At 42.1% G+C, this 93,418-nt stretch carries 104 protein-coding genes; 37 read left to right on the forward strand and 67 right to left on the reverse strand.

Annotated features, from left to right (window positions below; all coding sequences use genetic code 11):
• Positions 1-78 precede the first annotated feature (78 nt).
• The 3 genes from BMX84_RS02470 to BMX84_RS02480 all read right to left on the reverse strand — a co-directional run bounded on the left by BMX84_RS02470 (position 79) and on the right by BMX84_RS02480 (position 3,664).
• Complete coding sequence (locus BMX84_RS02470) at positions 79-954, reverse strand: helix-turn-helix domain-containing protein (RefSeq protein WP_091486923.1); 876 nt, start codon at positions 952-954, stop codon at positions 79-81.
• A 203-nt stretch (positions 955-1,157) separates the two neighbouring features.
• Positions 1,158-2,960, reverse strand: a complete 1,803-nt coding sequence (gene pnpS, locus BMX84_RS02475; protein WP_091486924.1) for a two-component system histidine kinase PnpS — start codon at positions 2,958-2,960, stop codon at positions 1,158-1,160.
• The gene (locus tag BMX84_RS02480; protein ID WP_091486926.1) at positions 2,957-3,664 is read right to left on the reverse strand and encodes a response regulator transcription factor; all 708 of its coding nucleotides are present in this window, start codon (positions 3,662-3,664) and stop codon (positions 2,957-2,959) included. Before BMX84_RS02480 ends, pnpS begins: the two co-directional genes overlap by 4 nt.
• Before the next feature lie 266 nt (positions 3,665-3,930).
• Between BMX84_RS02480 and BMX84_RS02485 the strand changes: the two genes are divergently transcribed.
• The 5 genes from BMX84_RS02485 (at position 3,931) to phoU (ending at position 8,343) form a co-directional block, all read left to right on the forward strand.
• On the forward strand, positions 3,931-4,887 hold the full coding sequence (locus BMX84_RS02485; protein WP_091486927.1) for a PstS family phosphate ABC transporter substrate-binding protein: 957 nt from the start codon (positions 3,931-3,933) through the stop codon (positions 4,885-4,887).
• A 117-nt stretch (positions 4,888-5,004) separates the two neighbouring features.
• Complete coding sequence (gene pstC, locus BMX84_RS02490) at positions 5,005-5,934, forward strand: phosphate ABC transporter permease subunit PstC (protein WP_091486929.1); 930 nt, start codon at positions 5,005-5,007, stop codon at positions 5,932-5,934.
• Entirely contained in the window at positions 5,934-6,812 is an 879-nt protein-coding gene (gene pstA, locus BMX84_RS02495; protein ID WP_091486930.1) for a phosphate ABC transporter permease PstA, read from the forward strand. The genes pstC and pstA overlap by 1 nt, the downstream gene beginning before the upstream one ends.
• Before the next feature lie 15 nt (positions 6,813-6,827).
• A complete protein-coding gene (pstB, locus tag BMX84_RS02500; protein ID WP_218142324.1) occupies positions 6,828-7,595 on the forward strand; it encodes a phosphate ABC transporter ATP-binding protein PstB in 768 nt (255 codons plus the stop codon).
• 61 nt (positions 7,596-7,656) lie between these two features.
• Entirely contained in the window at positions 7,657-8,343 is a 687-nt protein-coding gene (gene phoU, locus BMX84_RS02505) for a phosphate signaling complex protein PhoU (RefSeq protein ID WP_091486934.1), read from the forward strand.
• A gap of 58 nt (positions 8,344-8,401) precedes the next feature.
• Here the strand turns inward: phoU and BMX84_RS02510 are convergent, their stop codons facing one another.
• The 3 genes from BMX84_RS02510 to mnmE form a co-directional block, all read right to left on the reverse strand.
• Positions 8,402-9,490, reverse strand: coding sequence for a mechanosensitive ion channel family protein (locus BMX84_RS02510; RefSeq protein WP_177165436.1), 1,089 nt, complete (start codon positions 9,488-9,490; stop codon positions 8,402-8,404).
• Positions 9,491-9,974: 484 nt separating this feature from the next.
• Entirely contained in the window at positions 9,975-11,870 is a 1,896-nt protein-coding gene (gene mnmG / locus BMX84_RS02515) for a tRNA uridine-5-carboxymethylaminomethyl(34) synthesis enzyme MnmG (RefSeq protein WP_091486937.1), read from the reverse strand.
• A 170-nt stretch (positions 11,871-12,040) separates the two neighbouring features.
• Positions 12,041-13,429: a tRNA uridine-5-carboxymethylaminomethyl(34) synthesis GTPase MnmE gene (gene mnmE, locus BMX84_RS02520; protein WP_091486939.1), complete on the reverse strand. Its 1,389-nt coding sequence runs from the start codon at positions 13,427-13,429 to the stop codon at positions 12,041-12,043.
• A 604-nt stretch (positions 13,430-14,033) separates the two neighbouring features.
• On the opposite strand from mnmE, the gene BMX84_RS02525 reads away from it, so the two are divergent.
• Positions 14,034-14,243 (forward strand): hypothetical protein, encoded by a 210-nt coding sequence (locus tag BMX84_RS02525; RefSeq protein WP_091486941.1) that lies wholly within the window; start codon positions 14,034-14,036, stop codon positions 14,241-14,243.
• Between the two features lie 57 nt (positions 14,244-14,300).
• Here BMX84_RS02525 and BMX84_RS02530 read toward each other — a convergent pair whose 3' ends face one another.
• The 47 genes from BMX84_RS02530 to BMX84_RS12775 form a co-directional block, all read right to left on the reverse strand.
• On the reverse strand, positions 14,301-14,873 hold the full coding sequence (locus BMX84_RS02530; RefSeq protein ID WP_091486942.1) for a hypothetical protein: 573 nt from the start codon (positions 14,871-14,873) through the stop codon (positions 14,301-14,303).
• Positions 14,836-15,348: a Panacea domain-containing protein gene (locus BMX84_RS02535; RefSeq protein ID WP_091486944.1), complete on the reverse strand. Its 513-nt coding sequence runs from the start codon at positions 15,346-15,348 to the stop codon at positions 14,836-14,838. Before BMX84_RS02535 ends, BMX84_RS02530 begins: the two co-directional genes overlap by 38 nt.
• A 230-nt stretch (positions 15,349-15,578) precedes the next feature.
• Positions 15,579-16,805, reverse strand: a complete 1,227-nt coding sequence (locus BMX84_RS02540) for an N-acetylmuramoyl-L-alanine amidase (RefSeq protein ID WP_091486946.1) — start codon at positions 16,803-16,805, stop codon at positions 15,579-15,581.
• Between the two features lie 4 nt (positions 16,806-16,809).
• A complete protein-coding gene (locus BMX84_RS02545; RefSeq protein WP_091486947.1) occupies positions 16,810-17,067 on the reverse strand; it encodes a holin in 258 nt (85 codons plus the stop codon).
• Positions 17,067-17,462: a hypothetical protein gene (locus BMX84_RS02550; protein ID WP_091486949.1), complete on the reverse strand. Its 396-nt coding sequence runs from the start codon at positions 17,460-17,462 to the stop codon at positions 17,067-17,069. The genes BMX84_RS02545 and BMX84_RS02550 overlap by 1 nt, the downstream gene beginning before the upstream one ends.
• A 92-nt stretch (positions 17,463-17,554) precedes the next feature.
• A complete protein-coding gene (locus BMX84_RS02555) occupies positions 17,555-19,645 on the reverse strand; it encodes a hypothetical protein (RefSeq protein WP_091486951.1) in 2,091 nt (696 codons plus the stop codon).
• Positions 19,646-19,649: 4 nt separating this feature from the next.
• Positions 19,650-21,224, reverse strand: a complete 1,575-nt coding sequence (locus BMX84_RS02560; RefSeq protein WP_091486953.1) for a phage tail spike protein — start codon at positions 21,222-21,224, stop codon at positions 19,650-19,652.
• A complete protein-coding gene (locus BMX84_RS02565) occupies positions 21,224-21,925 on the reverse strand; it encodes a hypothetical protein (RefSeq protein ID WP_091486955.1) in 702 nt (233 codons plus the stop codon). Before BMX84_RS02565 ends, BMX84_RS02560 begins: the two co-directional genes overlap by 1 nt.
• Positions 21,922-24,114: a phage tail protein gene (locus BMX84_RS02570; RefSeq protein WP_091486956.1), complete on the reverse strand. Its 2,193-nt coding sequence runs from the start codon at positions 24,112-24,114 to the stop codon at positions 21,922-21,924. The genes BMX84_RS02565 and BMX84_RS02570 overlap by 4 nt, the downstream gene beginning before the upstream one ends.
• 3 nt (positions 24,115-24,117) lie before the next feature.
• Positions 24,118-24,366 (reverse strand): hypothetical protein, encoded by a 249-nt coding sequence (locus tag BMX84_RS02575; protein ID WP_091486958.1) that lies wholly within the window; start codon positions 24,364-24,366, stop codon positions 24,118-24,120.
• Positions 24,367-24,431: 65 nt separating this feature from the next.
• Positions 24,432-24,845: a hypothetical protein gene (locus BMX84_RS02580; RefSeq protein WP_091486960.1), complete on the reverse strand. Its 414-nt coding sequence runs from the start codon at positions 24,843-24,845 to the stop codon at positions 24,432-24,434.
• Between the two features lie 14 nt (positions 24,846-24,859).
• Entirely contained in the window at positions 24,860-25,459 is a 600-nt protein-coding gene (locus BMX84_RS02585; RefSeq protein WP_091486961.1) for a hypothetical protein, read from the reverse strand.
• Complete coding sequence (locus BMX84_RS02590) at positions 25,460-25,828, reverse strand: hypothetical protein (protein ID WP_091486963.1); 369 nt, start codon at positions 25,826-25,828, stop codon at positions 25,460-25,462.
• A gap of 4 nt (positions 25,829-25,832) precedes the next feature.
• Positions 25,833-26,261: an HK97-gp10 family putative phage morphogenesis protein gene (locus tag BMX84_RS02595; RefSeq protein ID WP_091486965.1), complete on the reverse strand. Its 429-nt coding sequence runs from the start codon at positions 26,259-26,261 to the stop codon at positions 25,833-25,835.
• Positions 26,254-26,577 carry a phage head closure protein gene (locus BMX84_RS02600; protein ID WP_091486966.1) on the reverse strand — a complete coding sequence of 108 codons (324 nt, stop codon included), beginning with the start codon at positions 26,575-26,577 and terminating at the stop codon, positions 26,254-26,256. The genes BMX84_RS02595 and BMX84_RS02600 overlap by 8 nt, the downstream gene beginning before the upstream one ends.
• 2 nt (positions 26,578-26,579) lie before the next feature.
• The gene (locus BMX84_RS02605; protein WP_091486968.1) at positions 26,580-27,113 is read right to left on the reverse strand and encodes a hypothetical protein; all 534 of its coding nucleotides are present in this window, start codon (positions 27,111-27,113) and stop codon (positions 26,580-26,582) included.
• A 38-nt stretch (positions 27,114-27,151) separates the two neighbouring features.
• On the reverse strand, positions 27,152-27,394 hold the full coding sequence (locus tag BMX84_RS02610) for a Rho termination factor N-terminal domain-containing protein (protein ID WP_091486970.1): 243 nt from the start codon (positions 27,392-27,394) through the stop codon (positions 27,152-27,154).
• A 14-nt stretch (positions 27,395-27,408) separates the two neighbouring features.
• Positions 27,409-28,320 carry a hypothetical protein gene (locus BMX84_RS02615; protein WP_091486972.1) on the reverse strand — a complete coding sequence of 304 codons (912 nt, stop codon included), beginning with the start codon at positions 28,318-28,320 and terminating at the stop codon, positions 27,409-27,411.
• A 24-nt stretch (positions 28,321-28,344) separates the two neighbouring features.
• Entirely contained in the window at positions 28,345-28,938 is a 594-nt protein-coding gene (locus BMX84_RS02620; protein WP_091486974.1) for a phage scaffolding protein, read from the reverse strand.
• A gap of 200 nt (positions 28,939-29,138) precedes the next feature.
• Positions 29,139-30,047 carry a phage head morphogenesis protein gene (locus BMX84_RS02625; RefSeq protein WP_091486976.1) on the reverse strand — a complete coding sequence of 303 codons (909 nt, stop codon included), beginning with the start codon at positions 30,045-30,047 and terminating at the stop codon, positions 29,139-29,141.
• Positions 30,022-31,509 carry a phage portal protein gene (locus BMX84_RS02630; protein ID WP_246791074.1) on the reverse strand — a complete coding sequence of 496 codons (1,488 nt, stop codon included), beginning with the start codon at positions 31,507-31,509 and terminating at the stop codon, positions 30,022-30,024. The genes BMX84_RS02625 and BMX84_RS02630 overlap by 26 nt, the downstream gene beginning before the upstream one ends.
• Before the next feature lie 11 nt (positions 31,510-31,520).
• Entirely contained in the window at positions 31,521-32,774 is a 1,254-nt protein-coding gene (locus tag BMX84_RS02635; RefSeq protein WP_091486979.1) for a PBSX family phage terminase large subunit, read from the reverse strand.
• Positions 32,761-33,210, reverse strand: a complete 450-nt coding sequence (locus BMX84_RS02640) for a terminase small subunit (protein ID WP_091487082.1) — start codon at positions 33,208-33,210, stop codon at positions 32,761-32,763. The genes BMX84_RS02635 and BMX84_RS02640 overlap by 14 nt, the downstream gene beginning before the upstream one ends.
• Before the next feature lie 56 nt (positions 33,211-33,266).
• Positions 33,267-33,539 carry a hypothetical protein gene (locus BMX84_RS02645; RefSeq protein WP_091486980.1) on the reverse strand — a complete coding sequence of 91 codons (273 nt, stop codon included), beginning with the start codon at positions 33,537-33,539 and terminating at the stop codon, positions 33,267-33,269.
• 207 nt (positions 33,540-33,746) lie between these two features.
• Entirely contained in the window at positions 33,747-34,229 is a 483-nt protein-coding gene (locus BMX84_RS02650) for an ArpU family phage packaging/lysis transcriptional regulator (RefSeq protein ID WP_091486982.1), read from the reverse strand.
• A 155-nt stretch (positions 34,230-34,384) separates the two neighbouring features.
• Complete coding sequence (ssb, locus tag BMX84_RS02655; protein WP_091486984.1) at positions 34,385-34,819, reverse strand: single-stranded DNA-binding protein; 435 nt, start codon at positions 34,817-34,819, stop codon at positions 34,385-34,387.
• Entirely contained in the window at positions 34,791-35,333 is a 543-nt protein-coding gene (locus BMX84_RS02660) for an HNH endonuclease (protein WP_091486985.1), read from the reverse strand. The genes ssb (BMX84_RS02655) and BMX84_RS02660 overlap by 29 nt, the downstream gene beginning before the upstream one ends.
• Before the next feature lie 13 nt (positions 35,334-35,346).
• Entirely contained in the window at positions 35,347-35,658 is a 312-nt protein-coding gene (locus BMX84_RS02665; RefSeq protein ID WP_091486987.1) for a hypothetical protein, read from the reverse strand.
• A 10-nt stretch (positions 35,659-35,668) separates the two neighbouring features.
• Positions 35,669-36,178, reverse strand: a complete 510-nt coding sequence (locus BMX84_RS02670; RefSeq protein WP_091486989.1) for a Holliday junction resolvase RecU — start codon at positions 36,176-36,178, stop codon at positions 35,669-35,671.
• On the reverse strand, positions 36,175-36,375 hold the full coding sequence (locus BMX84_RS02675; protein ID WP_091486991.1) for a hypothetical protein: 201 nt from the start codon (positions 36,373-36,375) through the stop codon (positions 36,175-36,177). The genes BMX84_RS02670 and BMX84_RS02675 overlap by 4 nt, the downstream gene beginning before the upstream one ends.
• Positions 36,372-36,728 (reverse strand): hypothetical protein, encoded by a 357-nt coding sequence (locus BMX84_RS02680; protein ID WP_091486993.1) that lies wholly within the window; start codon positions 36,726-36,728, stop codon positions 36,372-36,374. Before BMX84_RS02680 ends, BMX84_RS02675 begins: the two co-directional genes overlap by 4 nt.
• Position 36,729: 1 nt before the next feature.
• Positions 36,730-37,044 (reverse strand): hypothetical protein, encoded by a 315-nt coding sequence (locus BMX84_RS02685; RefSeq protein WP_091486994.1) that lies wholly within the window; start codon positions 37,042-37,044, stop codon positions 36,730-36,732.
• The gene (locus BMX84_RS02690; RefSeq protein ID WP_091486996.1) at positions 37,041-37,283 is read right to left on the reverse strand and encodes a hypothetical protein; all 243 of its coding nucleotides are present in this window, start codon (positions 37,281-37,283) and stop codon (positions 37,041-37,043) included. The genes BMX84_RS02685 and BMX84_RS02690 overlap by 4 nt, the downstream gene beginning before the upstream one ends.
• Positions 37,280-37,372 carry a DUF3789 domain-containing protein gene (locus BMX84_RS12835; RefSeq protein ID WP_091486998.1) on the reverse strand — a complete coding sequence of 31 codons (93 nt, stop codon included), beginning with the start codon at positions 37,370-37,372 and terminating at the stop codon, positions 37,280-37,282. Before BMX84_RS12835 ends, BMX84_RS02690 begins: the two co-directional genes overlap by 4 nt.
• Positions 37,369-37,698: a hypothetical protein gene (locus BMX84_RS02700; RefSeq protein WP_091487000.1), complete on the reverse strand. Its 330-nt coding sequence runs from the start codon at positions 37,696-37,698 to the stop codon at positions 37,369-37,371. The genes BMX84_RS12835 and BMX84_RS02700 overlap by 4 nt, the downstream gene beginning before the upstream one ends.
• Complete coding sequence (locus BMX84_RS02705; protein WP_177165437.1) at positions 37,698-38,624, reverse strand: DnaD domain protein; 927 nt, start codon at positions 38,622-38,624, stop codon at positions 37,698-37,700. The genes BMX84_RS02700 and BMX84_RS02705 overlap by 1 nt, the downstream gene beginning before the upstream one ends.
• A gap of 40 nt (positions 38,625-38,664) precedes the next feature.
• Positions 38,665-39,549 (reverse strand): recombinase RecT, encoded by an 885-nt coding sequence (locus tag BMX84_RS02710; RefSeq protein WP_091487003.1) that lies wholly within the window; start codon positions 39,547-39,549, stop codon positions 38,665-38,667.
• A 2-nt stretch (positions 39,550-39,551) separates the two neighbouring features.
• Positions 39,552-40,496 (reverse strand): YqaJ viral recombinase family nuclease, encoded by a 945-nt coding sequence (locus BMX84_RS02715; RefSeq protein WP_091487005.1) that lies wholly within the window; start codon positions 40,494-40,496, stop codon positions 39,552-39,554.
• Positions 40,497-40,569: 73 nt separating this feature from the next.
• Positions 40,570-40,806 (reverse strand): hypothetical protein, encoded by a 237-nt coding sequence (locus BMX84_RS02720; RefSeq protein ID WP_143058657.1) that lies wholly within the window; start codon positions 40,804-40,806, stop codon positions 40,570-40,572.
• Positions 40,807-40,810: 4 nt separating this feature from the next.
• Complete coding sequence (locus BMX84_RS02725) at positions 40,811-41,011, reverse strand: hypothetical protein (protein ID WP_143058658.1); 201 nt, start codon at positions 41,009-41,011, stop codon at positions 40,811-40,813.
• Positions 41,008-41,196 carry a hypothetical protein gene (locus tag BMX84_RS02730; protein ID WP_091487010.1) on the reverse strand — a complete coding sequence of 63 codons (189 nt, stop codon included), beginning with the start codon at positions 41,194-41,196 and terminating at the stop codon, positions 41,008-41,010. The genes BMX84_RS02725 and BMX84_RS02730 overlap by 4 nt, the downstream gene beginning before the upstream one ends.
• Positions 41,177-41,329, reverse strand: coding sequence for a hypothetical protein (locus BMX84_RS12465; RefSeq protein ID WP_177165438.1), 153 nt, complete (start codon positions 41,327-41,329; stop codon positions 41,177-41,179). The genes BMX84_RS02730 and BMX84_RS12465 overlap by 20 nt, the downstream gene beginning before the upstream one ends.
• A 14-nt stretch (positions 41,330-41,343) precedes the next feature.
• The gene (locus BMX84_RS02735) at positions 41,344-41,610 is read right to left on the reverse strand and encodes a hypothetical protein (protein WP_091487012.1); all 267 of its coding nucleotides are present in this window, start codon (positions 41,608-41,610) and stop codon (positions 41,344-41,346) included.
• 5 nt (positions 41,611-41,615) lie between these two features.
• A complete protein-coding gene (locus BMX84_RS02740) occupies positions 41,616-42,362 on the reverse strand; it encodes a phage antirepressor KilAC domain-containing protein (RefSeq protein ID WP_371860946.1) in 747 nt (248 codons plus the stop codon).
• 9 nt (positions 42,363-42,371) lie between these two features.
• Entirely contained in the window at positions 42,372-42,896 is a 525-nt protein-coding gene (locus BMX84_RS02745; protein ID WP_091487015.1) for a helix-turn-helix domain-containing protein, read from the reverse strand.
• A complete protein-coding gene (locus tag BMX84_RS02750; protein ID WP_091487016.1) occupies positions 42,877-43,095 on the reverse strand; it encodes a helix-turn-helix transcriptional regulator in 219 nt (72 codons plus the stop codon). The genes BMX84_RS02745 and BMX84_RS02750 overlap by 20 nt, the downstream gene beginning before the upstream one ends.
• A 292-nt stretch (positions 43,096-43,387) precedes the next feature.
• On the reverse strand, positions 43,388-43,516 hold the full coding sequence (locus tag BMX84_RS12775; protein ID WP_281282300.1) for a hypothetical protein: 129 nt from the start codon (positions 43,514-43,516) through the stop codon (positions 43,388-43,390).
• Positions 43,517-43,565: 49 nt separating this feature from the next.
• On the opposite strand from BMX84_RS12775, the gene BMX84_RS02755 reads away from it, so the two are divergent.
• A complete protein-coding gene (locus BMX84_RS02755) occupies positions 43,566-43,808 on the forward strand; it encodes a hypothetical protein (RefSeq protein WP_091487018.1) in 243 nt (80 codons plus the stop codon).
• On the opposite strand, the gene BMX84_RS12470 is transcribed toward BMX84_RS02755, so the two are convergent.
• Positions 43,799-43,966 carry a hypothetical protein gene (locus BMX84_RS12470; protein ID WP_177165435.1) on the reverse strand — a complete coding sequence of 56 codons (168 nt, stop codon included), beginning with the start codon at positions 43,964-43,966 and terminating at the stop codon, positions 43,799-43,801. The genes BMX84_RS02755 and BMX84_RS12470 overlap by 10 nt on opposite strands.
• A gap of 69 nt (positions 43,967-44,035) precedes the next feature.
• Entirely contained in the window at positions 44,036-44,269 is a 234-nt protein-coding gene (locus BMX84_RS02760; RefSeq protein ID WP_091487019.1) for a helix-turn-helix transcriptional regulator, read from the reverse strand.
• Between the two features lie 167 nt (positions 44,270-44,436).
• On the opposite strand from BMX84_RS02760, the gene BMX84_RS02765 reads away from it, so the two are divergent.
• The 7 genes from BMX84_RS02765 (at position 44,437) to BMX84_RS02795 (ending at position 49,185) form a co-directional block, all read left to right on the forward strand.
• Positions 44,437-44,811: a helix-turn-helix domain-containing protein gene (locus BMX84_RS02765; RefSeq protein ID WP_246119100.1), complete on the forward strand. Its 375-nt coding sequence runs from the start codon at positions 44,437-44,439 to the stop codon at positions 44,809-44,811.
• 28 nt (positions 44,812-44,839) lie between these two features.
• Complete coding sequence (locus BMX84_RS02770; protein ID WP_177165439.1) at positions 44,840-45,238, forward strand: ImmA/IrrE family metallo-endopeptidase; 399 nt, start codon at positions 44,840-44,842, stop codon at positions 45,236-45,238.
• 18 nt (positions 45,239-45,256) lie between these two features.
• Positions 45,257-46,003: an SHOCT domain-containing protein gene (locus tag BMX84_RS02775; protein ID WP_091487024.1), complete on the forward strand. Its 747-nt coding sequence runs from the start codon at positions 45,257-45,259 to the stop codon at positions 46,001-46,003.
• A gap of 45 nt (positions 46,004-46,048) precedes the next feature.
• Positions 46,049-46,426: a hypothetical protein gene (locus BMX84_RS02780; protein ID WP_091487025.1), complete on the forward strand. Its 378-nt coding sequence runs from the start codon at positions 46,049-46,051 to the stop codon at positions 46,424-46,426.
• 90 nt (positions 46,427-46,516) lie between these two features.
• On the forward strand, positions 46,517-47,434 hold the full coding sequence (locus BMX84_RS02785; protein ID WP_091487027.1) for a DUF6414 family protein: 918 nt from the start codon (positions 46,517-46,519) through the stop codon (positions 47,432-47,434).
• Positions 47,435-47,726: 292 nt separating this feature from the next.
• A complete protein-coding gene (locus BMX84_RS02790) occupies positions 47,727-48,047 on the forward strand; it encodes a hypothetical protein (RefSeq protein WP_091487028.1) in 321 nt (106 codons plus the stop codon).
• Between the two features lie 4 nt (positions 48,048-48,051).
• Positions 48,052-49,185, forward strand: a complete 1,134-nt coding sequence (locus BMX84_RS02795; protein WP_091487030.1) for a tyrosine-type recombinase/integrase — start codon at positions 48,052-48,054, stop codon at positions 49,183-49,185.
• Between the two features lie 318 nt (positions 49,186-49,503).
• Here the strand turns inward: BMX84_RS02795 and BMX84_RS02800 are convergent, their stop codons facing one another.
• Genes BMX84_RS02800 through BMX84_RS02810 form a run of 3 tightly spaced genes read right to left on the reverse strand, consistent with a single transcriptional unit; the run spans position 49,504 to position 52,511 of the window.
• On the reverse strand, positions 49,504-50,328 hold the full coding sequence (locus BMX84_RS02800; protein WP_091487032.1) for a carbohydrate ABC transporter permease: 825 nt from the start codon (positions 50,326-50,328) through the stop codon (positions 49,504-49,506).
• Complete coding sequence (locus BMX84_RS02805) at positions 50,328-51,194, reverse strand: carbohydrate ABC transporter permease (protein WP_091487034.1); 867 nt, start codon at positions 51,192-51,194, stop codon at positions 50,328-50,330. Before BMX84_RS02805 ends, BMX84_RS02800 begins: the two co-directional genes overlap by 1 nt.
• 6 nt (positions 51,195-51,200) lie before the next feature.
• Entirely contained in the window at positions 51,201-52,511 is a 1,311-nt protein-coding gene (locus tag BMX84_RS02810; RefSeq protein ID WP_091487035.1) for an ABC transporter substrate-binding protein, read from the reverse strand.
• Positions 52,512-52,732: 221 nt separating this feature from the next.
• Here BMX84_RS02810 and aac(6') point away from each other — a divergent pair, with 221 nt between their 5' ends.
• The 3 genes from aac(6') (at position 52,733) to treR (ending at position 55,677) form a co-directional block, all read left to right on the forward strand.
• Positions 52,733-53,173, forward strand: a complete 441-nt coding sequence (gene aac(6') / locus BMX84_RS02815; protein ID WP_091487037.1) for an aminoglycoside 6'-N-acetyltransferase — start codon at positions 52,733-52,735, stop codon at positions 53,171-53,173.
• 173 nt (positions 53,174-53,346) lie between these two features.
• On the forward strand, positions 53,347-54,741 hold the full coding sequence (locus tag BMX84_RS02820; protein WP_143058659.1) for a LysM peptidoglycan-binding domain-containing protein: 1,395 nt from the start codon (positions 53,347-53,349) through the stop codon (positions 54,739-54,741).
• 207 nt (positions 54,742-54,948) lie between these two features.
• Complete coding sequence (gene treR / locus BMX84_RS02825; protein WP_091487038.1) at positions 54,949-55,677, forward strand: trehalose operon repressor; 729 nt, start codon at positions 54,949-54,951, stop codon at positions 55,675-55,677.
• Positions 55,678-55,724: 47 nt separating this feature from the next.
• Here the strand turns inward: treR and treC are convergent, their stop codons facing one another.
• The 3 genes from treC to BMX84_RS02840 all read right to left on the reverse strand — a co-directional run bounded on the left by treC (position 55,725) and on the right by BMX84_RS02840 (position 60,523).
• A complete protein-coding gene (gene treC, locus BMX84_RS02830) occupies positions 55,725-57,377 on the reverse strand; it encodes an alpha,alpha-phosphotrehalase (protein WP_091487040.1) in 1,653 nt (550 codons plus the stop codon).
• A gap of 156 nt (positions 57,378-57,533) precedes the next feature.
• Positions 57,534-59,042 carry a PTS system trehalose-specific EIIBC component gene (treP, locus tag BMX84_RS02835; RefSeq protein ID WP_091487041.1) on the reverse strand — a complete coding sequence of 503 codons (1,509 nt, stop codon included), beginning with the start codon at positions 59,040-59,042 and terminating at the stop codon, positions 57,534-57,536.
• A 200-nt stretch (positions 59,043-59,242) separates the two neighbouring features.
• Entirely contained in the window at positions 59,243-60,523 is a 1,281-nt protein-coding gene (locus tag BMX84_RS02840; protein ID WP_177165440.1) for a bifunctional folylpolyglutamate synthase/dihydrofolate synthase, read from the reverse strand.
• 1,024 nt (positions 60,524-61,547) lie between these two features.
• On the opposite strand from BMX84_RS02840, the gene BMX84_RS02845 reads away from it, so the two are divergent.
• The 4 genes from BMX84_RS02845 to BMX84_RS02860 all read left to right on the forward strand — a co-directional run bounded on the left by BMX84_RS02845 (position 61,548) and on the right by BMX84_RS02860 (position 69,233).
• Entirely contained in the window at positions 61,548-65,693 is a 4,146-nt protein-coding gene (locus tag BMX84_RS02845; protein ID WP_091487045.1) for a Cna B-type domain-containing protein, read from the forward strand.
• 30 nt (positions 65,694-65,723) lie between these two features.
• Entirely contained in the window at positions 65,724-67,436 is a 1,713-nt protein-coding gene (locus tag BMX84_RS02850; RefSeq protein WP_091487047.1) for a SpaA isopeptide-forming pilin-related protein, read from the forward strand.
• A 118-nt stretch (positions 67,437-67,554) separates the two neighbouring features.
• Entirely contained in the window at positions 67,555-68,451 is an 897-nt protein-coding gene (locus tag BMX84_RS02855; protein ID WP_091487048.1) for a class C sortase, read from the forward strand.
• Positions 68,448-69,233 (forward strand): class C sortase, encoded by a 786-nt coding sequence (locus tag BMX84_RS02860; RefSeq protein ID WP_091487050.1) that lies wholly within the window; start codon positions 68,448-68,450, stop codon positions 69,231-69,233. The genes BMX84_RS02855 and BMX84_RS02860 overlap by 4 nt, the downstream gene beginning before the upstream one ends.
• Before the next feature lie 78 nt (positions 69,234-69,311).
• Here the strand turns inward: BMX84_RS02860 and jag are convergent, their stop codons facing one another.
• The 4 genes from jag to rpmH all read right to left on the reverse strand — a co-directional run bounded on the left by jag (position 69,312) and on the right by rpmH (position 71,875).
• The gene (gene jag / locus BMX84_RS02865) at positions 69,312-70,280 is read right to left on the reverse strand and encodes an RNA-binding cell elongation regulator Jag/EloR (protein WP_091487051.1); all 969 of its coding nucleotides are present in this window, start codon (positions 70,278-70,280) and stop codon (positions 69,312-69,314) included.
• Positions 70,281-70,352: 72 nt separating this feature from the next.
• Positions 70,353-71,198, reverse strand: coding sequence for a membrane protein insertase YidC (yidC, locus tag BMX84_RS02870; protein WP_307723340.1), 846 nt, complete (start codon positions 71,196-71,198; stop codon positions 70,353-70,355).
• 72 nt (positions 71,199-71,270) lie between these two features.
• Entirely contained in the window at positions 71,271-71,624 is a 354-nt protein-coding gene (rnpA, locus tag BMX84_RS02875; RefSeq protein ID WP_091487053.1) for a ribonuclease P protein component, read from the reverse strand.
• Between the two features lie 110 nt (positions 71,625-71,734).
• On the reverse strand, positions 71,735-71,875 hold the full coding sequence (gene rpmH / locus BMX84_RS02880; protein ID WP_091487056.1) for a 50S ribosomal protein L34: 141 nt from the start codon (positions 71,873-71,875) through the stop codon (positions 71,735-71,737).
• 541 nt (positions 71,876-72,416) lie between these two features.
• Between rpmH and dnaA the strand changes: the two genes are divergently transcribed.
• The 15 genes from dnaA (at position 72,417) to BMX84_RS02955 (ending at position 89,285) form a co-directional block, all read left to right on the forward strand.
• Positions 72,417-73,751: a chromosomal replication initiator protein DnaA gene (gene dnaA, locus BMX84_RS02885; protein ID WP_091487057.1), complete on the forward strand. Its 1,335-nt coding sequence runs from the start codon at positions 72,417-72,419 to the stop codon at positions 73,749-73,751.
• Positions 73,752-73,938: 187 nt separating this feature from the next.
• Positions 73,939-75,078 (forward strand): DNA polymerase III subunit beta, encoded by a 1,140-nt coding sequence (dnaN, locus tag BMX84_RS02890; RefSeq protein ID WP_091487059.1) that lies wholly within the window; start codon positions 73,939-73,941, stop codon positions 75,076-75,078.
• Between the two features lie 713 nt (positions 75,079-75,791).
• Positions 75,792-76,022: a S4 domain-containing protein YaaA gene (gene yaaA / locus BMX84_RS02895; protein WP_091487060.1), complete on the forward strand. Its 231-nt coding sequence runs from the start codon at positions 75,792-75,794 to the stop codon at positions 76,020-76,022.
• A gap of 2 nt (positions 76,023-76,024) precedes the next feature.
• Positions 76,025-77,146: a DNA replication/repair protein RecF gene (gene recF, locus BMX84_RS02900; RefSeq protein WP_091487062.1), complete on the forward strand. Its 1,122-nt coding sequence runs from the start codon at positions 76,025-76,027 to the stop codon at positions 77,144-77,146.
• Position 77,147: 1 nt separating this feature from the next.
• Positions 77,148-79,094 (forward strand): DNA topoisomerase (ATP-hydrolyzing) subunit B, encoded by a 1,947-nt coding sequence (gene gyrB / locus BMX84_RS02905; protein ID WP_281282301.1) that lies wholly within the window; start codon positions 77,148-77,150, stop codon positions 79,092-79,094.
• 99 nt (positions 79,095-79,193) lie between these two features.
• Positions 79,194-81,740, forward strand: a complete 2,547-nt coding sequence (gene gyrA, locus BMX84_RS02910) for a DNA gyrase subunit A (protein ID WP_177165441.1) — start codon at positions 79,194-79,196, stop codon at positions 81,738-81,740.
• 187 nt (positions 81,741-81,927) lie between these two features.
• A complete protein-coding gene (gene rpsF, locus BMX84_RS02915; RefSeq protein WP_091487067.1) occupies positions 81,928-82,227 on the forward strand; it encodes a 30S ribosomal protein S6 in 300 nt (99 codons plus the stop codon).
• Between the two features lie 55 nt (positions 82,228-82,282).
• On the forward strand, positions 82,283-82,810 hold the full coding sequence (gene ssb, locus BMX84_RS02920) for a single-stranded DNA-binding protein (RefSeq protein WP_091487069.1): 528 nt from the start codon (positions 82,283-82,285) through the stop codon (positions 82,808-82,810).
• A 26-nt stretch (positions 82,811-82,836) separates the two neighbouring features.
• A complete protein-coding gene (gene rpsR, locus BMX84_RS02925; protein WP_091487071.1) occupies positions 82,837-83,070 on the forward strand; it encodes a 30S ribosomal protein S18 in 234 nt (77 codons plus the stop codon).
• Positions 83,071-83,232: 162 nt separating this feature from the next.
• Positions 83,233-85,230 carry a DHH family phosphoesterase gene (locus BMX84_RS02930; protein ID WP_091487085.1) on the forward strand — a complete coding sequence of 666 codons (1,998 nt, stop codon included), beginning with the start codon at positions 83,233-83,235 and terminating at the stop codon, positions 85,228-85,230.
• A gap of 22 nt (positions 85,231-85,252) precedes the next feature.
• On the forward strand, positions 85,253-85,705 hold the full coding sequence (rplI, locus tag BMX84_RS02935) for a 50S ribosomal protein L9 (protein WP_091487072.1): 453 nt from the start codon (positions 85,253-85,255) through the stop codon (positions 85,703-85,705).
• A gap of 192 nt (positions 85,706-85,897) precedes the next feature.
• Positions 85,898-87,265 carry a replicative DNA helicase gene (gene dnaB, locus BMX84_RS02940; protein ID WP_091487074.1) on the forward strand — a complete coding sequence of 456 codons (1,368 nt, stop codon included), beginning with the start codon at positions 85,898-85,900 and terminating at the stop codon, positions 87,263-87,265.
• Positions 87,266-87,409: 144 nt separating this feature from the next.
• The gene (locus BMX84_RS02945; RefSeq protein WP_091487076.1) at positions 87,410-87,880 is read left to right on the forward strand and encodes a PTS sugar transporter subunit IIA; all 471 of its coding nucleotides are present in this window, start codon (positions 87,410-87,412) and stop codon (positions 87,878-87,880) included.
• A gap of 15 nt (positions 87,881-87,895) precedes the next feature.
• Positions 87,896-88,210: a PTS fructose transporter subunit IIB gene (locus BMX84_RS02950; RefSeq protein ID WP_091487078.1), complete on the forward strand. Its 315-nt coding sequence runs from the start codon at positions 87,896-87,898 to the stop codon at positions 88,208-88,210.
• A gap of 10 nt (positions 88,211-88,220) precedes the next feature.
• Positions 88,221-89,285: a PTS fructose transporter subunit IIC gene (locus BMX84_RS02955; protein WP_091487079.1), complete on the forward strand. Its 1,065-nt coding sequence runs from the start codon at positions 88,221-88,223 to the stop codon at positions 89,283-89,285.
• A gap of 134 nt (positions 89,286-89,419) precedes the next feature.
• Here the strand turns inward: BMX84_RS02955 and BMX84_RS02960 are convergent, their stop codons facing one another.
• Both BMX84_RS02960 and BMX84_RS02965 read right to left on the reverse strand, forming a co-directional pair.
• On the reverse strand, positions 89,420-90,088 hold the full coding sequence (locus tag BMX84_RS02960; RefSeq protein WP_246119101.1) for a potassium channel family protein: 669 nt from the start codon (positions 90,086-90,088) through the stop codon (positions 89,420-89,422).
• 12 nt (positions 90,089-90,100) lie between these two features.
• Complete coding sequence (locus BMX84_RS02965) at positions 90,101-91,489, reverse strand: TrkH family potassium uptake protein (protein WP_091487081.1); 1,389 nt, start codon at positions 91,487-91,489, stop codon at positions 90,101-90,103.
• A 227-nt stretch (positions 91,490-91,716) separates the two neighbouring features.
• Here BMX84_RS02965 and BMX84_RS02970 point away from each other — a divergent pair, with 227 nt between their 5' ends.
• Entirely contained in the window at positions 91,717-93,171 is a 1,455-nt protein-coding gene (locus BMX84_RS02970; protein WP_091487088.1) for an alpha-amylase, read from the forward strand.
• Positions 93,172-93,418 lie beyond the last annotated feature (247 nt).

Below are 93,418 nucleotides of genomic sequence, written 5' to 3' on the forward strand. Positions count from 1 at the left end.
CCGATCCACCTATAAAAAAATACATTCCCATCATCCGGTTCGAAAGGAAACGGTGATGGCGAATGTATTTTTTTATCCTTATTTCTCTAATTGCGTCACATTTACAAGTTCTTTTTCCAGACGATCGATCGTCAGCTGCATCGAGACAGAGAACTTCTCATTCTGCTGGATATCAAATATCATCCAGGCTTTTTTGTACGCTTCAAGCGCATCCTCTTTCTGATCCAGATTTTCCAGACAGTAGCCTTTATAATATAAAAAGTCCCCTAATAGAAATAATGTGTTTTCCGACACCACTAGATCCAGTCCCTGGAAAACTTTACTCAGGCAGTCACTGTATTTTTTCTTCAGCGCAAGGCAAACAGAATAATTCAGCAGCAGTTTCGCTTTCTTTTCATGACTCATCCACTCTGAAAACATGTCGAACCCTCTATGGTAATACTTTTCAGCGGTATCATAATCTTCTTTTCTCAAGTACTGATTCCCGATACTGTCAATGATTTCGATTCTAAGCTCACCATTTTTCGTGGTTTTTTCCAATGCTATCAGATGATCAAGCGCTTTATCATGATCCCCGTCACGATAATCGTACAGCAAGGCGGTGACCCACTCAAAAAACAGCTTATCCTCTCCGATCGTCTGATCGATCAGCTCTTCATTCGTACTGATCAGATAAGAGACTGAATCATATTCTCGTCGTTCCAGATGCTGCCGGATCAGTTTACAAAGTTGGGCTGTTTTACTGTAGCGGCTTTCCACCGAATCTTCCCCGTAAAAGTAATGCAGTGAAACATTCAGTCGTTCAGCCAGCTTCTCCATCAGTTCCCGACTAGGTCTCACTTTCTTCTTTTCGATTCGACTGATCATCGCTTGTGTGCAAATCCCGTCGGAAAGGTCAGCCTGCGTCATCTTTATTTCTTTTCTCCTTTTCTTTATCTTCTCCCCTATTTTCATTCGCTTATCCCTCTCATTATATTACAATTATAATATTAGTTATATTACATCATTATACATAAGTCCTGAACTGTTTTCTACACTTTTCGTACAAAAAAAGACTAAAGAAATCAATCTTTAGTCTTTGATTAAAGTTCTCATAGCTTTCTAACACTATTGAATCCTTGATCGGTAAGCTATCTGATAGGGTCATGCTGGAGCGTTTAAGTGTTGTTCTCGTTTACGATCTTATCAGGAGCAGACAGGGGCAGCCAGACGGTGAAACTCGTGCCCTGATCGATTTCACTCTCCACTTCGATACGTCCTTCATTATTTTCAACCAGCCATTTAACGATGGACAGACCCAGTCCAGTTCCTCCGACGTTCCTGCTCCGTCCTTTATCTACTCTATAGAAGCGTTCAAATATTCTGTTCAGCTGATCGTCAGGTATCCCGATCCCGGTATCACTGATGGTCAGTTTCAGCTCATTTCCCGATGTGCCGACCTCAATGCTCACTTTTCCTTTTTCAGGTGTATAAGCCACCGCATTACTGACCAGGTTGATAATGATCTGCTTCAGATGATCAGGATTTATTTCGATCTCTACATCTTTTTTACTCTTGATAGTGACATGAATATCTTTCAAGCTGATTTTCTGACTGAGTATCCGGAGTACATCATGGACGGTATCATTCACAATGATTTTATCCTTCACACCGCTGACCTGTCTCTGTTCGAGTTTGGACAGCTGCAGAATGTCATTGACCATTGCATCCAGTCGACCGGCTTCATTATTTATGATTTCCAAGAACTCAACAAGAACCTCTTCATCATGCATGGCCCCGTCAAGAAGTGTTTCACTGAACCCTTTGAGTGCCGTGATAGGCGTGCGCAGTTCATGCGAGACATTGGCCACAAAATCTGTGCGTACTTTTTCCAGACGTCTGATCTCAGTGATATCATAAAGCAGAACGATGAAGTTCAGTGTCTCTAAAGATGTATTTAAAATCGGGACCACATGCACGTCCATGATTTTCTCTTCCGGATAATAGATCTGAATCTCTTTGTTCTGTACACGTTGGGTGCTATACGCTTTTTCAATGATAGCGATCAGTTCGGAGCTGTGCAGACTCTCGTAAAAAGACTTGCCCCGTTTGCTGTTCAAATCTTCCCCCAGCAGCTCATTCATGACAGGGTTCACCATATTGATGCTTTTATCCTTCTCTACGAGCATCACGCCGATGACGAGATGATTGACCAGTTCTATCAGTTTATGTTCTTTTTCCTGGATTTCGCTCATCTGACCATTCAGATTCACCGCCAGATCATTTATGGAACTCCCCAGCTCATCTATTTCCTTATAAGAACCCGGATGGTACCTCACAGAATAATCCTGAAAAGAAAGGATATTAGCTATATTTTTAATGTTCTCGATCGGTTGAGTGATTTTTCTTGCCCAATACCGGATGAATAAAACCGCTATAAGTATGGACAACGTCAGGAACAAAATCAAGGCTGTCATGAGATCATCTGTCACTCCAACCATTTCTTCAGCATTCCGGGAGAGGCGGATATAGCCTATCACAGTCTCATCAGCTGTTTCTATCGGTGCTGCACTGTAGTAGAGGGTCTCATCGGTGCTTACACTTCTTCTGTGATAGGTCCCTACCTCCGCTCCTCCAACGATTTGTTCGATCTCTGGTCTTTCCAGATGGTTTTCAAGATTTTCTGCCTGTGCATGCGAGTCATAAAGAACGTCACCTGTTAAGTCGATCAGTGTGATCCGTTCATCGATGACTTGAGCCGCCGACGCCAGCTGACTGATCAGTGTATCGCTCTCTTCAATAGAGGGATCCAGATTATCCAGCTGACTTTCGAGTGTCAACAGCTGCGTGATCAAAGCCTCTTCCTGCTGTTCGATCGACTGCTCTTCAATGACGGAAGAGATCATATAAATAAAAATAATAGAAAACGTCAGCAAAATAAGTGTAAAAAACAGGATCATACGCGTTTGTATTTTTTTCATTTTGGAACCTCTAGTTTGTAGCCGAACCCTCTAGCCGTTTTTATAAACTGTGGTTTTTTCGGGTCTTTTTCGATTTTTTCCCTTAAATGACTGATATGCACATCCACGATCCGGGTCTCACCTCTGAAGTCATAATCCCACACTGCCAGCAGCAGCTGTTCCCGGCTTAGTATGCGGTTCTTGTTTTCAGCCAGATAAACCAGCAGTTCAAACTCTTTCGGTGTAAATTCCACCTTTTCTTCATCAACATACACTTCAAAATTTTCAGGATAGATAGTGATATGATCAAAGACAAAGACCTTCTCGTTTCTATCCTCTTCAGGTGCGGCCTTGTTCTGTTTTCCGACTCGTCTGGAGATGGCTTTGATACGAGCGATCACTTCCCTTGGGCTGAACGGTTTGGTTATATAGTCATCTGCGCCGATCTCAAGACCCACGATTTTATCGATCTCAGAGTCTTTGGCTGTCAGCATAATGATCGGTGTATCGATTTTTTCTCCTCGGATTTCTCTGCACACGTCCATCCCGTCTTTTGAAGGCAGCATCAGATCGAGCAGGATGATGTCATACTCACTTTTCAGAGCCATTTCCAGCCCCTCTTCTCCATCCATAGCGACTTCTACACTATAATTTTCTTTTTCCAGATTATACTGGAGCAGTTTAACGATCGATAATTCGTCTTCTATTATCAGGACTTTTTTCATTAGTCTCCTCCATTGTTCTTTTATTTATATCTCATTGCACGCTTTTTCTTTCCTGATCAACGCAATCATAAGTTAAATCCAGTCTCTATTCAACCTATGTTGGCCTTCGATACCCTTATCATACCAGTATTTCGACCGATAAAATAATTACACGAATAATATTTACATAATCTTTACATTCCATTTTCGTAGAATTAATGTTCATCCGTTACTATGAATGTGTGGACAGGAGATGTCTAACTACTTTAAAAAAGAGGGATTATATAATGAAACGAACTAACTTTGTAAAAATGGGTACATCTTTAAGTGCTGTACTTCTTTTAGCAGCCTGTGGTAACGCACCGACTGATGAAGGAACAGGTGAAGAGTCAGCTGAAGGATCTAGCGGATCCGTTCAGGTCGATGGCTCATCGACTGTCTTTCCGATCATGGAAGGTGTTGCAGAGGAATTCTCCATTGAAAATCCCCAAGCGCGCGCAACCATCGGTGTCTCCGGAACTGGTGGAGGAATGGAAAAATTCATCGCGGGTGAAACTGATATTACAAATGCCTCTAGACCAATGAAGGAAGAAGAAGCTCAGATGCTTGAAGAAGCCGGCATTGAATACACTGAATTCAAACTGGCTCTTGACGGTTTATCCGTCGTTGTCCATCCTGATAACGATTGGGTCGATTATCTGACCCTTGATGAACTGGAATCGATCTGGCTGGAAGAAAGTGATGTAGAAACTTGGGCAGACGTTAGAGACGGCTGGCCTGATGAAGAAATCTTATTATTTAGTCCGGGAACAGATTCCGGTACCTATGACTACTTTGATGAAGTGATTTTAGACGGTGAGCAGATCGACCGTGAAGCATCGCTGTCAGAAGATGACAACATTCTTGTTCAGGGTGTTCAAGGTTCTGAACATGCACTTGCCTACTTCGGATATGCGTATTATCTGGAGAATCAGGACACTGTAAAAATCGTTCCGATCGAAAACAGTGAAGGAGAAATCGTCGAACCAACAAGCGAAACGGTGCAGAACGGCACGTACGAACCCTTGTCCCGACCGTTATACTTCTACGTGAACAACGCTTCTGTTCAGGAGAACGATACCGTTTATGAATTTGCCAAGTATACACTTGAAATGGCTGGAGAAATGGCAGAAGAAGTCGGTTATGTTCCACTTGAAGAAGCTGAATATGAAGAAAGCCTGGAAACACTTGAAAGTTTAAGATAAGCCGGGTGTACGGGAAAGCTGTAAATAAAGAGCAGTTTCCCCACGATAAATAGAGCAGACTGTCCAGCGTGAACGATTCCGCTGGACCGTTTGCCTGTGTTTAAGGAGTGTTGACTGATGAAAGCAACGATACGCGAAAGGATCAAACAGAATAAGTCAAAACGATCCTCGCAAAATAAAATCGAAAAAATCATGCCTATGGTCTTTCTGCTTATGGCATCCATCTCGATTCTTGTAACGGCAGGAATCGTATTTACATTATTCAGAGAAACGGTTTTGTTCTTCTCACACGTTTCTTTTATTAATTTCATTACTGGGACAGAATGGTATCCTTTTTTCGGTAATGATCCCAGTTACGGTATCTGGCCATTATTGTCCGGGACATTTACTATAGCTGCTATCGCCATGATGGTGGCTATTCCCATCGGACTGGCTGCTGCCATTTATTTGAGTGAATATGCCAGCGACCGGAACAGGAAAGTCCTGAAACCCGTTCTGGAAGTCCTGGCAGGTGTGCCGACTGTGGTTTATGGTCTCTTTGCCCTGACATTCGTGACGCCTCTGCTGCAGACATTTATCCCTGATCTACCGATCTTCAATGCTTTAAGCCCGGGGATCGTGGTCGGGATCATGATCATCCCTCAAATCGCTTCACTGTCACAGGAAGCAATGAATGCTGTCCCTCAATCCATGAGAGATGGCGCACTGGCCTTAGGCGCCACGCGGCTGGAAGTGGCTCTGAAGATCGTTATTCCCGGCTCATTCAGCGGTATCGTGTCTTCCCTTGTATTAGGTTTATCGCGTGCCATCGGCGAAACGATGATCGTGTCGACTGCGGCCGGTTCCACACCGAACCTGGGATTCACCCCTACGGAATCGATCCAGACCATGACGTCTTATATCGTTCAAGTCAGTATGGGTGATGCCACGTTCGGTTCGACCATTTACTACAGTATCTACGCTGTAGGGATGACGCTGTTCCTTTTCACCTTGACTATGAATATTTTAGCTAATCACATTTCCCGTCGTTACAGGGAGGTATACTAATGAAAAATAAAGTTGTTGTTGCCAATGAAAAACAAATATCAAAAAGGATCACCCGAAACAAACTGGCTAAAGGTCTGTTCCTTGCTGCCACACTGTTTGGCATGATCGTTCTGGCTACACTGATCGTCAGGATCGTTACCCAAGGGATCGGTTATCTCGATTTTGGCTTTCTGACCAGTTATGCTTCAAGAAGACCTGAAGATGCCGGGATCAAAGCTGCCATTCTTGGAACAGTCTGGATCATGTCCATTACGATCCCTGTTTCTCTCATCTTAGGGGTCGGTACGTCGATCTATCTGGAAGAATATGCACCAAAAAACAAATTCACCCGCTTTATCGAACTGAACCTTGCTAACTTAGCTGGTGTGCCATCTGTCGTGTTCGGCCTGCTTGGCTTGACCGTTTTTGTCAGACTGCTTGAAATGGGACGAAGTATTTTGGCCGGTGGACTGACGATGTCCCTGCTCATCCTTCCCGTTATCGTTGTTGCTTCCAAAGAAGCGATCCGGTCTATTCCACAAGAGCAGTATGAAGCAGCTTATGCCATGGGCGCCACGAAATGGCAGATCATTCGTACCGTGGTCCTGCCGGCAGCTACGCCGGGCATACTGACTGGTGCTATCCTTTCTTTATCAAGAGGCGTCGGAGAAACCGCGTCCCTATTGATGATCGGGGCGATGACTTTTATTGCCTACACGCCGACCGGTGTCCTGGATGGCTTTACCGTACTGCCGATCCAGATATTCAGCTGGGCAAGCCGACCACAGGTAGAATTCCAGGCCGTTGCTGCAGCCGGTAGTATAGTCCTTTTGATCATCCTGATCGTAATGAACTCTCTGGCTATCGTCATTCGAAATAAATACTCTAAACGTTATTAATCTAGGAGGAAAATGATGAACAAAGAAGAAAACAAGCAGTCGGTCTACTCCGTCAAAGACTTCAATTTATGGTATGGAGAAACACATGCCTTAAAAGATATCTCTATCGAGATTCCCGAAAAAGAAGTGGTCGCTATCATCGGACCTTCCGGCTGTGGAAAATCGACATTTATTAAAACACTTAACCGCATGGTGGAACTGGTGCCTTCTGTGAAAACGAAAGGTTCCATAAACTACGAGGGAAAAGATATCAAGAAAACCAAAGTGGAATCTCTGCGTACCGAAGTGGGCATGGTTTTTCAGAAACCGAATCCTTTCCCAAAATCCATTTACGATAACATTGCATATGGTCCACGCATTCACGGTATCAAAGACAAGAAGACGTTGGACGAAGTTGTCGAAAAAAGTCTGAAAGGTGCCGCTTTGTGGGAAGAAGTCAAAGATCGTTTGAACGAAAATGCATTCGGTCTATCTGGCGGCCAGCAGCAGCGTTTATGTATCGCCAGAGCTCTGGCCGTTGAACCTGAAGTCATCTTGATGGATGAACCGACGTCTGCTCTGGATCCTCTATCTACAGCTAAAGTCGAAGATCTGATCCATGAACTTAAAAAGAATTACAGCATCATCATCGTTACGCATAATATGCAGCAGGCAGCCCGTATTTCAGATAAGACAGCCTTCTTCCTGGATGGCGAAATTATCGAATTTGATGCCACAGAAAAAATGTATTCCAATCCAAGAGACAAACGGACCGACGACTATATTTCAGGTAAATTTGGTTAACAGGTACCGTACACGTTTAAATGGCACGAATAACAACTAACTATAAGAGGTGACTTATTCAATGAGAAGAGCATTCGAAGAGGAATTAAATCAACTGCACGAACAGTTTTATCAGATGGGACTGATGGTATCTGAATCCATCTATCAGTCAGTTAAAGGCTTTACGGCTCATGACAAAGAAATGGCTGAAAAAGTCGTGAACAACGACCATCATATCAACGAACAGCAGGTGATGATCGAAACAAAATCAATCGAACTGATCGCTCTGCAGCAGCCTGTCACAAGTAATCTGCGACGCATCATCACCATCATGAAAGCCTGCGCCGATCTGGAACGCATGGGCGATCATGCCGTTAATGTTGCCAAAGCAACGATCCGGGTCAAAGGCAATAAAAAAGATCTGGCCATCGAAAACGACTTGGCCGTCATGGCTGAGAAAGTCAAGAAACTGGTGGAGCGTTCATTGACTGCCTTCATCGAAACCGATGTCGAAGAAGCTAAAAGAATCGCATTGAAAGATGACGAAATCGATCAGATGGCTTTTGATATACACAAACATACCCTGGATGAAATGAAGAATGATCCGGAACTGGTCCTGGGTGCAACCAACTACATTCTAGTGGCCGGTAATCTGGAACGTATCAGTGATTATGTCACGAACCTGTGTGAATGGATCATCTATCTCGAATCCGGTAAAATAACTGAACTAAACACTCACAATACCCTTGATAACACATCGTTTCAGTAACTGGTAGAATCAAAAAAGTGCTGGCAGGTCTGATTGACCCGTCAGCACTTTTTTCTATTTATTTGTGGTCTGAGATAACATGGACATCTCTTTGAGGAAAGGGGATTTCGATATCATTCTCAGCAAACTTCTTGAATATCTTGAACCTCAAGTCACTTGGAATGGTGAATTCTCTCTCGTCACTCTGAGAATCGATCCAGAACCAGACAGTGAAATCCAGTGCCGAGTCGCCAAAGCCTTCGAAAAAGACACGGGGTTCTGGACGGTCCACAATATTTGGCCAGGACTCCTCTCTCAATTCATATACTGCTTCAAACAACAGCTGTCTGACCAGCTCGACGTCACTGCCATATGAAACACCTACACCAACTGGAATGCGCAGACGCGTATCGGCATACGATCGGTTGACGAACTTTTCTTCCAGGAAATAGGAATTGGGAATGATCATCCGCTCATTGACACGCGTCCGAACAACGGTCGCCCGAATCTTGATTTCTTCCACATCCGCGATCGTATCATCGATGATCACACGGTCTCCTACTCTGATCGGACGTTCAAACAGAATGATCAAGCCCGAAATGAAATTGGACATCACATTCTGCAAACCAAACCCGATCCCGACACCAAGGACGCTGGCAAACACTGTCAGACTGGTCAGGTTAAAACCGATGGAAGACAGAGAGATCAAAACCGCCATCGTAATAATGAAATAATGGAAAAAGGTATTCATCGAGGCTTGAAGTCCCCTGTCCAAACCATACTTATCGTAAACCGTCGGCAGGACATACTCCCTTACCGCTCCTGAAAACTTTGCAGCCAGGATGATCGCAAAGAGGACCGTCAGGATCAGGAACACAGTGATCTGTGTGTCCCCAAAGACAAAAAGTGTCTTATAGATAAAGGAGGTTTCTGAAAAATAGGTCAAAAAGTAGACGATCAGGACAAACAAGGTCATCCAGTTGACCAGCGTTTCAAGAAACAGACGTGTGCGTTCCTGACTGATGACTTTCTTCAGTCCGGTATGCAGTCCGGCTCGTATGACAAAAATCAGGATAAAGCCGATGATGGCACCCAGCCAGAAACTGATCTCATTGTTCTGTATGGCTTCAAAAAAACCAGGTAGGCGTTCCGTTTGTATTTCTTCCATTTGTTTATCTTCCTCGCTAAGCATAGATTTATTTCAGTGTACCAAATTTCACGAGAATTAACGACTGTCCTCGTCTTATTTTTGGTGATTTCGGCTGTTCGGTAGTTAGCTTCATCTTATTTAACTCTAAGTGCTGAAAATCGATCTATTCGGTACTTAGGAAGAACCTTCTCCAACCTAAGTGCTGAAGTTGGCATCCATTCGGTAGTTTCAACACCCGCTTATCGTGCTAACTGTCGAATAGAATAGTTTTCGACAGTTACGATCCTTTTACTTCAACCTACTTACCGAACACGAGGGAACTTCGACACTTTGACATCAAAACACGCGAGCTACTTACCGAAGTTCTTATTCTTCGACAGGTACATTGTAAAAATGAATCCCTAACTGTCGAATGTATCAAAATTCAAGGCATTCACCTGTAAATTCGTGAGTAGGGTATTAAAAAGAGACTGGAAAATTCCAGTCTCTTCCCTATTTATCTTTAAGCGTTTTTGACTTTCTGAATATCGCCTTGTTCAACGTAGACCATCAGGATCGAAATGTCTGACGGGTTGACGCCGCTGATACGGCTGGCCTGCGCGATCGTTTCAGGTTGGATCTTCGCCAGTTTTTCTCTCGCTTCAGTAGCGATACCATTGATCACAGAATAATCGATGCCTTCTGGAATGCGTTTGTTTTCCATCCGCTTGATCTTCTCCGCTTTACGGATCGCTTTGTTGATGTAGCCTTCATACTGGATATGAATCTCGACTTGTTCCTTCACATCTTTTGGTAGTTCAGTTTCTGTCGGTGCGAAAGGAATGATGTCTTCATATTTTACATACGGACGTCTCAGGAAATCATAGACTAAAATACCGTCTTTCAGCTGAGGTTCGCCTTTTGTATCCAGGTAGTCTTTCACGTCACTCGGTTTCAGTCGGATCGTTTTCAAGCGTTCGAGTTCCTTCTCAACTAAATCTTTCTTCGTCAGGAACAGTTCGAAACGCTCTTGAGATACCAGACCGAGATCATAGCCTTTTTCAGTGAGGCGGAAATCGGCATTGTCATGACGCAGAAGGAGACGGTATTCTGCACGCGAGGTAAGCAGACGATACGGCTCATTCGTTCCTTTTGTGACCAGGTCGTCGATCATCACGCCGATATAGGCTTCGTTACGTTTCAGAACGACCGGCTCTTCACCTTTGACCAGGCGTGCCGCATTGATCCCGGCAACGAGTCCTTGTCCGCCGGCTTCTTCATAGCCCGACGTCCCGTTCATCTGACCGGCAGTAAATAAGCCGTTGACCCGTTTCGTTTCAAGTGACGGACGCAGCTGATAAGGTTTTACAACATCATACTCGATCGCGTAACCGGTACGCATCATCTGAGCGTTTTCCAGGCCTTCTATGGAGCGCAGAACCGATAGCTGAACATCTTCCGGTAGTGAAGAAGAAAGGCCTTGGACGTAGATCTCATCGGTATTGGCGCCTTCTGGTTCCAGGAACAGCTGATGTCTTGGCTTATCACTGAAACGTACGACTTTGTCTTCGATCGACGGGCAGTAACGTGCGCCGACGCCTTCAACGATCCCTGTAAACATCGGTGCACGGTGCAGGTTCTCGCGGATGATATCGTGGGAGATGTTGCTCGTGTACGTCAACCAGCAGGAGATCTGTTCTTCAAGATAATCTTCATCCGGTGTTTCAAAGCTGAAGTGATGCGGTTCGCTGTCGCCCGGCTGTTCTTCTGTTACCGAGTAATCGATGGAACTTTTGTGGATACGCGGTGGTGTTCCGGTTTTGAATCGGTCCAGCTCAAAGCCGTGCTCGAGCAGGCTTTCTGAGAGTTTGATACTTGGCTGCGTGTTGTTCGGACCGGAAGAGTATTTCAGTTCCCCGATGATGATCTCACCGCGTGAAGAAGTCCCGGCAGTCAGCACAACAGCTTTCGCTCTATAAATCGCGCCGGTATTCGTAATGACGCCCTGGATCTGACCGTCTTCGATGATCAGTTCATCCACGATGCCTTGCTTCAAGTCCAGATGTTCCGTCCGTTCAATGGTTTTCTTCATTTCATCTGAATACAAATGCTTGTCAGCCTGTGCGCGCAAAGCCCGTACGGCGGGTCCTTTGGCAGTATTCAGCATACGCATTTGAATATAAGTCTTGTCGATGTTTCGGCCCATTTCTCCGCCTAACGCATCGATCTCTCTGACAACGATCCCTTTTGCGGGTCCGCCGATGGACGGGTTACACGGCATGTGGGCGATCATGTCAAGGTTGATAGTCATCAACAGCGTTTCTGCACCCATTCGTGCGGACGCCAGTGCCGCTTCGGATCCGGCATGACCGGCTCCGACCACGACGACATCATAATAGCCTGCTTCATATGTTTGCATAGATTTAGTCCTTTCTAATTGAGATTCCGTTTAAGTTTTAATTTAATTTATTGAATAATCATTAGGTAACCACGGTCGCTGTGCTCCCCTGGTACTGTTCAACTACGCATGGAACATGCTAGTTTCTCAGCATTTTTCGCTGGAGTCAGAACGGGGGTGTCTCGCTTTTCTTATTTTCCGAGGCAGAACTGGCTGAAGAGCTGGGTGATGAGTTCGTCCTGGACGCTGTCACCGGTGATTTCACCGAGCAGATCCCAGGCTCTGGTCATATCGATCTGTACGAGGTCGACAGGCATGCCCATCTCGATCCCTTCAATGACGTCATCAAAGGTACCGATCGTTTCATTGAGCAGTGCGATATGGCGGATATTCGACACGTAAGTCGCATCCTTTTCACCCGTGTTTCCGGCAAAGAACAGTTCGGCGATTTTCGCTTCCAGTTCAGTCAGACCGGCTTCAGTAACGATCGATGTCTGGACGATACTGTCCGCATCCACGTAGGTTTTCAGTTCATCGAAATCCAGTCTGTTTTCCAGATCCATCTTGTTCAAGATGATGATACGGTGGTGACCGTCTGTCGCTTCAAGCAGCAGCTTGTCTTCTTCAGTCAAAGGTTCGCTCTGGTTGAAGACCAGCAGGATCAGATCGGCATCAGACAAGGCCTTGCGGCTGCGTTCCACACCGATGCGTTCCACGATGTCTTCCGTTTCGCGAATACCTGCTGTATCGATCAGTCGCAAAGGCACGCCTTTGACGCTGACGTATTCTTCAATGACATCCCGAGTCGTTCCGGCCACTTCTGTCACGATGGCTTTTTCTTCTTTAAGCAAAACGTTTAAAAGACTTGATTTGCCGACGTTCGGACGGCCGATGATCGCTGTCGCCAGACCTTCACGAAGGATCTTGCCCTGTCCGGCGGTCTCAAGCAGCGCCTCGACCTGAGCCTTGACTTCCTTAGCCTTTTCGACGAGAAGTCTTGACGTCATTTCCTCGACATCATCGTATTCAGGGTAATCGATATTCACTTCCACTTGAGCCAGCGTGCCTAAAATCTCCTGTCTCAAGTTCTTGATCAGTCGGCTCAGGTTTCCATCCAATTGTGTTACAGCCATGTGCATCGCTTTATCTGTTTTCGCGCGAATCACATCCATCACCGCTTCAGCCTGAGACAAGTCGATCCGGCCGTTCAAGAAGGCGCGTTTGGTGAATTCGCCCGGTTCGGCCAGACGTGCACCGTTATGCAGGACGGTTTCCAGTACTTTATTGACAGAAACGATCCCGCCGTGCGTGTTGATCTCAACGACGTCTTCTCGCGTATACGTCTTTGGTGCACGCATGACCGTGACCATCACTTCGTCTATCTGTGTGTCTGTTTTCGGATTCACTATGTGGCCATAATGAATCGTGTGGGTTTTCTGGCTGCTCAGCTCTTTTTTTCCTGCCTGATAAACACGGTCAGCAATTTCCAGTGCTTCATCACCACTGATGCGGACAATCCCGATCCCACCTTCACCCGGTGGCGTTGAGATCGCAGCGATCGTATCAAATTCTATAGCCATTCAAAGTTCCTCCTATTTTTTTAGAAAAGCAATCCAAACCCGCTCTGACTCCTCCGAAAAATTGCTGTGAAACTAGCATGATTCATGCGTAGTTGAACAGTACCAGGGGAGCATAGCGACCGTGGTTCCCTTTTGATCGGCTACAATGCTCCATGTCTGTCTTTTCATACGGAGTCGGGCTTATTTCGCTGGACACCATAATTTTTTTCACAAAAAAAAGCGCCTGGTCCCACTCCAATTTAGTATAGACTACTACCTTGAGCGGAAAAGCACTTTCACTACTTTACTCCGTTTTTATTATACATTATTTTACTGCTTTATCAGTAAGGTATCAGCCCCGACGCTTTATTTCTAGGGTATTTCTTTATAAGCATTTGGGGACTTTTTGGGGACTGTCGTTAAACAAATCCTTGAAAACAAGTCTTTGACTCGTTTCTTTATACCATTATACAAATAATTAATCGATATGCAAGTGTTATTTTAAAAAAGAATGGTAGCCATCCGCTCTAATCTCTATATAATATGTTCTACTTTTATTCATTAAAAATATTTAATGGAACAAGCTCTTTTGAAAGCGTATACTATTTAATCATGGAGGTGTTACATGGACGAATGGACAGAATTATATAGAAAAACGGTGAATAATGTTATACATAGGGGAACCGTATCTATACATATTAACTACAGGACGATCATTGTTCAGATATATGAACGAATAATAATGGTCGTTAGTCCCACAGAGGATGATGCGATTATAGCAGCAACTGCTTTAGTCCTTGCTTATAAAAGAAATGATGAGATATACGGCGGATGATAGTATGATAAGTTAGGCTGGGCAATAAAAAAGAGCAGATTAAGTCTGCTCTTTGACTTACACCATTTCATCAATTTTTTCAAAAGCTTTACTCATGCATAACCCATTACCCTTATTCTTTTTAAAAGTATTATTACGACGTTGCCATTGACTAGGTATAACCAGGTGTAAAGGATCTATAAGAAATACTTTATAAGATTTCTCTTCCATAATAAGGTAAACTCTTAAAGCAGTAGAATCATTAAGCTGATTCGATCGAATCCTGCATTTGGCTATATCATCAAAGGACCAATCTTCTTTTAGATACAAGTTAAATATTCTTTCTAACCTTTCATTTTCTCCTGTATCCGCATCTATTGTGCCTTCATCTAATTTATTCCAATCTCTGGCATATTCGTACACATTGTGAATAAATTCAGGCTCCAACTTTTTGTTGAGAAAATTAGTAAATTCGTCTTCCGGAAAATCTGTTATGTTACGTTTTGATTTGAGTGTATCTTCATTCATAAGCTCGAAACTTCTTTTTGTAGTTGGTTCTAAATACTGACTTTTTTGATCTAGTACTGATTCTTTCGAGTCAAGTATATCACCGCTATTGTTTTGAGGTTTTAAGACGTCGTCTATATTCATTAACGATTTCATCCTTATCCATGATAGCTTCCTCTGTACCGATTGCTTCTTTCCAAGCTTTATCTTCGTGACTTCTATCAACTAATGAAAAATCGGATTTCGCGATGATTTGCTGTCCTACATCACTGATAAATTTCTTGATCTCTGCATCAACTTTATCACTATCATCAAAATCATACTCTTTTTTCTCGTAACCGCCTTGATGCTTATACTGCACATATACATTTCTGATTACTGGACCATACGTCCATGCTTCAAAATCTTCGCTAAATAGGTATTTAGGCATTGAATAGGTCTCTTCTTGTACTCCTTCTTTTTCATCACCGGTATATAAGCCGGAATAAATAGCAAACAGAAAATACAAAGTTTTCTGTAATTTTAAAGGTGTCAATTCTCCGAATGCTGAATATAAATGAGAAACCAAATCATCTACATCATTAAAATAAGCTTCTTTACAAGTTTCTAATGAGCTCATTTTTATCCCTCCTGTAAATCAAATGTAACTGTACATTAACTTTATGCTACTGAGCTAGAATTATCAAGTATAATCGCTTTACAATAATGTGTTTAAGCCGTTTCCTCATCGAATAAAGTACTGATTTACCAAGCTAATTCTTTAAATTCTGAAATGTGACAGAATATTGACACAAAAAAAGCCCCCACCATTTAAGGCGAGGGTTTTTTCTCTAGATAGTATCTAGATTTTTATAATTTATTTTCATTCAATTTACGCTGCAAGGCTTTTACCATAGCTGAATTCGTGCGACTTACAGCGCCGGTAACAGGTGTACCTAAATATCTCTGCAGCGCTTTAATCGTATTTGGTCCAAGTGATCCATCTACATAAGCGCCAACGCGCCCCTGGAGGGCTCTGACTACCATGGAGCCGTCTTTTCCAAATCTAACTGACGGAATATTATTAGTAACTGCATGCCGCGACTGACCACCGATTAATCCGGTAACGTCAGTACCTAGAACTTGCTGAAGACGTTTAGTTGTTGCTGGTCCCCATGCGCCGTCTACAGCTATTTTAGTAACGTTCTGAGGTGGCTTATTACCGTCTCGAATAATACCTATCAGCTGCAGGTTCTGTTCAGCTGTGCCTTTATATCCTTTGATACCCAATTCTTCCGCACGTCTCTTGCGTGCTTCGAACGAGCCATCTTCTCCGATACTCTCCAAGTATTTCTGAATTGAGTTACCATGATAAGCTGGAGATTTCTTCTCTTCTTCCGTTGCTTTTTCTTCTTTTTTTCCTGGAATGTTTATTACTTGCCCAATTCGCAGAGTACGCGAGTCTACTTTGGGATTAGCGTGTTCCAGGTCGATGACATTGAACTCTCGACCTTTCGCAATGGACCAGAACGTATCACCTTCCTGGACTTTATAAGTACAGCCGATATTTTCCTTCACTGGCAGTTTAGGTTTTTCTGCTAACACTTCTTCATAATCGAATTCACAACACGACTTCCAGTAATAGTCCGGGTACTCATTGTGGGATCTCACGCGATTGATTTGTGGATATTCTTTCTTCAGTCGTGCAACTAATAATCTCAACGACTCTTTCTGTTCATCTGTTGGTTCTTCATAACGGAAATCTCCAGTCAAACAGATACCTACCGAGAAGTTATTGGAGTTTCCGACATGATAAGTTCTCCAGTTGATCGGATTACAGAACTTAATCGTCCCATCCGGTTCGATAACATAAGAGTAGCCGATTGATGGCCATCCATTGGCATTAACGTGATATCTAGCAAAGCCTTCTGCGTTGGACCCCGATAAGCCCTGTCTAGTTAATGAGTGGTGAATAGCTATTTCTGTCTTGCCTTTCATATCTAATACTGGGAACTTCTTCCAAGCATGACGAACGACTTTGTTTCTATAGTCAACAAACTTTGGTAAATCTAAAAACAATCCATGTACTTTACTCATTTTGTTATCCTCCTACTTTCAAATTGTCATATAAACCGCTACTTGCAAGGCCAGATATAACACCGGCCAGGACATATTGAGACACTTCATACCCAAATCCAAATGCGATAGCCAGTCCACAAACAAATCCGATGCTTACAGCAATAGCTGGCATAAATTTAATATCGATGAGATCCATTCTTTTTATCACTTCGACAAGTCCGCTGATCAAAGGCACCAGCAAGCCTGCCACCATTACGACATTACTCATTAATTCTTGCATTATTTATCCTCCTTAAGGATTGCAATTTGCTCTTTTAGATTGGCTATTTCCTGTTTTAGTTTTGCGATGATCTCTTTCAAGTTGGCGATAATGCCTTTCGATTTCTCGTTTTCTTCTTCCAACTCTTTTGTGTAGACCTCGTACTCATTGATTTTCCGATAGTGTTCATCCTTGAATGCAGCAAATTCTTGTTTGACCTGCTTCAACTCATCCCTGAATCCTGATACCTGTTCTTTATACTCAGCCAGGATTATCGACATGTTTTTTACATACATACCTTCTGTGTTTACATCTGCTTCTACTTGTTTTCCTTTTAACTGGTATTCCGTCTGCTTCTTTGTTCCAAAATAAGTTAATAGTGCCGTAATGACACTGGCTATAATCGTTTCGTTCATGCCCACTCCTTTCTCTTGTATACAAAAAGAGAGCAGCATCAGCTACTCTCTCGCTTTCATTTCGTTTTCAGTTAGTTCGCAGTATGGGTCAACTAAATTCTAAATTTAAACACATAGTCAGGACCTGAATTAGTAAATCCACTAACAAAAGCAGACGCGCCATCAATTACAGTAGATTGAGACTCTATTTGTACATCTTTATTGATAACAAAGTCTTTCGCTACTCTATAAGTCTCTGATTGGTAATCTAATGATATTTTATATGTGTGCATATGGGAGAAACCAGCAGACACATACAGGAAACTATCATAATCAGTACCTTGGGGACGTGCATATTCTCTACCTGACAAATCACCTGCGAACGTATTAAGGAGTGTCGTGTTACCAGTATAAGAACCGTCCACTTTTTCGAGTTTTATTTTATAAACCGTCATTTTGGCATCTGTGTTCTGTCCGTCATATCCGATATAGTAAACAATCTCGTCATTCTCACCAAAACACATTGAACCTTCAAGGCCGTCAATATCTAAACCCGTCAAAAATAACTCTTGACACTCTGGGTCTGCTTTAAGCAGTGTGCTTTTATCTTTCGCACCTTCATATAAATAAAAGGATTGCGTGCCGGGGTCATAAGTGACAAGGTTTCCGTTGGAGTAACTAACACTGTTGGCGTGACCTAAATCATGATGTTTAATACCCAAATCAGCATAGGTGTTTTTATCCATTATGCGAATCTCCGCCGTCTCGCCCTCGGTGTCCGCCCCTAAGAAATACCAGATTTCATTGTCTACCATACAGGCGTCCTGACTTGTTCTGAAAGGCTTGTCTATCTCTTTAAATTTTGGATAAATAACCTCGTCTGGACTTATAATTTGTCGCACGTTGTCAGACAAATGTTTCGCTGTGACACTTTTATTTCTTATGCTGTTACCGTCAACAAAAAGGTGTTCCAAAATCTCAAGCGAACTGTCAACATCTATATCGGTAGGTGTTGACAGTAATCTATCATCATCATAACGCAGCATTATTCTGACGAAATAATCGTCTTGCAATGTGATTGCCTCTTTGTGAAACCCACCGAACTCTATTACGGAAGGAGAACTAACAAAACTACTTAAATCTGCGTTATCATATAAAGCTAAGATGAATGAAACATTTGAATCGCCTTCAGTTGAAAAAGACGTGCCTTTTCTAAATAATAGTGGTGTGTCATTCCGTAGTCGATTATTTCTGGTATTACTAGTACCTGCGTCTGTTGACAAACCACCTATAACAAAGTCTTTAAAAACATCTGTCGGGCTGATTAAATCACGTGTCCTGACTTGACTAGGAGACAGATTGACACCTGTTACATTTTCGGTTTCTAGCTGTAATGATTTAATTACATATATCGCTTGGTTCACATCGAGGTCGTCGACACTATTTAATGTGCGATCGTCTAAATAATGTATGAGTATACGAACATACTCATTTTCTTTCGCGGTATAAACACCACCTTTAAAAGATTTGTCCTTGGGAGAATACACAAAATCTGAAATGTCTTCGCTTGAATATATAAGAATAATAGAATCATATAAACCGTTAGAGTTGAAATATATTCTGTCGCCTTTGTTCAAAAGTGTTGGCATTATAGTTCTCATTCTATTATCCTTGTTTTGGTTCGTTCCATTATCTGAGTTCATACCACCTATTTCAAAATCCATGAATTCGGTAACCGTAACTGTTTTATTAGGCGTGATTTTTTGCGGGGTAATCGCCCCGTCCACAACGTTATCCTCGATAACTGAATCAACGCCAACGACAGCTGTATTTCCGCCTGTGATTTGCTCTCGCAAATCTTGCGCAGCCATGCCCCATGTGATTTGACCTGCGCCGTTTTTGTCAACTTTGGTCGCTATAGTTTGTGCCAACTGCGCGGTAACTTGCTGGTGTTCATCGTCCAATCTTGCCTTTAAATTCGGTTTCCCATTTCGTGCAGCGGTTATTTCCGGTGCTGAAATAACGTCCTTTCCAGTGGTATCATCAAGCATTTGCTGGAATTGAGTTTCAACATCTGCTTGTCGGTTTCCGGTAGTTTTTATACCTTCAGATATATCATCCCTCATTTTTCGCATTTCTGGTTCTCTCTTTATATTCTCGGATATACTATTAATCTTATTTCTATATTCGTTTGTTTCAGTCATTCAATCACTCCTCTGTCGTTCCTGTTGGTCCTGCAGGTTCTTCTGGTTCAAGCGCTTCAACTCGAACAGTTAAATCTTCAATCAGCGCCGTTAAATCAATTATGTTTTGTTTTGCTGTTTCCATATCTCCATTCAGCACATCCGCGTTAACTTCTTCCGTAATCGTCAATAAATCAATCTTAACTTTATCTGCCATAGGCATTAGACCGCTATACGTAGACGTTGCTAAGCCGTATGAAGGAATACCTTCCACTACGTCGTTTAGAGCAACGATTGCTTCGTTAAGATTATTTATTGACTCATTTAATCCCGGCAAGTCAGCTTCACCCACTTGAACATTGATTGTGTCAACAACGTTATTAATATTCCCTACAGCATCATTTAAGGCGCTGATCGTCTTAGATTGACGGTCAAGCATGTTTTGCAGTTCTACTATCCTTTTAGACTGCATGTTTGTTTCTTTTTGATAGTCAGACAGTGTTTTGAATTTGTCTCCAATAACAACGTTAGAATTTTCCGGCTCGTTAATGTCAAAGTTTTTTTCAATTATACGTAGTTTTTCATCAATTCCCATTAACGGATTAATGGTTGGATATCCATTGCCTACTTTGAGTGAATGAATATCAATTCCGATCAAAGAAAGATCCAGCGCTTCTAAAGTGAACTTGTTAAGTATTAACTTCTGATTGTTTAAATAATCCCATCCTGCATTATATAGATTTTCTGGAAGAGTAATGTCATCCCAAACGACCGGCTTCCCTCTATATCCGAAAGTCTTTATTAATTCAGGGTGATCAATATACCTAATTCCATTATTCACTTCCTCTATCGTCAAACGTGCCTGGCTGGCATCGGTTGCCTCTTGATCCTCTGACTTTATACGTTCGCCCAGAGGGGTAATCCGTGAAACAATTTCAGTGGCATCCACCTCTTTTGACATAGTGATTAAGTTTTTAGACAGCTCTATAGTCGTATCAACGTCTTCCCCGATTCGCTCCAGGTAATCTAAGTAACGTACGCCGTTTTCTTTACGAATCCTGAATTCTCCGCCTAATCTGTCCAGTAACTTATCTTTTAATTCTTCATACGTTGTTTTCTCATCAGAAAGATACACATACATATTGTTTGTTGAATTCGTGACTTCTACTATTCCTGGTTCAAACTGTTTGTAATCTTCAACTTGAGAATTAAAGTGTTCAAGTATGGTTATGAGTAATTCTTCAGGTGTCCCTCTGAACTCTAACTGACGAGACGGGGCGTCGTGGAAAAAACCCATTTCACTTTCACACATATAAGTTTTAGAGACGACCCCATCAGTATCCATTTCTTCTATAGGCGCTAATACCCTGCCTTCAAATTCGTATTCGTCGTTCACGTTATTATATACTTTGATTAGCGTTTTAAGTGGCATTGGGATTCCATAACCTGGATTCTCAACAGTCATTGTGAACTGAAAAGTATCTATACCGTTGATCGCTAACTTGCCCGATCCATCTATCTTTAAATCACTGACATAAGCGTCATTTATCAATACATTTCTGCTGTTCGGTCCATCTTCGTATAACGTTACTTCATACATTAAAGAACCTCCTTATGCCACTCAAATGAGATCGATCCATTACCTTCAACAGTAAGAGTGGTCTCCCCTGTGGCCAAAGTTAACTGGTAACTCTCACTTGTTCCTTCAGGGGCCATAAAAGTACGCTGACCTTTAGTAATGGACATTTGACTGCTGGCTGTGATTTCTGGCCTGACAGTAGCTGATCCATTATTTACGAGTGTAATTGTTTTGCTCCCGCTGATATCGAAAGATGTCTCCTGGTAAATATCCAGAATTGTGTAATCATCCCAATAAGGACTTCCCTCTGGCTTTTCTTTTCGCATGAATGGATAAGCTACAAAACTGACGGTAATGATCCCATCGGTCCAATTCTCATCAATGTCGGTCTCGTTTTCCACTTCTGCCATAAAGTAGTAACCGGGAATCCCTTCATCGATGAGCGGCTTGCGTCCGTCTGAGTTCATCAGCCAGTCAACGACTTCTATCATTTTATAACTTAGGTTAACCTTGCTTTTTTCAAGTACATTGAATGAATAGGTCAACAGTCTATTTCTGTACGTTTCTGATCCATACAATCGGGAGAAATCATGTTCCGTATTGCTGTATGTGGGTTTTCGCTTCTTTTTCTCTTTGGAGGGTCTGCCTATGATTCGGTCAGGCGTGATGGTTAACCCTAGGTCTTTATATGAATGCTTTCCGTTAAACTCTATTCCGATCATAAATTAAGATCCCTTTCTTGAAATTTAACTTTCCGTCCATTCTCTACATCTAAAGGATCCCGTATCCCTCGTGCAATGACTTTTCCATCCAACGTGACATTAACAACAACTGGCCTATCTCCAAGGCTTCTTATCTCATTCAAAATGCCATGCAGCATCTGTTTGATCTCTTGTAAGTCAAATCCACTGGCTTGAGCAATGCCGGCTCCTATGCCACCTAACGTCTCTTTATTCAAGGGTAAAACAGCTTCTCTTCCAGCTTCTCCACCGACCATGACGTTATTACCATTCGTGCCGAAGGCTGTTGCTTTCTCTAAAATACCGCCTTTAGCGAACCATTCCACACCGATCTTAGGCACGCCTTCTTTAAGCCAATTGATCGGATTAGCTGACCCTTTGACAGTGAATCGCGGCATTTTCAACTTAGGTAGCTTCCATGAAAAGTTGAAAAAGCCTTTAATTTTATCAATCATAGTTTTCACAACGTTTTTCGCTGCAGTGATTGGACGAGTGATTGCTGATTTAATGGAGTTGAAAACTCTAGTGACAGTTGATTTCAAAATATTTACTGAATTTGTCGCTCCACTTTTCAACCCATTAATGATTCTCAAAACAGCGTTTTTAGCCATATTCCATGCATTGGAGAAACTTGATAGGCCTGTTTTTGCTCCATTAACAATGTTTTTGAAAAAGCCTTTGATACTTGCTATTCCATTTTTTGCAAAAGATTTAATGCCGCCGAGCAATTTGCCCATCATGATCAGATTCCAGAGGTTCCAGGCAAATTCAACGGCTCCTTTTAGAAGCTGTTTGACACCTGCCCACATGGTTGACCAGTCTCCGGTAAAGATACCAGAAAAAATTTTCAAGGCTCCCATAATGATATTTAGTGCTCCTTGGATCACACCTTTTATGTTCCCCCATACCGATTCAACTAAATACCGGATGACCGGAAGGAAAAATTGGAATGTATTAACTACAATAGTAGCCAGATTTTTGACAGCTGAAATAATTTGGTCACCATTTTGATTCCAAAAAGCAGTTAACTGAGAGATGATCTCTTTAGCAAAAGAAATGGCATCCTGCAAAATTGGCATAGCGATTTCTTTGATAAGGTTAAACATGCGAACAAAGTTCTCGCCCAGATTACCTTCACCACTAAATATGCCGGTATAAAAGTCCACAAGTGCTTGTAAATAACCTTTCAAAGTATCCCAGATCGCGCTATTCGTAATATTTTGTTTGATTGTATCAAAGTTATTAATGAAGTCTTGGAATTTATCAATAACCAATTGAATAGCTTCCTGAATCATTTGCCAGGCTTCCGTCTGTTTGATTTGTTCAATGAATCCACCAAACCAAGTTTGAGCTACTTGCACTTTTTCGCCTGCAATGACTAGCCACTCAGAAACCTTAGTCAGTCCAGCAACTACAGGAGCTAGTATAGGGCCGCCTATGATAGCGATAAAATCCTGCCAGGCTTGTTTCATATTAGCAAGTTGGTTTGTATATTGGTCTGCTTCTTCAGCTGCCATTCCTGTAACATTAGCTTGTTCTTGGAAATTTTTAGCAAACTCTAATCGTGCATATTGCTTCTGAGCTTCTGTGGCGTCATCCCATGCAATTCCCAGCTTCTCGGTTGCAAACTTGCCTATTTCACTTTCAGTAGTAGTTACTCCAATTGCGTCTCCCGCTTCGGTATTGCCTCGTATAAAAGAAAGCAGAGAGCTTGTAGCATCTTCTAATTCTATATCCATAGCAGCTGCCGCGTCTGCTGCAACAAGTATGCCACTCTCACTCATTTTCATTGCTTTGTTTGCATCGATTCCGATACCTTTAAATTGAAGTTGCATGCTTGTCAATCCTGGTTTAATACGGTTAGGTAAAGCACCGATTTTCTTTGCAATATCATCAATAGTTTTTTGACCCGAACCACTTAACTCACCAAATACTTGTTCGAATTGCGCTTGCATTGCTTGAGCGTTTGCAGCCGCTTGAACATTCAAAGCCCCAAAGTCAATCAGTTTCTTTGCTACAAATAGACCACCAATAACTGCAGCTGCTTTTTTAAAGAAGCCGGCTATTTTACCACTAGACTTTTTGGCTTTTCCTGTAGTCTCATCAATACCTTCATTCGCTTCATCATTATTTAAACCAATTGTTCCAAATAATTTGAATATTTCACCCATGTATTATGTTTCACCGCCTTTTTTTATCGGCTTGATATATCGCATATTACTTTCAATGATTTGTTTTTCTTCTTCCTCAGATAATTTCTGCATTTTGTTATTTTTAATTTTTCTATAATGCTTTTTCTTGAAAGCAGGAAAGTCATCTTCGATTTGTTTGTTTAACCATATTTCCCATAACTGATCTTCATTTTGTTGATCGTATAACTGCAAAATAAAATCCGCTAAGCCTTCAAGAGTATATGTACTCATGAGTCTCAACGGATCTGCATATCTTTTAAATAGTAAGTCTTTTAACTTAAACTCACCGTCATTTTTTATAGTAACGATGCGATAGATGAGAAAAAATCTTTCAGTTCCTCTTTCTTAAAAAAAGCAATAAGTAATGCGGTGTATTCTTTCAAACCCAATTCTTGAATGTCTTTCACTCTTTTTCCAGTTAAATCAGCAAAAAGAGAATTGATATCAGTTTTAATCTTGCCGATATTTAACAATGTTTTTTGAAGTAAGCCAGCCATCGCTTCCATGCCGCGTTTTTCTGCTTCAGCTTCTTGTTTAGCAAGTTCTGCTTTCGTCGGTTCTTTCTTTTTATGGTCCATTGGTACGACTTTGCCAGATTCAGCATTCTCTTCGAATATCTTTACAAAATCATCTTTGATGTCTAATTTCCCGATAATAGGAAGAAGAGTGAATAAATCATCACCCTTCAACTCTCTCATTTCTAGTGTCATCTATGTTCCTCCTCTTAGCTTGCTGCTACTGTTGGATATAAAATCTTCCATGGGTATTCGTCTGCTTCTAACTGTTCTTGAGAAGCATGCGCTTCATATACTTGTTCAACTACCGCTTCTCCGTCGTCTTCGGTGCCCAGTTCGAGTCCGTTTGTGCAGAAAGCATTGTCTAAAATCGCAATGACCGGATCATCTGACCCTGATAGTTTGCCGACGACTGCTATGTTATCGATATAATCAGCATCTTCCACAAAGCGTTTCGTTCTAATGATTTTATATCCGGATGGCGCTTCTTCAGCAGTGGCATCAACCATCGATCCGTTCAGAGATTGTCTGATCGTTTCTGCTGTAAGTTCTTTCATGTTAGCTGTGACGGTAGCATTAGCCGACGCCAGCAACTTGTTACCTTTTACTTTCATGTGCGTCGTTCCGTCAACTTCAACATCCCGGTAAGCTTGTTCAATCGTAAGTGTGACCCCGCCTGATGTAGCTCCGTGTAATGTCCCTGTGAAGCCTGTTTCAGCTGCGAATGTGACGCCTGTATAAACTGTAGCCGCATTAATAATGTAGCTCTCGGACGTTTTTTGAGTGTACCCTGTTTTCTTTAATCCCATTTACCTTGTCCTCCAATCTGTTTTGCAGTAAAACTGCATGTTTCGTCTTTTAATTAAGTCATCCCCGGTCGGAATCTTAGTCGAACGTAAAAAGTTAAAGCGGATGAACAGTTCCTCTGTCAGCTTATGGTTATCTTTAAAGTGAGCTTTCAATGCTTCTTCCACCTGGAACACATCATAATAACTTGCGTTATTGTCGAATATGTCCACATCGATATAAAATCCTTCCACATTGCGCTCCAACGATTCCGAATCGAAGTCGAAGGTTACATAAGGATAACTGACGGTACTTCTTCTGTTCCGTTCGTGATAGGACTCTGGAACGACGGTTCTAAATTGATTTGTGAGTTCTGTTAAGAATTCAATCATTCAATCACTTCCCTTTAAAAGATGCGCCATATTCGTTACCGACGATCTTCTTGATATTACCTTTATTGCGTCTGAATGCTGGTCGTAAGAACGGTTGAGGTTCTAATCCATAAGTAAAGAAATACTCTCCCGACGGATCACGATAGACCCATCCACCCTTGCGGCCATTTCCGTTCTCAGCAAACTCACCGGTACCAAATTCATTGTAAATCGCATGCATATGTGGAGAACCTACCTGACCGATTAAGTTGCCATCTTGTTCTGTTATCTTATGGTCTATCTTATCTCTTAACTCCCCTGATCCAGTACGCGCCAGCGACTTCGCCTGACCTTCAACCATCAACAGTATCGATTCCATCGCTGCTTCATTCGTCTGTGCCATCAGCTTCTTCACTTTCTTTGAGTTGTCTTCGAATTTGAAGTTATTAGCCATTTACAAGCACTCCATTGTATTTAAGATAGACTTCATTATGATGCCCTTGACCGACTGGATCATCAGCATACGTCACGGAATAAGAACGGCCATTGGCTTCAGTCACACGCATGTCATCTGTGATGCCTTCGGTAAACTCTGGAATGATCAGCATGTGAGTAGACTGTTCTGTCACGGCATTCTGGACGTTATTCTGGTCTGTTCCGGTCGCTAAGTCGATATAGCCCTCAACGGTCTTGTAAATCGTCCAATCTTCCTTAAATCCGCCGATACCATCATCAATCTGCGCCTTCTTCTCGATGACAAAGAGTTTCATCACTAGCCCCACCTCATCTTTTCATACTTTTTCAAGAATGATAGAAGTGCAGCTGGGAACCCCTCCGTGTTCTCATTCGCATTCACGTCGTAGTAGGTCGTGCTCATTCGACTAATCGTCTGAGACTTGATCCCTACCTTCCCGGCCATCTTTTTATCGTACTCAATCATCTTCTTGACGCCTCGTTTGATGTCAGCTGGATAAGATACCAATGTCAGCATCATACGGCTGTTTATTTCATCGATAAACGGTACACCAGCGACTTTTATTGTATCCGTGAGTATTTCATCAACGATATACACACCGTTGTTATACGCTGAATAATTGACCTCTACGGTGTCGCCCACTCTCAAGCCTCTAATCGGTCCTTTGATATGAATCACATTAGGCTCTTCTAGTGTTACGCCCTCGAATCGGACTGCAGTATTCTGAAAGGTATTGTTTGTTAGCTGCCGGATACTCTCTTCAAAGGCATCCAGATCATCTTGAGTTATGTTTGAATCGATAAGTTTTGCCTCATCCAGTGAAATAATCATCTGTTCACCTCTTTCCAAAGAAAAAAGGGGAGTAATGACTACTCCCCTAATAATGCAATTAGCTCATCTTTTTTGATATTTGCTTTGTATTCAAGACCTTTTTCATCAGCAAGCTCCTTCAACTCATCTACTTTCATAGACTCATAGTCTGATGACTCTTGCTTTTCGTCTTCTTGAGCATCTTGAATTTCGATCTCTTTAAATCCCATTGCCAAGTATTTCTTGATTTTTACATCGTTATCTGTTTTCTTGATAACGTTGTCTAATTTGAATGTACGCATCAGTTATCCTCCTCTTATGCTACGGGTTTAGTGTTGGCATAAATAGATTTCAGTTTGCTTGCTGGTACCCATAGATCGTGGTATTTGCGGTAGTCCACTTTCCAAGCATCTGCTTTTTGGTTCGTGTCTGGTGAGAACGTGCGAACCTTGTCTGTTTTAGAAACCGCAATAGGTGCGTCTTTCGTAGCGATCAACCAGTTGATGTCCAATGCGCCTGAAGCAACCTTGAATCCACCGGCTTCTTGTCCTGCAGTCGTACCATCCAGGAACTCGAACGCTGTTTTCAATAATTTTGATGGTGCTTTGACGATCGGGTTGCCGTTGAACGACTGCACTTCTACAGACAGCGCACCTTTTGCAAGCATTGCTTTAGAAATGAAATCTTTACCTGCTTTACCTAACATACCGGCCATGATCGGATTCATAGTGATGACGACGTCTTTTGCGCCGATTTCATCTTCCATGTTGTTCAAATCAGCCAGGATCTCATCCAAAATGTTGCTTGCTGTAATAGCGATTGAGCGGGTCTGTTCAGCATTGATTGCCAATGTTGCCAGTTTAGAATAACGGTATGCGTCGATTTCAGGAACAACCTGCACACGTTGGAATTCACCCATGACTGTGCCTGCAGTTGCGACAAAGTTGGTTTCATCCACATCCATTGCATCGATTGAGAAGGTACGACCACGGTCTTGAGTAAGAGAGTATGTTTTCCATTCCAGTGTGACGTCTCCACCGACAAAACCGTTCGCACGATCGTAGTCAGCCATACCATCCATAAGAATGTTAGGAAGTTTCACTTCATTCCCGCCATTATATTTGATTAAATTGTCGTTTGCTTCCATCCAGCCAGTGGTAGATTGTTGAACTACCTGTTTGTCCAAGGATGGTTGGAAGATTTTTGAATATTCTAGTACGTTTGGCATTTAAATTCCTCTTTTCTAATGTTTTTATTCTGATTTAATTCCTAGAGCTGCTTCAAACTCTTGTGTTGCTGCAAGTGTTGGGTCAGACGGCTTGCCTTTATCCAGCTGATTATCGAGAACTTGATAGCCCGGTGGGTTATCCCCTTTATCATCAGAATTATCAGCTGTAAAGAACGTTGGATTCGCTTCTTTGAGCTCTTTCACCTTGTTATCCAGGTATTTCACATGGCCATTTTCGTCGACTTCCAGCTCTCCAAGTTTAAAGAGCATATAATCAACGTCAGAGACGCCTTCTTTCTGCAGCGCTTCTTTAATCGAGTATGTCTTTTGCGTTTCCAGTCGTTCAGCTTTTAACTGCTCTACCTGTCCCTCATAGTCAGCGATCTTCTTCTGCAAGTCTTCGACGTCTTTATTGTCTTTCTTCAAGTCGTCGACCAGTTTGTTTGCAGCCGTCAGATCATTGTCTGCTTGTTCTTTCTGTTCCTTCAGCTTGTTATAACGTTCATCCAAGTGTTCCTCGCTTGTAAGAAAAAGGTTATTTTCTGGCATGCCGCTTACAATTTTAGACGCTTGTTCTTCCGTCACACCTACTGATAATAAATATGATTTAAAATCCATTTGTCGCTCCTTTCCACCACTACACTTTTTACGCGGTCGTCTCGCATGTGGTCAGCCCGATTACGCACGGCTTCTGCATATTTTTAACACAAAAAATAAGCCTTTTAACGTCATGCTTTAAGGACGATTGTTTTTTACCGTACACGATAAACTTTAAGTATGATCCAGTTCAACGCCTTCACGATCCATCGCTTCACTTCCTACACTCCTTTCTGTTCAGCCCATTCTGTATAGTTTTTATATTCAATGACCTTTTTTGTTTCATTATCTCTGCGTACTGCGGGAGAAATACCATCGACGACGCTTATTGTCGTACACCTGCAGTTTATATCGAGTCCTGGGTTACCGAACAACCTTGGACCATCTGCTTCATAGCCATTAATTTTGAACTTCCCATCAATAGCTACTGTTTGACCATCCAGTTCCTGATGTGAGTGACGTGTCTTCTTATCCAAGGTTGACTGCCACTGCTTTTTTAGCTTGACACCTTTATTCTCAGCCTCTTTGTAAGCTCTCTGCTTAGCTTCTGACTGAACCCGGCCGCCTTCTGTTCGTGCAATCCGTAGTGCCTGCTTATAGTCCGCTTCAGTCAGCTCGCCGACTCGTTTGGCCACTTCAGCGTATCCCTTACCTTTAGTCGCTCCCATCAGAAGTTCGTTAGTAACAGTTTTTGCCAGCTTATTTCTGTGCTCGTATAGACGTTTTGAAAGAGTTGATCCAGCAACCTTTTTATCTACCAATCGCTCGATATAGCTTTCATTCAACATACCAAAGTCTAGCTGCACGTTCTCAGCGCCATCAAGAGCGTAAAACGTACCGTAATACCCTTGTTTGACCTGCTCTTTAACGTGATCACGGATAGCCGGCTGTGTTTGAGCCTCCATGTTCCAGAGGATGTCATCGATCTGTTTGGCTGCTTCGATCTGCCTTTCAGCTTCTAGGCGCTTCGAGAAAGAAAGCATGTCATAGTTTTCTATGTACACTTTGATTTCTCTCTTTAAATCCTTCAGCGCTTTCCGGTAGAACTTAAACAGTTTATTGTCGACCTCGTTATACGTCCGGGAACTTAAAAGTTCCAGTTCCTTATGCCACTTGTCCAGCTCCTGCATCGTCTTCACCCTCTACTGGATCCGTATCGTCTTGCAAACCGGATGAATATTCCTGTTCTTCAATAAGCAGTTGCACCTCTTCCCAGTCCAGTTCGAACTGCTCACAGATTAGCTTCAGAACGCTCTCGTCATCCAATCGTGATGCGACGGCCAAGATAGATTCTATAACAACGGCTCGTGTTTCTTCTTTGATTTTCTCGACCTCGACAATGTCCTTCTCGTTGACCATTGTTTCTCTCACAATGTTTACCGTGATGTCATTCGCTTTGTAGGCTGTCTTAAAGCGGCGGTTTATGTCTGCAACAATCATCTCATTGCACCAGGACAGCATGGACCGTAACCGGACCTCAGCTTTGTTGGCTTTCATGTCAAGTAATGCATAACGTGATTTAATAACAACGTTTGTTATGTTACCATCGCCGATCTGAGTTGAATCAAAGCCCATACCGAACTTGTAGATTGCATCTTTGTCGATGTCCAGCTTTGTCTTCCTGGCATCCACAGGTATGTTGACGGTCTTCACCTCCACCCCGCCATCTGACGATGTACTGACGACTTTCTTCGCTTTAACGTTCTGTCTTAGTTTACTTAAGTCATCCCCGCGGAAGCCTTTGACCACGTAGATCGCTTCTGCAAAGTCCTGGAGATTGTTAGATAGAAAAGCTGCCATCAGATCGTAATCATCAATTAAAGCTTTGATTGGTTCCAAATCAGACTTTTCCTGCTTGTTATTGCTTAATCGGTAAAAAGGAACCGATCCATATGAGCGCTTCAAGATGTTCCCTAATCTGTCTGTCGCAATTACATGCGGTCGAGGGTTCATATCTCGGGTGCTGTCGAACTTAAACGATCCATTCTTATCTTCTTTCACATAAAAAGTGACCTGTTTTTCGTCCCATACTTCTGCAAACTCAACAGAAACCACCTTTCCATCTTTCTCAACGTCTTTATTGTAGTAACGGACGATACCTTTTAGGTTGTTTGTCTCGTCATAGACAGGGAACGTGTGCAAGCTATCCGATACCTGGAAACACAAACGGTCATTCGCTATCGTTCTAGCAAACACATATTCTTTCCCTTTGTTTGATGCACCTTCGACTGCTTCCTGCAGGAACAATTGGAAATCATCATCATAATATTCTTCTAAACGCTCTTTAAAAGCCTCATCTTCCACCTCTATAGTGACCGGGTTGGATAATAAGTACTGTACTTTCTGATCAACCAGTTCCGTATGGAATGCATGCGGGATCTTTACGTTAGACGCATTATGATCCTCTCGTAGCACATCGTTGTCATCAAGGTAAAAGATGCGGTTGTTTAAGATGTCGTGCTCATAATCATAGTATTTCTGCCCTGTGCGGGCTTTTTCCTTGCTGGTTGAGTTCTTATCCTCATCAACAGCTTTCGCCAGTGCAGCGGCTACCGTTGCATTATCATCGCTTAATAGTTTCTTATGGTTCACTTTCTCACCCCTCAATATAGCCATTTATTATTCTTCATTTCATCTTCAAGACTGTATCTACATGTATCAATACTATGGTTGTTTTTATCTGGATAAGTCCCTTTTAAATTGCCATGCGCATCTCTTTCTATTTCGTACCTTGAGAACTCCCTGTAAGTGTTCGGGCAGCGTTCAGAATCAATAATTATTTCATTTAGGTCTTGCAAGTACTTAATACCATGCTCGACTGACCCTGGTCCTTTTTTTGCTGGATCAATTCGCAATCCCAAGTCTTCAAATTCCGCTATCGTTCGTGGTTCAGCGCTATCAGCCGTAATCCACCCGTTGACTTTGTTAAACCTTTTAATAGCATCAACTGCAGCGCTGTTTTTCATGCCGGTTTTATGAATCTCAACGAATATATACAGCCTCCCTCTAGCCTTATCTAAATAATTCTCCATATAATGTAACGGATCTGCCGCAAAACCAAAGTCAAGACCACGCCTTATTTTGTCGAATCGTTTAATTTCATCATCGCTGATCCGTCTATTTATAATGTTAGTAAAGACCTCTGCTCCTGTACCGGTTACGATCCCCATGTACTCATGCTCATACTTTTCCGGTTTCGTTTCTTTTAAATGCTCTGCATCACTAATAAACTGCTCACCTAACCATTCTGGTGGAACTGTTAGGTATGTGCTCGAATGTACCAACGTATCGCTTCTATGCCTTTGAGATTCAACCTCGGAATTGACCCAGTTGTTTTGAGATTGAGGTGGGTTGTATGTATAGATGACCTGGATATCATTACCACCTCTGATTAACGTTTGGTTAATATTCCGGATGTCAGCCATACTCGAAAATTCGTCTACTTCTTCATACCAGATGAATTTGGCGTATCCTCGTCTAAATTTACTACCTTTAACCTTCTTAGGGTTGTCAGCTCCTTTAAATACAATCTTTTGACCGGTTGGAATATAGGTTATATTCATTGGACTAATCGAGGCATGCCATAAGTGGGAAACACCTAGCTTGTCTATCGCCCACAACATCTGCTCGTATACAGATTCTCTGAGGGTATCTTTAACCTTTCTCAGGACAACGGCATTGGCATCCGGATCATTCATCATGCCTGTTATAATCTCTACAGAGGCAAATGACGACTTGGTAGAACCACGACCACCTTGCAGCCAGTAATGATCGTATATCTTATTTTTCAAGGAATGATGAACGCTATAAAAAGAAGGTGCGATAATGTCGGTTAGACTGTATCTAGTCGCCAGCATTCTCTTCACCTTCAGGGATATCATCTATTATCTGGACCATACCGACAGCGCCAGATAGTTCTGTTTTATCCGTCCACAGCGCATAGCGCTTGCCTAGCAATTCAGCCGCCTTTATCCGATCTTTTGCGCTCACATCCATATCATCTATTTCCTGGAATCCTTCTCCCATACCTCGTAACACTTGTTCTTGTTGTTCGCCACGCATTATCGAGGTTAAATATTTCATTATTTCATCTTGCTTAGCTATTTGCTTATCTTCTAACTCTTTCAATCGACTATCTATATAAGTTTTTATGTTAGGTTTTGTTAAGTTTTCATTTCCTATGAATCGTGCTGTCTTCTTACTATATCCAGCCTTCTTAGCCGCTTCAGTCGCATTTCCGCAGATGATGTACTCATCAGCAAAGCGTTGCTGTTTAACTGTCAGTTTTGCCATTTTCCAACACCTTTCTTTTATGTATAAAAAAAGACCCATAAAAAGGGTCTTTTTCATTAAAGATTTAGATTGTTTAATGCGTCCAGATTTTTATTTCGATTTTCCTTTCGTTGATCAGGACTATCGACTTCTTCAGCTATCACTTCAACTAAATGTCTGGCATCAATACGGTGTAATCGCCCTTCTAACTGAAGATCTATTCTTTCATTTGTTATCAAACTTGGAGCGTTCAGAACCGCTTCCTCAGAATCGCTAGCTATTACATCTTTCACAATCCTTTTGTTTCCGTTAGATAAACAATAAGTCACATTAAAATATTTATCTACCATTATATCCCTCCTCCTGCTTATGATAATTTCATAGTACCAAAGACGAGAGGACAAAACACTGAAAAAACTATGTAAAAAAAGAGCCACCCAGTCGGATAGCTCTTCGATCTGATTAGTTGTAAAAGAAGGACAAGGTAAGGAGGCAACCTCTCACTTTCTACAATTAACCACACTACCATAATAATTCTTTTAACAGTCTATGGACAATCATTCCTCCTTCTGCTCTCGCTCATCACTCTCCCATTCATCAATAAGCCACTTATGATTGTTCACCCACACTTTCTCGACTATCAGCCGCCCATAATCATATGCTTCTGCAAATTCTAACTGGGCTTTTTCAAGTTCTCTATAGAATGTACTTTCACTCATGGATAAATCCATATATATATTGATGTCACTTTTTCTTCTTTTACTTATGTACCGATCATGAAGTAGTTGCCGGCTATAAGCATCTAATTTGTTCAAGGCCCTGCCAATCTTCCATAACTCTTGTTCAGCAGTTACTTTTCTCGTCACTGCATTACCAACATTATCGCTCTTGCCACTTCCTGGAGATTTCAGTTCTAATGAGTAGGTAGCGGTTATTCTAGGAGTGAATTCTTCATCCGCTATCCTAGCCATTGAACGATAATATGACAGCAATCGATGTACCTTTTTCTTTGTCTGTTCCTTGTCAATTTCTGGAAACATTACGCCACTCCTTATGTTATAATTTAAGTGGGTTGACACGTTGCGGGAGTGACGTGTCTTTTTTACTTTATATTAAGGCCCGCTTGTCTCATCGGGCCTTAATCAAAAGGGAGGTCATCATCTGATATGTCGATACTGTCTTTGTTATTTTCGAATTAATCTTCATCATAATTCTGATAACCGTTATTACCCTTATTTTCACTCTGTGAGCTATTTTTGTTATTCGATGTATGATTACCTTCCGGAGCGTTTGAACCATGCTCATTTGTTTTCTTTGGTTCTAAGAACTTAACGTTTTCAGCTACCACTTCGGTCACATAGACTCTCTTTCCATCATTTCCGTCATAGTTCCTGGTTTGAATACGTCCTGTGACGCCTATCAATGATCCCTTTCTTGTATAATTTGATAAGGCTTCAGCAGTTTTCTTCCAAACTACGCAGTTTATGAAGTCTGTTTCTCTTTCTCCTTGTGCATTGGTGTATGGTCTCTCTGCAGCTATTGTGAACGATGCGACAGCTATGCCGCTGCCTGTAAATCTCAATGTTGCATCGGCAGTTAATCTACCGACTAAAACTACTGTGTTTATCATAAGTTTCCCCTAACTTTAAATATTCTATTTTGTTATAAACTGTTTTCCTAGATATATTTAACTTTTTTGATATATATGTTGCCTTGCGTCCTTCTTCTACCAACTTTTTAAGTTCTGCGTCCACATCTACATAAGAGGGATGATTCTTTTTGTTTTTTAATCGCTGTTTCATCAATCCTGACATTTTATTTCTAGTTTCTTTTGATCTCCTGCTGCCAAGATGGTGATAGATTGTGTGCTCCCCTCTATCTAGAACCTTTAGATTAGCTACCCTATTGTCGTGCTTAATTTCGTTTTTGTGGTGTACAACTTCAGTTTCATTTAAGAACCTGCCCAGGTAACTTTCCGCAACTACTCTGTGTTCCATAATATATCCCGCAACATCTGAATTAGGGTGCGCATTAATGCAGAGCAGAACGTACCCGCTTTTGTTCCTTTTTCTGCCTGTAACATTAAACACTCTGTCGCCAATCATCACTGAATACAGTACTTGTTTCTCGGATTTTGCCGGCATTATAATTCTCCCTTCATCGTTCAATCAGTGGTGTTAAACGCATGCCATGTCTGCCATACTTTGCCTTGGGTACCACAAAGCGCTTATCTGTATCAGGGTCTATCAAGTTTTTAAAGTTCACACATGTGATTTCTCTTGTCTTGTCGTCCATAACCAAGGCGCTTACCTCGTAAAACCCGATTATTTTTCCCTCAAATTCACCTTTAGCGTTTAAATAGACTACATGCTCGTTCTTATACCGTGTCACGCCATCAATTTCCACATCTTCTTTCAGCTTACTTTTTAAGTACGGTTCTCTTTTAATAAAGTTTGTAAATGTATCCATGTTGTACTCCTTAACATATGTCATCGATCAGGTTCAGCAACCCATTTTTAGTTGATATCTCAAAATCAACCAAATCTTTTTGATTGACTGACTTCTTTCCGCTGTTCTGTTTCAAATATACCCACGCTGGCCATGGTACTGCATAGAATTTTTTCATTCCAAAACTCACAACGACTAGCGCTCTGGCTCCCAAATGATTGTGGAACGATAAATCTCTTTCCTGTGCTGCATTGATACGATCAAAAGTGATATTAGTCGAGTCCGTGTGTTTCGCTTCAAAAACGATAGATTGACCGGTTTTTAACGTGCCTGTGAAGTCCGGCTGTGCTTTTTTCGTGAACACCGCCTGATATAACCCTTTGGCCCGATTGAGCGCTTTGATTGGCTTGAGTGGTTCCGGCGTCTTCTGGATATGCGCCAGGCCTCTTAAACTGTAATGCGCGCAAGTCACATCGATCAGATGCTCGAACCGTTCTCCATTGCGTTTTGCCTTCAATGCGCTGTAGCTGCGTTTAGTCATTTATTTACCGACCCCTCATTCACTTTTTCATGGTCAAACGGAAGTGGTTTGTACACAACGTGTACATCAAAGCTATACATCCCGTCGTATGCCATATTATCTTCTGCATCAATCTGCACACGTTCTACCTTTTCGCCCTGGAGTATTTTATTTAATTTACTTATGGCTAGAGCCATCAATTCATCTTGGTTATTCATTCGTCTGCTCCTTCCAGTTCCAATTCTAGTATTTCAATCTCTTCTTCAGTGATTTTGGTAAAGCAATTTAGTTTTTCTTTTAACCAAATGTTCAGATTGGGATTATGGATATATAACCATTCTCCAATTCTCACTCGTTTCCAATCCCAACTGTCAAAATGTACGACAATGTGGTCTAAAGTACAGAAGACACTAATATGTCTCTCAAGCCCATATACAAAAAACTCCATGCGATTCTGACTTTCCCACGTGTGATTATGCTTATAGTCAACAACAAGAAAGTCTAATTGGCTGTTTAACCTTTCCAGCAAAGGATCTATTTCGTCGAACATAGAAAGCTGATGCGATTCCATGTCATTCGTCTGCTCCTTCCATTTTCTTAATTAGTAGAGCTGTTTCGTAAGGATAACGACTAGTATTTTCTATCAAATCGTTTTCCATTTCGATTGGATAAGCCGGCAAAGCTGCACTTTTATTTACGTCTTCTTCCCTATACCCCCATCCGAAATCACGATATTTTTTCGGTTTCATTGAGTAAAAATAAACAGTGTTTTCTTCCCTGCATGCCCATTTATATCCTCGTTTGATTAATTCTTTCATAACTTCAAGCTGCTGCTTTTTTGTTTTTGCGCCGTTCAAAACTACTTTAGTGAACTCTTCGCTGTTCATTCCCTATCTTCCTTTCCTGCAACTGCAATCACTCTAGGATAATCAGTGAATGTTCTACCTTGTATCAGCATCCCGACAACATCATGCCGTTTGCTTTCGTTCTCGCCTGGAGAAGTTACCAAAGGAATCGGCCTGCGTTCCTCTTGAAGCATCATTGATAAGTCAATCACTTGCTCAGGAGTTAAGAGTAAACTCACATCTCCTTCTGTGGTATAAAGCGTGACTGTAATATTTTTCATTCCCTATCTTCCTTTCCTACCTGCATGAGACACATGACGCCAACACCGATATACGTTCCAATATATAACCCTAGTACGAGATACATCATTGGATTGCTCCTTCCAGTTCTTCTATCCCCGATCCAATTTGTCTGTTTAATAAGCTTTCAACCAACATATGCGTCCCCCATCCATTTAAAGACCAATACGTCTTAATAGATTCGAATCTGTAGGCAATCGGTCGTTGCTCGCATCCTGATGGTTTCATTCCGAATACAAACATTGCCTTATTTTTATAGCAGACTTTGTAATAGTCATCGCCTTCAAAAACAGCAAATTCCCGTGTCCTGTTAGCTTTAGCAAATGTGATATCAGGATAATTAACTGGTATGCCTTTAAACTCCTGCGGTTCAGAGAAGAGTGACAACTGTTCCATCAGCCATTTGCTCCTTTCGCTTCTCTCATCCTTTGAATCATTGCCTTATATTCCGCTTCCTCTTCAGGTGATACCTTTTCATCTTTCTCTGGTTCATAATCATCTCTCGCCCATTTCGGTAACGATTCGGATCGACTCGTGGATTGACTAGAAAAATTATTCTGTCGTGATTTAGATAATGATTCAGCTTCTGCAGCTTCAACAGTTTTAATATCTTTATTCGCCCAACTTTTCATGATTGCCTTGGCATACGAGTATGGAGCGTTCTTTTCAATTGCTTTTTTTAAAGCCAACATAACCACTTCATTGGATAAATCTTTACACCACATTTCTATATCTTGAGTGATGTGGCTGTTTGCCATTCCAAAATTATCTTGATAAAAACGATGGACGTTGACGTCGGAATGCTCTTCTTCTACTTTAGTTTTATTTACTTTAGTTTCCTTTACTTTACTTTGTGGTTTTCTGTTAGTAGGCTGGGCTGATAACTCTTGCTCAGGTTCGTTTTTACTAGTAGAAACGTCTGACTGTTCGGGTTTCTTGTCGTAGAAACTATTTAAAGTAGGTCTCGTAGGTGCTTTAGCTTTTCTGTTTTTATAAACATCAGCTATATTATCAACAAAGTGTTGACACCAAACGACTTGAGAATTCCACAATTCCCTATCGATTGCATCAAGATCAGCTAGTAAATCCAGTATCTTACCAGCAGATTCATCGTCCTGGTGAGTTTTTGCTAGTAGAAACTGCCAGTGAGAAGAGTTTCTACAGTCATAAACATGACCGTCCGTTGTTGCTAGTAGCTCTAGCAACTTAAACCAGAATGCATAACCATCGTTTCCAAATTTAGATTCCAAAATAAACATCGTTTTTCCGCTATTAGCAATGTGAGGAAAATAATCAACTGTTTGCTTTTTAGGTCTTGCCATTCTTTCACCTCCTAAAAAGGGGAAACCCCCCCCTCTCTTGTTATTTTGGTGTGATCGTTCCCTCTTTGAACAACTCAGTAGATTCTTCATCATTTAGGTCCATAGGTCCATTAATTGTCTCTTGCTCTGACTCGTCATCTTCAATCATCTCTGCCTGCTTCAATTCGCCTTTTTCGTCCATCTCTTGGACTGTTTCGTCAGTTGTAACAGCTTTTTGCATTTCGATAGATAGAATACCCCACTTGGATAACATGTTCTTCAGGACCGTTTTTTGAGCCATTGCGTCATAGTCAGATTTCCACACACCTGTTAGCTGTTCTTTATTCTTTGATTTATTATGTTTGACTCTGTGCATCTCTACTTGCTGCTTCGTCCAGTAAACCGTCTTCTCAAAACCATTGACTAGTCTGAAATACGCCACGTATCCAATAACCTCATCTGATTCTTTTCCTTCTGGATCGAACTCAAATTCTTCTGTCAGTCTGTTCCAAGATTTTAATTCTCCCTCATACACTTCAGTTACATTTAAAGCCATATACTGTCCACTACGTTGAGCCAATTGAATGTAGCCTTTATACCCCAATTGGAATTGAGCAACCTTCTCATTCCCCTTTTTCCAATCTCTGAAAGGTACGATATAGGCATATCCTAAATTTTTATCAATCGGTAAATCGAGCGTTGCAGCTACCATTGCACTCGTTATGATACTCATAGGTTGAGCCTCGGCTAAGTTAGGATCGCCATTAACCATATTGAGTAATGAAGTAGTAAAGCCGCTTGCTTTTTCTTCCAATACTGCCTCAAATCTTTTTTGAACAGCAGGAGAGCTTAATAAAGACTTCAATGTCATTTGCTTAGCATTACTCACCTGGTTATTTCCGTTGGATTTAGATATTTGATTTTTTAAACTTGAATTAGTCGCCATGATTATTTAATCTCCTTTATGGTTAGTTTTTTATAAGATGACACCTTGCTATATTTATCAAACAGTTCAGGCGCTTCTTTTTTAATTCGTTTTGAATCAATTCGCGTACTTTCAATAGGTCTCCAAGTCACAATGTGACGAGGAGCTATTCCTACCTCTGCCTCTTGATCTCCTAGTTGAACTTTGATCATGTTGTCTATCTCTTTAATTGAGGTCTCAACTACTTTCTTTGTTTCTTGTAGTTCTTCTCTCTGATCTAAGAGGTCATCAATATCTTTCTTAAGAGCTATTTCTTTTCCCGGCTCAGATTTTGCATACCGTTCCTTAATGTAGTCTTCGGTTGACTGACTTCCATCAATCGCAGGAGGAATCATTTGTTTAACATTTACTTCCCAAAACTCAACTAATTGTTTCTGGATGATATCGATCAGTTCTTGGTCACGTTCAATCTTCTTCCAGACAAATTTCTGTCCTCCGATCAGAACAGCGATATAAGCATAGTCTCTATCTAGAACATTCATGTAATGCTGCACCTGACAGATATATTGTTCCGGTATCTCTTCTCCTTCCCAGCGATCAGCCAGGTACATAGAAGCTGTTTTACACTCTAGAATGGCATCCTCTCCTACTATATCCCTGTCTATATTTGCCGTTAAGAAGGGATATTCCGAATGTACAAACATTCTATTGGCTCTTCTAACTTTTTTACCCGTGCGTTCTGTAAATTCCTTAGCGACAACTTCTTCCAAAATGTTCCCAAAGTGAGCAGCATCACTTACATCAGAATCGTCAATTTCAACTTGTCCTGTTTTATCGAGCCATAGCTGATAAGGAGAGTTATATTTATTCAGTCCCAAGATGGTAGCGACATCTGATCCACCTATACCTGACCTTCGCTGTTCCAACCAGTCCCTATGCGTCATACTTCGAGTATCAATAGTTTGCATGTTAATCCTCCTAAAATCTGTTATAATGTTGATAGATAGTTTTTCTTAGACACCTTACCAGAGGTGTCTTTTTTTAATAGATTCCTTCATCCCTGCAACGTTCTTCGTAGTAGTCTCTGTCTTCTTTCAATTCCTCAATAACTACATGCGCCTCGTCCAAACGGTTATAAAGCTGATTGACCCATACAAAGCACTCAGCTATTTTAGAATGACCTTCTTTTTCTGCGATTTCTTCCATTTCTCCAATAGTCTGAAGCATTTGTTCATCATGATCATATTCCTTCATCCGCTTTTCTATTTGTTGTTTCATATCATTACCCAACTTTCGTTTCTAGGTCTTCTAATATCATGTTGCGCAAAACGATTTTTTCTCTTTCCATCAGTTTATAATCTCGTTCAATATCTTCTCTTGCCTGCTTGGCTGTTAATCCGTTAGACATGATTCGTTTCCAGTCTTCAAAGGCATGATTAATCAAGACATAGCGCACTTCATTTTTAACGATTCCTATCATCATTCAACACTCCAATCTGCTTTAAACGTGAAGTAAGCTACCATTATTAATGGGATGATGAAGAACTCTCCGCCCCAGCTTGGAGTTAATCCCATCGCTAGACGCTGATTTACTGCATAGTCTCTGGCCAGAATGGTTAATATCAACCCTATAGCGATCAGGGCTATTTCAACTTTTCTTCTTCTCATTGGCTTCCTTCCTCTCTATTTTCTTCAACCCAATTTTTATTCCCTTGATGTAAAACTTCTCGAATGCCCAATCTATTTGCAGATAGGTTTCTAATCCTTCAAGTATGATTTTTGCTTTTTCATCGTCAGTCATGATAGTGTCTCCTTTCACCATTCATTCATAATTTGATGGATGATCTCTTTAGCTTCATCCGCTGGGTACCAACGTTTTCCCCCCGTACGCTTAATCATGATGACTTTCATCCGTGGGTCGTTCAAAATTTCTTCTACGCTGTTGGCTCCCATATCCAGTTTCTTTCTTAAAGTAGCTGCAGAAACAAACCAAAGTTCATTTATTTCCAATAGTGCCTCTCGTGTTTGCCTTCTCACTTCTTCTCTGACTAACTCATCGTCGATTTTTAACATTGCTTGCATTCGATTCACTCCTCAATGTCCATTAAAGCCGTTATTCCTCTGTCTTCTAAAATTTCATGAATGAACAATCGACCTTTCTGCGTCCATTTCGTATTCATTTTTGTGTCTGGTCTACCATCAGAACGCTTGATATTAATTGTTTGAGATTTTGTATATCCGTTATTCATGTGCTCTTTATATAGGATCCACTGGCCGCCTACTTTGTGCTGTATTCTTTCTTCGTGAAGTATCTTATTTAGTTGCTGTGGTGACATGCCATAATCTGCAGCTATTTGACTTGTAGCCAGTAATCCTTTTGATTCAAGTATTGTATCCAGATAACTTATCTTCGGTTCATATTCTGCTATCAACTGCGCTTGCACTTCATTCTGATCAGCAAGGTATTTTAACTGTCGCTGCTCTTCAATCCAGCGCTCTGCTCGTTTGATCGGATCCTCAATCATGTAGCTAGATTGGTTTTGTTCCATTTCGTTGAATCGCTTAACATATAACGCTGTGAATATAGTCCCCTTTTTACCGATCAGCTTGTTTGCGACCATTTCGCATCCTTGTTTGGTTAATAAAAAACACGGTCTTTCTCGATTGTTAGGATCTATATAAGCTGAATCGAGGAAGAAATCGCTGTGGGGAACTTTCCCCTCTGCTAAATAACCAATATATTTCCGAATATCTTTCAAGAGTTCGTTATGTTGCTTTCCGATCATTTCCGCTACTTCTCTTGATTCAATCGTTTGTTTGCTTGTCATTGTCATTAACATTTGTTATTCCCCTCCCATATACTTCTGTCTCTTCCAATGCGGCACTCTCTGCTGTACTGCAGACATCAAAGATAGATTGACTTTCTCAAGGATCGAAACAATGCAGCGTGTTTCAATAAATACTTCATCTAAAAAGTTGAGAGCGTAATCTAATATCTCTTCTTTATCTTGTTCAGTTAACGCTTCGCTATTTTTAGTAAGAAGCAACATAGCTCTGTTCTTTCGTGATTTTCGTTCTTCGGTTTCCAATTTATGGATGATATCCAATGTGTGAGGTGATTGCTGATAGACGTCTGATCTCATCGGCGGGATCACGCTGAAAACTTTGTGTGACATGTCTTGACTGAAAAGAGAATCATCCAAATACGTTGCCATGTCTTCCATCGCTTCTACCGGTGCTGGATCGCCTCGGAAATACCCATTAATAGTTGTCTTTGCTCTAAAGGTACCTTTTGATAGTGTTACTTGCGTCATCCCTTTGCGTTGAATTGCTTCTTTTAATTCTTGATTAATCACTTTGGAACTCATTTTTATCATCCTTTCTTAAATCGTCTAAGCTGACCTCTAAGGCATCTGCTAACTTACATGCCAGGTCAAAACTAGGTTTCTTAATCTTCCCGTTCTTTAGTGCGCTGATCACTGTATTATTGACTCCAGCTTTCTTTGCCAACTGATTTTGATTCCACTCTTTTTCCTTCATCAATTTGTAAACGTTTTTCCACATCATCTAGTATCTCCTTTTCATGTTCGCGCAACATATTGCGACTGATGGTGTTATTTGTTAAGCTATACTTATATAAGTCGACCGATACCAACTGAGCGATTTATATAAATTAAAGTTGAAAGCGAGGTGTTACAGATGCCTTTATCAAACGAACAGAGAGCTCATGATTTGACTATCGCTGCATTATCATTTCTACTAGATTCAAATTCACTTGTTAAAGAAAATGATGATGGTGATTATCACATTGATATTTATAAAGAGTACAAATCGCTATATGAAGATACTTTAAAGTCAATTAATAAAGATTTTTAAACCGGCCAATAGTTTTGCCATCTATCTTTATGTCAATTGGTTTTGGTTTAATCGCTATTCTAGCTAAACCAATAGTTGTGAGGGCGATTAGTGTGATGATCATTTTTTTCATTTTTGGCGTCCTTTCTTCTGACATATTCTCCATAAAAGGAGGTGATTCTATGGCTACACATGTATACGCTAATATAGTCGGCACTTGGGTAGACTTGACTGAAGATGACTCTTGCGTAATGGGGCCGCATTTTACTTCTCCCTATATTTGGTGGGAGGAAAATGCAGAAATTTATAGTCCTATACGCAAAGAACAAGAACATACTTTTTATAACCAAGACTACGTACATGTAAGATACAAAAATATCGATTATCGTTTACAACCCTGTCATATACAAATTGTTCAAAAATGACGCTTTGCAATTTCTTTTATATCTTGGTCGGTGAACTGTAACTCATCGGCCTTTTTTCTATACTGAAACTCAATTTGAACTAAGAGGTCATTCCACTCTCTTTTTGTAAATTGTCTTTGGAAATCTAATAATTTCTTCACTTTTTCTTCCATTTCCATCATTCTCACCTCTTTCCGTATTCGGTTTGTAGATAGTACGTTTAGTTTTCTTATAAGATATATTCAAGGTTAACTTTTGGTATGTTTTGTATCAAAGTTAATTAAAAAAATATCAGGGAATAAATAATCTAACTCTTTTTCATAAAAAATAGCGATTTTTTTTGCAGTCTCCGAACTAGGGTTTCTGTTCCCCGCTTCTAACTTTCTTACCATAACTTCAGATATACCAATCTTTTCAGCTACTTCTTTTTGGGTTAGATTTAATTTATTCCGTTCATTAACTAAGTTATTTCGCTTTTCCATATCAGCACTCCTTTCTACAGGTTTGATACAATTTGTATCTTATAAACACATATTACACGATACATTTTGTATCGTCAAGCATAAAATGATATTTTTTGTATCTTTTTTCTTTTTAGATACTTTTTGTATCGTTTCTTTGTTATCATACCCCTAAGGCGGTGACCATCTTGATAGGTGAAAGATTAAAATCTTTAAGAAAAACAGCTCAACAAACCCAAGAGGATGTAGCTAAATCAATCGGAGTATCTAGAGCAGCGTATTCTCATTTTGAAAACAACAGAAATGAGCCAGACATTGAAATAATAAAAAAATTATCCGATCATTTCCAAGTTTCTACAGATTATATTTTAGGAAGCGATATTCCCTCCTGGGCAACCCAAGAAGATGTTATAGAGATAGAAAAAATTTTAGATGAAAATGCAAAAATGACCTTTGGTGGAGAAGAATTGAACGAGGAAGAAAGGGAGGATGTTCGTCAGGTATTGCGGGCGTCTCTATGGAGGAAACTCCAAAAGAAAAAAGTTCGTGATACTAATGAATGAAAGAATAACTGAACTGTTAGAGGAAATTATGTCAGAGTATAAAACAATGGATCCATTCAAAATAATTGAAATGAAAGGCATCGAACTCGAATACTCACCTTTCAAAAGCGAAAATAGGTCGTTGGGGCTTTATATGAAAAGCTTCGATACTCCTACTATTTATTTGAAAGCGGATTTAGAAGATAGTCCAGAAAAGTATTTTGTTGCGGCTCACGAACTACATCATGCCTTAGAACACGATGAAATCAGTAGCTATTATACTTTAAATTATCTTTCTCGATCTAAGATGGAGCAAGAAGCCAATAAGTTTGCGGCTGTTATGTGTATGAACTTATATATAGAGGAACAAGGGAAGTTGCCAGAAACCACAATCGAATTATTGAATGAATATGGGGTGCCGTTGGAATTGTCGGAAATATTGTTGTAAAAGAAAGGATGAAGATTGATGGGTTTTTTAGATGAGTTAAAAGGTAAAGCTAACGATTTAAAAGATAAAGCTAAAGTTGCATTAGATGAATCTGAAAAAAATAGCAATATAAAAAAGAAAATAAAAAATGAAGAGACGTTAAGTATTGAAGAAAAAGTTTTCTTTGAGAAGTACAACAAACAAACTGTTGAGGCGTTTGTTATCGAAGAAAAGAATAAATTCAGACCTACTAAACGCACAAAACACTTGATTATTGATGACGACTCAAAACAATGGACTACGGTTAAAACATCGAACAAAACATTTAAGTATTCCGAGTTACTTTCTTATGAATTAATCGAAGATGGTGAATCTGTTACTAAAGGCGGCGTGAGCTTAGGTCGTGCAGTTGTGGGTGGAGTACTTTTCAGTGGTGTTGGGATGATCCTTGGGGGACTAACTGGAAAGAAGAAAAGTAAAAATTTTGTTACGGAGATGAAAATAGTTATCTCTGTAAATAATCCTGATAACCCATCTATAATCATACCGTTAGTAAAGAAAAAAATGAAAAAAGACTCAAAAGATTATAAAAAGCTAGCTGAGGATGCGCAAGAAACTTTAAGCTACTTAGATATGATAGCAGCATACGAAGAAGAAAAAATTAGCCCGGACAAAAAGTCAAACGAAAAGAGTGTAGTAGAAGAGTTGAAAGAATATAAGGAATTATTAGATGCCGGTATAATTGATCAAGAAGATTTCGATCGAAAAAAAGCAGAGCTATTATAGTGATGATAAAATTTCGGAGCTATTTTGGTAAGCAGGAGGCCCAATATGCACTTAATTATCAATACACCTAAATTGAACATAGATGATTTGATTTTTTCGGAAGTGACTACCACAAATGATAATCCTTACTTTACAAATGGATCAATCGTTGCAATAGATACTAACATTAAGCCTGACTTCTGGAGTACAGTGCAGGACGGCGATTTCATTACGATTGAGTCCAATGGTCTAACCTCTGAAAAAGAAATGACTGTTCGAGTAACTAAAAACAACGACACTTTCATGCTCAAATCTACTTCTTCCTATTTTGATTTTGAAAAAGAGTTAACTCCCGATGAGTTGGACAGTATAAAAGTCATTGGGAAAGTAGTGTTTAACTTTAATTCTTTTGATAACGATGTGGAGTTGGGGAAGTTAAAGTAAGTTTTATTAATGCATAAGTAATTATAAATGATGTAATTGTCGGAGGTATTGTTGTAAAGAAATGGAACAAATATGAAAGGGAGGCATAAAATGAAAGATTATATTTATCTTGATGAAGATTTGTTAAATTCTACCTTAGCTCAATTAGATAATGGACTAATCAAAAGTTATTTAAATAGTGACGAACAAACAGGTACCTCTTCTGATAAAAGTACAGTAAATCATTCTAAGGGTGTAGATAACTTCCTTCAGCTCGGTGCTAAATACGTCAAAGAAGTAACAGAAGAAACCGGGATGGAGCTGACCAATACTCAAGTTCGTGCTCTAGATTATGTATTAAACGATTATGCTGTTGATGTTTTATTAGAAAAAATAGAAGATTTTGAAAATTATACTAACGAGATATTAGAATCTCAAGAAGGACAGTTGATAAATTTCCAAAGTGACTTTAGTCTTTATGATTTTTCATTAATTAAAGAGATTACTGATGATACTATGATTCAGATATTTTTCGGAGATTCTTCAGAATCTGCTGAGGTACGGGAATTAGAAGATAAAATAAAACCGTATAAGCAACAAGCTAAAAAAAATCCCCAAATTAAAGCAATGGTCAAAGAGATTGAGACACAGATAAAAGAAGTCAAAAAAAAACAATCAGAAGCTGCTGAAGGTTTTAGTGTAGTTAATAAAGCTGCTATTGCAGCAGATAAATTTTTAGGAGAAAGCTTATTCGTTAGAACCGATAGCTCTTTAGCTCTATGTAAGAGAGAATGTTTCAGATTAAATAAAGGACAATTAGCTTTATTAACAGAAACTAGTAGAAAAATTAATGTATTAGGCTTAGTTACTGCAATAAAAACAACAACACATGAAGATCAATTAAAGACTTTTAATACGAGTGATATGAATCAAATCCCTAGTATGTTAACTGATATATTCTTATCAAGTTTCAAGATGTTAGAAATGGGAGATAGAATTATCACTCCAATAGCTATCTTTTTTGAATAGAAGTCCATTTTTCTTCAAAAGTCTTTTTAGAATACTCCAGACTATTATATCCTGATTGAATAACTTTCCTATTATGCTGGGCAAGTCTTTCGTGTTCTTTCACTTTCAAATCAAGCTCATTATTAAACTTTGATTTGCTTTTCAAAAAAAACATCTATATCGCCTCTCTTTCTAAAAATTATTATATCATTAATCCTGAAAAAGACTAGTCCGAAGGGGCTTTTCTTTTACAATTAAAAAGAACATACATTCGCATTTATATATATAAAGTACGAGAAATGGAGTGAAAACTATGTTTATTATTGAAATGACTACTTATGAATCGGATTTTGTTATTAAAAATACGAAACGGACAGGCGCTTATGATATTAGGACTTTTGATATCAATCACGATTTGTCTCTCTTCGTATACTATTTTGATGATTATATCCATTTAAAGTTGCGCCGATACGGCGAAAAGCCAACAACCATTTCCGACTGGGAACTGATTCAGGGTATAAATTTTATTCGCCCTGACTTGAACTTAAACGATGTTGTCGACGTATATTTAGATGAAGAAGACGAACAAGTGCACATCAAACTAATGAAGTTAACCAGCAAAAGAAACGAGTGATTTTATGTCCCGCAAGTTGGTAGCTAGCAAAAAATATAAATACGTCTATAAATATAAAGTTAAATCCGGCTTGAAGTGGTGTTACCGTTACAAATATTATGATGATATGGGAGAACGACATGAATTACCTAGGTTCGGGTTTGATAGTGAAAAGGAAGCTTACAGTGAATTGATTAAAGTGCAGGCTGATCTATTAAATAAAGGGACTCATAGGATGGAATCTGATAAAATCACTGTGGGCGATTGGCTGAATCGGTGGCTAGAAGCATACCAGGACGAATGGGCGAAAACGACTTATAAAACAAGAGCAGGTATGATCAATAACTATGCAATGCCTTACCTGGGTAAAATGAAGCTAACTAAATTAACTGTATCTTCTTATAAGACTAACTTTATTCAGCCGTTATTGAACTCAGAGAATTTAGAAGCTGTCACAGTCGACAAGTACAATAATCTTATGAAGATAGCCCTGAACAAGGCTGTGAAAGATGGCCTAATCAGAAAGAACCCTATATCAGAAGTAAAAGTAAAACTGCCAAAGGCTGAGGAGCAAAAAGCTTATTCATCATCACAACTGCAGCACTCTCTAAATTTGATAAGAGAAAAGGCAGATGACACAGTGTATACCATCTCGCTTCTTCTAGCATACTCAGGTCTACGAATCGGAGAGGCGATCGGTTTGAAAGTGCTGGATATAAACTTTAAATCCAACGAGTTGACTGTTTCCAGAACATGCGATTCAAACGGAGTCCGTCCGCCAAAAACATTGAACTCCTATCGAACGATCGGTATTGAACCATTTGTCATCGACTATATAAGAAAGTATATCGAGAAAACAAAGCACATGAGAAGAAACGGCTTCATCTTTGTTAACTTAAAAAAGGAATGCCCGTTAACATACAGAGCGTTATACAGGCCGTTTGTCGACATCATCGATAGCGACAATGAATTACAAGGCGGACGATTTCACACATTCCGTCATAGTCATGCGACAATCCTACTGCAGAATGGAGCAACGGTTAATGCGGTTGCCAAAAGACTTGGAGATACACCACAAACAATCAGCAAGTATTACGCTCATGTCCTGGAAGAAATGAATAAAGAAATGGTCGTTAGTTTTAGCAGGGCCATGACATAAAAATAGCGGTTTTGGGGACTTTTCTGGGGACTCTCCCAGTTAAAAAGTGCTCAAAACCGCTATGTTATGCTATTTTTATATGTACAGGTAGATTTCTTTCACTACTTTACCTTATTTAAACGTAAATGAGATATTCTATTTGTTTCGACATGTTAAATAATATAAGTAATGAACTGATTTGTCAACTTTTTAACTTATTTTTTATAAGTCAGTTGTGAACATTTTTTTACAGCCGGTTCGCTTGTTCTTCACAAAAAAACCGCTGAAGGAATCGGTCTCCCCTCAACGGTTGATTTCTATAATGTATCACCTGATCTATTACGTCTTGACAGCTCCTTTTGTCACCCCTTCGACGATATAGCGCTGAATGAAAATATACAGCACGATGATCGGCACGATCGCCAGTACAAGCCCCGCCAGTGCCAGTTCCCACTGGACGGTATACTCGCCAAAGAAGTAGTACATCCGAAGCGGGATGGTGCGCATGCCTTCCTGATTGATGACAAGTGAAGGCAGCAGGAAATCATTCCATAAACGTATGGCATTTAGTATGACGACTGTGACTGTGGTCGGCCGCAAGATAGGGAATATCACACGCCAGAAAATTTGAAATGGCGTGCCTCCGTCTAAGTAAGCTGCTTCGTCAAGCGATACTGAGATGGATCGCATCGCACCATAATACAGAAAGATGGACATGCTGGAAGCGAATCCCCAGTTCATGATGATCAGACCGAACCGATTCAGGAAGTTGATTTGACCGAAAATGGAAACCAGTGGGATCATGACCGACTGGAACGGGATCAGCATCGTCAGCGCACAGAAAAAATAGATTCCTGTACTGATTTTTGACTTGTTTCGCGCTAATGCATAAGCAGCCATCGAAGAGAAAATAACGATAATAATGATACTTGATGTTGTTATAAACAATGAGTTTAAAAAACTTCTTCCATATTCCAGTCCCTCGTAGGCTCTGGAATAATTTTCCGGGACAAAGGTTTCCGGGATCCAAATCGTATTCGTGAAAATTTCTGCCCGACTTTTCAGGGAACCAAAGAAGATGATGAAGAACGGATAGATCCAGCTCACCGAAATCAGTAACCCTAGGATAATAACTAGCCATTTGTGTGTTTTTTCCCGTGTCATTATAAATCGACCTCTTTTCTACGCGTTATGAAGACTTGGGTCAAAGAGATCACTGCGACTATGAGAAAAAAGACGACGGCTTTGGATTGAGCATAACCCTGCTGGTATTGAAAGAACGCCGTATTATAGATGTTCATGGCGATCATCTCAGTTGATCCAAAAGGCGCGCCGTTTGTCAGAGCCAAGTTCAAATCGTATATTTTGAAGGCATTGGCCAAAGTCAGGAAAAGACTGACCGTAAATGCCGGGGCAAGCATGGGGAACTTTATAAGCCAGAAAGCCTGCCACTTATTCGCCCCGTCTATCTTGCCGGCTTCGATTAGTTCACCGGGTATATTGGCAAGAAAGGATATATAGATGATCATGATATAACCGCTCATCTGCCATAGGAAAACGATGACAAGCCCCCAGAAACCCGTGGTCGTATCAGCCAGCCAGGCATTGAAGAATGACAAGCCCGTCGCCTCTGCAATTCCGGCAAAGGCCCGGACAAAGATAAACTGCCAGATAAATCCTAAAATGATCCCCCCGATCAAATTAGGCATAAAGAAGATGGTTCTGAAGAACAGACTCACTTTACCGATTTTCTGCGTGACAAGTAAAGCGAGCCCTAAACCGATGACATTGATCAATATAACGGCCACAAAGGCAAAACGAATGGTGAACCATAGACTGTATATGAACTGGTCATCTGACAAAAGTCTAATATAGTTATTCAATCCTATAAACACCGCATTATGCCCATCTGAATTGGTCAGGGATGTGCCTATTCCTAAAATCAGCGGCAGAACGATGACAAAAAATACGACTAGCAGTGAGGGGATAACGAAAGCCCAGTAATACAGGTTTTTCTTTTTTCCCTTCATAATCGATTACCTCATTTCTGAAAAGGCCTGAGAGGTATTCTCTTCAAACGCTTCCCATGATTGCTCTCCATTTAAATAGCTCTGGAATTCCGGATACAGTTCCTGCTGGAACCAGCCACTTGGGTACTGATTATGGACAAATGCGGATGTTTCTCCCGCAAGCATCGCTTCATAAATCTGACGTGATACAGGATCTGAAATATCTTCGGGATCATAGCCTTCTTGAGCTGGAATAAAGGCGAGATCGCCGAGGATCATTTCCTGTCCCTCTTCAGACGTATACATCCAGTCGATAAAGTTCTGCGCTTCTGCAACGACTGCTTCATCCAGATTTCCATTGACTCCGATGTACCAGGGTGAACCGGCTGGAATCTTTCCTTCCGTATCGCTTTCACCATAGACCGGCAGAATACCCAGTTTTTCCTGAGCAAAATCCGGATCGATCTCATTCAAAGTCGGCACGATCCATACACCCTGATGTACCATCGCTACCTGGTCGTTGACAAACAGTTCTTCAACGGAACGACTGTAATCTACGGTCAAGATCGGCTGAACGTTATACTCATTGATCAGATCCGTATATTTCTGCATCTGATCGCCATATTCCCAGGTCAACTCTTCGGCACTGTAGGCATCTAAAATACTGTGATTGAACTCCGGACTGGTGAAGTTGGCTGAAAACTGATTCGCAATATAGTTTTCTCCCCCACTGAAGCCAAATACCTCTTCGATTCCCAGTTCTTCTTTTTGACTGTCCAGCGTCTCGACGGCGTCTACAAAATCATCGTACGATTCTATTGAATCAGGATCGACACCTGCCTGTTCAAACAGTTCTTTATTGTACATCAAGCCGAAGCCTTCAATATTCAAAGGAATCCCCAGCTGCGTCCCATTGATCGTCCCGCCTTCAAGCAAGCCGTCAATGACCGTCCCGGCTACTTCCATCTCTGAGACATCCACGAGTGAATCACTGTACCGTTCGATTTCAGGAAGGCCATTCAGCATCATCAGGGCAGGTTCGTCCCCAGAAGAAAAGCGGGCCTGTAATGCAGCTGATCCTTCACCACTGCCGACAGTCGTGATCATGACATCCGCATTGTTCTCAGACTGTTCATTATACATTTCTGCCAGCTCTTCCAGCTGAGCAGTGATTTCCGGTTTCTGATTGAAGAAGTCAACAGTCACTGCTTCTCCACTGGTGCCGCCTTCGTTTTGTCCGTCTTCAGAAGGAGTTTGACCCCCTTCGTTCCCGCCTGTTCCGCATCCATATAAAGCCAAAGGAACGGCTAGTAAAGAAAACAACATTGATTTTTTCATTCTGCATTCTCCTTTTTATATGTATTCGCTTTCTTAAGAAGAATCATAACATATCTCATGTGTATTGATGAACTATAACGCTTTGTTTACACATATTTCCTTATTTAAGGCCATCTTGTTATACCTATGCTTTCATGATTTTATTGAAAGCGTTTTTTGATCTTCTGTGGTAAAATGAAAAAATAATAATCGTATTTATCATTATTCAGGGGGGCGTCAGAATGTTTAAAATAAAAAGAGCTAGTGATCATCATATTGAACAGATAACGGAACTCGCTCACTTGCTGTGGCCGGATGAACAGCTCACTATTTTAAAAAAGGAAATGAATCATTTTCATCGCGACAGTACCTCGGAACTGTTCATATGCGAAGAAAATGAAGACATACTGGGGTTTGCTCACGTTAAGCTCCGCTACGACTTTGTGGAAGGAACCAGTACGTCTCCCGTCAGTTATTTAGAAGGTATCTATGTACGAAAACTCTATAGAAAACAGGGAATCGCCAGACAACTCGTTGAAGTCTGTGAAGATTGGTCGCGATTTATGAATGCGACTGAATTCGCGAGTGATGTGGATCTGGAAAATATCCTCAGTGCTGACTTTCATACGTCACTTGGCTTCAAAGAAGTGAACCGCGTGATTTGTTACACTAAAGCGTTATAACTGCTTGTATTTCCCTCTGTGTTGAGACCTTTAATAAGGTTCTCAACTTTTTTCGTGGTATAATATAATAAACAAATGAGTTAGATTAGGCTTTCATCTTTTGCTAATTTCCGCCCATATTCTTTCAGTACATAGTTTTTTGGTCTTCTAACGATATGAAAGGGGTGAGAAAAATGAGCACAAAGATTAGAAGAAGTTTCATACGCAAAAGCGCAGGGATCGCGATAACCTTTTTATTGATTCTGTCGTCCATTCTTACGTTCTCGACAGTCCAGGCCGCTCCCGCCCAGTCCATCAACAGAGGGAATACAACTGAAAAAGTCGTTGCCCTTACATTTGACGACGGATCAGACGGGACCAATATCAATACGATCCTTCAGATACTTTCCACTCATAATGTGACAGCTACTTTCTTCCTTACAGGTTCTGGCGCAAATAATCATCCGCAGGCTATCCGAAACATCTCAAACCAAGGCCATCAGCTCGGTAATCATTCCTACTCTCACCCTTATTTCACACAGATCTCTGCTGCTGAGACAGTAAGCCAGCTTCAGCGAGCAGAAGATACGATCAGACAAATCACTGGCAAATCGACCAAACCGATTTTCAGACCGCCTTACGGAGACTATAACTCAACCGTACTTCAGCGTGTCGGCGATGCCGGTTACCCTTATTCCATCATGTGGACCATCGATACCATCGACTGGACAGGTAATTCTTCCAGCGACATCGTCTCCCGTGTCATGAATCGAATCGTTCCCGGTGCCATCGTCCTGATGCATACAGGCGCAGGAGCATCCGGTACACCAGGCGCTCTTCCGACCATGATCACCCGACTGAAAAGTACCGGCTACCGTTTTGTCACGATCAATCAGCTTTTGAACATCAACTCAAATACGCAAACTTACACGGTTAAAGCAGGCGACACCTTATATGCCATTGCACTCCGGTATAACACAACGGTTCAAACACTGGCCTCACTCAATAATATCTCTAACACTAACCTCATCCGCGTCGGACAGGTCCTGTTCCTTCCAGGCAGCGGCGGTACGACAACGCCTCCTCCTTCGAGTTCAACGACCTACACTGTCAAAGCCGGCGATACCTTATCCGCCATCGCAGCAAAATATAACACTACCGTTTCCCAACTTGCTTCAGCAAATAACATCACGAATGTAAACCTCATCCGCGTCGGTCAAGTGTTGATGATCCCAGGCAGCGGCGGCACAACGACGCCACCACCTCCTTCCAGTTCGACGACTTATACCGTCAAAGCCGGTGACACTTTATCTGCCATTGCAGCGAGATACAACACAACGGTCTCAAAAATCGCTGCTGCTAACACTATCACAAATGTGAATCTGATCCGTGTCGGACAAGTGCTGACGATTCCAACAAGTACGACGACACCTCCACCTTCAAGCACGACCACATACACCGTCAAAGCCGGGGATACCCTTTACGCGATCGCTCTACGTTACAACACGACCGTTTCACGTCTGGCTTCAGTCAATAACATCTCGAACCCTAACCTCATCAGTATCGGTCAAGTGCTGACGATTCGATAAGTATAATCAAAGAAGCGGGTGGATCAGTTGGTCAGCTGATCCACCTTTTTTGTATTTCCTAATTATATGAGTACCTTTGTAAAAATATTGTATGGCCCCTGATTGATACTTATTTATCATATGCACTCTGCTATAGTTGAGAAGTGATCGGTTTTCTATTAAAATAGAGCTTGCTGAACAGAAAGAATCTGAAAAGGACTGGAACCCATGAGTAGATTTCAAGAAATATTTTTAGATATCGAATCAAATATTTTAAATCAGACATACAAAGCGGGAGAGCTGCTGCCAAGTGAAAATAAACTCTCGAAACAGTACAATGTTTCGCGTGAAACAATTCGAAAAGCTCTAACCTTACTGCTAGAGAGCGGATATATACAAAAAAAACAGGGTAAAGGATCCATCGTACTGGATGTTAAACGCTTTGATTTTCCTATTTCCGGTCTGACAAGTTACAAGGAACTGGAAGAAGCGCAGCATATCAACAGTGAAACCTTGCTGATAAAAAATCAGGTAGAGACACTGCCGGATCAAATCGCATCCTTTTTAAACATTCCTCCCAGTTCAGAAGTTCATGCTGTGATCCGTGGACGGAAAGTGGATGGAGAAACTGTTATCCTGGATAAAGATTACCTCCTGACCTCGGTTATCCAAGAACTTCCGGATGCCGAAGCCCAGAAATCATTATATAACTATATCGAAAAGGAATTAGGGCTGACTATTGGTTATGCCAGAAAAGAGTTTATCGTTGAACCCGCGACGAAAGAAGACCGCGAGCTGATGACTTTGCACGGGGATACTCATGTCGTGGTCACGCGGAGTGAAGTGCATCTGGAAGACACGACCTTGTTCCAGTACACAGAATCAAGGCACCGGCTGGATAAATTTCGATTCGTCGAATTTGCCCGTCGTCGGCCGCCAATGGACTATAATAAGTAAAAAGATGGACACTAGCCCAGCTAGCGTCCATCTTTTGTATTCCTGGATTATTTAATTATAAACGCTGCCGTTTCATAAGGTCCCATCGTGAACGTCTTTTCAAGCTGGCGTTCGCCGCTGTTCCCGATCAGATAACTGCTCTCGCCTTCCAGCAGTTCATCTGGAAGGGTTATCTTGTCTTCCTCTGCATAGAAATGATTCAGGACCAGCAGCTTCTCGCATTTATGTTCTCTGACATAAGCAAAAATACTTGGATGATCCAGTCCGATCGCTTCATATGACCCTTCCTGAATGATCGGCATTTTTTTGCGCAGACGGATCAGTTCTTTATAGTAAGAACGGATTTTTCCGCTGTGTTCCTTATTCTCGGTATTGATCGTTTTATAGTTGTCCGCGACTTTCAGCCAAGGTTCACCCTCAGTAAAACCTGCGTGTTTGGTGGTGTTCCACTGCATCGGTGTTCTGGCATTGTCCCGTGATTTGTCTCTTATGATCTCAAGGGCTTCTTCATCTGAATGTCCGTTTTCTTTCAGTTCGATGAAGGCATTATGTGTTTCAATATCTTTGTAGTTATCCAGATCAGTATAATCCGGATTCGTCATGCCGATTTCTTCTCCCTGATAGATATACGGTGTGCCGCGAAGCAAGTGGATCGTCTGGGCCAGCATGGTCGCCGTTTCAATCGGATAGTTTTTCACATCCCCAAAGCGGTTGTTGGCGCGGGGCTGATCGTGATTGTTCCAGAATAAAGCATTCCAGCCACCGCCTTCAGCCATCCCAGACTGCCATTCATCTAAAATATGTTTCAGTTTAATAAAGTCAAACGGCATGGTCGTCCACTTTTCGCCGTCTTTATAATCGACTTTCAAGTGATGGAAACTGAAGATCATGGAAAGTTCATCCGTTTCCGGATCGGAATATCTTATGCCGTTTTCAACGGTCGTCGAACTCATCTCACCCACGGTCACAATATCCTCATACTGTCCGAAGGTCTCTTTATTCAGTTCCTTGATGTAGTCATGCACGATCGGTGTATCCGTATAGTGTGCTTTCCCGACACCATCATCCGCATCTTTCAACTCTTCCGCTTTACCGATGACATTGATGACATCGAAACGGAATCCCTTCACTCCTTTTTCCAGCCAGAAATTGACGACTTTATAAAGTTCCCTGCGTACGTCCGGATTACGCCAGTTCAGATCTGCCTGAGTGACGTCGTAGAGATGGAGATAGTACTTGTCTGTGTCACCGAATTTAGACCAGGCCCGTCCGCCGAATTTCGACTCCCAGTTCGTCGGCAGGCTGCCGTCTTTTTGAGCCGGTCTTAAAATATAAAAATCCTGATACTTTTTATCGCCGGCCAGTGCTTTCTGGAACCATTCATGGTCCGTAGACGTATGATTCAGGACCATATCCAGCATAAGACCGATGCCCTGCTTGTCTGCTTCTTCCACTAACCGGTCAAAATCATCCCACGTCCCGAACATCGGATCGATCGATGTATAGTCTGCGATATCATACCCGTTGTCGTTCTGCGGTGATTTATAAAAAGGATTGAGCCAGACCATGTCTGCGCCCAGCTCTGCTATATACGGCAGCTTCTCTATGACACCATTCAAGTCACCGATACCATTCCCGTCCGTATCTTTAAATGACTTTGGATAAGCTTGATAAATGACTTTGTCATGTAAATTTCCCATTGTATTCGTCCCTTCTTTTGTCTAATTTCTTATCTAAAAGAAAAAGGATAACCCCTCAAACGCGCATCTTCCAGTAATCCTACCAGAATCCAGCCCATCTTTTGGAATTATCCTTCCTCCTTAACCATTTTCCTTGCTTAATTTAATCGAACGTTTTTAGTTACCTAATTTAGGAATTGGTAAGTGATCATTTTCATATTTAGTCAGGATACCGCGCTTCTCAAAGACCATAACCAGTACGACTGGAACAACAATGGCGATCGCCATTGAGATCAGAAAGCCGATCCAGTATTGAGGAATAATAGATAATATTCCTGGTAAGCCCCCGACGCCGATATTGAATGATGCGACGTTCAGCGCAACAGAGGTCATCCCTGCAAAGGCCGAGCCGATCATACCTGCAACTAAGGGATACACATATTTGATATTGATACCGAATAGTGCGGGTTCAGTTACGCCAAGGTAAGCTGAAATCATTGCCGGAATAGAGATCTGCTGTTCTTTCTCATTCCCACGGTGCATCAAGATGATACCTAATACCGCTGATCCTTGAGCAATGTTTGACAAGGCGATCATTGGCCACAAAATAGTCTGTTCAAATTCGGCTACAAGTGTCAGGTCGACAGCGTTGGTCATGTGGTGAAGTCCGGTAACAACAAGTGGCGCATACAATCCACCGAATACGAATCCGAAGAGCCAGTTAAATGACCCAGTCAATCCCCATTGAACGACTTGTGATAACCAGATACCCAGCTGCCAGCCGACTGGGCCAATAAGGGCATGAGCCACAAAGACGGTCGGTATCAAAGCAAACAGTGGAACAAAAATCATTGATATCGCTTCAGGTATGACGCGCCTCAGCCATTTTTCAAGATAGACCAGTAAGAAACCTGCCAGCATAGCTGGAATAACTTGAGCCTGATACCCGATCATATCCAGCTGGAAGAAACCGAAGTCCCATTGATTGACATCACCTGCTAGAATATCTGTGACCCCATACGCATTCATCAGTTGAGGTGAAACGAGTGTAATCCCGAGAACGATACCCAGAATCTGAGTGGTTCCCATTTTACGGGTAACACTCCATGTGATACCGACTGGCAGGAAGTGGAAAATAGCTTCCCCTGGCAGCCACAGGAAGGCATTGACCCCGCTCCAGAACTGTGAAACATCAACGATCGTGTTGTAAATCGGCTCTCCTGCAGTTGTAAATGCTGCCTGTCCATCGACCATCGCCTGTCCCAGCGCTGCGAACTGTACCTGTTCTAAAACGTTTCTGAACCCTAAAATCAGACCACCGATAATAATTGCTGGAATTAATGGTGTGAAAATTTCTGCCAAAGCCGCCATGACACGCTGCAGGCCGTTCATATGTTGCTTCCCCGCGCTCTTCACGTCATCTTTACTTACACCTTCAAGTCCTGAAATTCCGGAGAATTCGTTATAAAAGTCTGCCACTCGGTTACCCACGATAACCTGAAACTGTCCTGCTTGTGTAAAGGTTCCTTTAACTGACTCGATATCTTCAATTCTTTCTTTATCTGCTGCGGAAGGATCGTCTAAAACAAAACGCATACGTGTTGCACAGTGAGTTACCGCGTTGACGTTCTCTTTGCCGCCGATCGCATCCAGTAGCTCCTGTGCATCTTTTTTAAAGTCTGCCACTCCAATTTCCTCCTTTTAGTAACTTGTATATACAAGTTTTGGTGCTTTTACTATACTGTACTTTAAAACGAAATGCAAGCGGTTTTATCAATCTCTCCTTTCATTTTTTTCTCCTGTCTTTTCAACTTAATACTAGCACGCTTTGTCTCCTTAACAGTAATAAAAGCTCTTCCCACTTTATTAAGCAGGAAGAGCTTCTGTTATTTCCACTGTTTTTTTATATCTCCGATCAGATAGAGCGAACCGAATACGATGATTTTTTTATTTGTATCTGTCTGCTTTTTCAGAAAGTCGACCGTGTCATCGATCGAATCGAACGGCCGGGCGTCTATCCCCTTCTCCTGCAGCTGTCTGGCGACCACTCTTGGCGCAAATCCGCGATACGGATCCGGCGACACAGTATAGACTTTATTTGCGTAAGGAAGGATGTCATCGATCATGCGCATATAGTCCTTGTCTTTCATCATACCGACTACGATCGTGAGTTTTTCATCCGGAAATAAGGATTCGATCGATTCTCTCAATCTTTCCACGCCTTCAGGATTATGAGCCCCATCAATAAAAATTGTCGGAGCATCCTGGATTTTTTCCATCCGTCCCGGCCAGTAACTGGCTTCGATCCCTCTGATAATATCTTCCCCGGACAACTCATACCCTTTTCCTTTTAAGATTATAGCCGCTTCAATAGCTAACAGAGCATTGCTCACCTGATGTTTGCCGACCATTCGAACGGTCACTTTTTCAAACTGTTTGTATGAAAAGGTGCTGCCCTGTTCTGTCATGATCAAATCTTGGGCGTCGTTAGTGCCCACTCTATGAAGGGACGCCTGCTGATCTTCTGACATCTTCTGGAATACGTCATCGATGGAGGGTGTGAAAGATGGTATCACTACATCTCCCTTTTCTTTTATTATCCCGGCCTTTTCGCCTGATATCTTTTCCAGGGTCTCCCCCAACATCTTCGTGTGATCCATACCGATCGACGTCACGATCGCGACTTCAGGGACCGGGATCGTGTTGGTCGCATCCAACCTGCCGCCAATGCCTGCTTCCAGAACAACGATGTCACACTTCTGTTCATAATAATATAAAAGGGCAACCGCCGTTAAAATTTCAAATGAATACAGTCGCTCGCCGCATTCTTTTTCAACAGCATCCACGACAGCCGCTACTTTTCCTGTTGTCCGAATAAAGTCGTCATCGGAAATATACGTCTCATTGATCCGGATCCGCTCATTCACTTTTTCTAGGTGCGGTGAAGTAAAGATTCCTGTTTTCAGATCGGCTTGAATGAGTATCTGAGAAATAAATGACGCCGTCGATCCTTTACCGTTGGTCCCGGCAATATGCACGAACGACAACCTCTGTTCCGGATTACCTATTTTCTTCAGCAGTATACGCATGCGGTTCAGACTTTCTTTCTTCCCGTTCCCTCTATTTGTATTGACTAAGGCTATAACGTCTTTCATATCCATTACCATTCCATCGACCCTCATTTAAGTAATATTTTATCCGTTACTTTAACGTTCTGATTCCTTTTCAAGTATAACGGGTTCATTAACTGACAACAACTGCAATATTATGATCTTAGACACATTTTGTTCACATTTGATTAAATATTCAGATTTTTATAACAAACTTACCTCTTGTCAAGGTTACTAAAAGTCTCTAATTGATAATTATTTACTAATGATTCACAATATTAATATAGGTTTAAATATTAGATGTCATTTATCTCTGATTCGTAAGAGCTTATGTTTGCGCTTTTCACATGAATGGAATAAACTATTAGCATAGACGAAGTATTGTGAAACATTTACAATTCTTATTCTATTTCACAATCTATTTCTTACAGTTTGTGAAGACAAATACGACTACGAGGTGAAAAGAATAGATAAAAAAATCATACACATAGTGCATTTGGATTCTCTGAATCCCCCAATACTTACCCCGCAATTAAATGAAGAAGACTTACGCCTTTGATTTCTGGAGAAAATCTCTTTTCCGAGCAAGGGCCTTTTTCATGCCTTCAATTATTCCTCTGTTTAATGACGTATTTGACTTAAGATTCCAGTATGATAAATTTTTTTAAAATAAATGCTTTTATTTGATTAAACTTTAAATCTTTACTATACTTATCCCAACACTTGGATGCGCTTACTCACCCTTTAAGAATATTTATTCGCATCGTATTCAGCTGATCCCCAGATTATACACCCTGCAAGTCCTCTAGTTTCATTTAATATTCCTTCTATCTCTTTAAATTCAACCTCTATTTTACCTCAATTATTTATTAACCACTTTTATTCTCTCTGTTTATCCTTCTTTTTAACCTCAGTATTGATCTCTTTCGTTTTTCTACACCCTCTCTATCTATCATCCTCTTATTTTGTTATCCCTTATTTAAAAAAACATCAACCCCTTAAAGGAGGTGGCGCCTTTGACAGTAATTTCTATGCCGCTCAAGTTTCATACTTAACATCAGTAATCGGAGGTGTATTAGATGTGACAACTCAACGTAAGCCGTTGCACACACACGTCATAACGCTGCTGTTCGTTCTGTTTCAGTTCATTCAGTTCCTTCCCTCGAGTTTAGTTTCATCCCTCACAGCATCCGCTGAGACCAGTAATTCAGTCACACTGTTTTCGGACGATAAAGGATCCGGAAATGCCAAATGGTCTTTAAGCGAGGACGGAAAACTCATTACCTGGGATATCACTGTTACACAAAATGAATCGGCAACAGAAGCCGCAACAAGCGTGGAAGTGGTCGTACCAGCAAACGTCGGTGCCCCACAAGTCGTGTCGGCAACACCAACTGGCGTATTCACACCATCAGGTACTAGCCATACCTTTAAAGCCCCTTACTCAACCACCGCACAAACCCTCAATCTCAAATTCACGACCGCAGTCAATGATCTAACCTCACCAAACCTGGCCTTTAAGATCGGCGCTTCGATACAGCAGAAAGACAGTCCGGTAGCAGCATCCCTTCAATCCGTCTCGATCCCGAATAAGCTTGCTCAGCTAGAAGCTGAAAGGATCGCGGCAGAAAAAGCGGAAGCGGAAAGAATAGCTGCTGAAAAGGCGGAAGCCGAACGCATCGCAGCTGAGGAGAAAGCCGCTCAGGAAGAAGCAGACAGACTGGCTGCTGAAAAAGCTGCTCAGGAAGAAGCCGATAGACTGGCTGAAGAACAGCGCTTAGCTGACGAAAAAGCTGAAGAAGAACGTTTGGCAGCGGAAGAAGCTGAACAAGAAGCTGAGAAAAAAGCTGAAGAAGAACAAGCGGCTCAAGATGAAGCCGATAAAAAGGCCGAATCGGAACAAGTAGCTGACGAAGAAGCGAAAACTGAAGAAGCAGTGGACGAAGAGGTTCAAGAAGACGATCTTTCTGAGGAAGCTGTTCCTGAAGAAGACAAAGATACCTCTAATGAATCAGACGTACCTGAAGTAACTTCTCCCCCTTCTAATGTAGAAGAGGCAGAACAAGAAGTCTCTATAGCTGAGAAAGAAGAGGTCTCAGAGAAAGAAAACGATGTTGAAGCCTTAGAAGAAGAATATGATCCCGGTGATATGCTGGACGGCTTCGAGGCGACCGATCATCCCGATGACCCTACGCCAATTATTCGCTTTGCCCCAGGAAGTTTAGGTTCTGCTTCTACTCTTCTGAAAAGTTCCAGATCAGTGATGCAAAGTACTACTGATTTAGAACCTGGTGAAGTCAAAACGAATAAGACGGCAACACCAGTTGATGGCATGGTGAATACTTGGGATATCACTGTTCGAATAGAAGGCAGAGATGCTCAGGAAGTTGAAACGACAGATGTTGTTTTAGTCATTGACCGCTCAGGTAGTATGGCAGATAACAACCGCATGCAAAATGCTAAAACAGCAGCAAATAATTTTATCACAACGATGATTCCTCAAGATCCGAATCTTCGTATTGCAGTCGTATCCTTCTCCAGTGACTACGGGAGTGCAGAGTTAGTTACGACGAACAGTAGCTTCACAAGAAATACAAGCACCCTAACTTCTGCCGTAAACAGTTTGAACGCTCTTGGAGGAACACACACCCAGGCAGGTATCATTCAAGGTCAATCCTTGCTAACAGGATCGGGAGCAGATAACAAATATATGGTGCTGCTATCCGATGGTGAACCGACCTTTAGTTACGAGCCAGACAATTGGACAACTGGTCTTCCGTCCTGGGGAACCTCTGGTGGTATTCAAGCTAGCAGACAACAGACTGGCGTATATGACGGTAACTTTGATACAGGGTCAGTAGTTGGGACTGGTAGTAGTTTGACTGAAAGTTATGATCACGAAGTCCCATATTATATTTGGACTAGGACATACCGCAGACATATTCACAACGGTTTCGCCGCTATCAAAGCTGGTCAAGATGCACGAGCTGGTTTCGACGGCTTGTTCACAATTGCAGTTGAAGCAGGATCGACCGGGACAAGTATCTTAAATGATATTTCATCGCCTGGATTATCTTATTCAACGGACAATCCTGGAGAATTAACAGAGATATACGATGAGATCGGTACTCAAATATCTACGCAGTATGCGCTTAGAAATGTCGAATTGATCGATGCAATGGGCGATGGATTCAGCTTGATCGATGGAACGATCGTCACCTCAGAAGGGAACACTTCTGTCGATGGCAATGATACCATCACATGGACGATCGATCCGGCTGTTGAGAATCTCGTCGACGGTACTGATGATGTCCGCTATGCAGAACTGACCTATCGTGTTGAAATCAACGATGATATTTTAGATTTAACTGGCGCAAAAACTGATGAACATCAATTATTCGATACGAACAATCTCACTCAGTTGTCCTACACCGATACGAACGATCAGAATCAATCCGTGAATATTGACTCGCCAGAAGTCGATCCTGTCCTTATGAAGGTCAAAAAAATACTAGAAGGTATAGATCAGGACGACAGACAGTTTATTGTTGAGATTTCAAATGATGATTCGGCGTATAACCAAACGGAATCTCTCATTCCGAATACTGATTATATCTGGATCACTACTTTGCGATATGAAGGCTTATATGATGTAGAAGAAACAGGTATTACAGGCCCTGGAAACACTGATTTAGCACGATTTATCACTTCTTATGACATTGATGGCGAATACACAACCGCTTTTGAAGTCAATCATATCGATGGTATTCCGCGGGGAGATGTCACGATCGATGTCACAAACCGTGAAATCTCATTTATTGATTTGACTGCACTTAAAATTTGGGAAGGTGGCCCGGAGGAAAATAAGGAGCCAGTTATCCTAACTTTATGGCGTACAGTGGATGGAGAAACACTCAATGAAGTGAATGTAGCTCCAGATGTAACGCCGGCAGAAGGTCCGGCAGATGAGTTCTCATACACCTGGTCTGATCTGCCTAATGAAACTAGCGACGGCTCTGAGTACACTTACTACTTCACTGAATCAGAAGTAGAAGGTTACACGCGAGAGTACGCAAACTCTATTGAGATCAATGCTGAGCTATACGGCGTATTCGATGAACAATATCAAGGAACAGTAACAAACATTTACCAAATCCCTGCAGATGACATCGAAGCAACTAAAACATGGATCAACGGCGAAAACGTCCGTCCTGACTTATGGTTCCAATTACGTCGATCGATAGACGACTTGGAAATCGATGAAGCTGTAGATGTCATGAAATTACCGGTTGCAAACGATGCTGAAGAAACAGTATCGGTCATCTTTACAGATGTTGAGTTAACAGACAATGATGGAAATGCATACACCTTCTATGTCATTGAAGGAACGTTAGTAGATGGCGAGTTTATTCCAGGAACACCTGAGAACTTTGAACAATCGGGTGAAGGTCTAGACTTAACCAACACGTATGTAATTCCTCAACTAGACATCGTCGGTGAGAAGTCATGGTCGAATGATACACCAGAACACAGACCAGAAACCTTGACTATTTCACTCTACCGCATGATAGAAGACGGCGAGCCTGAATATGTCACTGAAACAATCACTTCAGCTCTAGACGAATGGTTCTATGATTTTGGTGAACAGGATAAAACAGATAATGACGGCAACGTCTACACTTACTCTATCGAAGAGACTGTTCCTCCGAACTATAACGAGGAATATGCTTCACCTTACTATGTTGAAGATGTGTTGAATCTGGATGTAGAAAATACGCTAGTCATGGGTGACCTCTATATTCTTAAAACAGATATGGACGGCAACCCTATTCTAGATAATCCTGCAGAATTCAAGCTGACACGTATAGATCCTGAAGTTGCAGATCCATTTACCTCCACTTTATCGACAGATGCTGAAGGTAAACTGGTCTTCACTGACTTGCTTGCCGGAACCTATCTCTTGGAAGAAACAAAAGCACCGCTCGGCTTCAACCTTTATCCTGACGATTTTATTCTCACAATCTCAAAAGGAGAAAACGGTGAAACGATCGTCAGTGTAGAAGAAGTTCATATCACTGAAGAAAATCCATTAACGATCAAAAATCGACCATCACAGTCTTTACCAGACACAGGAAGCATGGGAACCACCATCTTTACTGTCCTTGGTATCGCCTTGATGGGAGGAGCTATTTACGGCCTTAACAAAAAGAAATCAAAACAGTCATGAAGAATGACTAAAAAAGGAGAGTAAAAGCAAATGACCAAAAGAATAAGAAAAATTGCCGGTTTCTTGATGGGGCTATTCATGGTTCTTTCCATTATGGCACCTTCCATGGCAATGGCAGCAACAGCAAGACCAGAAACAGGAAATCTGCATATCCACAAAGTCCAGACGAACTATGATCCTTTTAATGATGAACTGATCGATAACGATGGTTTGACAAAAGATCTCCCAGCCGATTCTGCATTCTTGGAAGGCGCTGAATTTAGCGTTTATAAAGTCGCCGATGATGCAGAACTGCCCGTAAATATTTCTGGATTAACTCCAATCGTAGAAGAAACAGACGGTAACGGCTTGGCTTTATTTAACAACTTAGCTAAAGGTCGCTACTATGTGACAGAAACAAACCCACCTAAAGGAGTCGTAGAATACAGCCCGCCATTCTTAGTGGATGTGCCAATGATGCACCCTGACGGTGACAGCTGGAACTCAGATGTGCACGTTTATCCTAAGAACCAGTTGATCCTGGGTGCCGTCGAACTGACTAAATTGAAAGAAGACGGTGAAACTGGCTTAGCTGGAGCAACATTCAGTCTTTACAGAGTACAAGAAGGTGACGATGAAGAAATCGCAACAGGTTTGATTACTGATGCTAATGGTAACATTTCTGTTGGAGACTTAGTCGTCGGCAGCTACTACTTCGTTGAAACGGCTGCACCTGCTGGCTACGGCTTAGATCAAACACCTATTCCGTTTGAAGTAACTAAAGATGACCATGCTTACGGTGTAGGAAATAATTCAGCTGACGAGAATGTTATTGATGAAAAAATCATCCGCGAAGGGATCGAACTTGTCAACGATGATTTACCTGAAATTGATAAATCTGTAACAGAACAAGGGCAAGATGAGGATACTGGCGACTTCTTTGAAAACCTCACATGGATTATTCGTTCAGATGTACCGAACTTTATCGATACTGAAAATCTTGTAAGTTATATCATAAGAGATACATTCGGTCCAGAACTCACTTATGCCGGTAACCTTGTTGTAGAAGCTGACGGTGCTGCATTTACAGACTTTACTGCATCTGGCGTAACTGTTGGCCAAGAAGGTGGCACATTAGAACTTGATTTTGATATCAATGCTTTAGATGGTTTTGATGAACTCGTTATTTCCTTTGACACATTCATTAACGAAAATGCCGTCATGGGAATGGATTATGAGAACAACGTTACACTGACGTATAACAATGGCTTTGAAGAATATACTGACACAGAGGAAAATCCTCCTGTTGTTCACACCGGTGGTAAAGCCTTTGAAAAAGTGAATAAAGAAGGCGAAGGTTTGCCAGATGCCGAATTCCTTCTCTACAAAGGGGAAGGTCAGTATCTGCAGCCAGATTACAGCTGGGGCGCCAAAGCCACAGCCTGGACATTCGTCTCTGACGCTGATGGCTACTTTGAAATCAAAGGGTTGGCATACGGCCAATACTTCCTGGAAGAAATCAAAGCGCCTGAAGTTGACGGTATTCAGTACAGACTGCTCGATAATGACTACGAATTCACTGTAAATGCCAACAGCTACTACAGTAACGTTGCTGATCTTGTTGCTGCAGACCCTGCTGAAATCGAGAACAGCCCTGAGATCACTCTTCCTCAAACAGGTGGCGTGGGTACTTTAGTCTTCAGCATCATCGGACTTGGCTTGATGGGCTCTTCTGTCAAACTCTATAAAAAATCTGAAAAATAATCAGTATTGACCAAAACCTAACCGATATCATACACCTCCGGGATGGGACATCACCTGTCTCATCCCTTTCTACATACTCCTCTATCCTACTCTCGTCATTGAAAGGAGGGAGTCCCCCATGAAAAAACCATTTCGTTCATTCAAGAAACCATCACCATCCACATTCTTATTCATCCTTGCCTTTGTCATTGGATTGAGTATCTTTTTATACCCTATCGTTATGCAGATTTATTCCAGTATCACCCAGACACGTGTCATCGATACGTATCAGGATTCCCTGGATAAGCTGTCCGAAGAGGAAATCGATGCCTATAAGGATCAGATAACTGAATACAACCAAAACCTTTCTGGTGACGATATTCAGAAAGACTATGAAGACCCTTTTTCCGATGAACCATCCAACGAAGTCTCTGCTGAAGGTGATCGCTCTTCCTTCAACGTGTTTACTGAAAGTCTTGGAGACGTCCTGGGACATATAGAGATTCCTGATATCGACGGTAATTTTCCGATTTATGCTGGAACGAGTGATGCTGTGCTCCAAAAAGGGATCGGGTATATGGAAAATACGTCCTTCCCACTGGGTGGGGAAAGTACCCACTCTGTCTTGACTGGGCATCGCGGTTTGCCGACATCTGAACTGTTTACTGATCTACCTGATGTGGAACTTGGCAGTGTCTTCTACTTAAATGTCTTAGATGAAACACTGGCTTATCAGGTCACTGAGATCAATACCGTTCTGCCTTACGAGACAGACCTCATCGCTATCCAGGAAGGTCGAGATCTCGTGACCCTCATCACCTGTACGCCTTATATGATCAATTCTCACCGGCTTCTCGTCATGGGTGAACGTATCCCTTACACTCCGGAAGAGCCGATCGCCGCTTCTCTTACCCCTGAGCCAATACCAGAAGAAACTTCCTATACCCTTCCGATCGTTATGGCTTCACTAGCCGGTATCCTTGGCATCACCTTTTTGATCTATAGAAGAAAAACGCGAGAGGAGAATAGAAAATGAAGAAAAAACTGATCCCCTTGCTGCTGTTTCTCGCGGGCTTACTCTTTTTCACTTATCCATACATTGCTCATTACATCAATGATTATGCCATGCAGCAGCAAATCGAAGAGTTTGAGACGGTCTCTGCTCAACCAGAGTCGGAGAGAGACGGTGAGGCATTGTGGGACGAAATGCTGGCTTACAACGAAGAGCTTCAGAATGATCCGGATCAGATGATCGAAGATGCATTCACAGATGAAGTGATGGCTTCTAATGCCTTTTACTCCGACAATACTAAGCAAGCTGAACCTGAGAATGATGGCAGTCTGGTCGATAATTCTCATGTCGAAATGGAAGATGTCAGTAATTCGTCAGGCAATGGATCCTCTTCTTTATCTTCCCGCTCTTTCTACTCCATCATTCGCATTCCGAAAATCAATATTGAGCTCCCTATTTACCTTGGCGCCTCGGATGCCAATTTGATGAAAGGTGCGGCACACATCACAGGCACGTCGCTTCCAGTCGGAGGTAAAGGGACACACTCCGTGATTGCCGGACACAGAGGGACGCTGCGGCACAATATGTTTTTACACATCAATGAATTGAATACCGGCGATACGTTTGAAGTTCAGACTTTGGATAAAGTCATGACCTATAGAGTGAGCGGCTCAAAAGTCGTTCTGCCTAACGAAGTCGACAGTTTAAGCATTCAGGAAAACAAAGATCTCGTGACCTTGGTCACCTGTCTCAAATATCCGATGAATTACAAGCGACTTCTCGTGTATGGTGAACGGGTGAACTGAGAAGTTTAAGGCAATCAAAAAAGCTCTCCAGAGACTTGATAACGTCTCTGGAGAGCTTTTAATGACTGTATTTACTGATTATAATTTGAATTCTTCTTCTTTGGCAGGCTCGACCACTAAATAGCGGTGCGGTTCTTTGCCTTCTGAATGCGTTTGAACGCCGCTGAATCTGTTCAAGTAGCGGTGGATCTGTTTGCGTTCATGCGCTGGCATCGGCTCTAAAATGACGGGACGCTTGGTGCGCTGTACTTTTTCAGCAGTGCGCGTTGCCAATTGTTCCACTGTTTTTTTACGACGGTCACGGTAATTTTCTGCATCCACTTTAGCGTAGAGCTTATTGTCCGCTTCCTGATGCAGCTGAATCTGTGCCAGCGTCTGCAGGCTGTTCAGTACTTTGCCATGACGACCAATGATCAGACCGGCATCTTCTGTTTCAATAGAGAACTTCACACGGTTATAGTCGCGTTTGATATTGATGGTCACATCATCCACGCCCATCTTCGTAGCGATGGTTTTCAGATAGTCAGAAACCTTCTCAACAGCGGCTTCATCCTGCTCATTGAAGAAATCTTCTTTCTCCTGAGATGATCGAGGCTCGTTCGCCTGTTCTGTTTTTGCAGTCTCTTGGGACACTGCTTTTTCTTCAGTGTCACTTGACTCTTCCGTTTTTTCAGTTGCTTCTGTTTCTTCTACTTCTTCAGTCTCTTCTTCTGTTTCCTCAACAGCTTCGATCACTTCTTCCGGATCTTCAGCGACCGGTTCTACAGGCGGCACAGCTTTTCCTTCTCTTTTTTCGGAAGGCTTGATGGTGGATGATTCGTCCTCACCCAGCATGACTTCTTTAGATAATAATTCCTCGACAGCATTTTTTGTATTGGTCTTTTTGACCACAACGACCGCGTCTTTCTGGCCAATGCCCAGGAAGCCTTTCTTGCCTTCTTGTTTCACTTCGATCGTAGCGTCTTCTCTTTCGATACCTAATGCTTTTAATCCTTTTTCAATGGCTGCTTCAGTGGTTGAAGCTTGTGCAGTATACTTGTCATTCATGAATACTATCCTCCATTCCAAATTCTATTCATCTATATTTTACCAAATAAATAAGCTTAAGTCAGAAAAATATTATTTTTTTACGTTTCTTCTGTGTTTCTGCGCTTTTTTCAAGGCTCGTCTGCGCTGGCGTTCTTCTTCCCGTTCTTTTGCTTCTTTCTCCTGACGTTCTCTTCTCATCTTGAACGGATTCTGGAAAAGCAGCGTCTGAACGACTGAGAAACCATTGGAAACAGTGAAGTACAAGGCTAAGGCACTGGATAAGCGTACGGTAATGAAGACAATGAATAACGGCATGACATATGTCAGCATTTTATTTCCTGCCTGAGGTCTGCCCATGCTCATTAAAACAGAGTTACCTAAAGTAAATATGCCGGCCAGGATCGGTAAAATGAAATAAGGATCCGGTTGACCCAAGTTGACCCACAGGAAATCTCCTGTATCCAGGATCGGTGTCCGGTTCACGGCCTGATAAAGGGCAATGAAGACGGGCATTTGGATCAGCATCGGCAGACAGCCCATATACGGGTTGACGCCTGCTTCACTGTAGAGACGCTGCTGCTCTTCTTTCAGTTTCTCCTGCGTTTCTGTATCTTTCGCTGAATATTTATCTCTCAACTCCTGCATCTGAGGGTTGATCTCATTCATCTGCTGCATGTTTTTTTGCTGAAAATGTGTGAACGGGATAAGCAGCGCTCGAATAAACATCGTTACTATGATGATACCCATACCATAATTGCCACCGAAAAAGTCAGAAACCCAGATGATGGCCCGGGCAAAGTTGTAAATAATGACGCCTTCCCAGATACCCGTACTTTCTGAAGTGACCGGTTCTGTTCCACAAGCAGTCAAAAAGACCATTAAACCAATCATAGTCACTGCCAGCAGCAATCGCTTACGTTTCTTTATAAAATTCACGTCGTTCTCCTCTTTTCTCAAACATCTTTGACTCTCTTTTTAAAACATTTAAATGCCAGTCAGTCTGGCTCTTTATTCTTTGCTTCTAAGTATTTCTGCTCGATTGAATACGTGCAGAAGACTTTTTCTGATCTCATGATAATCCATGTGACGGACAGGTGCCCTGGCTATGACGATGAAATCCAAGTCATCTCTGATCAGATCATTCTGATCAAATTCTATCAAACAGTGTCTGATTTTGCGTTTGATCGCATTTCTGGCAACGGCATTACCCAGTTTCTTCCCGACCGAGATCCCAACGCGAAAATGAGCTTGTCCTTCTTTGGGTAAGTCATACACCACAAATTGCCGGTTAGCCATCGACTGTCCCTGATGAAAGACTTTTTGAAAATCTGCTTCAGTTTTTACGCGATAAGCTTTTTTCATTAACGTCCCATCTTTCTACATTAGCTAAGTATTTTCAAAAATTTGAATAAAAAAAAGGCAACGTGCTCTCACCAAATATTCCAGCAAGAAGCTTCCGTCGCCTAGCGTCATTAAGCAGAAATTCTTTTTCTTCCTTTACGACGTCTGTTTTTCAATACTCTACGTCCGTTTTTAGTACTCATACGTTTTCTGAATCCGTGTACTCTTTGACGTTTACGTTTTTTTGGTTGATATGTTAATCCTTGTGCCATTGGCAAACACCTCCTGAATCTTTCCTTATGTCTTCTGTACTTATAATAAGCAATATCAGACTATCACTTTTCACTATATAGACAGACTATGTTATTTTAGAAAACATTTCACAGTTTGTCAAGCTTATTTTACCATCAATCCGTTCAGATTACATCTTTATTTTCAAATGTGAACGAAAAGTTATGCCGAAAAGATATCCACATGTGAAGAATAACTCCCTTACCTCTTTTTCTTATCCACCTTCCCATTCACAGACTATCCACAGTTTCACATCCTGTTAATGGAAACCGTACACAGGTTCGTCAGGGTTGTGCATAACTTTTACAAACGCTTTAACATCAACGGTTAGAACCAGAAAAGTTATCCACATTTCTTGTTAAAAACCCATTGCTTTATAAAGTTATTAACATTTACATTTTGCTTGTGGATATCTTTTTGTACAGTCTGTGGAATTTTTATTAACAATTTTACGCAACTGTGGAAAACTGAATCAAGACGTGATAAAATAGAAAAAGTAACTTTACGGCGAGGAGGAAAATTATGGACGACATACATACAGTATGGACTTATCTACAAGATAAATTTAAAGAAACACTCTCAAAAGTTAGTTATGATACCTGGATTCAAAGTGCTAACCTCGTCAGACTCTCTGATAATTCGATCACGATCGAAGTGCCTTCTACTCTGCATAAGGAATACTGGAAAAATAATCTCTCTACTAAAGTTGTGGAATACTTGTATGAATTTTTAGGACGAGAAGTTTCTCCTTTATTTGTCACAGTAGACGAACAGGCCACGTTTGAAGAACAAGACACGAATGATATGGTCGATCAGTTCACATCTCAAAACAAATCGAGTACCTTGAACAGCAAATATACCTTTGACACCTTTGTTATCGGTAAAGGCAACCAGATGGCGCATGCAGCGGCATTAGTCGTAGCTGAAGAACCGGGAACAATCTACAACCCCCTCTTCTTCTATGGCGGTGTCGGATTGGGCAAGACCCACTTGATGCATGCGATCGGACATCAGTATCTTCAAATCAATCCGAATGCCCGCATCAAATATGTATCCAGTGAAAATTTTGCCAATGACTTCATCAATTCGATTCAAAACCGGACGCAGGAAAAATTCAGACAGAATTACCGTAATGTGGATCTGCTGCTGGTCGATGATATTCAGTTTTTCGCGGATAAAGAAGGAACGCAGGAGGAATTCTTCCATACGTTCAATGCTTTATATGATGACCGGAAACAGATCGTCCTGACAAGTGACCGTCTGCCGAATGAGATCCCTAAACTTCAGGAACGTCTCGTTTCACGTTTTGCATGGGGACTCTCCGTCGACATCACGCCTCCCGATCTCGAAACACGTATCGCGATTCTGCGTAAAAAAGCCAATGCGGAAGGCCTGGAAATACCGAACGACACCTTGAGCTACATTGCCGGACAGATCGATTCCAACATTAGAGAACTGGAAGGTGCCCTGGTCCGCGTTCAGGCTTATTCAGCGATCCAGCGCAGCGACATCACCACAAGTCTCGCGGCCGATGCTCTGAAAAGCATGATCAAGCAGGATGCCAAGCAGAACGTGTCCATTGCTTCTATACAACAGAAAGTCAGCAAGTACTATCAGATCTCTTTAGCTGATCTAAAAGGGAAAAAACGCGTCCGACAAATCGTGCTTCCCCGTCAGATCGCCATGTACCTGTCAAGAGAACTGACCAGTACGTCCCTGCCGAAGATCGGAAAAGAATTCGGCGGCAAGGATCACACGACCGTTATTCATGCCCATGAGAAAATCAAGAAAGTCTTGAATGAAGAAGAAAACGTTGAAATGCGGGATCAGATCGAAGAAATCAAGAAAAGTCTGTAAAAGGCACTGTGGATAAACATTCAAGTTGAACACATTGTTATGCACAACTTATCCACAAGTGGAAAACCTTGACTGCTATATGCTTTCTGCGTTTTCCACAGTATACACAGGCCCTACTACTATTACTAAGTCTTTATATTATTATATAATATGAATTAGGGTACTATTTTATCAATGGAGGATGACTATGAAATTCACTGTCAATCGAGCAACGTTCTTAAAGAAATTAAAAGATGTCCAGTTAGCTGTTTCATCTCGCGCAACCATTCCGATATTAACAGGGATCAAACTGATCGCTGATTCTGAAGGGATAAAAATGACAGGAAGCAATTCAGATATCTCAATTGAAACGCTTCTGAGTGTGTCTGATGAAAAAGCAGGCCTCACTATTGAAGAAACCGGCCAGATCGTTTTACAACCTGCCCGCTTCTTCAGTGATATCGTCAATAAACTGCCGGACGAAACCTTTACAGTAGAAGTGAAAGACGGTGTTCAGACATCGATCACCTCTGCCTCTTCTGCTTTTGTCATCAATGGACTGGATGCGGTCAATTATCCACATCTCCCTGAAATAGACACAGAGCAGTCATTTACGCTGCCTGTCAATCTGCTTAAAAAGATCATCAAACAGACGGTCATTGCCGTGTCTACGCATGAAAGCCGTCCGATCCTCACGGGGATCCACTTCACGATCAGTGACGGCAAACTGAAAGCTGTCGCCACAGACAGTCACCGCTTGAGTCAGCGTGTGATCCCGATCGAAGGAACAGAAAGTCTGTCACATGATTTGGTTATCCCGGGAAAAAGTCTCCAGGAACTTACCCGTCTACTCGATGACAGTCTTGATGAAATCGAAGTCGCGGTTGCTGAAAACCAAATCTTATTCAAAACGGAAGACACCTACTTCTACTCACGTCTTTTAGAAGGGAATTATCCGGATACGAACCGACTGATCCCTGACAACTCATCTACGCAGCTGACACTTGATGCTAATGTGCTTCTAGGCGCTGTGGAACGTGCCAGCCTGCTTTCCCATGAAGGGAAAAACAACGTCGTCAAGCTGACGGTCAAAGACAACAGCGTTGAGATCACCGGTAACTCCCCTGAAGTCGGACGTGTGAACGAACAAGTGTCCTTCAATGACTTGAACGGGGAAAACATGGAAATCTCCTTCAACCCGGATTATCTGAAAGCCGCCCTGACCACCTTTGGTCCTGTTGAAATCACCGTCAAACTGATTTCGACTCTGCGTCCTTTCGTCCTGGTCCCAAGTGAAGACAATGACGAATTCATTCAACTGATCACACCGATCAGAACCGCTTCTTAAAGTACGAATATGAAAAAAAGGCCCTTTCGAGGGTCTTTTTTTGTCCGGTCAGGAATTTTCATACTCTTCGGTCAGTCACTATGGCCCTCTCCCCTCCTGTTCGGTCGATATAGTCAGAAAGAACATTGGAAACGACCGAACTGATAGATGTTCGGTCGTTTCACTATCCCATCAATGACGAACAAGCTGAACTTGACAGTAGTTCGGCTTGTTCAGCGTCAAAAACTCACTGTATCGACCGAAGATCGTCTTCTTCGACGTATACAGCTGTCACAGCCCTTCCAACGAACCGAACTTGGGCAAACTTCGGTTCATTGGAAGGATAGTCAGTATTCAATCAACCGAACCTCTTAAACTTCGGCTGATTCGCAGCAGCGATCCTCTTCAATAAGCCGAACCCCTCAAAAAACACGGAAAAATGAGAAAAAACGCTGATTTTATAGAATTTAACAGCTCACTCCTCCACCTTCTGACCCGGAATCGAGTTGATTTTTGTAAATTCTGATCAAAAATTTCTGAATCATGTGAAATTTTCCTTTCTGAGCTCGTTTCAGGACATAAAGTACTTTTTATCGATTATCCGCTAAAATCGATTAGAATGCATATATTCCTATATAGATTTGTTTTAAACGGTCATTTAAGGTATAATATGAAGAGAAACTAGTGAACGTGGATAGCTATCCACGTCTTTACTTTTTAAGGAGTCGAAAACGATGTCTGAAATCATTCAAATCGATGATTCAGTGATCACACTGGGTCAGTTTTTAAAACACGCAAACATCATATCCAGCGGCGGGATGGCAAAGCCGTTTCTGCTCGAATACCCGATTTGGGTAAACGGTGAACCTGAAAACCGTCGAGGCAAGAAGCTTCGCCACGGTGATACGATAAAAATCGAGGAATTCGGGACGTACACGATAGAATCCACTGCCGACGGGGAATAGGGATGTTTTTAAAAGAACTTTCTTTAAGAGGCTACAGGAATTACGAGACAGCGGAAGCAAAATTCTCAGAAAAAATAAATGTCTTTCTAGGAGAAAATGCGCAGGGGAAGACGAACATGATGGAAAGCATTTACGTTTTAGCCATGGCGCGCAGTCACCGCACGGCCAATGATAAAGAACTCATCGGCTGGGATCAGGACTTTGCCAAAGTCACCGGTAAGGTGGAAACGGATAAAACGACCTATCCGCTTGAGATCGTGTTGTCTAAAAAAGGGAAGAAAGCCCGGCTTAATCACCTGGAACAGAAGAAACTGAGTGCGTATATCGGTCATTTGAACGTGATTCTGTTTGCACCGGAGGATCTGGCTCTGGTCAAAGGTTCTCCTTCGGTGAGACGGAAATTTCTGGACATGGAAATGGGACAGATGAGTGCCATTTATCTGTACCATCTTGTCGAATACCAGAAGATCCTCAAACAGCGCAATGCTTACTTAAAACAGAATCGTCGGAATGGAAAGATTGATCAAACGTATTTAACTATATTGAACGAACAATTAGCGGCAGAAGGTGCTGAGGTGCTTGCTGAACGCTTTTCTTTTGTCAAACGACTGGAAAAGTGGGCCCAGCCCATCCATGCCGATATCAGTCAGGAGAAAGAGGAACTCACGCTTGAGTATGCCTCGTCGGTCTCTTTGCACTCGGAAAAAGATAAAGAACAGGTCATGAAAGATCTGCTGGAACAGTATAAAAAGAATGAACGACGGGAAATGGACCAGGGGACGACACTCTCGGGTCCGCATCGCGACGATGTCCGGTTTTATGTGAATGAAAAAAACGTTCAGACCTATGGTTCCCAGGGACAGCAGCGGACCACGGCACTGAGCGTGAAGCTCGCTGAGATCGAACTGATGAAAGAGATGACGGGGGAGTATCCCGTCTTACTATTGGATGATGTGCTGAGCGAACTGGATGACGACCGCCAGACGCATCTTTTAAAGTCCATTCAGGATAAAGTACAGACCTTTTTAACCACAACGAGTTTAGACGGAGTAAAGAAAGAATTGCTCCATGATCCGCGTATTTTTACCGTGTATAACGGACAGATTGAAATGGAGAGTGAATAAAGTGGCTGAAGATAAATTAACGCCGAAAGAAATCGAAGAACTAAGAGAAGAGTATAATGCCAGTCAGATCCAGGTGCTGGAAGGTCTGGAAGCCGTCAGAAAGCGTCCGGGAATGTACATTGGATCGACGGGTCCTGAAGGGCTGCACCACCTTGTATGGGAAATCGTGGATAACTCGATCGATGAAGCGATGGCCGGTCATGCTGAGAACATCGATATCGTCATCAAAAAGGATGATATCATCGAAGTCAGTGATGATGGCCGTGGGATCCCGATCGATATACAGGAAAAAACAGGCCGTCCGGCAGTCGAGACCGTCTTTACGATCCTGCATGCCGGAGGAAAATTCGGCGGAGGCGGCTATAAAGTGTCCGGCGGTCTTCACGGCGTGGGTTCATCTGTCGTTAATGCCTTGTCAGAATTTCTTGAAGTGGATGTCCATAAAAACGGCAGGGTCCACAACATGGCCTTCGAACGCGGCGATGTTGTAAAGGAACTGCATGAGACCGGGGATACAGACAAATCTGGAACCGTGGTCCGTTTTAAAGCAGACGCAGAAATTTTCCAGGAAACAACGACCTATGACTTCAACAAACTGGCCACACGTGTACGTGAACTGGCCTTCCTTAACCGCGGCTTAGCTATTTCGATCGAAGATCAGCGCCATGATGAACCGGTTCGTCTGGAATATCAGTATGACGGCGGGATCAAGAGTTATGTTGAATACCTGAATCAGAGCAAGACCGTGTTATACGATGAACCGATTTTCCTGGAAGGTGAACAGGACGGGATCGCCGTTGAGGTGGCTTTACAGCATACGGATGGCTATCACACGAACATCATGAGTTTTGCGAATAATATCCATACCTATGAAGGCGGGATGCATGAGTCCGGCTTTAAAACGGCCCTCACGCGTATCATCAACGATTATGCCAAACGAAATAAATACTTGAAAGAAACAGAGGACAACTTGAGCGGTGAAGATGCCAGAGAAGGGCTGACGATCGTTTTAAGCATCAAGCATCCGGATCCTCAGTTTGAAGGGCAGACCAAAACTAAACTCGGTAACTCAGAAGTGAGGACCATTACCGACCGTCTCTTCAGTGAGCACTTCAACCGTTTCCTGGTTGAAAATCCTCAAGTCGGGAAGAAGATCATCGATAAAGCCCTGCTGGCTGCCAAAGCCCGTCTGGCTGCCAAGCGCGCCCGTGAAGTGACACGTAAGAAAAACGGTCTCGAAATCAGCAACCTGCCGGGTAAACTGGCAGACTGTTCGTCTAAAGACCCTGAAAAATCAGAAATCTTTATCGTTGAGGGGGACTCTGCGGGCGGATCAGCTAAACAAGGACGTTCACGCTTGTTCCAGGCTATTTTACCGATCCGAGGGAAGATCCTGAACGTGGAAAAAGCGTCGATCGACCGTATCCTGGCGAATGAAGAGATCCGTTCCTTGTTTACAGCGATGGGGACAGGTTTCGGTGAAGAATTTCAGATCGATAAAGCCCGTTACCATAAACTGATCATCATGACCGATGCCGACGTGGACGGCGCGCATATCAGAACGCTGCTGCTCACACTCTTTTACCGTTACATGCGTCCCGTTGTCGAAGCAGGTTACGTTTATGTAGCGATGCCGCCTCTGTATCAAATCAAACAGGGCAAAAAAGAGGTCTACGTGGATTCTGAAAGAGAATTGGAGGAACACCTTAAATCGATTCCGGCGTCTCCTAAACCCTCTATTCAGCGTTACAAAGGACTAGGTGAGATGGATGCAGAACAGTTATGGGAAACGACCATGAATCCGGAAAACAGACGTCTGCTGCAAGTCGATGTTGAAGATGCGATCGAAGCGGATATGGTCTTTGATATGCTGATGGGTGAAAAGGTGGAGCCGCGTCGCGAATTCATCGAAGAAAATGCTCAGTATGTAGAGAATATCGACGTATAATTTATAACTATATTAACTGTTAATTAATGTATAAAGATAAACAAGTTATGTAATTGCTTGAGGAGGAAAAATCACTTGACTGAAGAAAGAGAAGCACGCATGGAAAAGATAAACTTGTCCAGCGAGATGAGAAAGTCTTTTTTAGACTACGCGATGAGTGTTATTGTATCTCGTGCTTTACCCGATGTGCGTGACGGCTTGAAACCTGTGCATCGTCGTATATTGTATGGCATGAATGAACTGGGGATGACCCCGGACAAAGCCTTTAAAAAATCGGCCCGTATCGTCGGAGACGTTATGGGTAAGTATCACCCGCACGGTGACTCCGCGATCTACGAATCGATGGTCCGCATGTCCCAGGATTTCAGTTTCCGTAACCCTCTGATCGACGGGCACGGAAACTTCGGATCCATCGATGGGGACAGTGCCGCAGCCATGCGTTATACAGAGGCCAGAATGAGTAAAATGGCTCTGGAAATGCTGCGGGACATCAATAAAGACACCGTTGACTACCATGATAACTATGACGGATCAGAACGCGAACCGAATGTTCTGCCGGCACGTTTTCCTAACTTGCTCGTTAATGGGGCATCAGGGATCGCTGTCGGGATGGCGACGAATATCCCGCCGCATAACTTGAGAGAAGTCATCAAAGCCTGTCGTATCGTGATGGAAAACGAAGATGCTACGGTGGCAGACTTGATGGAAGTCCTGCCCGGACCGGATTTTCCAACAGGAGCCATGGTTTTAGGTAAGTCTGGGATAAGAAAAGCCTATGAAACAGGTAGAGGGTCTATAAAAGTAAGAGCTAAAGCAAGGATCGAAGTTCAGCCGAACGGTAAAGAACGCATCATCGTGGATGAAATTCCTTACTTAGTCAATAAAGCTAAACTGGTTGAACGTATCGCAGATCTAGCTCGAGATAAACGTATCGAAGGCATCACCGACTTGAATGATGAATCAGACAGAGACGGCATGCGTATCGTTATCGATGTCAGACGTGACGTGTCCGCCAGCATTATTTTAAATAACTTGTACAAGATGACACCGCTGCAGACGTCGTTTGGCTTCAACATGCTGGCGATCGTCAACGGTGTACCGAAAACACTGGGACTTAAAGAGATCTTGGTCGAATATCTGAAACATCAGCGTATCGTCATTCGCCGCAGAACCGAATACGACAAGCGTAAGGCAGAAGCGCGTGCACATATCCTGGAAGGTCTGCGTATCGCGCTGGATCATATCGATGAGATCATTTCGATCATCAGAGGATCCAACACGGCAGATGTAGCTAAAAACGCCTTGATGGAGCGCTTTGGATTAAGCGACCGTCAGTCACAGGCTATTTTAGACATGCGTATGGTCCGACTGACAGGTCTGGAAAGAGAGAAAATCGAAGGCGAGTACCAGGACCTTCTGACACTCATCAATGACTTGGCAGATATCCTGTCGAATCCTCAGCGTGTCCACGAAATCATTGCTGAAGAACTGGAAGAGATCGCCGACAAGCATGGCGATGACCGCCGGACAGAACTTCTGGTAGGGGAATCACTCAGTCTGGAAGATGAAGACCTGATCGAAGAAGAAGAGATCGCAGTCACCCTCTCGCATAACGGCTATATGAAGCGTATGGCGATTTCCGAGTTCAAAGCACAGAACCGTGGGGGCCGTGGCGTTAAAGGCATGACAACGAACACAGATGACTTTGTGGAAACACTGGTCACTTGCTCGACCCATGACCTGCTGCTGTTCTTCACGAACACCGGTAAAGTGTATAAAGCTAAAGGCTACGAGATCCCGGAATACGGCCGAACAGCTAAAGGGATCCCGGCCATCAACTTCCTGGGGATCAATAACGATGAGAGTATCCAGGCGATCATCAATACCAGAGGCGAAACGAAAGAATCCGATCATCTCTTCTTCACGACGCGAATGGGTACCGTGAAGCGTACCGCTTTCTCTGAATTTGAAAATATCCGAACCAGCGGTCTTCGAGCCATCGTGCTTAAAGAAGAGGATGAGCTGATCAACGTGGCTGTCACACATGGTTCTGACCATATCGTTATCGGGACGCGTCAGGGCTATGCTGTCAGCTTCCATGAAGAAGACGTCAGAAGCATGGGACGTGCCGCAGCGGGGGTCAGAGGTGTCCGTTTAAGAGAAGACGATTATGTCGTCGGCATGGACATTCTAAATCCTGATTCCGAAGTACTGGTGATCACTGAGAATGGTTACGGCAAGCGAACAGACGCTTCAGAGTATGCCATCAGAGGCCGTGGCGGTAAAGGTGTCAAGACCGTTAATATCACAGATAAAAATGGACCGTTAGTCGGACTGAAAACTGTTCATGGGGAAGAGGACATCATGCTGATCACGACAAGTGGTGTGATCATTCGCTTCCATTCGAAAAACATTTCTCAAACAGGCCGTGCCACACAGGGTGTCCGGTTAATGAGACTGGAAGATGATATCTATGTATCCACCCTTGCGAAAGTCGAACCTGAAGAAGAGGAAGACGACGACGAAGAGCTGACTGATTCTGAAGAAACAGCAACTGACTCTGTAACTGACGAAGAAATTTCAGAGGAGTCAGAACCAGCAGATGTTGTAACAGAAGAGGATACAGACGAAGATTTAGAAAGCTAAATCGATAAATAATGAAGAGGGCGGCCAGTAAAATGAGCGGCTCTCTTTTTTATACAGACTACTTGAAAGAAACCTTGTGTTTCAATCAGGTGTGTGCTATAATATTTCGGTGAGTACTCTGTATAGAATACTCTCCTTGCTCTTTCAAATGAAAGGGCCAAAGTCCATAAGGAGGTGACAGTCAAAGATGAGTCAATCAGCTAAATATGAATTATTATATATCATCCGTCCCGATCTTGATGAAGAAGGTAAAAAAGCTTTAGTAGAGCGCTTTGAAACTATCTTAAAAGATAACGGTGCTGAAGTAACTGAATCAAAAGACTGGGCGAAACGCCGTTTTGCGTATGAAATCAAAGGATACCGCGAAGGAACATATCGCTTAGTAAACCTACAAACTTCAGATGCAGCAGCTATCAATGAATTTGAACGCCTAGCACGTATCAATGACGACATTTTACGTCATATGATCGTTCGTCTAGAAGACTAATGTTTCACGTGAAACACTTTTAATAATTGCCTTTTTAAGAAAGGAGCCACTTTGATTGATTAACAATGTCGTACTAGTTGGAAGATTGACTAGAGATGCTGAACTTCGTTATACGGGTAGCGGGACAGCCGTTGCTTCATTTACCGTAGCTGTGGAACGTCAATTCAAGAACGCACAAGGTGAGAGAGAAACTGACTTTATCAACTGTGTGGCTTGGAGAAAAACAGCTGAGATCATTTCTAACTTTACCCGCAAGGGATCGTTAGTCGGAGTGACTGGTCATATTCAAACGCGAAACTATACCAATAACGAAGGTAGAAAAGTTTATATTACAGAAGTAGTCTGTGAAAACTTCCAGATGCTTGAACCGAAGTCGGTCACTGAAAAACGTGCGCAGAATGATGGGTCAAGTTCTAACTCCGGATTTTCAAATAACAACTACTCCAATAATTCAAATTATTCGCAGAATAACAATCAAGCTCCCAAAAACAACAGTAAAAGCAATTACGCAAATTTCGATGAGGATCCATTTGATTCAAACAATGATTCGATCGATATTTCCGATGACGATTTACCATTTTGATTCAAGAATAAAAGGAGGATTATAACATGGCTGGACGTAGAGGCGGAAGAAAGCGCCGTAAAGTTGACTTCTTTGCAGCTAATCATATTGAATATATTGATTACAAAGATGTCGATTTATTGAAACGTTTCATTTCAGACAGAGGTAAGATTTTACCACGTCGTGTAACTGGAACTTACGCTAAAAACCAACGTAAATTAACGAAAGCAATCAAACGTGCTCGTATCATGGGCTTGTTGCCATTCGTTACTGAAGAATAAACAATTTATAGAAGCTGTGACAGATTAATCTGTTACAGCTTCTTTTGATTTTAAATGTTTCACGTGAAACATTTAAATACTGACATCTAGTATAGAAGTAACCTTATAAACGTGTTAAAATATAAGGAAATAGTTATAATGACGATGTTAAGAGGAGAAAATATGAATAATAAGTCGCAGGAAGAAAATCTTCCTAAATTACTGAATCACCCGTATTTAAAGCGTATGCTTCTATTTGCGGTAGCTGTTCAGTTCACGATGACGGTTTTGAGTTTTTTTGCATATATCTGGCTCGGGGCATTGATGTTAGTGTTATTCCTGATCACTCTTGTAATCATATGGCGATTCAGCAATGAATACAACGAGGAGCTGAATAACTATATACTTAATTTGTCTTATCGTATTAAACGTGGACAACAGGAAGCTTTGATCAAAATGCCGATGGGAATCATTCTACTCAATGAGGAAAACCAGATCGAATGGATCAATCCTTACATGCAGTTGCAGCTTCCCAGTGACCAGCAGCTGTTAGGTGAACCGATCAGAGAAGTGAACAAAGACTTGTCGGACTATTTTGACAATGATAAAAGAGAAGACTTTAATTTAGTGGAGTGGAACGAGAAGATTTATAAAGTTTCTCTTCAAAAAGACATCAACGCACTGTATCTGCTGGATATCACTGAATACGCGTCGATCACTGAAGAATATGAAAAAACACGTCCCGTAGTTGGCTGGCTGTTTCTAGATAACTACGATGAGATCACTCAAGGTCTTGATGACAGAGGGGTCTCCGGTTTTGACAGCCTGCTGACCACTTATTTTTCCAACTGGGGCAAGCAGCACGGGATATTCTATAAACGGATATCTGATGACCGCTACTTCCTGCTGTTAGACAGAGAAGAACTGGAACGACTGGAAAATGATAAATTCAATATCATCGACAGCATCAGAGACCGGACGTCCAAGCGTAACCTGCCGCTGACGATCAGTATCGGTTTGTCTTATGGTGATGCATCCTTTGACAAACTGGCAGATCTTGCTCAAAACAATCTGGACTTAGCTTTGGGACGCGGGGGAGATCAGGCCATCGTTAAAGCGATCGACGAAGAGCCGCGCTATTACGGCGGAAAGACGAATCCGATGGAAAAACGGACTCGGGTCCGCTCGCGTATGATCAGTCAGGCTATGCAGAAACTGATGAATGACAGCGATACGATATACGTCATGGGACACAAAAATCCTGACATGGATTCTGTCGGCTCTTCTCTTGGGATCGCACGGATAGCCATGATGCTCAAAAAAGAGGTACATGTCGTCATAGATGAAGACGATGTCAACAAGGATGTAGCCAAACTCCTTCAGGAAATCAAAAAGCATAAACAGGTGAACAGCAATCTCATTTCTTCAGCAGAAGCGGAGCGGATGATCAATGCCAATGATCTGGTCATATTAGTGGATCATCATAAACCTGTACTTTCTATCGCACCTAACCTGCTGAGAAAAACCAAGCGCAATATGGTCATCGATCATCACCGGCGTGGAGAAGAATTCACAGAGAATCCTCTGCTGGTTTACATTGAACCTTATGCATCTTCAACAGCTGAACTGATCACTGAACTGTTTGAATATGTATCGACCGATGGTGAACCGATCAATCGTATTGAAGCAACAGCGATGCTTGGCGGGATCGTCGTAGATACGAACAACTTCAGTTTGAGAACGGGATCGCGTACCTTTGATGCAGCCAGTTATCTCCAATCTGTGGGGGCCAATTCCACTATGATCCAGCGACTGCTGAAAGAAGACCCTGAAAGTTATCTAAGGCGCAGCCGGTTGATCGAAACACTTGACTATGTTATCGATGGTGTCGCGATCGCTTATGGGGCAGATGATGAAATCTATCCCTCTGTGACGGCCGCTCAGACAGCTGACACCATGTTAAGCATGTCAGGTGTTGAAGCCGCATTCGTCATTACAAGGCGGTCAGAAGAAACAGTGGGTATAAGCGCACGGAGCTTGGGTAAAATCAACGTTCAGGCCATTATGGAAAAAATGGGCGGCGGAGGTCATTTATCCAATGCCGCAACACAGATCGACGGTCAGAGCATCTCTGAAATAATAGAAGAATTAAAAGAAGTTATACATTCTCAATTAGACTAAAAAAAGAGAGGGAGTTAAAACTATGGAAGTTATTCTATTAAAAGACGTAAAAGGAACAGGGAAAAAAGGAGAAGTCAAAAACGTCTCTGACGGTTATGCCAGAAACTTTTTGATTAAAAAAGGATTTGCTGCAGAAGCCACTTCATCAGCTAAGAAAGAGCTGACGATGAAGAAAAAAGCCCAGAAGAGAGAAGAACAGGAAATTCTGGAAGAAGCTAAAAAGGAAAAAGAGATCCTTGAAGAGAACCCGATCGAAATCTATGAAAAGGCAGCAGAAGACGGGCGTCTGTTCGGGTCTGTCACCACTAAGCAGATCGCAAAAGCGATCGAGAAACAGCTGAGCGTAAAAGTGGATAAAAGAAAGATCAATCAGTCAGTTCCGATGCGTTCTTTAGGCAGCCAGAAAATGGATGTCAAACTGCACAAAGATGTGACAGCAGAAATAACGGTTAGAGTCCTAGCCAAAGACGAATAGACGAACAAATACTACAGAATTACGTGAGCTAGCATGTTTCAGGTATCCATTCCTTAGACCATGCTAGCTTTTGTCTGGATTGTTTCACGTGAAACAATCAGTATTAAACGTATGTTCCCTTATATACTTTTATTTTGAGATAGGGTACAATAGAGAAACAGCGAAAGACACGAAAGGAAGTTAGACATCGAGATGGACGTTATAGGTGATCGCTTACCTCCACAGAATATAGAAGCCGAACAATCTGTCTTGGGGTCAATCTTACTTGATCCTGAAGCTATTATTCCGGCTATGGAGTATGTGGAAGCTAATGATTTTTATCGTCGTGCGCATCAGCTTATTTTTCAATCCATGATTGAATTGAACGAAAAGAATGAAGCCATTGACGTCATTACAATTGCAAATAATTTAGAATCGAAGGATCAGCTAGAAGATGTTGGCGGGACCCCTTATCTGGCAGAACTGGCTACGACGGTGCCTACAGCGGCAAACGTCGAGCATTATGCTAAAATCGTGGAAGAACGCGCCATACTGAGGAACCTGATCCAGACAGCCACAGAAATAGCTTCTCAGGGCTATCAGGAAACAGACAATATCCCCAATCTGCTTGATGAAGCAGAAAGAAGGATCCTGGAAGTTTCCGAGAAGAAAAGCAGGAGCGGCTTCGTTGACATAGAAACTGTCTTGAGAAATACGATCAACAACATCGATGATCTCTTTCAGAATGACGATGACATTACCGGTGTTTCGACGGGATATAAAATGCTCGATCAGATGACAGCCGGTCTCCATGAGGACGAACTGATCATCCTGGCCGCTCGTCCGGGTGTGGGTAAAACGGCCTTTGCCTTGAATGTGGCCCAGAATATCGGAACAAAGACGGATGAGAATGTTGCTATATTCAGTCTTGAAATGGGTGCGGAGCAGCTGGTCAACCGTATGCTCTGTGCAGAAGGAACCATCAACGCCACGCATTTGCGTACGGGTCAGCTGACTGAAGAGGAATTCACGAAACTGTTCGTGGCTATGGGCAGTTTGTCTAAAGCGAATATTTATATCGATGATACGCCGGGGATCAGAACGGCCGAGATCCGTGCCAAATGCCGTAAACTCAAGCAGGAGAAAGGGAGTATTGGTCTGATCGTGATCGACTATCTCCAGCTGATCGAAGGAACGGGTCGGGAAAGTCGTCAGCAGGAAGTTTCTGAAATATCCAGACAACTCAAAAAGTTAGCCAAAGAACTGTCTGTCCCTGTTGTTGCGTTGTCTCAGCTCTCGCGTAGTGTGGAGCAGAGACAGGATAAGCGTCCGATCCTCAGTGATTTGAGAGAATCCGGATCGATCGAGCAGGATGCCGATATCGTAGCCTTTTTATATAGAGAAGACTACTACCGCAGTGAAGATGGCGAAGAAGATGAGTCGGCAGATGAGAACGTCGTCGAAGTCATCCTGGAGAAGAACCGTTCAGGCGCACGAGGAACAGTTAAACTGCTGTTCATCAAGGAGTACAATAAGTTTTCTTCCTTGTCTTACTATCCTGAAAGTGACATACCGGGTTAAACAGTTAGAGCGATATCTTTTGTATCCGCCTGTAAAAAGGGTGGGACAAAAGATATCGTTTTTTTTGTGCTGGCATATCTTTTCTTCTCCATGCGAATAATTGGTATAATAAGACTACTTTATAAGCAAAAGGAGTGAGGAGTATTGAATGAGTCAGCAGACGGCGGGGTCGATTACTACATTGATCCATCAAAAACCTTTCAGTCAGGGAAGAAAACTGAAATCTTCAAGGAAATACTCGATGATGTAAAAAGTCATTCAGCGTTCGACTTTGAAAGAGAAGAAGTGCTGCAGGAAATCAAAAAACGTGAGGCTCTCAGTACAACCGGATTCGGGAATGGCTTTGCTATCCCTCATGGAAAGTCCAGCCAGATACATACACCGATCGTGGTACTGATGAAAACAGATCAGAAGCTGGAGTGGGAAGCGCTGGACGGCCAACCTGTTTCGATCATCTTTCTGCTCATTGTACCAAAGGAAAAAGGGGAAGCGATCCATTTAAAACTATTGTCCAGACTGTCCTATCATTTAATGGATAAGAAAATTCAGGAAGCATTCAAAAATGCTGAAACGAAAGAGGATTGTGAAGCACTGTTGAATCAGCTCTTAGTATAGGAAGGTGGGAAAATAATGAAGATCGTAGCAGTGACAGCCTGTGCCACAGGTGTTGCCCATACATTTATGGCTAAACGTGCCATCGAAGATGCCGCTAAAGAACGCGGACATAAAGTGAAAGTGGAAACCCAGGGAGCCACAGGGATAGAGGACGAACTGACAAAAAAAGACCTGCAGGAGGCGGACATCCTTATCATTGCTTCAGACGTGAAATTAGCACGGACTGAGCGCTTTGAAGGGATCAAGAAGGTCAACATACCCGTCGCCGCTGCAATCAAGAATGCGGGGAGTTTAATAAAGAAAATAGAAGAAAAATTAAAGGAAGAGTGAGGGAAAACACATGAAAAAATTTCAGCAAGCACTGATGACGGGCGTCTCTTATATGCTGCCGCTCATTGTCTTTTCAGGTATGACGATCGCTGTAACAGGTATGATTGCTCAATCCGCAAGCAGTGAAATACAGGCTGTGACGCTTTTAAATGGATTCGCCTGGACCATGATGAATATTATACCGGCTATCTTTGCCGCTTATATGGCGTATGCGATCGGAGATAAAGCCGCGCTCATTCCCGGGTTCATCGGCGGGTATATTGCAGCCCATCCGCTTGTTGAAGGCACTTCAGCCAGTGGTTTCTTGGGGGCTATATTAGCAGGATTCCTCGCCGGATACGTTGTACTGGCCTTGAGAAAACTGCCGATGCCAGAGTTTTTACAGTCGATTCATAAAACGCTGTTTATTCCTGTACTGACAGGCTGGCTGTTGTACTTTGTGATGGCCTATCCCGTAGCTATTATCGTTGGGACATTGAATGATGTTATCATAAATAATCTTATTACCTTATCCCAAGCGCCGCAGTATGCGTTCCTGCTCGGTGCCATCCTAAGCGCGATGTGTGCCTTTGATATGGGAGGACCCCTCAATAAAATCGCCATCACCTTCGTCTTTGCAGTCTGGAATAATCCAAGCGGCATAGGATTCATTGTCAATGCGGCAGTCTTCCCCGGCATCATGGTCCCTGCATTATCAGTCGGTATTGCGGCCTTGCTGGCTAAAGAAAAATACACTGAAGATGAAATCAAAATGGCGCCAGCTTCTATTCTGTCCGGTCTGGTCGGTATTACGGAAGCAACCTTGCCCTATGCCTTCCGTGATCCGATCCGTGTCATTGGCTCGAATATGCTGGGAGCAGCAGTAGGCGGTGCGTTGATGATGGGAATGGGTATTTCAACATCCGGTGTGTCAGGCGTGTTCGGCTTACCGATGGCCAGCAATATTGTATTATTCGTGTTAGCTATACTTGTAGGCACTGCGATTTCTGTGGGAGCTCAGATCGCCTGGAAGAAACCGGCCACAGATACGCTGTCTTCTGAAGAAGACGATCTGGAATTTGAAATCACGATGTAAGTAGGTTAAACAAACACAGTAAGCCGGGCAAAAGACTTTTGAAATTTTATAAATTATGTAAATAAAAACACCGTCACATCAAGGAGTGGATTTCCTCGATGTGACGGTGTTTTCTTCTTTATCACGATTTCTATTTACTTCAGCTGATTTGTGTAATCCAGGTGTTCAAATGTTTCCGGCTTGCCGATCGCAACGATGAAACTGCCCGGTTTGATCTTTTCTTCAGGGTGGACATTAATAACTAGTTTCCCATTGGGTTCAGACTTCATGCCGATAACATTGATTTTATACTTTTTACGCAGATCCATTTCTTTCAAGCTGCGTCCGATCCAGCGATCAGGGGCAGTAAATTCGATAATGGAATTTTCTTCATCAAGGGTAATGACATCGAGGATATTATTACGCATGATGTTACGAGCCACTTTATCGCCCATTTCTTTTTCTGGACGAATGATTTCATCCGCGCCCATTTCCTGCATGATTTCCATATGCGTACGGTTCTTCGCTTTGGCCACGATCCGTTTGATACCCAGTTTCTTACAGTTCATGATCGCCAGAACGCTTGATTCCAGGTTTGAGCCTGTACCAATGACAGCCACATCGCAATTCGAGAAACCGATGCTTCTTAAAAGTTCGATATCTGTGAAATTACCCTGAACAGCTTGTATAACATACTCTTCGACACGATTGACATCGACAAGGTTTTTATCTACTGCGATCACGTCGTAATGCTGCTCTCCCAGTTCTTTAGCAATGGTCGATCCAAACACACCCAACCCTAATACTCCAACTGTTTTAACCAAAATTAACAACTCCTAACCAATTAATATGCTGCCTGTAGCGTACTTGATATCTCGTTTTCTTCTATCTCTATTGCCTAAAGCAGTAAAGATGGTGATCGGTCCGATTCTCCCGATAAACATACAGAACATAATGACAGTCTGACTGTATCTGGAAAGTGTTGCTGTTAAATTGGCCGATAAGCCGACGGTACCAAAAGCCGAGACGGTTTCAAAAAACAGATACTGCAGTGGGATATCTTCATCGAATATCGTCATGAAGGATAAAGCAATAAAGTTAAGTAAAATAAACATGACGACGATGACCAGTGCCCGCTTGATGATATCCATTTCCAGTGTTCTGTTTTTATAGTTGATATGTGTAAATCCTTTTATTTCTGTGACAATGAGCTTGACAACTAATGCAACCGTGGAGGTTTTTGCACCGCCGGCTGTTCCGCCGGGAGATCCACCAATGAACATAAAGACAGTAAAGGCCACAAGAGTAAACATGTGGAATTCAGCAAAATTCAAGGTGCTGAAACCAGCTGTCCTCAATGTCACTGCCTGAAAGAAAATAGCCTGTATTTTTGCGGAAAAGCTTAATCCGCCTAAGGATTCGGGATTATTCCATTCTGCTAGAGTAAAAATAATCATAGCAGCAAGGATCAGCATCAAGGACCACTTGATGACTAAACGCGAATGCAGGGTCAAACGACGATAGGTCCCTTTAAAATCCAGCCAGCTTCTTGCTGCTCTAAATTGTTTGAAATGGTTGGCGACATCGAACCAGACGGAGAAGCCGATACCTCCAAGAATAATTAAAACAGGGACAACGATGTTAACGACGGGCATAGCGACGAAGTTTTGGAGACTTATCGTGCCCAGGTTATCAAATCCGGCATTATTGAAGGCAGAAATCGACAGGAAGATGGAATTGAATATGCCGGCACCCCATCCAAAAAGAGGGATGAACTTGAACGCGAATATAAACGCGCCAAGGGCTTCAAAAATCGTCGTGTATTTGACGACGTTAAGTAAGAAATGCCGGAACCCTTTCATATCGTTCCGGTTCAAAGCCTGCTGTAAGGTGATTTCTTCTTTCATACTTACTTGCCGGCCAAACTGCATAATAATAGCTGAAACGATCGTGATCAGACCTAAACCGCCAAGCTTGATCAGGACAAGTGTAACGATCTGACCGAATAAATTATAAGTCTCAGCAACTGGTACGGTAGATAAGCCAGTTACAGCAACCATCGAAATGGCGCCAAAGAGATGATCAAAATAAGTGGCTTGAGACGTTTCTAATTGACTGAATGGCATAGCCAGTATCAGAGAACCCGCAAACATAGCAAAAGCAAAACTGACTATGATCTTAATGGATATGGGCCAATTGGAAAATTGACTCAGGAATTTTTTCATCAGTAACAATCCTTCCTCATATATACTACCCTTTATTGTAACGAAACAAAACAAGAATAGCTAGATTTTACCGTGCTTTATCCATAAATACAAGCATTCTTTATTCCAGTATTTCAGACCTCAGGCAGGCTGAATGAAAAGGCGTTAAAGTTGTTAATAACAAGTATTCAAGGTAAAATTATGAGGTGCAGTATTTTATGCTGCAGGTCAATGGAGGGAGAAAGAATATGAACGGAACAATGATGCAGTACTTTGAATGGGACTTGCCGAATGATGGGAAACATTGGCAGCGGTTGAAAGAGGATGCAGAACACCTGAAAGAGATAGGGATCACATCTGTCTGGATTCCTCCGTGCTATAAAGGCGTGGGACAAGAGGACGTCGGTTATGGTGTTTATGACATGTACGATCTAGGAGAGTTCGACCAGAAAGGCACGGTCCGTACGAAATACGGTACCAAAAAAGAACTGCTGGAAGCAATAGAGGCATTACATAAACAGGGGATCCATGTGTATGCCGATGTCGTACTGAATCATAAAGGCGGTGCCGACGAAACAGAAACATTTGAAGCCACACCGGTAAATGAAGACAACCGTCATGAGGCGATCGGCGAAACGCGTGAAATCGAAGCGTGGACGTATTTCAATTTCCCGGGAAGGAATGGAGAGTACTCAGACTTTGAATGGCACTGGTATCATTTTTCGGGCGTTTCTGATGATGAAAAGACCGGTGACCACGGTATTTTCCGTATCGAAGGAGAAGACAAAGGCTGGGCCCCGGACGAGCATGTGTCGACGGAGTACGGCAACTTTGACTATCTGATGTTTGCGGATATCGATTACAGCCATCCGGAAGTGATCGAAGAAACCAAGAAATGGATCCACTGGTTTATTGAAGAAACGAATATTGACGGTATACGACTTGATGCCGTAAAACATATCGACAGTGCCTTCATGAAAGACTTGATCGAAGATGTCAGGGAAACATACGATGACGATTTCTTCTTTGTAGCTGAATACTGGCATCAGCGCTATAAATTCCTGGAAGATTATCTGGAAGAACATGAGTATGCCCTGTCCATGATGGACGTCCGGTTCCATTATGCGCTGCATGAAGCAAGCAAGCAGCATAATGAGTTCGATCTCAGACGTCTGATCGATGGAACGCTCTATAAATCGAATGCAGAACAGGCCGTCACCTTTGTTGAAAATCACGATTCACAACCGGGACAGTCTCTGGAATCGTATGTTGAACCCTGGTTCAAACCGCTGGCATATGGCTTCATTCTGTTAAGTTCGTACGGCTATCCGTGTGTGTTCTACAGTGACTACTATGGATACAGCGGCGAAATAGAATATGAAGGCTGCCGGAAAGAAATCGATATCCTGCTCCATGCACGCGAAGAGTATGCATATGGCGAGCAGAGCAATTATCTGGATCATGATAATTGCATCGGCTTTACCCGGACTGGTGATGATGAGCATCCGGAAGGGTGTGCGGTCATCATGTCTAATGGAGAAGAAGGGTATAAAGAAATGTACGTGGGTGACCTCCATGCGGGGGATGTCTACATCGATTTACTGAAGAACCGCGAAGAAGAAATAACGATCGACGATGAAGGGAAAGCAACCTTCCTGGTCAATGCAGAATCCCTTTCTGTATGGGTCAGAAAACCGGAATAAAGGAGAAAAGCGACTCGGATCTTGTGATCCGAGTCGCTTTTTTTCAAAATCAATAGAGTAACAGCAGCAGAGGTGACTGAACCGGTTGCAATATCGCAATTAGCACACCTTTCTGAGAGAACATCACTAAAAACATGTCACAAAACCGTTATTAGAACACCTTTCTGAGATGGAAACACTAAAAATATGTTGCAAAACCGTTATTAGCACACCTTTCTGAGAGGGAAACACTAAAAACATGTTGCAA

This window comes from Alkalibacterium putridalgicola (assembly GCF_900109825.1).
Classification (GTDB): Bacteria; Bacillota; Bacilli; order Lactobacillales; family Carnobacteriaceae_A; genus Alkalibacterium; species Alkalibacterium putridalgicola.

Bases quoted from the DNA above. Each gene is read 5' to 3' on its own strand.
- BMX84_RS02600 (WP_091486966.1), bottom strand. From the start codon at position 26,577: ATGAAACTCTTTGTCATCGAGAAGAAGGCGCAGATTGATGATGGTATC.
- BMX84_RS02700 (WP_091487000.1), bottom strand. From the start codon at position 37,698: ATGGAACAGTTGTCACTCTTCTCTGAACCGCAGGAGTTTAAAGGCATA.
- BMX84_RS02795 (WP_091487030.1), top strand. From the start codon at position 48,052: ATGTCCCGCAAGTTGGTAGCTAGCAAAAAATATAAATACGTCTATAAA.
- BMX84_RS02850 (WP_091487047.1), top strand. From the start codon at position 65,724: ATGACCAAAAGAATAAGAAAAATTGCCGGTTTCTTGATGGGGCTATTC.
- BMX84_RS02790 (WP_091487028.1), top strand. From the start codon at position 47,727: ATGTTTATTATTGAAATGACTACTTATGAATCGGATTTTGTTATTAAA.
- BMX84_RS02805 (WP_091487034.1), bottom strand. From the start codon at position 51,194: ATGAAGGGAAAAAAGAAAAACCTGTATTACTGGGCTTTCGTTATCCCC.
- phoU (WP_091486934.1), top strand. From the start codon at position 7,657: ATGAGAAGAGCATTCGAAGAGGAATTAAATCAACTGCACGAACAGTTT.
- jag (WP_091487051.1), bottom strand. From the start codon at position 70,280: ATGAATGACAAGTATACTGCACAAGCTTCAACCACTGAAGCAGCCATT.
- BMX84_RS02810 (WP_091487035.1), bottom strand. From the start codon at position 52,511: ATGAAAAAATCAATGTTGTTTTCTTTACTAGCCGTTCCTTTGGCTTTA.
- BMX84_RS02670 (WP_091486989.1), bottom strand. From the start codon at position 36,178: ATGACTAAACGCAGCTACAGCGCATTGAAGGCAAAACGCAATGGAGAA.
- BMX84_RS12775 (WP_281282300.1), bottom strand. From the start codon at position 43,516: ATGAAAAAAATGATCATCACACTAATCGCCCTCACAACTATTGGTTTA.
- BMX84_RS02530 (WP_091486942.1), bottom strand. From the start codon at position 14,873: ATGAATATAGACGACGTCTTAAAACCTCAAAACAATAGCGGTGATATA.
- BMX84_RS02595 (WP_091486965.1), bottom strand. From the start codon at position 26,261: ATGGCTAATAACTTCAAATTCGAAGACAACTCAAAGAAAGTGAAGAAG.
- pstC (WP_091486929.1), top strand. From the start codon at position 5,005: ATGAAAGCAACGATACGCGAAAGGATCAAACAGAATAAGTCAAAACGA.
- BMX84_RS02680 (WP_091486993.1), bottom strand. From the start codon at position 36,728: ATGGAATCGCATCAGCTTTCTATGTTCGACGAAATAGATCCTTTGCTG.
- BMX84_RS02965 (WP_091487081.1), bottom strand. From the start codon at position 91,489: ATGAAAAAATTCCTGAGTCAATTTTCCAATTGGCCCATATCCATTAAG.
- treC (WP_091487040.1), bottom strand. From the start codon at position 57,377: ATGGGAAATTTACATGACAAAGTCATTTATCAAGCTTATCCAAAGTCA.
- BMX84_RS02740 (WP_371860946.1), bottom strand. From the start codon at position 42,362: ATGACAATGACAAGCAAACAAACGATTGAATCAAGAGAAGTAGCGGAA.
- BMX84_RS02675 (WP_091486991.1), bottom strand. From the start codon at position 36,375: ATGAATAACCAAGATGAATTGATGGCTCTAGCCATAAGTAAATTAAAT.
- rpmH (WP_091487056.1), bottom strand. From the start codon at position 71,875: ATGGCACAAGGATTAACATATCAACCAAAAAAACGTAAACGTCAAAGA.
- BMX84_RS02800 (WP_091487032.1), bottom strand. From the start codon at position 50,328: ATGACACGGGAAAAAACACACAAATGGCTAGTTATTATCCTAGGGTTA.
- recF (WP_091487062.1), top strand. From the start codon at position 76,025: ATGTTTTTAAAAGAACTTTCTTTAAGAGGCTACAGGAATTACGAGACA.
- BMX84_RS02720 (WP_143058657.1), bottom strand. From the start codon at position 40,806: ATGAAACAACAAATAGAAAAGCGGATGAAGGAATATGATCATGATGAA.
- BMX84_RS02855 (WP_091487048.1), top strand. From the start codon at position 67,555: ATGAAAAAACCATTTCGTTCATTCAAGAAACCATCACCATCCACATTC.
- BMX84_RS02775 (WP_091487024.1), top strand. From the start codon at position 45,257: ATGGGTTTTTTAGATGAGTTAAAAGGTAAAGCTAACGATTTAAAAGAT.
- BMX84_RS02755 (WP_091487018.1), top strand. From the start codon at position 43,566: ATGGCTACACATGTATACGCTAATATAGTCGGCACTTGGGTAGACTTG.
- BMX84_RS02785 (WP_091487027.1), top strand. From the start codon at position 46,517: ATGAAAGATTATATTTATCTTGATGAAGATTTGTTAAATTCTACCTTA.
- BMX84_RS02485 (WP_091486927.1), top strand. From the start codon at position 3,931: ATGAAACGAACTAACTTTGTAAAAATGGGTACATCTTTAAGTGCTGTA.
- BMX84_RS02760 (WP_091487019.1), bottom strand. From the start codon at position 44,269: ATGGAAAAGCGAAATAACTTAGTTAATGAACGGAATAAATTAAATCTA.
- BMX84_RS12470 (WP_177165435.1), bottom strand. From the start codon at position 43,966: ATGGAAATGGAAGAAAAAGTGAAGAAATTATTAGATTTCCAAAGACAA.
- pnpS (WP_091486924.1), bottom strand. From the start codon at position 2,960: ATGAAAAAAATACAAACGCGTATGATCCTGTTTTTTACACTTATTTTG.
- BMX84_RS02930 (WP_091487085.1), top strand. From the start codon at position 83,233: ATGAATAATAAGTCGCAGGAAGAAAATCTTCCTAAATTACTGAATCAC.
- BMX84_RS02620 (WP_091486974.1), bottom strand. From the start codon at position 28,938: ATGGATTTTAAATCATATTTATTATCAGTAGGTGTGACGGAAGAACAA.
- BMX84_RS02665 (WP_091486987.1), bottom strand. From the start codon at position 35,658: ATGGATACATTTACAAACTTTATTAAAAGAGAACCGTACTTAAAAAGT.
- rplI (WP_091487072.1), top strand. From the start codon at position 85,253: ATGGAAGTTATTCTATTAAAAGACGTAAAAGGAACAGGGAAAAAAGGA.
- BMX84_RS02640 (WP_091487082.1), bottom strand. From the start codon at position 33,210: ATGGCAAAACTGACAGTTAAACAGCAACGCTTTGCTGATGAGTACATC.
- pstB (WP_218142324.1), top strand. From the start codon at position 6,828: ATGAACAAAGAAGAAAACAAGCAGTCGGTCTACTCCGTCAAAGACTTC.
- BMX84_RS02480 (WP_091486926.1), bottom strand. From the start codon at position 3,664: ATGAAAAAAGTCCTGATAATAGAAGACGAATTATCGATCGTTAAACTG.
- BMX84_RS02580 (WP_091486960.1), bottom strand. From the start codon at position 24,845: ATGACACTAGAAATGAGAGAGTTGAAGGGTGATGATTTATTCACTCTT.
- mnmE (WP_091486939.1), bottom strand. From the start codon at position 13,429: ATGGCTATAGAATTTGATACGATCGCTGCGATCTCAACGCCACCGGGT.
- BMX84_RS02615 (WP_091486972.1), bottom strand. From the start codon at position 28,320: ATGCCAAACGTACTAGAATATTCAAAAATCTTCCAACCATCCTTGGAC.
- BMX84_RS02970 (WP_091487088.1), top strand. From the start codon at position 91,717: ATGAACGGAACAATGATGCAGTACTTTGAATGGGACTTGCCGAATGAT.
- BMX84_RS02645 (WP_091486980.1), bottom strand. From the start codon at position 33,539: ATGGTAGATAAATATTTTAATGTGACTTATTGTTTATCTAACGGAAAC.
- BMX84_RS02770 (WP_177165439.1), top strand. From the start codon at position 44,840: ATGTCAGAGTATAAAACAATGGATCCATTCAAAATAATTGAAATGAAA.
- BMX84_RS02735 (WP_091487012.1), bottom strand. From the start codon at position 41,610: ATGCAAGCAATGTTAAAAATCGACGATGAGTTAGTCAGAGAAGAAGTG.
- yaaA (WP_091487060.1), top strand. From the start codon at position 75,792: ATGTCTGAAATCATTCAAATCGATGATTCAGTGATCACACTGGGTCAG.
- BMX84_RS02470 (WP_091486923.1), bottom strand. From the start codon at position 954: ATGAAAATAGGGGAGAAGATAAAGAAAAGGAGAAAAGAAATAAAGATG.
- BMX84_RS02635 (WP_091486979.1), bottom strand. From the start codon at position 32,774: ATGCTGGCGACTAGATACAGTCTAACCGACATTATCGCACCTTCTTTT.
- rpsF (WP_091487067.1), top strand. From the start codon at position 81,928: ATGAGTCAATCAGCTAAATATGAATTATTATATATCATCCGTCCCGAT.
- BMX84_RS12835 (WP_091486998.1), bottom strand. From the start codon at position 37,372: ATGATGTATCTCGTACTAGGGTTATATATTGGAACGTATATCGGTGTT.
- BMX84_RS02525 (WP_091486941.1), top strand. From the start codon at position 14,034: ATGGACGAATGGACAGAATTATATAGAAAAACGGTGAATAATGTTATA.
- dnaA (WP_091487057.1), top strand. From the start codon at position 72,417: ATGGACGACATACATACAGTATGGACTTATCTACAAGATAAATTTAAA.
- BMX84_RS02725 (WP_143058658.1), bottom strand. From the start codon at position 41,011: ATGATGATAGGAATCGTTAAAAATGAAGTGCGCTATGTCTTGATTAAT.
- BMX84_RS02660 (WP_091486985.1), bottom strand. From the start codon at position 35,333: ATGCCGGCAAAATCCGAGAAACAAGTACTGTATTCAGTGATGATTGGC.
- BMX84_RS02540 (WP_091486946.1), bottom strand. From the start codon at position 16,805: ATGAGTAAAGTACATGGATTGTTTTTAGATTTACCAAAGTTTGTTGAC.
- BMX84_RS02730 (WP_091487010.1), bottom strand. From the start codon at position 41,196: ATGAGAAGAAGAAAAGTTGAAATAGCCCTGATCGCTATAGGGTTGATA.
- BMX84_RS02710 (WP_091487003.1), bottom strand. From the start codon at position 39,549: ATGGCGACTAATTCAAGTTTAAAAAATCAAATATCTAAATCCAACGGA.
- rpsR (WP_091487071.1), top strand. From the start codon at position 82,837: ATGGCTGGACGTAGAGGCGGAAGAAAGCGCCGTAAAGTTGACTTCTTT.
- BMX84_RS02605 (WP_091486968.1), bottom strand. From the start codon at position 27,113: ATGATTATTTCACTGGATGAGGCAAAACTTATCGATTCAAACATAACT.
- BMX84_RS02625 (WP_091486976.1), bottom strand. From the start codon at position 30,047: ATGCAGGAGCTGGACAAGTGGCATAAGGAACTGGAACTTTTAAGTTCC.
- BMX84_RS02705 (WP_177165437.1), bottom strand. From the start codon at position 38,624: ATGGCAAGACCTAAAAAGCAAACAGTTGATTATTTTCCTCACATTGCT.
- BMX84_RS02585 (WP_091486961.1), bottom strand. From the start codon at position 25,459: ATGGGATTAAAGAAAACAGGGTACACTCAAAAAACGTCCGAGAGCTAC.
- BMX84_RS02555 (WP_091486951.1), bottom strand. From the start codon at position 19,645: ATGACTGAAACAAACGAATATAGAAATAAGATTAATAGTATATCCGAG.
- dnaB (WP_091487074.1), top strand. From the start codon at position 85,898: ATGGACGTTATAGGTGATCGCTTACCTCCACAGAATATAGAAGCCGAA.
- BMX84_RS02690 (WP_091486996.1), bottom strand. From the start codon at position 37,283: ATGAAAAATATTACAGTCACGCTTTATACCACAGAAGGAGATGTGAGT.
- rnpA (WP_091487053.1), bottom strand. From the start codon at position 71,624: ATGAAAAAAGCTTATCGCGTAAAAACTGAAGCAGATTTTCAAAAAGTC.
- ssb (WP_091486984.1), bottom strand. From the start codon at position 34,819: ATGATAAACACAGTAGTTTTAGTCGGTAGATTAACTGCCGATGCAACA.
- BMX84_RS02780 (WP_091487025.1), top strand. From the start codon at position 46,049: ATGCACTTAATTATCAATACACCTAAATTGAACATAGATGATTTGATT.
- gyrA (WP_177165441.1), top strand. From the start codon at position 79,194: ATGGAAAAGATAAACTTGTCCAGCGAGATGAGAAAGTCTTTTTTAGAC.
- BMX84_RS02560 (WP_091486953.1), bottom strand. From the start codon at position 21,224: ATGTATGAAGTAACGTTATACGAAGATGGACCGAACAGCAGAAATGTA.
- BMX84_RS02685 (WP_091486994.1), bottom strand. From the start codon at position 37,044: ATGAACAGCGAAGAGTTCACTAAAGTAGTTTTGAACGGCGCAAAAACA.
- pstA (WP_091486930.1), top strand. From the start codon at position 5,934: ATGAAAAATAAAGTTGTTGTTGCCAATGAAAAACAAATATCAAAAAGG.
- BMX84_RS02565 (WP_091486955.1), bottom strand. From the start codon at position 21,925: ATGATCGGAATAGAGTTTAACGGAAAGCATTCATATAAAGACCTAGGG.
- BMX84_RS02820 (WP_143058659.1), top strand. From the start codon at position 53,347: ATGAGCACAAAGATTAGAAGAAGTTTCATACGCAAAAGCGCAGGGATC.
- BMX84_RS02650 (WP_091486982.1), bottom strand. From the start codon at position 34,229: ATGTTTCCAGAAATTGACAAGGAACAGACAAAGAAAAAGGTACATCGA.
- BMX84_RS02575 (WP_091486958.1), bottom strand. From the start codon at position 24,366: ATGAGTACATATACTCTTGAAGGCTTAGCGGATTTTATTTTGCAGTTA.
- BMX84_RS02750 (WP_091487016.1), bottom strand. From the start codon at position 43,095: ATGATGTGGAAAAACGTTTACAAATTGATGAAGGAAAAAGAGTGGAAT.
- dnaN (WP_091487059.1), top strand. From the start codon at position 73,939: ATGAAATTCACTGTCAATCGAGCAACGTTCTTAAAGAAATTAAAAGAT.
- BMX84_RS02510 (WP_177165436.1), bottom strand. From the start codon at position 9,490: ATGGAAGAAATACAAACGGAACGCCTACCTGGTTTTTTTGAAGCCATA.
- BMX84_RS02840 (WP_177165440.1), bottom strand. From the start codon at position 60,523: ATGGTAATGGATATGAAAGACGTTATAGCCTTAGTCAATACAAATAGA.
- BMX84_RS02570 (WP_091486956.1), bottom strand. From the start codon at position 24,114: ATGGGTGAAATATTCAAATTATTTGGAACAATTGGTTTAAATAATGAT.
- BMX84_RS02610 (WP_091486970.1), bottom strand. From the start codon at position 27,394: ATGCGTACATTCAAATTAGACAACGTTATCAAGAAAACAGATAACGAT.
- BMX84_RS02860 (WP_091487050.1), top strand. From the start codon at position 68,448: ATGAAGAAAAAACTGATCCCCTTGCTGCTGTTTCTCGCGGGCTTACTC.
- BMX84_RS02955 (WP_091487079.1), top strand. From the start codon at position 88,221: ATGAAAAAATTTCAGCAAGCACTGATGACGGGCGTCTCTTATATGCTG.
- BMX84_RS02715 (WP_091487005.1), bottom strand. From the start codon at position 40,496: ATGCAAACTATTGATACTCGAAGTATGACGCATAGGGACTGGTTGGAA.
- BMX84_RS02545 (WP_091486947.1), bottom strand. From the start codon at position 17,067: ATGCAAGAATTAATGAGTAATGTCGTAATGGTGGCAGGCTTGCTGGTG.
- BMX84_RS02950 (WP_091487078.1), top strand. From the start codon at position 87,896: ATGAAGATCGTAGCAGTGACAGCCTGTGCCACAGGTGTTGCCCATACA.
- treR (WP_091487038.1), top strand. From the start codon at position 54,949: ATGAGTAGATTTCAAGAAATATTTTTAGATATCGAATCAAATATTTTA.
- BMX84_RS02745 (WP_091487015.1), bottom strand. From the start codon at position 42,896: ATGAGTTCCAAAGTGATTAATCAAGAATTAAAAGAAGCAATTCAACGC.
- BMX84_RS12465 (WP_177165438.1), bottom strand. From the start codon at position 41,329: ATGACTGACGATGAAAAAGCAAAAATCATACTTGAAGGATTAGAAACC.
- BMX84_RS02590 (WP_091486963.1), bottom strand. From the start codon at position 25,828: ATGATTGAATTCTTAACAGAACTCACAAATCAATTTAGAACCGTCGTT.
- BMX84_RS02535 (WP_091486944.1), bottom strand. From the start codon at position 15,348: ATGAGCTCATTAGAAACTTGTAAAGAAGCTTATTTTAATGATGTAGAT.
- BMX84_RS02550 (WP_091486949.1), bottom strand. From the start codon at position 17,462: ATGAACGAAACGATTATAGCCAGTGTCATTACGGCACTATTAACTTAT.
- mnmG (WP_091486937.1), bottom strand. From the start codon at position 11,870: ATGCAAACATATGAAGCAGGCTATTATGATGTCGTCGTGGTCGGAGCC.